Origin of the sequence: Stagnihabitans tardus (assembly GCF_009925085.1) — a bacterium.
GTDB classification, from domain to species: domain Bacteria; phylum Pseudomonadota; class Alphaproteobacteria; order Rhodobacterales; family Rhodobacteraceae; genus Stagnihabitans; species Stagnihabitans tardus.
The window spans coordinates 1-112356 of sequence record NZ_JAABNR010000003.1 but is presented as its reverse complement, the minus strand read 5'-3'; the positions used below and the strand labels follow the sequence as shown (position 1 = coordinate 112356).

General features: G+C 66.1%; 107 protein-coding genes, 1 tRNA gene and 1 other RNA gene (1 of these 109 only partly in view). 55 read left to right on the top strand and 54 right to left on the bottom strand.

Translation table 11 applies throughout. The annotated features are described in order from the left end of the window. The 12 genes from GV832_RS04200 to GV832_RS04145 all read left to right on the top strand — a co-directional run. Nucleotides 1-437: the end of a sensor domain-containing diguanylate cyclase gene (locus GV832_RS04200; RefSeq protein WP_168773582.1), read on the top strand. Its footprint begins 913 nt before the window's first position; 437 of the gene's 1350 nt are visible here — the last part of the coding sequence; its start codon lies off the left edge, out of view; it ends in the stop codon at nt 435-437. A 13-nt stretch (nt 438-450) separates the two neighbouring features. After that, nucleotides 451-978, top strand: a complete 528-nt coding sequence (locus GV832_RS04195; RefSeq protein ID WP_168773581.1) for a helix-turn-helix transcriptional regulator — start codon at nt 451-453, stop codon at nt 976-978. A gap of 120 nt (nt 979-1098) precedes the next feature. Then, nucleotides 1099-5607: a M10 family metallopeptidase C-terminal domain-containing protein gene (locus GV832_RS04190; RefSeq protein WP_168773580.1), complete on the top strand. Its 4509-nt coding sequence runs from the start codon at nt 1099-1101 to the stop codon at nt 5605-5607. Between the two features lie 9 nt (nt 5608-5616). Next, complete coding sequence (locus GV832_RS04185) at nt 5617-7302, top strand: VCBS domain-containing protein (protein WP_168773579.1); 1686 nt, start codon at nt 5617-5619, stop codon at nt 7300-7302. A 103-nt stretch (nt 7303-7405) separates the two neighbouring features. Next, nucleotides 7406-7774 (top strand): DUF2946 family protein, encoded by a 369-nt coding sequence (locus GV832_RS04180; RefSeq protein ID WP_168773578.1) that lies wholly within the window; start codon nt 7406-7408, stop codon nt 7772-7774. A 34-nt stretch (nt 7775-7808) separates the two neighbouring features. Beyond that, the gene (locus GV832_RS04175) at nt 7809-9224 is read left to right on the top strand and encodes a PepSY-associated TM helix domain-containing protein (protein ID WP_168773577.1); all 1416 of its coding nucleotides are present in this window, start codon (nt 7809-7811) and stop codon (nt 9222-9224) included. A 213-nt stretch (nt 9225-9437) separates the two neighbouring features. Next, nucleotides 9438-10400, top strand: coding sequence for a galactofuranose ABC transporter, galactofuranose-binding protein YtfQ (ytfQ, locus tag GV832_RS04170; protein WP_168773576.1), 963 nt, complete (start codon nt 9438-9440; stop codon nt 10398-10400). A gap of 84 nt (nt 10401-10484) precedes the next feature. Then, entirely contained in the window at nt 10485-11978 is a 1494-nt protein-coding gene (locus tag GV832_RS04165; protein WP_168773575.1) for a sugar ABC transporter ATP-binding protein, read from the top strand. Continuing rightward, nucleotides 11975-12946 carry an ABC transporter permease gene (locus tag GV832_RS04160; protein ID WP_168773574.1) on the top strand — a complete coding sequence of 324 codons (972 nt, stop codon included), beginning with the start codon at nt 11975-11977 and terminating at the stop codon, nt 12944-12946. Before GV832_RS04165 ends, GV832_RS04160 begins: the two co-directional genes overlap by 4 nt. Before the next feature lie 3 nt (nt 12947-12949). Continuing rightward, nucleotides 12950-13909: a galactofuranose ABC transporter, permease protein YjfF gene (yjfF, locus tag GV832_RS04155; RefSeq protein ID WP_168773573.1), complete on the top strand. Its 960-nt coding sequence runs from the start codon at nt 12950-12952 to the stop codon at nt 13907-13909. 15 nt (nt 13910-13924) lie between these two features. After that, nucleotides 13925-14653: a FadR/GntR family transcriptional regulator gene (locus GV832_RS04150; RefSeq protein WP_168773572.1), complete on the top strand. Its 729-nt coding sequence runs from the start codon at nt 13925-13927 to the stop codon at nt 14651-14653. A 138-nt stretch (nt 14654-14791) separates the two neighbouring features. Continuing rightward, nucleotides 14792-16822 carry a calcium-binding protein gene (locus tag GV832_RS04145; RefSeq protein WP_168773571.1) on the top strand — a complete coding sequence of 677 codons (2031 nt, stop codon included), beginning with the start codon at nt 14792-14794 and terminating at the stop codon, nt 16820-16822. On the opposite strand, the gene GV832_RS04140 is transcribed toward GV832_RS04145, so the two are convergent. The 7 genes from GV832_RS04140 to GV832_RS04110 form a co-directional block, all read right to left on the bottom strand. Continuing rightward, on the bottom strand, nt 16794-17456 hold the full coding sequence (locus GV832_RS04140) for a hypothetical protein (protein WP_168773570.1): 663 nt from the start codon (nt 17454-17456) through the stop codon (nt 16794-16796). The two genes, GV832_RS04145 and GV832_RS04140, sit on opposite strands and share 29 nt — an antisense overlap. A 16-nt stretch (nt 17457-17472) precedes the next feature. After that, nucleotides 17473-18705, bottom strand: coding sequence for a glycosyltransferase family 4 protein (locus GV832_RS04135; protein ID WP_168773569.1), 1233 nt, complete (start codon nt 18703-18705; stop codon nt 17473-17475). Beyond that, a complete protein-coding gene (locus GV832_RS04130) occupies nt 18702-20291 on the bottom strand; it encodes an ABC transporter ATP-binding protein (RefSeq protein ID WP_168773568.1) in 1590 nt (529 codons plus the stop codon). The genes GV832_RS04135 and GV832_RS04130 overlap by 4 nt, the downstream gene beginning before the upstream one ends. Beyond that, nucleotides 20288-21400, bottom strand: a complete 1113-nt coding sequence (locus GV832_RS04125; RefSeq protein WP_168773702.1) for an ABC transporter permease — start codon at nt 21398-21400, stop codon at nt 20288-20290. Before GV832_RS04125 ends, GV832_RS04130 begins: the two co-directional genes overlap by 4 nt. A 50-nt stretch (nt 21401-21450) precedes the next feature. Continuing rightward, nucleotides 21451-22602, bottom strand: a complete 1152-nt coding sequence (locus GV832_RS04120) for a microcin C ABC transporter permease YejB (protein WP_168773567.1) — start codon at nt 22600-22602, stop codon at nt 21451-21453. After that, complete coding sequence (locus tag GV832_RS04115; protein ID WP_168773566.1) at nt 22602-24488, bottom strand: extracellular solute-binding protein; 1887 nt, start codon at nt 24486-24488, stop codon at nt 22602-22604. The genes GV832_RS04120 and GV832_RS04115 overlap by 1 nt, the downstream gene beginning before the upstream one ends. Before the next feature lie 143 nt (nt 24489-24631). Beyond that, complete coding sequence (locus GV832_RS04110) at nt 24632-25150, bottom strand: c-type cytochrome (protein WP_168773565.1); 519 nt, start codon at nt 25148-25150, stop codon at nt 24632-24634. Nucleotides 25151-25271: 121 nt separating this feature from the next. On the opposite strand from GV832_RS04110, the gene GV832_RS04105 reads away from it, so the two are divergent. Beyond that, the gene (locus GV832_RS04105; protein ID WP_168773564.1) at nt 25272-26099 is read left to right on the top strand and encodes a prephenate dehydratase; all 828 of its coding nucleotides are present in this window, start codon (nt 25272-25274) and stop codon (nt 26097-26099) included. Nucleotides 26100-26253: 154 nt separating this feature from the next. Here the strand turns inward: GV832_RS04105 and GV832_RS04100 are convergent, their stop codons facing one another. After that, nucleotides 26254-26733 carry an SRPBCC family protein gene (locus GV832_RS04100; protein ID WP_168773563.1) on the bottom strand — a complete coding sequence of 160 codons (480 nt, stop codon included), beginning with the start codon at nt 26731-26733 and terminating at the stop codon, nt 26254-26256. A gap of 85 nt (nt 26734-26818) precedes the next feature. Continuing rightward, nucleotides 26819-27019, bottom strand: coding sequence for a hypothetical protein (locus GV832_RS04095; RefSeq protein ID WP_168773562.1), 201 nt, complete (start codon nt 27017-27019; stop codon nt 26819-26821). A gap of 109 nt (nt 27020-27128) precedes the next feature. On the opposite strand from GV832_RS04095, the gene GV832_RS04090 reads away from it, so the two are divergent. Then, the gene (locus GV832_RS04090) at nt 27129-27365 is read left to right on the top strand and encodes a hypothetical protein (protein ID WP_168773561.1); all 237 of its coding nucleotides are present in this window, start codon (nt 27129-27131) and stop codon (nt 27363-27365) included. 602 nt (nt 27366-27967) lie between these two features. On the opposite strand, the gene GV832_RS04085 is transcribed toward GV832_RS04090, so the two are convergent. From GV832_RS04085 to GV832_RS04070, 4 genes are all read right to left on the bottom strand, one after another. Then, nucleotides 27968-28043 (bottom strand) — tRNA-Ala (locus GV832_RS04085). A 45-nt stretch (nt 28044-28088) separates the two neighbouring features. After that, on the bottom strand, nt 28089-29096 hold the full coding sequence (locus GV832_RS04080) for a LacI family DNA-binding transcriptional regulator (RefSeq protein WP_227754213.1): 1008 nt from the start codon (nt 29094-29096) through the stop codon (nt 28089-28091). Further along, entirely contained in the window at nt 29093-29560 is a 468-nt protein-coding gene (locus GV832_RS04075; RefSeq protein ID WP_168773560.1) for a gluconokinase, read from the bottom strand. The genes GV832_RS04080 and GV832_RS04075 overlap by 4 nt, the downstream gene beginning before the upstream one ends. Next, nucleotides 29557-30303: an SDR family oxidoreductase gene (locus tag GV832_RS04070; protein ID WP_227754229.1), complete on the bottom strand. Its 747-nt coding sequence runs from the start codon at nt 30301-30303 to the stop codon at nt 29557-29559. Before GV832_RS04070 ends, GV832_RS04075 begins: the two co-directional genes overlap by 4 nt. 67 nt (nt 30304-30370) lie before the next feature. Between GV832_RS04070 and GV832_RS04065 the strand changes: the two genes are divergently transcribed. Beyond that, the gene (locus GV832_RS04065) at nt 30371-31393 is read left to right on the top strand and encodes an L-idonate 5-dehydrogenase (RefSeq protein WP_168773558.1); all 1023 of its coding nucleotides are present in this window, start codon (nt 30371-30373) and stop codon (nt 31391-31393) included. A gap of 48 nt (nt 31394-31441) precedes the next feature. Here the strand turns inward: GV832_RS04065 and GV832_RS04060 are convergent, their stop codons facing one another. Beyond that, nucleotides 31442-32449 carry a LacI family DNA-binding transcriptional regulator gene (locus GV832_RS04060; RefSeq protein ID WP_168773557.1) on the bottom strand — a complete coding sequence of 336 codons (1008 nt, stop codon included), beginning with the start codon at nt 32447-32449 and terminating at the stop codon, nt 31442-31444. Nucleotides 32450-32579: 130 nt separating this feature from the next. Here GV832_RS04060 and GV832_RS04055 point away from each other — a divergent pair, with 130 nt between their 5' ends. The 3 genes from GV832_RS04055 to GV832_RS04045 are packed head-to-tail and all read left to right on the top strand — an operon-like array spanning nt 32580 to nt 36240. Further along, nucleotides 32580-34073, top strand: coding sequence for a sugar ABC transporter ATP-binding protein (locus GV832_RS04055; RefSeq protein ID WP_168773556.1), 1494 nt, complete (start codon nt 32580-32582; stop codon nt 34071-34073). A gap of 7 nt (nt 34074-34080) precedes the next feature. Continuing rightward, nucleotides 34081-35100 (top strand): ABC transporter permease, encoded by a 1020-nt coding sequence (locus tag GV832_RS04050; protein WP_168773555.1) that lies wholly within the window; start codon nt 34081-34083, stop codon nt 35098-35100. A gap of 48 nt (nt 35101-35148) precedes the next feature. Beyond that, on the top strand, nt 35149-36240 hold the full coding sequence (locus tag GV832_RS04045; protein WP_168773554.1) for a substrate-binding domain-containing protein: 1092 nt from the start codon (nt 35149-35151) through the stop codon (nt 36238-36240). Between the two features lie 48 nt (nt 36241-36288). On the opposite strand, the gene GV832_RS04040 is transcribed toward GV832_RS04045, so the two are convergent. From GV832_RS04040 to GV832_RS04010, 7 genes are all read right to left on the bottom strand, one after another. After that, a complete protein-coding gene (locus tag GV832_RS04040; protein WP_168773553.1) occupies nt 36289-38157 on the bottom strand; it encodes a glycoside hydrolase family 127 protein in 1869 nt (622 codons plus the stop codon). Between the two features lies 1 nt (nt 38158). Continuing rightward, nucleotides 38159-39151, bottom strand: a complete 993-nt coding sequence (locus GV832_RS04035; RefSeq protein ID WP_168773552.1) for a LacI family DNA-binding transcriptional regulator — start codon at nt 39149-39151, stop codon at nt 38159-38161. 344 nt (nt 39152-39495) lie between these two features. Next, nucleotides 39496-39918: an alternative ribosome rescue aminoacyl-tRNA hydrolase ArfB gene (gene arfB / locus GV832_RS04030; RefSeq protein ID WP_168773551.1), complete on the bottom strand. Its 423-nt coding sequence runs from the start codon at nt 39916-39918 to the stop codon at nt 39496-39498. 228 nt (nt 39919-40146) lie between these two features. Further along, nucleotides 40147-40764, bottom strand: a complete 618-nt coding sequence (locus GV832_RS04025) for a queuosine precursor transporter (protein WP_168773550.1) — start codon at nt 40762-40764, stop codon at nt 40147-40149. A gap of 72 nt (nt 40765-40836) precedes the next feature. Next, nucleotides 40837-41709, bottom strand: a complete 873-nt coding sequence (locus tag GV832_RS04020) for an esterase-like activity of phytase family protein (protein WP_168773549.1) — start codon at nt 41707-41709, stop codon at nt 40837-40839. Further along, a complete protein-coding gene (gene mepA, locus GV832_RS04015; RefSeq protein ID WP_168773548.1) occupies nt 41682-42578 on the bottom strand; it encodes a penicillin-insensitive murein endopeptidase in 897 nt (298 codons plus the stop codon). Before mepA ends, GV832_RS04020 begins: the two co-directional genes overlap by 28 nt. Next, entirely contained in the window at nt 42575-43939 is a 1365-nt protein-coding gene (locus tag GV832_RS04010; protein ID WP_168773547.1) for an MFS transporter, read from the bottom strand. The genes mepA and GV832_RS04010 overlap by 4 nt, the downstream gene beginning before the upstream one ends. A 115-nt stretch (nt 43940-44054) precedes the next feature. On the opposite strand from GV832_RS04010, the gene GV832_RS04005 reads away from it, so the two are divergent. The 4 genes from GV832_RS04005 to GV832_RS03990 all read left to right on the top strand — a co-directional run bounded on the left by GV832_RS04005 (nt 44055) and on the right by GV832_RS03990 (nt 48628). Then, entirely contained in the window at nt 44055-44342 is a 288-nt protein-coding gene (locus GV832_RS04005; RefSeq protein WP_168773546.1) for a YggT family protein, read from the top strand. A gap of 53 nt (nt 44343-44395) precedes the next feature. Beyond that, nucleotides 44396-46444: a DNA helicase RecQ gene (recQ, locus tag GV832_RS04000; protein WP_168773545.1), complete on the top strand. Its 2049-nt coding sequence runs from the start codon at nt 44396-44398 to the stop codon at nt 46442-46444. A 283-nt stretch (nt 46445-46727) separates the two neighbouring features. Continuing rightward, the gene (gene mgrA / locus GV832_RS03995; protein ID WP_168773544.1) at nt 46728-47747 is read left to right on the top strand and encodes an L-glyceraldehyde 3-phosphate reductase; all 1020 of its coding nucleotides are present in this window, start codon (nt 46728-46730) and stop codon (nt 47745-47747) included. Beyond that, the gene (locus GV832_RS03990) at nt 47747-48628 is read left to right on the top strand and encodes an NAD-dependent epimerase/dehydratase family protein (protein WP_168773543.1); all 882 of its coding nucleotides are present in this window, start codon (nt 47747-47749) and stop codon (nt 48626-48628) included. Before mgrA ends, GV832_RS03990 begins: the two co-directional genes overlap by 1 nt. On the opposite strand, the gene GV832_RS03985 is transcribed toward GV832_RS03990, so the two are convergent. Genes GV832_RS03985 through GV832_RS03950 form a run of 8 tightly spaced genes read right to left on the bottom strand, consistent with a single transcriptional unit; the run spans nt 48629 to nt 56483 of the window. Next, nucleotides 48629-49735 (bottom strand): protein-glutamate methylesterase/protein-glutamine glutaminase, encoded by a 1107-nt coding sequence (locus GV832_RS03985; protein ID WP_168773542.1) that lies wholly within the window; start codon nt 49733-49735, stop codon nt 48629-48631. A gap of 4 nt (nt 49736-49739) precedes the next feature. Further along, nucleotides 49740-50573 carry a CheR family methyltransferase gene (locus GV832_RS03980; protein WP_168773541.1) on the bottom strand — a complete coding sequence of 278 codons (834 nt, stop codon included), beginning with the start codon at nt 50571-50573 and terminating at the stop codon, nt 49740-49742. Nucleotides 50574-50628: 55 nt separating this feature from the next. After that, a complete protein-coding gene (locus GV832_RS03975; RefSeq protein WP_168773540.1) occupies nt 50629-51183 on the bottom strand; it encodes a chemotaxis protein CheW in 555 nt (184 codons plus the stop codon). Nucleotides 51184-51237: 54 nt separating this feature from the next. After that, nucleotides 51238-53400, bottom strand: coding sequence for a HAMP domain-containing methyl-accepting chemotaxis protein (locus tag GV832_RS03970; protein ID WP_168773539.1), 2163 nt, complete (start codon nt 53398-53400; stop codon nt 51238-51240). 12 nt (nt 53401-53412) lie between these two features. Beyond that, on the bottom strand, nt 53413-53901 hold the full coding sequence (locus GV832_RS03965) for a chemotaxis protein CheW (RefSeq protein WP_168773538.1): 489 nt from the start codon (nt 53899-53901) through the stop codon (nt 53413-53415). Between the two features lie 7 nt (nt 53902-53908). Beyond that, nucleotides 53909-55834, bottom strand: coding sequence for a chemotaxis protein CheA (locus GV832_RS03960; RefSeq protein WP_168773537.1), 1926 nt, complete (start codon nt 55832-55834; stop codon nt 53909-53911). A 4-nt stretch (nt 55835-55838) separates the two neighbouring features. Then, on the bottom strand, nt 55839-56204 hold the full coding sequence (locus tag GV832_RS03955; RefSeq protein ID WP_168773536.1) for a response regulator: 366 nt from the start codon (nt 56202-56204) through the stop codon (nt 55839-55841). 6 nt (nt 56205-56210) lie between these two features. Further along, entirely contained in the window at nt 56211-56483 is a 273-nt protein-coding gene (locus tag GV832_RS03950) for a hypothetical protein (RefSeq protein ID WP_168773535.1), read from the bottom strand. Nucleotides 56484-56731: 248 nt separating this feature from the next. Here GV832_RS03950 and GV832_RS03945 point away from each other — a divergent pair, with 248 nt between their 5' ends. From GV832_RS03945 to GV832_RS03935, 3 genes are all read left to right on the top strand, one after another. Next, a complete protein-coding gene (locus GV832_RS03945) occupies nt 56732-58231 on the top strand; it encodes a hypothetical protein (protein WP_168773534.1) in 1500 nt (499 codons plus the stop codon). A 121-nt stretch (nt 58232-58352) separates the two neighbouring features. After that, a complete protein-coding gene (gene ahcY, locus GV832_RS03940) occupies nt 58353-59753 on the top strand; it encodes an adenosylhomocysteinase (RefSeq protein ID WP_168773533.1) in 1401 nt (466 codons plus the stop codon). A gap of 189 nt (nt 59754-59942) precedes the next feature. Continuing rightward, nucleotides 59943-60272 (top strand): DUF2853 family protein, encoded by a 330-nt coding sequence (locus tag GV832_RS03935; RefSeq protein ID WP_168773532.1) that lies wholly within the window; start codon nt 59943-59945, stop codon nt 60270-60272. Nucleotides 60273-60552: 280 nt separating this feature from the next. Here the strand turns inward: GV832_RS03935 and GV832_RS03930 are convergent, their stop codons facing one another. The 5 genes from GV832_RS03930 to tsaD all read right to left on the bottom strand — a co-directional run bounded on the left by GV832_RS03930 (nt 60553) and on the right by tsaD (nt 63665). Continuing rightward, the gene (locus GV832_RS03930) at nt 60553-60948 is read right to left on the bottom strand and encodes a DUF1761 domain-containing protein (RefSeq protein WP_168773531.1); all 396 of its coding nucleotides are present in this window, start codon (nt 60946-60948) and stop codon (nt 60553-60555) included. 79 nt (nt 60949-61027) lie between these two features. After that, nucleotides 61028-61447: an EVE domain-containing protein gene (locus tag GV832_RS03925; protein WP_168773530.1), complete on the bottom strand. Its 420-nt coding sequence runs from the start codon at nt 61445-61447 to the stop codon at nt 61028-61030. Then, nucleotides 61444-61713, bottom strand: coding sequence for a YciI family protein (locus tag GV832_RS03920; protein ID WP_168773529.1), 270 nt, complete (start codon nt 61711-61713; stop codon nt 61444-61446). The genes GV832_RS03925 and GV832_RS03920 overlap by 4 nt, the downstream gene beginning before the upstream one ends. Beyond that, the gene (locus tag GV832_RS03915; RefSeq protein ID WP_168773528.1) at nt 61714-62604 is read right to left on the bottom strand and encodes an NAD(P)H-dependent glycerol-3-phosphate dehydrogenase; all 891 of its coding nucleotides are present in this window, start codon (nt 62602-62604) and stop codon (nt 61714-61716) included. It abuts the gene before it with no gap. After that, on the bottom strand, nt 62601-63665 hold the full coding sequence (tsaD, locus tag GV832_RS03910; protein WP_168773527.1) for a tRNA (adenosine(37)-N6)-threonylcarbamoyltransferase complex transferase subunit TsaD: 1065 nt from the start codon (nt 63663-63665) through the stop codon (nt 62601-62603). The genes GV832_RS03915 and tsaD overlap by 4 nt, the downstream gene beginning before the upstream one ends. Before the next feature lie 45 nt (nt 63666-63710). Here tsaD and GV832_RS03905 point away from each other — a divergent pair, with 45 nt between their 5' ends. Genes GV832_RS03905 through GV832_RS03895 form a run of 3 tightly spaced genes read left to right on the top strand, consistent with a single transcriptional unit; the run spans nt 63711 to nt 66912 of the window. Next, nucleotides 63711-64403 carry a uroporphyrinogen-III synthase gene (locus GV832_RS03905; RefSeq protein ID WP_168773526.1) on the top strand — a complete coding sequence of 231 codons (693 nt, stop codon included), beginning with the start codon at nt 63711-63713 and terminating at the stop codon, nt 64401-64403. A 48-nt stretch (nt 64404-64451) separates the two neighbouring features. Then, complete coding sequence (locus tag GV832_RS03900; protein ID WP_168773525.1) at nt 64452-65474, top strand: COG4223 family protein; 1023 nt, start codon at nt 64452-64454, stop codon at nt 65472-65474. Nucleotides 65475-65478: 4 nt separating this feature from the next. Continuing rightward, nucleotides 65479-66912, top strand: coding sequence for a heme biosynthesis protein HemY (locus GV832_RS03895; RefSeq protein WP_168773524.1), 1434 nt, complete (start codon nt 65479-65481; stop codon nt 66910-66912). A gap of 113 nt (nt 66913-67025) precedes the next feature. On the opposite strand, the gene GV832_RS03890 is transcribed toward GV832_RS03895, so the two are convergent. Together GV832_RS03890 and nudC are read right to left on the bottom strand one after the other, a co-directional pair. After that, nucleotides 67026-68096 carry a WD40/YVTN/BNR-like repeat-containing protein gene (locus tag GV832_RS03890; RefSeq protein WP_168773523.1) on the bottom strand — a complete coding sequence of 357 codons (1071 nt, stop codon included), beginning with the start codon at nt 68094-68096 and terminating at the stop codon, nt 67026-67028. Nucleotides 68097-68137: 41 nt separating this feature from the next. Further along, on the bottom strand, nt 68138-69073 hold the full coding sequence (gene nudC / locus GV832_RS03885; RefSeq protein WP_168773522.1) for an NAD(+) diphosphatase: 936 nt from the start codon (nt 69071-69073) through the stop codon (nt 68138-68140). A 272-nt stretch (nt 69074-69345) separates the two neighbouring features. Between nudC and GV832_RS03880 the strand changes: the two genes are divergently transcribed. The 4 genes from GV832_RS03880 (at nt 69346) to rsgA (ending at nt 73444) form a co-directional block, all read left to right on the top strand. Beyond that, nucleotides 69346-71220: a bifunctional 2',3'-cyclic-nucleotide 2'-phosphodiesterase/3'-nucleotidase gene (locus GV832_RS03880; protein ID WP_168773521.1), complete on the top strand. Its 1875-nt coding sequence runs from the start codon at nt 69346-69348 to the stop codon at nt 71218-71220. Nucleotides 71221-71254: 34 nt separating this feature from the next. Beyond that, nucleotides 71255-71896 carry an HAD family hydrolase gene (locus GV832_RS03875; RefSeq protein WP_168773520.1) on the top strand — a complete coding sequence of 214 codons (642 nt, stop codon included), beginning with the start codon at nt 71255-71257 and terminating at the stop codon, nt 71894-71896. Nucleotides 71897-72226: 330 nt separating this feature from the next. Beyond that, an RNA gene (gene ffs / locus GV832_RS03870) (signal recognition particle sRNA small type) lies at nt 72227-72322 on the top strand. Nucleotides 72323-72466: 144 nt separating this feature from the next. Continuing rightward, the gene (rsgA, locus tag GV832_RS03865) at nt 72467-73444 is read left to right on the top strand and encodes a ribosome small subunit-dependent GTPase A (RefSeq protein ID WP_168773519.1); all 978 of its coding nucleotides are present in this window, start codon (nt 72467-72469) and stop codon (nt 73442-73444) included. On the opposite strand, the gene pcaF is transcribed toward rsgA, so the two are convergent. From pcaF to GV832_RS03850, 3 genes are read right to left on the bottom strand one after another with little or no spacing between them, the layout of a single operon-like run. Further along, the gene (gene pcaF, locus GV832_RS03860; protein ID WP_168773518.1) at nt 73441-74634 is read right to left on the bottom strand and encodes a 3-oxoadipyl-CoA thiolase; all 1194 of its coding nucleotides are present in this window, start codon (nt 74632-74634) and stop codon (nt 73441-73443) included. The two genes, rsgA and pcaF, sit on opposite strands and share 4 nt — an antisense overlap. Next, nucleotides 74635-75300, bottom strand: coding sequence for a 3-oxoacid CoA-transferase subunit B (locus GV832_RS03855; protein ID WP_168773517.1), 666 nt, complete (start codon nt 75298-75300; stop codon nt 74635-74637). Next, the gene (locus GV832_RS03850) at nt 75294-76010 is read right to left on the bottom strand and encodes a 3-oxoacid CoA-transferase subunit A (RefSeq protein ID WP_168773516.1); all 717 of its coding nucleotides are present in this window, start codon (nt 76008-76010) and stop codon (nt 75294-75296) included. The genes GV832_RS03855 and GV832_RS03850 overlap by 7 nt, the downstream gene beginning before the upstream one ends. 102 nt (nt 76011-76112) lie before the next feature. On the opposite strand from GV832_RS03850, the gene GV832_RS03845 reads away from it, so the two are divergent. Continuing rightward, nucleotides 76113-76856, top strand: coding sequence for an IclR family transcriptional regulator domain-containing protein (locus GV832_RS03845; protein ID WP_168773515.1), 744 nt, complete (start codon nt 76113-76115; stop codon nt 76854-76856). Here GV832_RS03845 and GV832_RS03840 read toward each other — a convergent pair. Continuing rightward, entirely contained in the window at nt 76853-77968 is a 1116-nt protein-coding gene (locus GV832_RS03840; protein WP_168773514.1) for an aminotransferase class V-fold PLP-dependent enzyme, read from the bottom strand. The genes GV832_RS03845 and GV832_RS03840 overlap by 4 nt on opposite strands. Before the next feature lie 102 nt (nt 77969-78070). Between GV832_RS03840 and GV832_RS03835 the strand changes: the two genes are divergently transcribed. Together GV832_RS03835 and GV832_RS03830 are read left to right on the top strand one after the other, a co-directional pair. Next, nucleotides 78071-79408: a TldD/PmbA family protein gene (locus GV832_RS03835; RefSeq protein ID WP_168773513.1), complete on the top strand. Its 1338-nt coding sequence runs from the start codon at nt 78071-78073 to the stop codon at nt 79406-79408. Then, on the top strand, nt 79395-80165 hold the full coding sequence (locus tag GV832_RS03830) for a 3'(2'),5'-bisphosphate nucleotidase CysQ (RefSeq protein WP_168773512.1): 771 nt from the start codon (nt 79395-79397) through the stop codon (nt 80163-80165). Before GV832_RS03835 ends, GV832_RS03830 begins: the two co-directional genes overlap by 14 nt. 76 nt (nt 80166-80241) lie before the next feature. On the opposite strand, the gene GV832_RS03825 is transcribed toward GV832_RS03830, so the two are convergent. Continuing rightward, entirely contained in the window at nt 80242-81015 is a 774-nt protein-coding gene (locus GV832_RS03825) for a hypothetical protein (RefSeq protein WP_168773511.1), read from the bottom strand. Nucleotides 81016-81060: 45 nt separating this feature from the next. Then, nucleotides 81061-82488 (bottom strand): DHA2 family efflux MFS transporter permease subunit, encoded by a 1428-nt coding sequence (locus GV832_RS03820; RefSeq protein WP_227754212.1) that lies wholly within the window; start codon nt 82486-82488, stop codon nt 81061-81063. Nucleotides 82489-82589: 101 nt separating this feature from the next. On the opposite strand from GV832_RS03820, the gene GV832_RS03815 reads away from it, so the two are divergent. The 3 genes from GV832_RS03815 to GV832_RS03805 are packed head-to-tail and all read left to right on the top strand — an operon-like array spanning nt 82590 to nt 85574. Then, nucleotides 82590-84038 (top strand): GMC oxidoreductase, encoded by a 1449-nt coding sequence (locus GV832_RS03815; RefSeq protein ID WP_168773510.1) that lies wholly within the window; start codon nt 82590-82592, stop codon nt 84036-84038. Next, nucleotides 84035-84337 carry a Dabb family protein gene (locus GV832_RS03810; RefSeq protein ID WP_168773509.1) on the top strand — a complete coding sequence of 101 codons (303 nt, stop codon included), beginning with the start codon at nt 84035-84037 and terminating at the stop codon, nt 84335-84337. The genes GV832_RS03815 and GV832_RS03810 overlap by 4 nt, the downstream gene beginning before the upstream one ends. 34 nt (nt 84338-84371) lie before the next feature. Then, complete coding sequence (locus GV832_RS03805) at nt 84372-85574, top strand: glycerate kinase type-2 family protein (protein ID WP_168773508.1); 1203 nt, start codon at nt 84372-84374, stop codon at nt 85572-85574. Between the two features lie 134 nt (nt 85575-85708). On the opposite strand, the gene GV832_RS03800 is transcribed toward GV832_RS03805, so the two are convergent. Beyond that, nucleotides 85709-87343 (bottom strand): Y-family DNA polymerase, encoded by a 1635-nt coding sequence (locus GV832_RS03800; protein ID WP_168773507.1) that lies wholly within the window; start codon nt 87341-87343, stop codon nt 85709-85711. 175 nt (nt 87344-87518) lie between these two features. On the opposite strand from GV832_RS03800, the gene GV832_RS03795 reads away from it, so the two are divergent. Then, nucleotides 87519-87953 carry a c-type cytochrome gene (locus GV832_RS03795; RefSeq protein ID WP_168773506.1) on the top strand — a complete coding sequence of 145 codons (435 nt, stop codon included), beginning with the start codon at nt 87519-87521 and terminating at the stop codon, nt 87951-87953. 64 nt (nt 87954-88017) lie between these two features. Here GV832_RS03795 and GV832_RS03790 read toward each other — a convergent pair whose 3' ends face one another. Then, nucleotides 88018-88281 (bottom strand): I78 family peptidase inhibitor, encoded by a 264-nt coding sequence (locus GV832_RS03790; RefSeq protein ID WP_168773505.1) that lies wholly within the window; start codon nt 88279-88281, stop codon nt 88018-88020. 175 nt (nt 88282-88456) lie between these two features. On the opposite strand from GV832_RS03790, the gene GV832_RS03785 reads away from it, so the two are divergent. From GV832_RS03785 to GV832_RS03770, 4 genes are all read left to right on the top strand, one after another. Further along, nucleotides 88457-89593, top strand: a complete 1137-nt coding sequence (locus tag GV832_RS03785; RefSeq protein ID WP_168773504.1) for an S-(hydroxymethyl)glutathione dehydrogenase/class III alcohol dehydrogenase — start codon at nt 88457-88459, stop codon at nt 89591-89593. A 143-nt stretch (nt 89594-89736) separates the two neighbouring features. Beyond that, nucleotides 89737-90207, top strand: coding sequence for an aminoacyl-tRNA deacylase (locus tag GV832_RS03780; protein ID WP_168773503.1), 471 nt, complete (start codon nt 89737-89739; stop codon nt 90205-90207). 11 nt (nt 90208-90218) lie between these two features. Then, entirely contained in the window at nt 90219-90968 is a 750-nt protein-coding gene (locus GV832_RS03775; protein WP_168773502.1) for an NYN domain-containing protein, read from the top strand. Nucleotides 90969-91041: 73 nt separating this feature from the next. Further along, nucleotides 91042-91386 carry a hypothetical protein gene (locus GV832_RS03770; protein ID WP_168773501.1) on the top strand — a complete coding sequence of 115 codons (345 nt, stop codon included), beginning with the start codon at nt 91042-91044 and terminating at the stop codon, nt 91384-91386. 3 nt (nt 91387-91389) lie between these two features. On the opposite strand, the gene GV832_RS03765 is transcribed toward GV832_RS03770, so the two are convergent. Both GV832_RS03765 and GV832_RS03760 read right to left on the bottom strand, forming a co-directional pair. Then, a complete protein-coding gene (locus GV832_RS03765) occupies nt 91390-92091 on the bottom strand; it encodes a winged helix-turn-helix domain-containing protein (RefSeq protein ID WP_168773500.1) in 702 nt (233 codons plus the stop codon). Continuing rightward, entirely contained in the window at nt 92063-92344 is a 282-nt protein-coding gene (locus tag GV832_RS03760) for a hypothetical protein (protein WP_168773499.1), read from the bottom strand. The genes GV832_RS03765 and GV832_RS03760 overlap by 29 nt, the downstream gene beginning before the upstream one ends. Before the next feature lie 174 nt (nt 92345-92518). Between GV832_RS03760 and GV832_RS03755 the strand changes: the two genes are divergently transcribed. The 3 genes from GV832_RS03755 to GV832_RS03745 all read left to right on the top strand — a co-directional run bounded on the left by GV832_RS03755 (nt 92519) and on the right by GV832_RS03745 (nt 94688). Further along, a complete protein-coding gene (locus GV832_RS03755) occupies nt 92519-92824 on the top strand; it encodes a hypothetical protein (RefSeq protein WP_168773498.1) in 306 nt (101 codons plus the stop codon). 31 nt (nt 92825-92855) lie between these two features. Next, the gene (gene rnhB / locus GV832_RS03750; protein ID WP_168773497.1) at nt 92856-93476 is read left to right on the top strand and encodes a ribonuclease HII; all 621 of its coding nucleotides are present in this window, start codon (nt 92856-92858) and stop codon (nt 93474-93476) included. Between the two features lie 87 nt (nt 93477-93563). Further along, a complete protein-coding gene (locus GV832_RS03745; protein WP_168773496.1) occupies nt 93564-94688 on the top strand; it encodes a site-specific DNA-methyltransferase in 1125 nt (374 codons plus the stop codon). Between the two features lie 172 nt (nt 94689-94860). Here the strand turns inward: GV832_RS03745 and GV832_RS03740 are convergent, their stop codons facing one another. Both GV832_RS03740 and GV832_RS03735 read right to left on the bottom strand, forming a co-directional pair. Continuing rightward, the gene (locus tag GV832_RS03740) at nt 94861-96009 is read right to left on the bottom strand and encodes an alkane 1-monooxygenase (protein ID WP_168773495.1); all 1149 of its coding nucleotides are present in this window, start codon (nt 96007-96009) and stop codon (nt 94861-94863) included. 48 nt (nt 96010-96057) lie between these two features. Next, nucleotides 96058-97053, bottom strand: coding sequence for an A/G-specific adenine glycosylase (locus GV832_RS03735; protein ID WP_168773494.1), 996 nt, complete (start codon nt 97051-97053; stop codon nt 96058-96060). Nucleotides 97054-97149: 96 nt separating this feature from the next. Between GV832_RS03735 and GV832_RS03730 the strand changes: the two genes are divergently transcribed. From GV832_RS03730 to GV832_RS03720, 3 genes are read left to right on the top strand one after another with little or no spacing between them, the layout of a single operon-like run. Then, nucleotides 97150-97677 (top strand): DUF721 domain-containing protein, encoded by a 528-nt coding sequence (locus GV832_RS03730; RefSeq protein ID WP_227754211.1) that lies wholly within the window; start codon nt 97150-97152, stop codon nt 97675-97677. Then, a complete protein-coding gene (locus GV832_RS03725) occupies nt 97674-98312 on the top strand; it encodes a thioredoxin domain-containing protein (RefSeq protein WP_168773493.1) in 639 nt (212 codons plus the stop codon). Before GV832_RS03730 ends, GV832_RS03725 begins: the two co-directional genes overlap by 4 nt. Further along, nucleotides 98309-99418 (top strand): CaiB/BaiF CoA transferase family protein, encoded by a 1110-nt coding sequence (locus GV832_RS03720; RefSeq protein WP_168773492.1) that lies wholly within the window; start codon nt 98309-98311, stop codon nt 99416-99418. Before GV832_RS03725 ends, GV832_RS03720 begins: the two co-directional genes overlap by 4 nt. Before the next feature lie 474 nt (nt 99419-99892). Here the strand turns inward: GV832_RS03720 and GV832_RS03715 are convergent, their stop codons facing one another. The 4 genes from GV832_RS03715 to GV832_RS03700 form a co-directional block, all read right to left on the bottom strand. Beyond that, nucleotides 99893-101704 (bottom strand): methyl-accepting chemotaxis protein, encoded by a 1812-nt coding sequence (locus GV832_RS03715; RefSeq protein WP_168773491.1) that lies wholly within the window; start codon nt 101702-101704, stop codon nt 99893-99895. A 1-nt stretch (nt 101705) separates the two neighbouring features. Then, nucleotides 101706-102707, bottom strand: a complete 1002-nt coding sequence (locus GV832_RS03710; protein ID WP_168773490.1) for a cytochrome-c peroxidase — start codon at nt 102705-102707, stop codon at nt 101706-101708. A 77-nt stretch (nt 102708-102784) separates the two neighbouring features. Beyond that, the gene (locus GV832_RS03705) at nt 102785-103549 is read right to left on the bottom strand and encodes an SDR family NAD(P)-dependent oxidoreductase (RefSeq protein ID WP_168773489.1); all 765 of its coding nucleotides are present in this window, start codon (nt 103547-103549) and stop codon (nt 102785-102787) included. A 208-nt stretch (nt 103550-103757) separates the two neighbouring features. Continuing rightward, a complete protein-coding gene (locus tag GV832_RS03700) occupies nt 103758-104186 on the bottom strand; it encodes an organic hydroperoxide resistance protein (RefSeq protein WP_168773488.1) in 429 nt (142 codons plus the stop codon). A gap of 102 nt (nt 104187-104288) precedes the next feature. On the opposite strand from GV832_RS03700, the gene GV832_RS03695 reads away from it, so the two are divergent. Further along, the gene (locus GV832_RS03695; protein ID WP_168773487.1) at nt 104289-104714 is read left to right on the top strand and encodes a MarR family winged helix-turn-helix transcriptional regulator; all 426 of its coding nucleotides are present in this window, start codon (nt 104289-104291) and stop codon (nt 104712-104714) included. On the opposite strand, the gene queG is transcribed toward GV832_RS03695, so the two are convergent. Then, nucleotides 104683-105720, bottom strand: a complete 1038-nt coding sequence (queG, locus tag GV832_RS03690; RefSeq protein ID WP_168773486.1) for a tRNA epoxyqueuosine(34) reductase QueG — start codon at nt 105718-105720, stop codon at nt 104683-104685. The two genes, GV832_RS03695 and queG, sit on opposite strands and share 32 nt — an antisense overlap. A gap of 142 nt (nt 105721-105862) precedes the next feature. Here queG and clpB point away from each other — a divergent pair, with 142 nt between their 5' ends. After that, nucleotides 105863-108475, top strand: coding sequence for an ATP-dependent chaperone ClpB (gene clpB, locus GV832_RS03685; RefSeq protein WP_168773485.1), 2613 nt, complete (start codon nt 105863-105865; stop codon nt 108473-108475). Between the two features lie 100 nt (nt 108476-108575). Here the strand turns inward: clpB and GV832_RS03680 are convergent, their stop codons facing one another. Further along, the gene (locus GV832_RS03680) at nt 108576-109055 is read right to left on the bottom strand and encodes a fasciclin domain-containing protein (protein ID WP_168773484.1); all 480 of its coding nucleotides are present in this window, start codon (nt 109053-109055) and stop codon (nt 108576-108578) included. Nucleotides 109056-109208: 153 nt separating this feature from the next. Between GV832_RS03680 and GV832_RS03675 the strand changes: the two genes are divergently transcribed. The 4 genes from GV832_RS03675 to GV832_RS03660 are packed head-to-tail and all read left to right on the top strand — an operon-like array spanning nt 109209 to nt 112239. Next, nucleotides 109209-110408 (top strand): cation:proton antiporter, encoded by a 1200-nt coding sequence (locus tag GV832_RS03675; protein ID WP_168773483.1) that lies wholly within the window; start codon nt 109209-109211, stop codon nt 110406-110408. A 54-nt stretch (nt 110409-110462) separates the two neighbouring features. Further along, nucleotides 110463-111341 carry a protein-methionine-sulfoxide reductase catalytic subunit MsrP gene (gene msrP / locus GV832_RS03670; RefSeq protein ID WP_168773482.1) on the top strand — a complete coding sequence of 293 codons (879 nt, stop codon included), beginning with the start codon at nt 110463-110465 and terminating at the stop codon, nt 111339-111341. Then, a complete protein-coding gene (locus tag GV832_RS03665) occupies nt 111341-111934 on the top strand; it encodes a protein-methionine-sulfoxide reductase heme-binding subunit MsrQ (protein WP_168773481.1) in 594 nt (197 codons plus the stop codon). The genes msrP and GV832_RS03665 overlap by 1 nt, the downstream gene beginning before the upstream one ends. Nucleotides 111935-111981: 47 nt before the next feature. Next, complete coding sequence (locus GV832_RS03660; RefSeq protein WP_168773480.1) at nt 111982-112239, top strand: hypothetical protein; 258 nt, start codon at nt 111982-111984, stop codon at nt 112237-112239. Nucleotides 112240-112356 lie beyond the last annotated feature (117 nt).

Sequence of the window (112356 nt, the reverse complement as noted above, 5' to 3'; positions counted from 1 at the left end):
CGTTGCGCAGCTACCTCTCCCAGCTTTGCCCCGATGGGCGGCCGCCGGACGGGACGGGGTTCCTCTTGTTCGACGTGGACCGTTTCAAGCGGGTGAACGACCGCTTCGGCCATGCCGTCGGCGACGAGATGATCGAATGTGTCGCCCGCGCGCTGACGGAAAAGCTGACCCAGGCCGAGATCATCGCGCGCACCGGCGGGGATGAGTTCCTGGCCGTGATCGCTGCGGGCACCGGCTATGATCAGATGGTCCACCTGGGCCAGGCGGTGATCGACCACGCCCGCAGCCTGACGCGCCATCAGGGTGAAGAGATGACCGTCTCGGTCGGCATCGCCATGGCCGACAAGGAATCCTCGGTCTCGGATGTGCTGACCTGGGCCGACCGGGCGATGTACAAGGCCAAGCTGATGGGCGGCGCAGTCGCGGCCCTGGCCTGACATGGGGTCGTCGGTGCGGCTGATTCCCCTTGGCTTGACCCTTGCCCTGGCGGTCCAGGGCGTGGCTCTGGTCTTCTTCCTGCTGGATGCGGCCGAGGAAATGGCCCATGACCCCTCGGACCTGCACCCCTGGACCGAGGGTCTGGTGGCGGTCGCGCTGGGCGTCGGCATGGCCCTGGTGGCGCGGGCGCTGGTTGACAGCCTGCGCCGGGCCCGGGCGCAGAGCTCGGCCCTTGCGATTGCCTCCGGAGAGTTCCGCCGCGTGATCGAACAGAGATTCGACGACTGGCACCTGACCGCGGCCGAACGCGAGGTGGCGCTTTTGTCCCTTCAGGGCCACGAGATCGACCGGATCGCCGCCCTGCGCGGTGCGGCCCTGGGCACGGTGCGGGCGCAACTCACGAAAATCTATGCGAAATCCGGCACGGCGAATCGCGCCCAGCTTGGCGCGGTCTTCGTCGAGACCCTGCTGACACCTCCCGCTGCCCCGCCCGGACCAAGGTCCGAAGCCGCGACGACAGAGGTCGTAAGCAAAAGCTGACGGCGGGTTTGAGGGTCTATGAGGATGGTTCAGAGGGCCGATTTACAGACTTTGGTCGATTGACCGAAAAGGGGGATTCCCCGGCCATGGCGGCAACTCAATCCCACGATGGACCTCGCCATGACCCTTCCTTCCAACAAGATCCAACTCGTCCCGACCGTCCTTTCCGGCGGCGGCTATACCCTGACCTCGGACTTTTTCGGAGATCTCGCGACCGTTCCGGTTGGAGGTCTTGCGAAAGGCAATATCGCGGGCCTGTCCGACCTGAACGGCGACGGGCTGGCGGATTTGGCCATCGGCGCGCCGGGGGATGACGACAAGGCGGTCAATGCGGGCCGGGCCTTCGTCATGCTTGGCGCCTCGGCCCCGGGGGTGTCGGAGAAATTCGCGGATTACCTTCCCGATGTCCTGATCATCGACGGTGTGAACGCGGGCGACATGGCAGGCTTTGCCATGGCGGGGATCGGCGACCTGAACGGCGACGGGCGCGGCGAGATCCTGGTCTCGGCCCCCGGGATGGTGGCCAATGGCGCGGCGGATGCCGGGATGGGCTTTGTCCTTTGGGGCATGGCTGCGGCCAATGGGGCCGGGATCGACCTGGCCGATGTTGTGGGCAACGGGGCCGAGGGCTATTCGATCCGGGGTCAGGCCGCTGGCGACCTGGCAGGGTGGTCGATGACCTCGATTGCCGACATGAACGGCGACGGGCTGGCCGAAGTGCTGATCGGCGCGCCCGGGAATGACGCGGGCGGAGCCGACGCCGGGGCGGCCTATGTCGTCTGGGGCAAGGGCACGGGGACGACGGTTCAACTGAACACCGTTGCGGCGGGGACGGGCGGGTTTGCGATCCAGGGCGCGGCTGCGGGCGACATGATCGGCAAAGCCGTGGCGGCGCTGGGCGACCAGGGCGGCGACGGCAAGGCCGAGATCCTTCTGGGCAGCGCAACCGCTGATGGCGGCGCGGGGGCGGTCTGGGTCGTCGATGGTCAGGCCTCGGGCGGCGCGGTGAGCCTTGGTGCCCTCGCCTCGGGTTACAAGATCAGCGGCGAGGCGGGCTCGGGTGCGGGGGTCTCGGTCACCAGCGCGGGCGATGTGAACGGCGACGGGCGCGAGGATATCCTGATCGGCGGGACCAACGCGGCCTGGCTTGTCTACGGCCAGGCGGGTCATGCCGATGTCAGCCTCTCGGATGTGGCGGCCGGGGTCGGTGGGGTCAAGATCACCGGCGGCGCGATGGCGGACCTGCGGGTCCTGGGCAATGCCGACCTGAACGGCGACGGCATCAAGGACCTGATCCTCGGCACGCCGCATGATGCCGAGGGCGGGGCAAACGCCGGGGCGGTCTATGTCGCCTGGGGCGATCAGCTTTATCGTCCGGTGTCCCTGGCCGACCTGTCGGCCTCGATCGGTGGGGCCAAGATCGTGGGAGCGGCGGGCAGCCTGACGGGCATGTCGCTGGCCTTGACCCAAGACCTGAACGGCGATGGGCGGGTGGACCTGATGATCGGCGCTCCGGGTGTCGGAGAAGGGGTGCAGGTGCTGTATACCCCCTCTTCCTGGACGCGGGACGACAATGTCTATGGCTCTGCGGCGGCGGATCTGATCGGCGCGGGCTATGGCGGGCCGCATCACGCCATCGGCGAGGGGGCGGATTCGGTCCTGGGCCTGGGCGGCAATGACACGATCGAGACGGGCGGCGGCAATGACACGCTGGAGGGCGGCCAGGGTGCCGACAGCCTGATCGGCGGGGCAGGCGATGACCTCTACCTGGTCGATGCGGGCGATGTGGTGGTCGAGGCCTTGGATGGCGGCATCGACACGGTGCAAAGCGCGCAGAACCACAGCCTGGCCGAGAATGTCGAGAAGCTGGTTCTGCTCGGCGCGGCCGAAAATGGCATCGGCAACGCGCTGGACAATACCTTGACCGGCAATGTCGCGGCCAACTGGCTGGTGGGCGGGGCTGGCAATGACACGATGATCGGCGGCCAGGGCAACGACGCTTACCAGGTCACCGAGGCGGGCGATGTGGTGATCGAGGCAGCGGCGGGCGGCACCGACACGGTGCGGGCCTCGTTCGACTATATCCTGGGCGCCAATGTCGAAAACCTGATCCTGGAGGGCGCGGCGCTGAAGGGCACGGGCAATGCCGGGTTCAACGCGATCACCGGCAATGCGCTGAACAACGTGTTGGACGGCAAGGCGGGGATGGACACGCTGCGGGGCCTCGGCGGCGACGATACCTATTATGTCGATGCGACGCTGGACCAGGTCTTCGAAAACGCTGGCGAGGGCAATGACAGGGTCAATGCCAGCGCGGATTTCACCCTGCGCGGCGAGATCGAGACCCTGGTCCTGACCAGGGCGGGTCTGCGCGGCACGGGCAGCGAATATGCCAACACGATCCTGGGCAGCGCGGGAGCCGACAGCCTGGACGGCGGTCTGGGCGCCGATAGCCTGGCTGGCGGCAGGGGCGACGACAGCTACTTCACCGACGGCCTGGACACGATCACCGAGGCCAAAAACGCAGGTATAGACACTGTTTACGCCTCGGTCGACCTGGTCCTGGGCGCCAACCTGGAAAACCTGGTCCTGACCGGGGCCGCGCATGTCGGCACGGGCAACACGCTGGCCAATACGATCACCGGAACCGCGCTCGCCGATACGCTGAGCGGCGGGCTTGGCGCGGATACGATGGTGGGGGGCCTGGGCGACGACCTTTACCGCGTCGACAATGCGGGCGACGTGGTGACCGAGACCGGGGGCCGCGACACGGTCCTGGCCTCGGCCTCCTGGACCATGACGGAGGGGGTCGAGGTTCTGACCCTGACCAAGGGCGGCCTGACCGGCACGGGCAACCTGGGCGACAACCAGATCAACGGCTCGACCGGGCGCGACAGCCTTGTGGGGCTGGAGGGCAACGACACGCTGGATGGCGGCGCGGGCAATGACACGATGGTCGGCGGAGCGGGGGATGACACCTATATCATCGACTCCTCGGGCGATGTGATCATCGAGACCTCGGGCCTGGATGTCGCTGTCCTGATGCGCGACGGGCTGACGGTGACGGGCGATGTCGAGATCATCCGCCTGGGCGGCACGGCGCATAGCCTGACCGGCAGCGCCAGCGACAATATCCTGGAGGGCGGCACGGGCAATGACTCCATCGACGGGGGCGCGGGCAATGACCTGCTTCTGGCGGGCGAGGGCGATGACGAGCTTCATGCCAGCTCGGGCCATGACGTTCTGTCGGGCGGGGCGGGCGACGACCGTTACCGGATCAACGGCGCCTCTTGCGAGATCGAGGATTTCCTCGGCGATGACACGCTGGACGCGTCCGAGGGCACGGGCAATGACTATATCGACCTTTCGGGCAACACCGACAGCGTGATCGAGGATGAAAACTGCCATATCGGCGGCGGCGGCAGCACGGCCTCTCCGCTGGATGTGCAGTTCCTGCAAGACCTGACCGGCAGCTTCGGGGATGACATCGCCACGGTGCGCGGCCTGGTGCCGCAATTGGTGGCGGCGATCCAGGCGGTGCAGGCCAACGCGACCTTTGGCGTCAGCTCCTTCATCGACAAGCCGATCTCGCCCTTCGGTGTCTCCGGGGAATGGGTCTACAAGCTGGAACAGGCGCTGAGCGCCGATGCCGCGACGCTGCTGGCGACCTATAACCGCATCAGCAATCTCTCGGGGGCCGATGGTCCGGAAAGCCAGATCGAGGCGCTGATGCAGCTGGCGCTCCATGCGACCGAGACCGGCTTCCGGGCGGATTCCGCGCGCTTCGTGGTGCTGTTTACCGATGCGCCCTTCCATGTGGCGGGCGATGGTGCGGCGGCGGGGATCCTGACGCCGAACAATGGCGACGGTGTGATGGATGGCGGCGGGATCGGCGAGGATTACCCGATGATCGCGCAGCTCGCCACGGCCTTGCAGGCCGCGGGCATCATCCCGATCTTTGCCGTGGCAGGCGGCTACGAGTCGACCTACCAGGGCCTGGTCACCCAGCTTGGCCGAGGCGCCGTGGTCACTTTGGGCCTTGATAGTGCCAATATCGTGAGTGCGATCACCACGGGCCTGACCACCGCGACCCAGACCCATATCGAGAATGCCGATTGCGGCATCGGCAATGACACGGTGATCGGCAGCGACGATGACAACAGCGTCTCGGGCGGCGCGGGCAATGACAGCCTTTCGGGCGGGGCGGGTCTGGATGACCTCAAGGGAGGCTCCGGCGTCGATATCCTCGCGGGAGACGATGGCGATGACCGGATCGAGGGCGGGCTTGGCGGGGATGACCTTTCTGGCGGCCTGGGCGGCGATACCTTCGTCTTTACCCAGCGCGACAGCCTGCGGTCGGGCTCGGACGTGATCCGCGACTTCACCTCGGGCGAAGACCATATCGACCTGAGCGCCATCGACGCCGATACGCTGACCTTGGGCGACCAGGGCTTCGCCTTCATCGACGCCGCCGCCTTTGGCCATGTCGCCGGGGAGCTGCGCCTGGCCACCGTCGGCGGTTTCCTCCAGCTTCAGGGCGATACGAATGGCGATGGGCTGGCCGATTTCGTCCTGCGCTTTGACCTTGCGACCGGGATGGCTCCGGTTGTTACTGACCTGATCTTGTAAGGAAACCTGATGAACATTGGCGATTTTCCCTCGGGCCCGATTTACTTCCTGGGGACCAATGGGGCCGATACCCTGACCGGCACGACCTCGGGCGATGTGCTCATGGGCTTTGGCGGCAATGACATGCTGTCGGGCGGCGATGGAGCCGATACGATCGACGGAGGCTCGGGGACCAACCGCATCGATGGCGGGGCGGGCAATGACCTGATCGTCATCGACCGGACCGCGACCAATGGCGCCATGCTGACCCCCGCCACGGGGATCGTCGGGGGGGACGGCTATGACACAGTCTCTTTCGCCGGAACCATGGCGGAGTTTCACGTGGTCAACACGGTGGGCTTCGGCATCACGGTCACCGACCTGGTCGGCGCGGCGCGGACCATAGCGACGGGGGTCGAGCATCTGAAGTTCACCGATGGCGATATCTGGCTGGTCGATCCGAACCTCAATGCGCCCGTGGTCTCGGGCGTGGTGACCGCTTCGACCATCGAGGACGGGCTGCCGGTCTCGGTCGATCTTCTGGCCCTGGCCAGCGACCCGGACCCCATTTCCGCCTTGTTCGTGACGGGTCTGGGCGCCTTGCCCCCGGGGGTCACGGTCAGCGGCTCGGTCCTGACGCTGGACCCGGCGGCGTTTCAATACCTCGGCCAGGGCGTGACAGAAGTCGTGACCCTGGCCTACCAGGTCAGCGACGGGCTGCATGTCACCGATGCCTTCGCCCAGGTGACGGTGACCGGAGAGAATGACGCGGCCCAGTTCCTGGGTCTGGCGGGGACCGTTGGCGAAGAGGGGGGCATGGCCTCTGGCGCCGTTGTCGTGACGGATATTGACGCCGGAGAGGCCGTCCTGGCCACCCAGGGCGTCTTCGCCGGCGCCTTCGGGGTCTTTGCCGTGACAGGCGGCGCCTGGAGCTACCAGGTCGATGCAGATGCGCTTCCGGTTCAGGGCATGAGCACGGGGCAGGTGCTGATCGACAGCCTGGACCTGGCCTCGGTGGATGGCACGACGGCGGCGCTTTCGGTCTCGATCACCGGGGTGACGGATCCCTTGGTTCTGGGGGGCCTTGGGGCCGACCGGATCAATGGGCGCGGGCTGGCAGAGCGGATCTACGCGGCCGAGGGAGCGGACACGGTCCTGGGCAATGGCGGCGCCGACACGATCGACGGCGGGGCAGGAGCGGACCGGGTCCTGGGCGGGGATGGTGCGGACCGGATCATCTGGGACGCGGCCGACGGCTTGGCCGATGGCGAGTCGGGTTATGACACGCTGGTCATCAAAAGCGCCGCCACGGTGACGCTTTCGGCTTTGGACCAGGTCGCGGGCGATGCGGGCCGCACCCGGGGTTTCGAGGCCGTGGATGCCAGCTTGAGCCTTGGCTCCGTCAGTCTGACAGGCTCGGAGGGGGCCAACCGTCTGACCGGAGGCTATGCCGATGACCTCCTCGCCGGAGGCCGTGGCGCCGATGTCCTGACCGGGGGCCTGGGCGCAGACCGCTTTCTCTTTGCCTCGCGCGGCGGGGTGGACCATGTCACCGACTTTACCCTGGGTGAGGATCACCTCGTGTTCTCCGCCCAGGCGCAGGCCCAGGTCACCTGGACCGAGGTCGGCGCAGATACGAGGGTCGAGATCGCGGGAACCGTGGTCATCCTCGACAACCTTCATGGGCTGACGATCCAGGACTTCATCTTCGGCTGAACCCAAGGCGCCGGGACCTGGGGCAATCCGGTCCCGGCGCACTTGACCCAAGGCGGCGCTTGGGTCTATCCAAGGCCCGACGGGCGACCGTCCGGAGCCAGACATGTCACGCCTTTCCGCCCTGTTTCGGCCTATCCTCTTGTTGCTGCTGATCTTCTCGGCGCAATTCCAGGTCGGCCTGATGCCTGCCCAAGGGGCGGAGGGCGGTATGGTCATGGTCATCTGCTCGGGCGAGGGGCCGATGATGATGGTGCTGGACCCCGCGACCGGAGAGTTCCGGCCCGCGCCGCCCTCGACGAAGAAATCAAGCTGCGACTGGGCCGCTTGTGGCCTGGCGATCGAGCCGGTCCAGACCTCGCCGGTCTTTCTGAGCCGCGTGACCACGGCAGCCCCGGTGATCGAGGCCGATATCTGGCGGCCCGCGCATGATCCGCGCGGCATCTGGGCAAGGGGTCCTCCGCGCCTGGTGTGAACCCTTCCCTTCACATCAGATATCCGAGGACAAAATGGTCTCTGTCGACGCGGGCGAAAGCGCCCCGGCGGGTCAAACCCGCATTCAACGCCTGTATTTCGCCGTCTGGCGCTGGCACTTCTACGCCGGGCTTTACGTCATCCCCTTCCTTCTGATGCTGGCCTGCACGGGCCTGATCATCCTTTGGGTCACCGCGATCTCGCCGGAATATGGCGACCGCATGGCGGTGACGCCGGGCGACAAGGTCCTGACCGTCACCGAGCAAGAGGCCGCCGCAATCGCCGCCGTCCCCGGCACGGTCGACAAATATGTCGCGCCCATCGACGCCGAGAAACCGGCTCTGTTCCGCGTCCAGACCGCAGATGGCGCGGTCATGGTCGCGCTGGACCCCTATAGCGGCCAAGTCATCCATCAGCGGCCCGAGGCCGGGACCTGGAACGACTGGGCCACCACCTTGCACGGCACGCTTCTCTTCCCCGGCGAGGGCGAATGGTGGGGCGACCTGCTGATCGAAATCGCGGCCTCCTTGGGGGTTCTTTTGGTCGTCTCGGGTTTCTGGATGGCCTGGCCTCGCAATGGAGAGAGCTTTTCCGCCATGTTCGTGCCGAAACTGGCAGCGAAGGGGCGGGCTTTCTGGAAGTCCACCCACCGCTCGGTTGGAGCCTGGATCGGGATCGTGCTGTTCTTCTTCCTGGTCTCGGGCCTTGCCTGGGCGGGGATCTGGGGCGGCAAGTTCGTGCAGCCCTGGAACACCTTTCCGGCCGAGAAATGGGGTGCGCCCTTGTCGGATCAGACCCATGCCAGCCAGAACCACACCGGAGTCAAAGAGGTCCCCTGGACGCTGGAGCTGACGCCGCTGCCGGAGTCTGGCTCGACCGTGGGCGTGGAAATCCTGCCGGAGGGCACGCCGGTCGTGCTGGAGACGGTCGTGGCCCTGGCCCGCGCCATCGGCTTTGACGGCCGCGTTCAGGTCACCAAACCGGCGGATGAGACCGGGGTCTGGACGCTGAGCCGCGATTCGATGTCTTACGACTCGCCCGACCCGACCTCGGACCGGACGGTTCATATCGACCAGTATACCGGCAAGGTCCTGGCCGATGTGCGCTATGCCGATTACCCCGTGGTGGGCAAGGCCATGGCTGTGGGCATCGCGCTGCATGAGGGCCAGATGGGCTGGTGGAACATCGCGTTGAACCTGGCCTTCTGCCTGTCGGTGATCTTCATGTGCATCGGTTCCGTGGTGATGTGGTGGGTCCGCCGCCCGGCCAAGGCGCTGCGGCTGGCGGCTCCGCCCCTGCCCACTGAAGTTCCGGTCTCGGGCTGGATGGTGCTGGCGATCCTGCTCCTGTCGCTCACCATTCCGGTTCTGGGCCTGACGCTTTTGGCCGTCCTGGCACTGGATCTGGTCGTCCTGCGCCTGGTCGCGCCCTTGAAGCGGCTGGTCTCCTAGGGGCGCGAATCACCCCTTGAGGCTCGTCCTGGCCCGCCGGTTCCGCCGGCGGGCCTTATGCTGCACCGCAGCATAAGGCAGCGCGGTTTTTGTTTCATTTCAAGCCCTTTCCTGCCATGCCGCACCGCGCCTAGAACCCGGTTTGCATATAGTATTACTTTTGCTAGGGTGGAAACACGGTGCGGGAGACACCGCAGACCTTTGGGAGGAATCATGAAGACCTTTAAGAAACTCGCGCTCGCCGCGGGGATTGGCGCGCTTTTGTCCACGACGGCCATGGCAGATGGGCTGGTGGTGGGCTTCAGCCAGATCGGATCGGAATCGGGCTGGCGTGCGGCGGAAACCTCGGTAACCAAGCAAGAGGCCGAGAAGCGCGGCGTCGATCTGAAGTTCGCCGATGCGCAGCAGAAACAAGAGAACCAGATCAAGGCTTTGCGCGGCTTCATCGCCCAGGGCGTGGATGCAATCCTGATCGCTCCGGTCGTGGCCACCGGCTGGGATGAAGTCCTGGGCGAAGCCAAGGATGCGGGGATTCCCGTGGTTCTCCTGGACCGTGGCATCGACGCCTCGCAGGACCTCTACCTGACCTCGGTCGCCTCGGACCAGGTCAAGGAAGGCGCCGTGGCCGCCCAGTGGCTGGTCGACACCGTGGGCGACAAGCCCTGCACCATCGTCGAGCTGGAAGGCACCGTCGGCTCCTCGCCCGCGATCAACCGCAAGAAGGGCTTCGACGACACGATTGCCGCCCATGCCAACTTCACCATCTCGCGCAGCCAGACCGGCGAATTCACCCGGTCGAAGGGCAAAGAGGTCATGGAAGGCTTCATCAAGGCCGAAGACGGCGGCAAGAATATCTGCGCCGTCTATGCCCATAACGACGACATGATGGTCGGCGCGATCCAGGCGATGAAGGATGCGGGCCTGAAGCCGGGCACCGATATCCTGACCGTCTCGATCGACGCGGTTCCGGATATCTTCTCGGCCATGGCGGCGGGCGATGCCAATGCGACGGTCGAGCTGACGCCGAACATGGCGGGCCCGGCTTTCGACGCGCTGGAGGCCTTCCTGAAGGACGGCACCGTCCCCGAGAAGTTCATCATCACCGAGTCGAAGCTTTACACCCAGGCCGACGATCCGGCTGGCGAGGCCGAGCGTCGCAAGTCGCTGGGCTACTGAGCTCCCTCCGCCGGGGGAAACCTCGGCGGAATTACCTTGCCTCGGGTCGCGGCCCGAGGCTTTCTTTTGATGGGGGGGATCAGCATGGAACCGATGTTGCAAGGGCGAGGCCTGGGGAAGGTCTTTGGCGCGCACCAGGCGCTGGCGGGCGTGGATATCGACCTCTTCCCCGGAGAGGTCCATGCGCTTTTGGGCGAGAATGGCGCCGGGAAATCGACGCTGATCAAGATTTTGACCGGAGCCTATCAGCCGGATTCGGGTGCTGTGGTGCTGGAGGGCGCCGAGGTCGCCTTCCGCGATCCCCTGCAGGCGCAAGCCGCCGGGATCGGGACGGTCTATCAAGAGGTGAACCTGGTTCCGAACCTCTCGGTGGCCGAGAACCTCTACCTCGGCCATCAGCCGATGCGTTGGGGGATGCTGAACAAGCGCGCGATGCATGACGGGGCGCGGGAGATCCTGGCGGGCTACGGGCTGGAGATCGACGTTCGGGCGGAGTTGGGCAGCTTTTCGGTGGCCGTGCAGCAGATCGTGGCGATTGCCCGGGCGGTGAAGCTCTCGGGCAAGGTGCTGGTCTTGGACGAGCCGACCGCCAGCCTGGACCGGGCCGAGGTCGAAAGCCTGTTTGAGGTCATCGCCAAGCTGAAGGCGCGCGGGCTGGCGGTGGTTTTCATCACCCATTTCCTCGACCAGGTCTTTGCGATTGCCGACCGGGTGACCGTGCTACGGAATGGGAAACTGGTCTCTACACAGGCGATTTCGGGCCTGTCGCGCACCGATGTGGTGCGGATGATGCTGGGCAAGGACGTGGTCTTTGCCCATAGCCCGGTGACCGAGATCGGGGCCAGCGGCCCGGCCTTGGCGGAGTTCAAGGGTCTGGGCCGCAAGGGCTCGGTTGCGCCCTTCGACCTGACCCTGCACCAGGGCGAGGTCGTGGGGGTCGCGGGGCTTTTGGGAAGTGGCCGGACCGAGATGGCGCGGCTGATGTTTGGCGTCGATTTGGCCGATACGGGGTCCATTTCGCTGGGCGGGCCGCTGACCCTGCGGTCTCCGCGCCAGGCGGTTGCGGCGGGGATGGGGTTCTGCCCCGAGGATCGCAAGGTCGATGGCATCTTTGGCGAATTGTCGGTCCGCGAGAATATCGTGATCGCCTTGCAGGCCAAGCTTGGCTGGTTCAAGGCCCTCTCCCGCGACGAACAGGACGACATCGCCGGCCGCTTTGCCGAGGCTTTGGACATCCGCGCGGCGGATCACAACATGCCGGTCAAGCTCCTCTCGGGGGGGAACCAGCAGAAGGTGATCCTCGCCCGCTGGATGGCCATCGACCCCAAGCTTCTGATCCTGGACGAGCCAACAAGGGGCATCGACGTCGGCGCCCATGCCGAGATCGTCCGCACCATCAACCGCCTCCGCGAGGATGGGCTGGCGCTGTTGGTCATCAGCTCGGAGCTGGATGAGGTCGTGGCCTATTCCTCCCGCGTCGTGGTGATGCGCGACCGGGCCATGGTCGCAGAGCTGAAGGGTGCCGATATCGCGCCGCAAGTCATCGTGCAGGCCATCGCGGCCCAGGAGGCCCCATGAAACTGCGTGTGCAGAGACTGATTACCCCGCAAACCATCGCCCTTGTCGCGGTGCTTTTGTTCAACTGGCTGCTGTTCCCCGGGTTTTTCTCGGTCGAGTGGAAGGACGGCAGGCTCTTTGGCTCCCTCATCGACGTCTTGAACCGGGGGGCGCCTGTGGCGATCCTGGCCATTGGCATGACCATGGTGATCGCGACCAAGGGCGTGGACCTGTCGGTCGGCGCGGTCATGGCGATTGCCGGGGCGGTGGCCGCCACGGGGGTCGAAAGCGGCCTGACGGTCTGGCAGGCGGTGCCCCTGGCGCTGGTCGCGGGGCTGCTCTGCGGTCTCTGGAACGGCGTTTTGGTGGCCGTTTTGGACATCCAGCCGATCATTGCGACCCTCGTCATCATGGTGGCGGGGCGAGGCATCGCCCAGCTGATCACCCAGGGCTTCATCGTCACCTTCAACGACCCCTCCTTGATCTACATCGGCACCGGCAGCGCCTTGGGCCTGCCCATGCCCGTGCTGATCGCCGTTGCGCTCTTGATCCTGACCACGCTGATCGTCCGCCGCACCGCCCTGGGCCTGTTGGTCGAGGCCGTGGGCGTCAACCGCTCCGCCGCGCGGTTTGCGGGCATCTCGGCCATGTCGCTCTTGATCTTGGTCTATGTCTTCTCGGGCTTCTGCGCCGCCGTGGCAGGCATCATCGTCGCCGCCGATATCCACGGGGCCGACGCCAACAACGCCGGCCTCTGGCTGGAGCTGGACGCGATCCTGGCCGTCGTCATTGGGGGGACCTCTCTGCTTGGAGGCCGCTTCTCGATCCCCATGGCGGTTCTGGGCGCCATGATCATCCAGGCGATGAACACCGGCATCCTGGTCTCTGGCTTTCCGCCGCAGTTCAACCTGATCGTCAAGGCGGGCATCATCATCGCCATCCTGGTCCTGCAATCCCCGGTCGCCTCGCGGCTGTTCAAGAGGGCGTAAGTCATGAACCGTTCCCTGCGCCCCCTGGCCGCCACCGCCGTCATCTTCATCCTGGCCTATGCGGCAGCGGCCTTTCAGTTCCCGACCCTGGTCTCGACCCGCGTCCTGGGGAATTTCCTCACGGACAACGCGTTTTTGGGCATCACGGCGGTCGGCATGACCTTTGTGATCCTGTCGGGCGGCATCGACCTGTCGGTCGGCGCGGTCATCGGCTTTACCGGAGTCTTTGTCGCCGTGATGATCTCTTGGGGCGGCTATCACCCCGCCGTGGCCTTCGCCATTGCGCTCGCCGTCTCGGCGGCTTTCGGCGCGGCCATGGGGGCCGCGATCCACTGGCTAAAGGTGCCAAGCTTCATCGTGACGCTGGCGGGGATGTTCCTTGCGCGCGGAGCGGCCTCGGTCATCTCGGCGGATTCGATCCCGATCAACCACGAGATCTATGACTGGATCAGCCAGGCCTATTGGAAAATGCCGGGCGGAGGTCGCCTGAGCATGATCGGCGGCGTCATGGTCCTGGTCTTTGTCCTCGGCGCGCTTCTGGCCCACCGCACCCGGTTCGGGGCCAATGTCTATGCGCTCGGCGGCAATGCCCATTCGGCCGAGCTGATGGGCGTGCCGATCGGACGCACGACGATCCTGATCTATACGCTGTCCTCGACCCTCGCCGGCCTCTCGGGCATTGTCTTTTCGCTTTACACCCAGGCGGGATATAGCCTTTCCGCCGTGGGGGTCGAGCTCGATGCCATCGGCGCCGTCGTCATCGGCGGCACGCTCCTCACGGGCGGATACGGCTTTGTGGCCGGAACCTTCATCGGGGTGATGCTGATGGGGCTTGTGCAAACCTACATCATCTTCGACGGCACCCTGTCCTCCTGGTGGACAAAGATTGTCATTGGCGTGCTTCTCTTTATGTTCATCCTCCTGCAACGGCTGGTGTTCCGCGCCCAAGCCGCGCGTGCCTGAGGGGAAAAGAACGGAATGGCCGAGCCCGGACAATTGATCCGCTCCCTGTCGGGGAGGCCAGCGGCGCGGAACTTCCATTCCTTCGTCATCAACGAGATCGGCATGGGCGTCGCAAGCGGCGCCTTCCCGGTGGGGTCCACCCTGCCGGGCGATGCCGAGATGATCGACCGCTACGAGGTCTCGCGCACCGTGTTGCGCGAGGCGATCAAGACGCTGGAGGCCAAGGGCCTGGTCGAGGCACGGGCCAAGGTCGGAACCCGCGTCCTGGCGCGCAACCGCTGGAACTTGTTCGACCGCCAGGTCCTGTTCTGGATCTTTCACGCCACGCCCGAGCCGGGCTTCACCGACAGCCTCTGTGAAGTCCGCGCGGGGCTGGAGATGCAGGCCGTGACCCTGGCCGCGAGCCGCCGCCAGGCCGAGCAGATGCGGATGATGCGCTATTGGCTGGCCCAGGCCCATGTCTCGGCCGCCATGGTCGAAAGCCACGGGCTGGCGGTTTTCGAGATCCACCGGCTGATGGCCGAGGCAAGCCAGAACCCCATCCTGCGCTCGGCCACCGGCCTGGTGGAATTCGCCCTCGCCATGGCCCTGCGCGGTCAGATGCAGGCCGGGGTCACCGATTTCGCCGCAGAAAAGACCGCCGCTTACGAGGCCCTGATCACCGCCATCGACAAGGGCGACGGCGCGGGCGCCTCTGCTGTCATGGCCGGGATCCTCTCTGCCGACCGCGGCTGGATTCGCTAAACCTTTCATAAATTCCCGTTACATTTCAGATTGTTGGCCTTTTCATGAAAGGTCGGCAGGCTGCCATGATTCAGCCACCGCCGCTCCTGCCCTGCCGCTCACCTTGGCCCTGTCGGATCATTCGGACCGGGGGCAGTCATGGCGATCATCGAGGCGACGACAGTTGCGGGCTTTACCGTCCGTGGCGATGTCATCACCATGCGGCATGTGGGGATGAACCTCGCGCAGGGCTATGAGCGCTTCGGCACCCTGCCCTGGGAGAAGTTCGACGAGGTCCAGACCCAGATCGGCGCGCAACTGGTGCGTTATCCCGGCGGGACCGAGGCCGAGACGCTGTTCGACTATGCCAATCCCCAGGCGACGACCGCGATTTCTCCGACCGGCCAGGTGATGCAGCTGACGACGCCCCAGGCCTTTCTGGATTATTGCCGGGCGACGGGGACCCAAGCGACCTTCATCCTGGCCACCGAACAGCTCTTGACCTCTGGCGCCTATGGGAGCCGGGATTTCGACGCCTCCAAGGCCGGGCTCTTGCGCGACTATGTCCGCTATATCCTGGAGGAGGCGGGGCCGGGCGGGGTCGCGACCTTCGAACTTGGCAACGAATATGCCGGTTACATGAATGCGGTCGAATATGGCAAGGTCGCCAGCACCATGGCCCTGATCGTCGATCAAGAGATCGACCGCTATTACGACGCCCATCCCGGCGCGACCCGGCCCGATATCGCGGTCCAGGTCTGGGGCGTCAGCGCCGGAGAGGCCCTGTCAGTCGCCGACCTCTTTGCCCGCAACGAGAATGTGATGGCGCAGTTCTCAACCGCCGAGCTGGCGGCCATCACGGCGACGACCACGCATTTCTATTACACCGAGGGCAAGTTCCTGGGCCAGTCCAACGCCCATACCTATGACGCGCTGCCGGGCACGCTGGGCGGCGTCCTGCAGATGATGAACACCTGGCAGACCGCGGCCGGGCGGGAGCTGGACACGGTGTTTTCGGAATGGAACGTCCATTTCAAGGACCCGCAGAGCTTTGGCCTGCAACAGGTCCCGATCCTGCTGGAGATGTTCCAGACCCTCGTCACCCTCGGCGTCGACGAGCTGGACATCTGGTCCACCATGTACAACGCCTCGGCCTTGGCGGATTACCGGGGGGCGCTCCAGGCCTCGGGGGCGCTGATGCAGATCATGGCCAAGGAGGTCGTGGGGATGAAGGTGGCCGAGGTGCCGGTGACTTCGGACAATTACGACATCCACGGATTTTCCAGCGGCGCCAAGGTGATGCTGTTTGTCTCCTCGATGGCCGATGGGACGATCCAGCTGTCGATGGACCTGCAAAACTACCTGGACCGCTATGACCTGGCCTCGGCGCGGGTGATCGGGGTCGATGCCTCGGGGGCGGATGGGGTCTACAAGAGCTATACGGGCCTTGCGCCCTGGGAAGAGCCTGATGCCCCGGTGCGGGTGACGGCGCAGAACCTGGCCTCTTTCCTGTCGGGCGGGGTCTATGCGACCCAGCTTGGCGCGCATGAGACCCTGGTTCTGGAGCTGAACCGGGCGCCGATCCGGTTCGGGTCGATGTCGGCGGACAACATGGCGGGGCGCGAGAATACCAATGACCGCATCGACGCCATGGCCTCGAGCGACAAGATCTATGGGCTGTCGGGCGATGACACGCTGTTCGGCGGCGATGGCAATGACGCGCTTTGGGGCGGGGTTGGGTCGGATCGGCTGTGGGGTGGCCTGGGCAACGACGACATATGGGGTGGCGATGGAGATGACACGGTCGAGGGCCGCTTCCAGTCCGACACGGTGCGCGGCGGGGCGGGCGACGATTATGTCTCGGGCGGGGATGGGGCGGATACGCTTTGGGGCGGGATCGGCGCCGACGGCTTCATCTTCCGCGCCAAAGAGACGGGGACCGACCTGATCCGCGACTTCCGGGCGACGGACCAGGATTTCCTGATCTATCAAGGGACTGCTGGGGTGACAGCGTCGAATTTCACGCTGGAGCGCAAGGTGATCGCCGGGATCGGCGGCACGGGGGCCGAGCTTTTGGTCCATTGGGGCGGGATGAACGGTCCGGTGCTGGCGATCTTGCAGGACGCGGGCGGGCTTGGCAGCCTGATGCTGCAAGACGGTGTCAGCGGGGCGATGCTGAGCCTGTCTTGACCGCATAGCTGGGTGATTTCCGGCGAACCTGGCGGCGCAGACCCGCGATGGCGGCGGGCAGGGTTGCGAGGGGTTCTGACAGCATCAGCCGTTGCAGGGGGCCCCAGGTCTCGGTCTCGCGGAAAAGCCGGGTCGCGGGGTGATCGGCGAAGGGCACGGCCACGGCACAAAGGCGGGGATTGCGCGCCATCAGCCAGCGGGTGGCGGCCTTGTCGTCCTTGTGATGCGGGTCAAAGAGGATGACTCCGCCGGGCAGGGTGGCGGTGGCCTCTTCCAGCAGCGCCTCCCAGCCCTCGGGTGGCGCAGCGGCATAGACCTTGGCGCGCTTGGGCCAGCCCAGGGGCGCGGGAAAGCGGGGGGAGACGAGGATGACCTCCTCGGTCCCCAAGGCGCCGGCGAAGAGGATGGCGCCGAAGGCCCCCATGGAAATCCCCAAGGCCCGCCCCTGACCCGGGGTCAGGCGCAGGGCCTCCGCAAGGTCGGGGTTCAGATACCAGTCATTCGCCGCCGTCTGGACATGGACCTGCGCAAAGCCCGCCGCCGTTTGCGACAGCCGCAGGGGGTCGAACCCCCGCCGCTCGGCGTCGAAATTGTCGAATGTCGCCCAAAGCCGCCCCTGGCCTTGCTGCGTCACCCGCAGATGTGCGCCGTCAAAGAGCCGTCTTGGGTCCAAAGCTCTCCACCCAGTCGATCATCTGCGGCAGAAGGATGCGCTGGTCGTAACGCTCCAGCGCGGTGCGGCGGGCGGCGATGCGGATGGCGTCATAGGCCTCGGGCTCGGCCAGGGCATGGATCAGCTTGGCCGACCAGCCCTTGACGTCGAAGAAATCCACGAGGCTCCCGTTCACCCCGTCGCGAATGACCTCTGTCACCGGAGCGGTCGACGAGCCCACGACATGGGCGCCGGCCGACATGGCCTCGATCATCGACCAGGAGAGGACGAAGGGATAGGTCAGGTAAGCATGGGCGCGGGAGATCTGCATGATCGCCACGAACTGGTCGTAAGGCACCTTGCCCATGAAATGCACGCGGTTCATGTCCAGCTTGTCGGCCACTTCCGACAGGATCAGCTCTTTCCAGCCCTTGCGGTCCTTGGGCGCCGAGCCATAGGAGACCTCGTCCCCCCCCACGATCACCACCTGGGCATTGGGCCGCGCGGCCATCACCTCGGGCAGCGCCCGCATGAAGGTGTGGTAACCGCGATAGGGCTCGAGGTTGCGGTTGACGAAGGTCAGGACCTCGTCCCCCGCATGCAGGATGCGGCCGTCGGGCAGGGTGACCTGGGCCTGCGGATTGGGCGCCATGACATCGGTGTTCACGCCGTCATGGATGACCTTGATCATCTCGCGCAGCTTGGGCGGGAAGGTCGAGGCCTGCCATTCGGTCGGCGCAAGCCCGGCATCGGCATGGAGGAGCGATTGCCCCAGGTGCCCCGCCCGGCCCTGGGCGATCATCACCTGGTCGAAATTGGGCGGGTTGAATTCGGGGTCGAAACCCACATCGGCGCCGCGTCCCTTGTAGTAGAACTCGGCGTAGATCAAGAGCTTGGCCTCGGGCCAGACCTCTTTCAGGAAGAGCGTCTCGCCCCAGCCAGAATGGCCGAAGATCACGTCGGGCACATAGCCCTTGGTTTGGCGCAGCTGCATGCAGGCGCGGGCGACGGTGACGCCTCGGTCGCTCATCTGGGTGTAGTTGCGGCCCAGCCTCGTGACGGCGGGATCGACCTTGGGGGCCTCGTGCTTGTATTTCAGCACCGGGATCGAGCTGTCGCGGGTATTGGCGAAATCGGTCAGGGCGATGCACTCATGGCCGCGCTTCTTCATCTCGGGCGCAAGATACAGGTATTGCCCCGGGAAATTCTGGTGGACGAAAAGAAGCTTCATATCACGGTCCCGAAAGCGGCCTGCATCAGGGCCTTGGTATAGTCGCTTTGCGGTCGGGCGAAAATGGCCTCTGTCTCGCCCTGTTCCACCACGTCACCCGCGCGCATCACCATGACCTTGTGGCTCATCGCCCGCACGACGCGCAGGTCGTGGGAGATGAAGACATAGGCCAGCCCGTGGCGGCGTTGCAGGTCGCGCAGGAGGTCGACGATCTGGACCTGGACGGTCATATCGAGCGCGGAGGTCGGTTCGTCCAGCACCACCAGCTTGGGGTTCAGGATCATGGCGCGCGCAATCGCGATCCGCTGCTTTTGCCCGCCCGAGAATTCATGCGGATAGCGGCTCATCATGGCGGGGTTCAGGCCGACCTCTTCCATGATCGCGCCCACCATGTCGCGGCGGTTGCGGCCGGGTTCCAGGCCATGCACCCCCAGCCCCTCGGCGATGATCGCCTCGGCGGTCATCCGGGGGGAGAGGCTGCCATAGGGGTCCTGGAAGACCACCTGCATATCCCGCCGATAGGCCCGCATCGCGCCGGAGCCGAGGTCGGAGATATCCTTCCCGTTCAGGTAAACCCGCCCCTCGGCATCGGTCAGGCGCAACACGCCGAGCGCCAGGGTGGATTTGCCCGAGCCGCTTTCGCCCACCACGCCCAGGGTCTCCCCGGCGCGGATGGCGAAGCTTGTGGGGTTCAGCGCCTTCACATGGCCCACGGTGCGGCGCATCAGGCCCTTGGTGATCGGGAACCAGACCTTCAGCGCCTCGGTCCGCAGGACCTCGGGGGCGTTCTCGGGCACGGGGTCGGGGGAGCCCACGGAATGCGCCGCCAGCAGCTTTTGCGTATAGGGATGCTGGGGGTTGGCGAAAATCTCCGCCGTCACGCCCTGTTCGACGATCTCGCCGCCCTGCATGACGCAGACCCGGTCGGCGATGCGGCGGACGATGTTCAGGTCATGGGTGATGAAGAGCATCGAGAGCCCTTCCGATGCCTTGAGTTCCGCCAGAAGGTCCAGGATCTGCGCCTGGATCGTCACGTCCAAAGCGGTCGTCGGCTCATCGGCAATCAGCAGGTCGGGCTTGTTCGCCAAGGCCATGGCGATCATCACGCGCTGCCTTTGCCCGCCCGAAAGCTGGTGCGGGTAAGAGGCCATGCGGCTTTCCGGGTCGCGGATGCCGACCTTGGTCAGAAGCTCCACCACCCGGTCGCGGGCTTTGCCGCCGCGCAGACCCTGGTGGAGCGAGAGGCTCTCGGTGATCTGGCGCTCGACGGTGTGAAGCGGGTTCAGCGAGGTCATCGGCTCTTGGAAGATAAAGCTGATGTCGTTGCCGCGCACCCGGCGCAGGGCGTTTTCCGAGGCGCCCACCATCTCGGCCCCGGCATAGCGGACCGATCCGGTGATCTCGGCGGATTCGGGCAAGAGGCGGACGGTGGAGAGCGCGGTCACCGACTTGCCCGAACCCGATTCGCCCACCAGGGCCAGGGTCTCGCCCTTGTTCAGCGTGAAGGAGACGCCGTGCACGGCCTGCGTGACCTCGCCCTCCTGGCGGAAGCCGACAGAGAGGTTCTGGACGGTCAAAAGGCTCATCGGAAGGTCCGGCGCGGGTCAAAGGCATCGCGGACGCCTTCGAAGATGAAGATCAAGAGGCACAGCATGATGCCCGAGGTGAAGAAGGCCGTGAAGGTCAGGTGCCAGCCGCTGAGGTTGTTCTGCGCCTGCCGCGTCATCTCGCCAAGCGAGGGGTAAGAGGCGGGAAGACCATAGCCGAGGTAATCGAGCCCGGTCAGCGCGCCGATGGCTCCGGTCACGATGAAGGGCATCATCGTCGTGGTGGAGACCGTGGCATTGGGCAGGATGTGGCGGAAGAGGATGACCCAGCCGGGGACGCCCAGGGCCTTGGCGGCGCGGACATATTCGAAGTTCCGCACCCGCAGGGTCTCGGCCCGCACCAGGCCCACCAGGCCCATCCAGCCGAAAGCCACCATGACCGCCATCAAAAGCCAGAAGCTCATCGAGAAAATCGAGGCGAGGAAGATGATCAGGTAAAGCTGCGGGGTCGAGGAGATGACTTCCAGCACGCGTTGCAGGACAAGGTCCACGCGGCCGCCGAGATAGCCCGAGAGCGCGCCGACGATGACGCCGATGATCGAGGTGATGGCGGAATAGATCAGGCCGAAGGTGACCGAGATGCGGAAGCCATAGATCGCGCGGGCCAGCACATCGCGGGTCGTGTCGTCGGTGCCGAGCCAATGGGTGCCATCGGGCTTGGTCGGAGCGGGGCCTGACAGGTCGTTGATCGTGTCATAGGAGAACGGGATCGGCGCCCAGATGATGCGGCCCGGGGTGAAGCCATCCAGCCCCGCGCCATAGCTGCCATCCTCGACCCCCGCAATGATCTCTTTGGGCGTGTCGAGGCAATCGACCAGGCCCCCGGTCAGGATCAGGCACTGGACCTCGGGGCTCTTGTAATCGGCCTGGGTTTTGAAATCGCCGCCGAAATCGGCCTCGGAATAGAAGGTCAGGAAGGGCGCGCGCCATTCGCCCTGGTATTGCACCAGAAGCGGCTTGTCGTTGGCGATCAGCTCGGCGCACAGCGACAGGCCGTAAAGGATGGAAAACAGGATCAGCGAGTAGAAGGCCCGCTTGTTGGCCTTGAAGTTCCGCCAGCGGCGCTGGTTCAACGAAAGTGGCGTCATCGCTGGGGTCTTGGGGTCGATCTTCATCGACTGAGTCGAGGGGTCGATCTTCATCTCCGGGCCTCGAAGTCGATGCGCGGGTCGATCAGCATATAGGTCAGGTCCGAGATCAGAGTGATCGCCATGCCCATCAGGGTCGAAACGTAAAGCGTCGCGAAGATGATCGGGTAATCACGCCCGACGATGGCGTTATAGCCCAAGAGCCCCAGCCCATCGAGGGTGAAGATCTTTTCGATGAACAGCGACGACCCGAAGAAAACGCCGATGAAGGCCGAGGGAAAGCCCGCGATGACGATCATCATGGCGTTGCGGAAGACATGGCCATAAAGCACGCGGCTTTCGCTCAGGCCCTTGGCGCGGGCCGTCATGACATATTGTTTGCCGATCTCGTCCAGGAAGGAGTTCTTGGTCAAGAGCGTCAGCGTCGTGAAGGCGGTGATCAGTTGCGCCGTCACCGGCAGGACGATGTGCCAGAGATAGTCCTTGATCTGCTCGATCAGGGTCATATCCGCAAAGCCATCCGAGGTCAGGCCGCGCAGGGGGAAGATGCGGAAGAACGACCCTCCGGCGAAAAGCACCATCAAGAGCAGGGCGAAGAGCAAGGAGGGGATGGAATAGGCGCCGATGATGATTCCGCTGGTCCAGACATCGAAGCTGGACCCGTTCTTGACCGCCTTGCGGATGCCGAGCGGGATCGAGATGAGATAGGCCAGAAGCGTCGACCACAGGCCCAAAGTGATCGAGACGGGCAGCTTGTCCACGATCAGCGCCATGACGGATTCGGATTTGAAATAGCTCTCGCCGAAGTCGAAGGTCAGGTATTTGCCCATCATGATGAAGAAACGCTCGACCTCGCCGATCTTTTCCTTGCGGCAGGCGGGGTCCTTCAGTGAAGGCGTGCCGGTGAAGGCGGGGTCGCAGACGATGCGGGCGAAGCCGAATTCGATCTCGATCTGGTCCAGGAACTCGGGCGGCAGGCCACGGGCGCCGAGATAGGTGGAGTCTTTCTCCTGGTCGGAGTCCTTGGTCTCGGACCCGCCGCCCATCAGCTTGTCGGCCGCCTCGCCCTCGCCCTCCAGCCGGGCCGAGAGCGTCTCGATCGGGCCGCCGGGCACGGCAAGGGTCAGGGCGAAGTTGATCAGCATGATCCCGATCAGGGTCGGGATCATCAAGAGGATGCGCCGCAGGATATAGACAGGCATCAGCGCAGCACGCCGTCAGCTTTCAGCTTGTCGCCCTTGGCGGCGTCATACCACCAGAAGGAGGTTTGACCCAGAGCATAGGGCGGCATCTTTTCGGGATGGGCATATTGGTCGTAATAGGCCACCCAGGAGCTGGCCTTGTACCATTGCGGGATCCAGAAGCGCTCGGCCAGCATGACGCGGTCCATGGCATGGGTCGCCGTGACAAGCTCGTCCTTGGTCTTGGCGCCTTCGACCACAAGGGCCAAGGCATCGACGGCGGGGGATTTCAGCCCCATGACGTTGTAGGACGAATTGTCGGCGGTTTCCGAGCCGTAGAATTGCCGCATCTCGTCGCCCGGCTCCATGGTGGCCTGGGCACCCGAGGTGATCAGGTCGAAGTCGAAAGAGGGCGGCTGGGTGCGGTTTTCGTATTGCGCATCGTCCACGTTCATCAGCTTGGCGTCGATGCCCAGGGCTTTCAGGTTCTCGATGAAGGGGTTGTGGACCCGGTCGAACTGCGGATTGTCGTTCAGGATTTCAACGGTCAGAACCTGACCATCCTTGCGGCGCAGCCCGTCGTCGCCGACCGTCCAGCCCGCCTCGTCCAAGAGCGCGGAGGCCTTGCGCAGGTTCTTGCGGTCCAGCTGATCCTCGCCCGAGACCGGGGCCTTGATCGGCTCGTCCGTCAGGATCGAGGCCGGGACGAGGCCCTTGTCCACCAGGGGCTGCAGGATGGCCTTTTCCGCATCAGAAGGCACGCCAGAGGCCGCGAGGTAGCTGTTCTCCCAGATCGAGTTGATGCGGGTGTAAAGCCCGTAGAAGAGCGACTTGTTCGACCATTCGAAGTTGAACATCAGGCCGATGGCCTCGCGGACACGCGGGTCCTGGAACTTCTCGCGGCGCAGGTTGAAGACATAGGCCTGGCCGCTGGCCTTGTTGCCGTTGGGGATCTCGTCCTTCTTCACCGTGCCGTTCTGGATGCCGGGGAAGTCATAGGCCGTGGCCCAGTTCTTGGAGGAGCTTTCGATGCGGAAGGTATAGGCGCCGGCCTTGAAGGCCTCAAAGGCGGCATTGGGGTCGCCGAAATACTCGAACCGCAGGGAGTCGAAATTGTTCTGGCCCTTGTTGATCGGCAGGGCCTCGCCCCAATAGCTCGGGTTGCGCGTCCAGACCACGGTGCGGCCCGTCACGGTGCGCGCCTTGTCCAGCTGGTAAGGGCCGGTGCCGAGGAAGGTTTCGAGGCTGCTTTCCTCGAGGTCGCGCTTGTTGGCGGTAAAATCGGCCTTCGAGAAGACCGGGAAGCCGCCCATCTTGGCGGGAAGATCGCGGAAGGGCACGCCGGGCTTGAAGGTGAATTTCACCGTCAGGGGGTCGATGACCTCGGCCTTGTCGACCTGGGTCGAAAGGATGGTGCGGAAGTCCGAAAGCCCGTGGTCGCGGAACTGTTCGTAGGAAAAGATCACGTCCTCGGCTGTCATGGGCGAGCCATCGGCGAATTTAACATCGTCGCGCAGGTGGAAGATCACCCAGGACCGGTCGGCCGGGTACTCCATCGTCTTGCACATCAGGCAATAATACGCGCCGATCTCGTCCGCCGTGCCGGTCAGGATCGTCTCATAGGGCAGGGTTGCGCCTGCACCCGGGACGCCCTTGATCGAATAGGCGTTCAGCGTGTCCCAGGTGGCGCCCACGGCGGCCATCGAGATCTCGCCACCCTTGGGGGCATCTTGGTTGACGTAATCGGGGGTGAAATCGGGCCCGTATTTCAGATCGCCAAAGGTCGAAATCCCGTGGGAGGTGATGATGTCCTCCGCCCGCGCCTGATGCGCCAGGGCGGCCATCAGAACCATCCCCGCGACCCCAAGCCGCCAATCCCGCACCCGTGCCACCGCCACCGACTTCATGCGAACCTCCGCCCGTTCAGGGTTTCTTTGGGGGAAAGGTAATGCGCTTTGCAAAAGGTCCACAAGCCGCGATTGCGTGAGCAGTTGCGTGATCAACGAAAAAGGCCGCCCGAAGGCGGCCTGTCGTGGCGCGTGGTGGCCGATTACTTCAGCGTTTCGAGATAGGCGATCAGGTTGGCGCGGTCTTCGGGCTTGGGCAGGCCCGCGAAGCCCATCTTGGTGCCGACCACGACCTTCTTGGGGTTTTCCAGGAAGGCGTAAAGATGCTCGGGCGTCCAGGCCTCGGTCACGGCCTTCATCGCGTCGGAATAGCCATAGCCCGCAGCGGCGCCCGGCTGGCGGCCCACGACGCCGTTCAGATGCGGGCCGGTGCCATCCGTCCCGTCGATCTTGTGGCAGGACTTGCACTTGCCGAAGACCTTCTCGCCCGCGGCCGCATCGGCGGCGCCAGCGACATCGGCATAGGCGACCTTCACGGCCGCCTCTTCGGCCGGAGCCTCTTCGGCCTCGACGGCGGCGGGATAGACCGCCTTGGCATGTTCACCATGGCCAGCTTCGCCCAGGCCATAGATCGAGCTGGCAGCCCAGGCCCCGAAGAGGAAGAACAGCAGCGCCCCGCAAACGGCGCCAACGATCTTGGTCATGGTCATCGTGTCGAACATGCAGCACCTTCCCTCAGGCAGTTCTTTGGCGGCTATCTACCCGCTTCCCCCTTGTCCTTGCAAGGTGTAGCAAGCCGCGCAAAGGCCGCTTTGGGTCCATTTTTTCGAAAGGGTTGCTGCAATGTCGGCTCGCATCGCGTTTCAGGGCGAACTTGGCGCCTATTCGCACCAGGCCTGCGAGCAGGCCCGACCGGGTTGCACGCCCGTCCCCTGCACCACCTTTGAAGACGTGGTTGAGATGACAAGGTCCGGCGAGGTCGACATGGGGATGCTGGCGGTCGAGAACTCGACCTATGGCCGCGTGGCCGATGTCCATTCGCTTTTGCCGAAGTCGGGGCTGCATATCATCGACGAGGCCTTCGTGCGGGTCCATGTCAACCTCCTGGGCGTTCCGGGCGCCAAGGTTCAGGACGTGCGCGAGGCCCATGGCCATGTGGTGATCCTGCCGCAATGCGCGGGGTTCTTGCGTGCCCATGGCATCAAGGGCCGCGTCAGTTCCGACAATGCCCGCGCCGCGCGCGAGGTGGCCGAGGCGGGCGATGTCTCCCGCGCGGCGCTGGCCAGCGAGTTGGCGGCGCGGATCTATGGGCTGGACGTGCTGGCCCGTCATATCGAGGACCACCAGAACAACACGACGCGCTTCCTGCTGATGTCGCGTGAGGCCGATCTCTCCCGCCGCGCCGAGCAGATGATGACGACCTTCATCTTCCGCGTCCGCAATATCCCGGCAGCGCTTTACAAGGCGCTGGGCGGCTTTGCGACCAATGGCATCAACATGACCAAGCTGGAAAGCTACATGGTCGACGGCAGCTTCACCGCGACCGAGTTCTATGCCGATGTCGAGGGCCATCCGGATGACCCCGCCCTGCGCCGCGCGCTGGACGAGCTGGCCTATTTCACCACGCATCTGAGCATTCTGGGCGTCTACCCGGCCGACCGAAAGCGCTAAAGCGCTTCAGGCAAAACCGGTTCCCCCTTTTGCCTGAAAGCTTGGGAGCCGGTCGCCTTTCGACCGGCAAAACCGGCTCCCACTTTTGCCTGAAAGGCTGGGAGTCGGTCGCCTTTCGGCCGGCAAAACCGGTTCCCACTTTTGCCTGAAAGGCTTAGCGCCGCAGGCTGGCGGGGCGGCGGAAGCGGTCCTCGATCTCGACCGCCAACTGGCTGATGCGGTTCGAATACTGCCGATCGACCTTCTTGCGCGCCAGTTTCATGCCCTGGACATAGAGCCGCGCCGCGATGGTGCGCGGCTTGATCTCGGTCTTGACCTCGATCCTCGTGCGGGCCGAGGTCAGGTCCATCAAGGCAATCGAGACGGTGATATCGGCCAGGGCCGCCTGGGCCGAGACCTCGAGCCGGTCGGGCGCCTGGAAGCTGTGGACAGCCAGCGTCGCCTTGCGCTGCTGGCCGCGGAACTGGAAGCCCACGGCCCAGCCCATCCCTGCCGCCTTTTGCGCCAGGCGGTCGGTCCGGGTGACCTCGGCGCCGCGCCGCATGGCCATGCGCTCCCAGGCCTCGAAATCGGTGATCTCGGCCCAGACGAAGTCCACCGGAACCTCGACATCGTATCGCGCCACAAGCTTCATTCTGCCATCCCAATGCTCTGCGGGGAATCTGGAGTGAAACGCCGGGGCTTGCAAGGGACCGAGGGTCGCAGGGAGCGGGAAAATCTCAGCGTGATGAACAGCGGATCAGGGTCTTCAGCCCCCCGACCTCTCCGGCCAGGTGGCGTGCATAGGCAAGGGGGACCGCGGCCAGGTCGATTTCCTCGGCGATGAAGGCATCGAGCCTGGGGGAGGGAGGGCGGATTGCCCATCTTGTCGCGCCGAGCGCCTGGGTTTGACCGTTCGACCGGCAAAAGCGGACCAGCAAATCATCGCTCTTGGTGTCCTTCTTCGCGTTTGGTATGACTCGGGGAATTCCGCCCGCGCCTCCTTAGGGGCGCCAAGCCATTCGTGTAAAATACCCAAGACCCATAGCCATGTTCTTCACCTACCTCGCCCGTCTCCTGGCTCGTCTTACCTTCCTGCTGAGCCTCGCCGTGATGCTCTTCGCCAGTCCGCCCCTTTGGAAGAGGGACCTGACTGCACCGATCTGGGCCTTGCCGCCCGAGGTCTTCATGGCGACGTTTGCCTTTGGCCTTCTGATCCTCTTCGTCGGCGCCCTGCTTGGTGTCTTGACGGATATCAGCAAGACTCTGGCGAAGACCAAAGAATGACCGTTTGGCCTTCACCCGGCAAACTTGGCCGCTGAATGCTTGAGGACTTCGGATGAACCCCTTGGAGCTTCGGTCGCGCCTGGAAAATTTGAACCCGGAAACGCCACGCCATCGTGCCCTGGAGCATGAATTGCGTGAGGGGGTCGGCTATGGTGCTGCCTGGCATCGGTCCCAGAAGGAGCACTGGACGGGCTGGTTGGCCGAATATGGCGGTCCGGGGGCCTATGGTCGCAGTGAGGCAAGTCCCAGGGACGCAGCCTTCGTGTGGAGCCACATCCAATGTGCCCCGATGCTCTTCTGGTTGGCCGAGGCGCTGGACCTCCCCCCCGCTGACCTTGACCGCGCTTATCGTGCTGTCGTCGATGCCCCCAAGCGGAACGCCTCCCAAGGTGCAGCTTTCCGGCGAGTTTTTCCTTGGCCTGCCATTGAGGCTGCTCTTCCGAAACCGAAGCGGACTTTGGCGGGGCAATTCAAGAGGCTGTGGACGGGATAGGTTCCAAGTCTTCGGGCCGATCTGCATAACCGAAAATGGTATAAAAAGTGGTAGTGGTTTCCTGAGTCCCAGAAAAACCACTCATTTTCAACTACTTGCAGGGTGGATTTGGTGGAGCAAAGGGGGATCGAACCCCTGACCTTATCATTGCGAACGATACGCTCTCCCAACTGAGCTATTGCCCCATCCGCGACGCGGCTTTTCGCGGATATGCCCGGGATTGTCAAGGCCTAAGCCGAGGAGCCGCGGAGGATCAGCTCGGGGGTGATCTCGATGACCCGGGGGGGCTGGGGGGCGTCGAGGAGCGACAGGATCAGCTCGGCCGTCCGGCTTCCGATCTGGCGCGGAAAGGGGTTGATCGTCGACAGGGCTGGCACGCAGACGGCGCCCACGTCGTAATCTCCGAAGCCCGCGATCTCGATGCGCTCGGGGACCGGGACGGCGCGGCGCTGGCATTCGGTGAGCGCGCCAAAGGCCGAGAGGTCGGAGACGCAGATCACCGCCTGGGTGTCGGGGAAACGGGCGAGGAGCAGGCCCATGGCCATGGCGCCCTCGGCCATCGAGATCGGCGGCGCGCCGGCGTCGATCAGGCGGTGGGCCTCCAGCCCGTGGTCCTGCATGGCCCGGATGAAGCCGCGGCGCCGGTCGGTGCCGCGCGTGTCGCGTTGGGCGTCGCCGCCGATGAAGGCCAGGCGCGTCAGGCCGCGGCGGACGAAGTGGTCGACCATGCCCCGCACGGCATCCGCGTTGGAAAAGCCCACGACATGGCCGATCGGGTCCTCGGGCAGGTCCCAGGTCTCGACCACCGGGATCGCGGCGTTTTCCAGCATGCGCCGGGCGCGGTCGGTGTGGCGGCCCCCCGTCACCACGATGGCCTCGGGGCGGCGGCGCAGGAACTGCTCGATCAGCCGCTCCTCCTCCTCCATGTCGTAATCGGTATAGCCCAGGAGGATCTGGAGGTCGCGGGCGCGCAGGCCCTCGGACAGCCCCCGCACGGTCTCGGCGAAGTTGGCGTTGTTGATCGAGGGCACGGTGACCGCGACGAAATCGCTGCGCTGGGACCGCAGGTTCGAGGCGGTGGAGTCGAAGACATAGCCCAGGGTCTCTGCCGCCTGCAGGATCGCGGCGCGGGTGGCGTCCGAGACCGAGGAGTCGCGCTTGAAGGCGCGGGAGACCGTCATGGGCGAGACCCCCGCCGCTTTGGCGACATCGGCCATGGTCGGGGGCTTGCGGGTCATCTCAGGCTCCGTAGGGCTTGGGCGATGATGTCGGCGAGCGGCTGGTCGATGTCAACGGAAATGGCCTCGTCGGGGCCGGGGGGCTCGAGGGCGGCGAATTGGCTGTCGAGGAGGGAGGGCGGCATGTAGTGGTTTTTCCGGGCTGCCATGCGGGCTGCGATCAGCTCTTTCGAGCCGGTCAGGTACAGGAACTGAACGTCGCCCGCGAGGCGGATTCTGTCTCTGTAGCGGCGTTTCAGGGCCGAACAGCCGATGATGCAGTCGCGGGCCAGGGTCTCGGCCACGCGGTCGAGCCAAGGCCAGCGGTCCTCGTCAGTCAGCGGGATGCTCGCCCGCATTTTCTCGACGTTTTCAGGGGGATGCAGGTCGTCGCCATCGACATAGGGCAGGCCGAGGGCCCGCGCGATCCCCTCCCCGACCGAGCTTTTCCCGCAGCCCGAGACGCCCATGACCACGAGTTTCATAGCGAGGCCGTGATGCCGCCATCGACATAGAGGATATGGCCGTTGACGAAGGACGAGGCATCGGAGGCGAGGAAGATGCAGGCGCCTTGCAGCTCCTCCACCCGGCCCCAGCGGCCGGCGGGGGTGCGTTTCTCCAGCCAGGCCGAGAAGGTCGGGTCGGCCACCAGGGCGGCGTTCAGCGGCGTGTCAAAATAGCCGGGGGCAATGGCATTGCATTGCAGCCCGTGCTTGGCCCAGTCCGTCGCCATGCCCTTGGTCAGGTTGCCGACCGCGCCCTTGGTGGCCGTGTAAGGCGCGATGGATGGGCGGGCGAGGGCGGTTTGAACCGAGGCGATGTTGATGATCTTGCCCTTGCCTCTTGCGATCATGTGCCGCGCGACAGCCTGGCCCACGTTGAAGACGCTGGCGATATTGGTCTGGAGAAGGCGCTGGAAGGCGTCCTCCGGGAAATCCTCCAAGGGCGCACGGTGCTGCATGCCCGCGTTGTTCACCAGGATGTCGATGGGGGAGTGGGCGTCGAAGGCATCGACCGCCGCGCGGACCTCCGCATGGTCGGTCGCATCGAAGGCCAAAGTCTCTGCACCGGCGATTTTCGCGGCCGCATCGGCCAGTTTCGCCCGATCCCGCCCGTTCAGCACGACCTGCGCGCCTGCCGCTGCCAGGCCCTGGGCCAGCGCAAAGCCGATCCCCTGAGACGATCCGGTGATCAGGGCGCGCCGCCCCTTCAGGTCGAACAATTGCATCATGCCCCCTCTCGACAGTTCCGCTGCGAGTCTGTTATCGATAACACAAACTGTCAAGGGGGCCGACATGAAAGCCATCGTCATCCATGCCGCAAAGGACCTGCGGATCGAGGACCGCGAGACCGAGGCCGTGGGTCCGGGGCAACTGGGGCTGCGGCTGGCGGTGGGCGGGGTCTGCGGGTCGGACCTGCATTACTACAACCACGGCGGCTTTGGCGCGGTGCGGCTGAAGGAGCCGATGATCCTGGGCCACGAGGTTTCGGCGGTGGTGGAGGAGATTGGGGCGGGGGTGAGTGGCTTTTCGAAGGGCCAGTTGGTCGCGGTCTCGCCAAGTCGCCCCTGTGGGGCGTGCAAGTTCTGTCTGGAGGGCCTGCCAAACCAGTGTCTGCACATGCGGTTTTATGGGTCCGCGATGCCTTTCCCGCATATCCAGGGGGCGTTTCGTCAGGCCCTGGTGGCCGATGCCAGCCAATGCGTCGATGCGACCGGATTGACGGCGGGGGAGGCCGCGATGGCGGAACCCCTGGCCGTGACGCTGCATGCGACGACGCGGGCGGGGGGGATGCTGGGGAAACGGGTGCTGGTGACGGGCTGCGGGCCGATCGGGGTTCTGTCGATCCTGGCGGCTCGGCGGGCGGGGGCTGCGGAGATCGTGGCGACCGACCTGTCGGACTTCACTTTGGCCATGGCTTTGAAGGTCGGCGCGGATCGGGTGATCAAGGCGGGGCCGGAGGCTTTGGCGGAATACAGTCTCGATAAAGGCCATTTCGATGTGCTTTATGAGTGCACGGGGGTGGCTTCTGCGCTGGCGCAGGGGATCGGGGCGCTGCGTCCGCGCGGGGTGATCCTGCAACTGGGGCTCGGCGGCGACATGACCCTGCCGATGATGGCGATCACGGCGAAGGAGCTGGAGCTGCGGGGCTCCTTCCGCTTTCACCCCGAGTTTGCCGTGGGTGTGGGCCTGATGCGGGCGGGGCTGATCGACGTGAAGCCGCTGATCACCCATACGGTCGGGCTGGCCGAGGCTGAGGCCGCTTTCCGCCTTGCCAGTGACAGATCCCAGGCGATGAAGGCGCAGATTGCGTTTTGACCCGCCCGCCTTGCGCCAAAACCGGTTCCCATTTTTGGCGGGCTTGGCTCAGGCCGTCTCTCCCGGAACCAACCTTGTCGGCAAGACGGTGACCTCTTGCGGCGCCTCGCCCCTGATGCGGGCGACCAGGGCCTCGGCGGAGGCCTTGCCGATGGCGGTGGTGGGCACGACGGTGGTCGTCAGGCGCTTGGGCAGGACCGAGGCCGCCTCCATGCCTCCCCAACCGGCGATGCCGAGGTCTTCGGGCACGCGGATACCGCGCGCCTGGCAGAAATGCAGCCCACCAATGGCCATTTCGTCGTTGTGGAAGTGGACCACGTCCAGCTTGGGGGAGCGGGCCAGCAAAGTCTCCAGCCCGTAATAGCCCTGGTAGAAGCCCGGGCGGTCCAGGAGGACCTCGCGGTCGACCAGGGGGTGGCCGCCCGCTGCCAGGGCCTCGGCGAAGCCCTCCATCCGGGCGCGGCCCATGACATCGGCCTGGGCGAGGGCTCCGACATATCCGGCTCTGCGCCTGCCTTTTCGCAAGAGGAACTGTCCCATTTCCGCCCCGCAATCGCGGTGGGAAAAGCCGACCGAAAGGTCGATGGGCGAGGTCGTCAGGTCCCAGATCTCCACCACCGGCAGGGCGTTGGACCGCAAAAGCTCCACCGTCCCCGCCGTATGCACGCGCCCCGTCAGGATCAGCCCCGCCGGACGCCAGGAGGAGACCTGGCGGACCCAGGCCTCTTCCTCCGCCGCTTCATAGGCATTGGTGCCGATGATCGCCTGGTAGCCGAGGCGAGACAGCGCCCGCTCCACGCCGTCCAGCACCTGGCCGAAGAGCCCCGAGGTCAGCCTTGGCACGCAGATCCCCACCAGCGTCGAGGCCTGATCCGCGCCGAAAGCCGCCGCCAGCCGATTCGGGATATAGCCCAGTCGCGCCGCCGCCTGGGTCACCCGGTCCTTCGTGTCATCCGAGAATCCCGTCCCACCGCGCAGCACCCGGCTGACCGTCATCTTCGAGACTCCGGTGGCGCGGGCGATATCCTCCAGCGAGGCTTTTCCCTTTCGCTCCAAGGGCTTGTCTCCTGCCATGTTATCGATAACTCTTTTTTCTTGACATCGCGGCCCCCGGGCCGCACCCTTGGACTACGTTACCGGTAAACCTGACTGTAACAGGGCGCTGGCCGCGTGGGGAGGAATTTCGATGAGCATGTCCGAGGAGGGGCTGTTCTTCGATCGCGTCGTGAAAAGCTTTGGCGGGACGCAGGCGCTGAAGGGCGTTTCGCTGAAGGTTGGGCGTGGCGAGATCGTGGCCCTGTTGGGCGAGAACGGCGCGGGGAAATCGACCTTGATCAAGGTCCTGGGGGGGATTCACCGCCCCGACCAGGGCCGCGTGATGATCGACGGGACCGATTATGCCCATGAGGCTGGCAAGGCCGGTGGGCAGAAAGTGGCCTTCATCCACCAGGACCTCGGCCTCATCGAATGGATGAGCGTGGCGGAAAATATCGCGCTGGCCCTGGGCTATGCCAAGAAGGGTCGCCGGATCGACTGGGCGGCGACGGAGGCTGCGGCGGACCGGGCCTTGGCGCTGGTGGATGCGGATTTCCCGGCGACGGCGCGGGTCTCGCGGTTGACGCGGACGCAGAAGAGCCTGGTCGCCATCGCCCGCGCCTTGGCGGCGCATTGCGACTTCCTGGTGCTGGACGAGCCGACGGCCAGCCTTCCGGCGGATGAGGTGGAACGGCTCTTTACGGCTCTGCGCCCGCTGAAAGAGAAGGGGGTGGGGATGATCTATGTCTCCCACCGCCTGGACGAGATCTTCCGCATCGCCGACCGCGTGGCCGTGCTGCGCGACGGGCAGATGGTGGGGATGCGGCCCATCGAGCATACGACTCCCGAGGAACTGGTGGGGCTGATCGTCGGCCGGAAAGCGCGCGAGATCAACCGGCCGGAGGTGCTGGAGGGCCCCGCCATCCTGACGGTGCGGGGGCTGCGAACGCCGCAGGTCGGGCCGGTGGATTTCGACATCCGGCGGGGAGAGCTTCTGGGCCTCGTCGGCCTGCGCGGGGCGGGGCATGAGGACGTCGGGCGCGCCTTGTTCGGTGCTTGCCGTCACCAGGGCGCCATCAGCCTTGAGGGCGCGGCGCCCGACCTGACCGACCCGCAATCCGCGATGCGCTCGGGGATCGGGCTGGTGGCGCGGGACCGGGTGGGGGAATCGGTCGCTCCGGGTCTGGCGATCCGTGAGAACCTGTTTCTGAACCCCTCCGCCATGGGGCGCGGGCTTTTTGCGCTCCGCAGCGCAAGGACGGAGGAGCAGGCGACCAAGGCCATGGGCAAACGCGTGGGTCTGTCGCCCAACAATCCGACGCTGGCCATCGAGGCGCTTTCGGGCGGCAATCAGCAGAAGGTCGTTGTCGGTCGCTGGCTGGATAGCGCCCGCCGCCTGCTCATCTGCGAGGACCCGACGGCGGGGGTCGATGTCGGCGCCAAGGCCGAGATTTACCACCTGATCTACCAGGCGCTGGCCTCGGGGATGGGGGTGCTTGTCGTCTCCACCGACTTCGAAGAGGTCGCCAACATTTGTCACCGCGCCATCGTCTTTTCCCGCGGCCTTGCCGTGGCGGAACTGACCGGGGCGCAGCTTTCCACCGAATCCCTCATCCAGGCCGCCTCGGCCGGAGAGGCTGCCTGAGGTCCCAATGCCCGGTATCGAATCCAACGCCATCGAGCCCACCAAGGACGAGCTGAAAGGCCTGTCGACCCCGCGCAAGCTGATGCGGCTGGCGCCGACCTATGGCCTGGTCATCCTGATGTTCGGCCTGGTGATCCTGTTCAGCGTCCTTCTGCCGGACACCTTCCCCACGGTCTTGAACGTCCGGGCAATCCTGTCGGACAAGGCGATCATCGCTTTGCTGTCGCTCGCGGCCATGGTGCCGATGGCGGCGGGGCGGATCGACCTGACGGTGGGCTATGGGATCGTGCTGTGGCACGTCCTCGCGATCTCGTTGCAGACGATGTATGGCCTGCCCTGGCCCCTGGCGGTGCTGATTGTCATCGTCCTGGGCGTCATCGTCGGCGCCCTGAACGGCATCCTGGTCGAGGTCGCGCGGATCGATAGCTTCATCGCCACTTTGGGCACCGGGACGATCCTTTACTCTCTGGCGCTGTGGCACACCGGAGGCCGCCAGATGGTGGGCGTCTTGCCCGATGGCTTTTTGGGCATCAGCGGGACCTTCGTCTTCGGCCTGCCGATCACGGCCTATTACGTCGTCGTCGTGACCTTCGCCCTGTGGATCATCCTGGAATACACGCCCATCGGCCGATACCTCTATGCCATCGGCGCCAACCAGCGCGCGGCAGAGCTGAACGGCATCCCGACGCGCAAATTCGTCATCGGAGCCTTCGTGACCTCGGGGCTGATGACGGCGGTGGGGGGCGTTCTTCTGGCGTCCAAGCTGCGGATCGGCCAGGCCTCGGTGGGGCTGGAGTTCCTGCTGCCCGCCCTGGTCGGCGCCTTCCTGGGAAGCACCACGATCAAGCCGGGGCGGGTCAATGTCTGGGGCACGATTGTCGGCGTCATGATCCTCGCGGTCGGGATCTCGGGCATCCAGCAATTCGGCGGCTCTTTCTGGGTCGAGCCGATGTTCAACGGCACCACACTGCTCATCGCCATCGGCATCGCGGGATACGCGCAACGCCGCAAGGGCGGGAAATCATAAATACAGCCCCGCGCCGTAGGGCGCAAAAAACAGCACTGGGAGGAAAACATGCTGAACCGGAGAAGCTTTACTGTCTCGCTCATCGCCCTCGTGGCGGCCAGCCCGGTCTTTGCGGATGCCATCGGCGACGCCAAGGCCTATCTTGAGAAATACGCCACGCAGGTGACGGTGTTCGACGGCCCGACCGAAGGGCCCAAGGCCATGGCGGGCAAGAAGGTCGTCGTTCTGGCTGGCGACATGAAGAACGGCGGCATCCTGGGCGTGGTCAACGGCATCACCGAGGCCGCGGCCAAGATCGGTTGGGAAGTGACGGCGCTGGATGGCGCGGGCTCGGTGCAAAGCCGCGCGGCCATCTTCGGCCAGGCCCTGGCGCTGAAGCCCGATGGCATCGTGATCGCGGGCTTCGACGCGGTCGAACAGCAGGCGAGCCTCGAGCAGGCCAAGGCTGCGGGCATTCCCATGGTCTCGTGGCACGCGGGTCCGGTGATCGGGCCGGATCCGGCCTCGGGCGTGTTTGCCAATGTCTCGACCGACGCAATGGAAGTGTCGGCGGCGGCGGCCAAGTGGGCCTTTGTCGATGCAGGCGGCGCGCCGGGCGTGGTGATCTTCACCGACTCGACCTATGCGATTGCGATTGCCAAGGCCGACAAGATCAAGGCGACGATTGAAGAGCTGGGTGGCACGGTGCTGGAATATGTCGATACGCCGATTGCCGATACGTCGAATCGGATGGGGCCGCTGACGACCTCGCTGTTGCAGAAGTATGGCGAGAAGTGGACCCATGCTCTGGCGATCAACGACATCTATTTCGACTTCATGGGTCCTGCCCTCGCCGCCGCCGGCATCGCGGGCGACGGCGCGCCCAAGGCCGTGGCTGCGGGCGACGGGTCGGAGAGCGCCTATCAGCGCATCCGTTCGGGCCAGTACCAGGCCGTCACGGTGGCCGAGCCTCTGAACCTGCAGGGCTGGCAGCTGGTGGATGAGCTGAACCGGGCGCTGAATGGCGCGCCCTGGTCGGGCTATACCTCGCCGCTGCATGTGGTGACCAAGGACAACGTCGGCTTCGACGGTGGCGACCGCAACACCTTCGACCCGGGCAATGGCTACCGCGAGGCCTATGCCAAGCTCTGGGGCATGTAAGCTTCCACGGGCTTGATGGGTGGGGCGCCGGGAGACCGGCGCCCTTTCCTATTCGCGGACCCAGACCTGCATCGGGTTCGGGCCCCGGTTCGCCCAGATGTAATAGGGCACGGCAGTGAGGGGGCTTGGTTGCTCCGCAGCGGGCGTGGTGGTGTAGAGCGCCGTGGGCGTCTGGGTCGCCTGACCTGTCGCTGTGACCGTGGCGATGCCGCCCAAGAGGTCTGTGCGGAAGGTCGCGGTCAGCGCCGCGCTTGAAGGCAGGCGCAGGCGGTGGAGCGGAGCCTCCTGGTCCCGACCTTCCAGGCAATAGACCAGCGGGCCGCGCTTGATCGCCACGCGGCCGATATCGGCCTTGACCTCGGGATGGGCATAGACCCGGTGGGGCGGCATGGGCAGGTGAAGCTCCACCACGTCGTCTGCCCATTGGCGGTGGATGCGCAGATAGCCGCGTTCGGTCGTCATCGGGATCGTCTGGCCGTTGACCCTCGCCGTCGCGCCTTCGCACCAGGAGGGGATGCGCAGCGACAGGGTGAAGGCGCGGTCGGACTTGACCTGGACGCGGATCGCGCCGTCCCAGGGGTAGTTGGAGCTCTCGGTGATCTGCGCCTGGCCCCCCGCCACGGGCAGGGTGGCGCTGGCGCCGCCGTAGAGGTGGAGGGCGATTTCGTCCTTGGCCGCCCCGAAGACATAGCCGCCGATCGAGGCCACGAGCCGCGCCACATTCATCGTGCAGCAGGGGCAGGGGTGCCATTCCCAGCGCTGGTGCGTGCCGTCCGACTCCAGCTTGTTGTCGTAGAAATAGGTCTCGCCGTCGCGCGACAGGCCGGCCAGCGCGTTGTTGTAAAGCGCAAGCTCCAAAGTGTCGGCATATTGGCCGTCGAGGTCCAGGTTCAACATCCGCGCGGCCCAAAAGACCATGGCGACCGAGGCGCAGGTCTCGGCATAGGCCGTGTCGTTGGGCAGGTCGTAATCCTGGGTGAAGCCCTCGTTGCGGGCCGAGGGGCCGAAGCCGCCGGTCACATACATCCGGGTTTCGGTCACATCGCGCCAGAGCCGCTCGCAGGCGGCTTTCAGCCCGTCGTCGCCGTGTTCGGCGGCAAGGTCGGCCATGGCGGTGTACATGTACATGGCGCGGACGGCGTGGCCCACGACCTTGGTCTGCTGCCGCACGGGCAGGTGGGATTGCGAGTATTCATAGGTGCCCTGGCCGTATTTGCCCGGTGCCTCGCCCCGGGCCTCGGCCTCTTGGTCGAAGTAATGCGGCTGCGCGCCGCGTTCGTCGATGAAATAGGTGGCGAGGTCGAGGAATTTGCGTTTCCCCGTGGCATGGAAGGCCTTGACCAGGGCCAGCTCGATCTCCTGGTGGCCGCAGTAGCCGCGCTTCTTGTCGGGGCCGAAGGTCGCGGCGATGTGGTCCATGTAGCGTTCCATCACGGCCAGCATCCGGTCGCGGCCCGTGGCGCGGAAATAGGCCACCGCGCCCTCCAGCAGGTGGCCTGCGTTGTAAAGCTCGTGGTTGTCGCGCAGGTTGGTCCAGCGGTTCTGCGGCTCGCGCTCCAGATACCAGCAGTTCAGGTAGCCATCGGGGGCCTGCGCCTTTTCCAGATCGGCGACGATTTCCTCGATCTGCGCCTCGATGACCGCATCGCGGCGGTGGGTCAGGGCGTAGCTTGCCGCCTCGACCCATTTGCCGATGTCGCTGTCCCAGAAGATCTCGGTGGTGAAGCCGTTGGGATGCGGCGGGATCGTCGTCGGCGGCACGGGTTTCGGCAGCTTCAGGCTGCGCAGCATGTTGAACTTTTCCAGCTGCTTGTGCTGGCTGGGGATGGTGCGGGTCAGGACCGTCTCCAGCCGTTCCGACCAGAAGGGCCCGGTGATCTGGACATCGGAGAAGGGGACGGAGGCATAGCGGCGCATGTCAGGTGCTTTCTCGGTGGATGAGGGTGCAGGGCAGGCGGTGGGTGCCGGTGATCCGGGCGCCCTTGATCATGGCAGAGAGCTGGCGTCCGGCCTCGGCCCCCAGCGCGGTCAGGTTCATATCGACCGAGGTCAGCGCGGGGCGGCAGGCAGAGACCATCACGTCCCAGTTGTCGAAACCGACCAGGGCCACGTCTTCGGGGCATCTGAGGCCGGCCTCGCGGAGCGTGTCGGCCACGCCCCGGGCGATCTGGTCATTGCCGCAGAAGATGGCGTCGGGGGGATCTTGGAGCAGGCGGGCCATGGCCTCGCGGCCCCAGGCCTCGGACCAGGGGCCGTGGAGCAGGGCTTGGGGTTGCAGGCCAGCGGCGGAAAGGGCCGCGCGCCAGCCGATTTCGCGCAGGCGCACGGCCTCGAAATTGTCAGGGCCGGTGATATGGGCGATGCGGCGGCGGCCCTGGGCGATCAGGTGTTCGGTGGCGAGGCGGGCGCCGCCCTCGTCGTCGGGGAGGAAGGTCAGGGCGTCTTCGCCGCCTTGGCTGAAGACATAGATGACGGGGATGGGCAGGCCCTGGATCTCGATCGAGGGGCGGCGGTCGGCGCGGCGCGAGGTGACGACGAGGCCGTCGATCTGCTTGGCCAGCAGTTGGTCGAGATGGGCGCGCTCGCGGTCCGGGTCGTCGGTGGCATTGGCCATGAAGACGCCGATGCCGTCCTCGGAGAGGACACGCTCCAGCCCCTCCATGATCGGCATGGTGAAGCGGCCGAAACTGTCGTTGGAGATCAGCCCGACCGAGCCGGAAAGCCCGGTATGCAGCGATTTGGCGAGGAGGTTGGGGCGAAAGTTCAGCGCGCGGATGGTGGTCATGACGCGGTCGCGGGTGGCTTGCGAGAGGGAGCCCGTGCCGTTCAGCGCCTTGGAAACCGTGCCGATGGAGACCCCTGCGGCGCGGGCGACGTCGTGGATGGTGGGCGTGCGGCGGTCGTCTGACATGGGGGCCCTTGGCTTGGGAAAACGTTTTCCTAGCGCTCAAGGTGGCGCTGGATGAGCCTCTTGTCAACGGGGTGAAGGGGGCTCTGCCGACTGTGGGGGCGGAGATGAGGCCCTGGCGTGGCCCTGCCGACTGTGGGGGAGGGCTCTGCCGACTGCAAGGGCGGGTGGGGCGCCGGGCGTCGCCCTGCCGACTGGGGGGGAGGGCTGGTGATTTGGTTTTCCCGGGGCTCCGTCGTCCGGGGTTTCGGCCTTCCCGGGCCTCGGTCGTCCTGGGTTTCAGCCTTCCCGGGGTCTCCGTTCTGCTTGAAATGCGGAGGATCTGCGAGGGGGGCCTTCCCCCAGGATCAGTCCTCGTCCTCGACCGCGCCCCGGGCGGATTTCACGCCAGCACGGACCTTCTTGGCCACCAGGCGGCGCTGGATCGAGCCATAGGTCGGCTTGGTGGCAATGCGCCGCTTGGGCACGACAAGGGCGGCGCGGATCAGTTCGGCCAGGCGCTCGCGGGCGATCTCGCGGTTCTGGGCCTGGGAGCGCGTGTCCTCGACCTGGAGCACGATGGCGCCCTCGTTCGTCCAGCGCCGTCCGGCCAGCCGTTTCAGCCGCGCCTTGACGGGCGCGGTCAGGTGGGGCGAGCGCTCTGCCTCGAACCGCAATTCGACGGCGGTCGAGACCTTGTTCACATTCTGCCCGCCCGGGCCCGATGACCGCACGAATTGCTCGGTCAACTCCCAATCGGCGATATGCAAGTGTTCGTCAATGATCAGCATGGTTTCCAAAACGAGAAAGGGTCGCGCGATGCGACCCTTCCCGAGTTCCAAGGAGATGGGCCAGTTAGGGCATCCATCCAACCTGGATTAGATTTTTCAAGGGGTTGCCCTTAGAAAATCATCCTCCCGGCTGTCCCGACACCTCTCTCCAATATCACTCTCGACACTGGATCACCTCCTTTCGAATTGGTTATCGATAGGGTGAGTCTGACAGGGTTTCGCGCTTTGTCAAAAGCTTTCCGCGCTCGGCCGGGCCAATTTCGCGATAATTAGACGGAATGGCAGCAGACCGAACAAGGCGATGGCAAATTTGACCGCCCAGTCGGCCAGGCCCAGCGAAACCCAGTAGGGCACGAGGGGGCCCCAGCCCAGCAGGGGCCCGATCTCACCCGCCCAGCTCACGTCGTTTCCGGGCTCCAGGAAGGTCAGGAAACCGGCGAAGGCGATCGTGAAGAAGACGACGGAGTCGAGCGTCGAGCCGAAGATCGTCGCCACCAGGGGCGCCCGCCACCAGGCCGCGCGGCGCAGGCGGTCGAAGATGGTGATGTCCAGAAGCTGGCCCAGCGCGAAGGCGGTCAGAGAGCCCAAGGCGATGCGCAGCGTGGTCAGGCCGGGGATCTGCGCGGCCACGACCGAACAGGCCAGGCCCACGACGAAGCCCGCCAGCACGACGATGCGCGCCGCGCGCTTGCCCTCCAGCCGGTTGATCACATCGTTGACGAGGAAGGTGAAGGGATAGGTCAGCGCGCCCCAGGTGAGATAGGCGCCGAGCGGGTGGTTCACGAGGATATTCGAAGCGACCACGAGGATCGCCATGGCAGTGATGCCAGGCAGAAGCGTTTTCATGTCATTTCCGTTTTTTACAAGGTCGCGGAGACTTGGCCCATGATGGGACGGGCGGCAGATACGCCGCTCCGGTCAATCCGGCAAGCGATATTCCACCAGTTCCGCGCGAAAGACCTTCAGGAAATTGTCGTCCGAGACCATCGAGGCCCGCAGGCCCTCCGTGTCGCGCCAGAGGCTCAGCCCCTCCAGGTTGTCATGGGCGCCGAGCGGGGTTCGCAGGATGACCTCTCCCTCCGTCGCGCCGATGTCGAAGCGGCGCAAACGGCTGGCGAAACCGGCGGGGCCGGCGAAGAGCCGCTCCAGGAGGTAAAGCCGCCCCCGGTCGTCGAAGGCGGCATCGGCGACCAGCCAGAAGGGATCGGCCTTCAGGGTATGGCGCTCCTCCCAATCCGTGCCCGACCAGACATAGACCGGAAGGAGGCCGGGGGTCAGCGGCGCCTCGGGGATCAGCCAGAGCTCGCCTTGGGGGGAGAGTGCCAGGGCCTCGAAGGCGGTGTTCGGCGGGAAGCGGGCGAAGACCATGGGGCGCCGCATCCGCTGGGGCACCGCGCCGAGGGCGTCAAAGGCCAGGACCCGCGCCGTGCCCTCGGTCGAGATCCAGAGCCGCCCGTCCGCCGCAACCGCAAGCCCCTCGGTGTCGTTTTGCCCGGGGCGGAGCGGCTTGCCATTGGTGTCGAGGATCGGCTCCAGCCGCCCGGCCTTGACCTTCGTGATCCGTCCTTCGGCGTCCCGCGTCAGGCTCAGCCGCATCAGCCCGCCCTTGTCGGTCATCACCAGGCCGCGCAGCCCATCCGGCGACAGATGCAGCGCCGAATATCCTCCGCCCGGAAGCCCTTTCAGGTCATGGCTTTGCAGCCAGCCCTCTGCGGGCAGCGGCCCGGCGCTGCTTTGCATGCCGACCAGCCAGAGGCCAAGGATCAGTCGGCCGAGAGAACGGAAGCGCATTGGGCTGGCAGGTCGGACATGACATATTGGCGCGGGTGCTTCTTGGGCGGCGTCTTCGGGGCGTTTTTCACCGGCTTCGGGTGCAGGTATTCATCCGAGACCCACCACATCAGCGTGTCATCGCAGCCATTGCCGCCCTTCGACAGCTCCGACACCGAGGGTGTCTGCGTCTCGCATTGGGTCGCGCCCTTGGGGCATTTCAGGCGGACATGCATATGGTCATCATGCCCCGCCGCAGGGCGCAGCTTTTGCAGCCAAGCCTTGTCGGCGGCAGTGGCGGTCTTGCAGATCTCGATCTTGATGGCGGCGGCGACGAAAATCCGGTCGACGCGCGGGTCCAAGGCCGCCAGCCGCAGCATCTCGCGATGGGCCTGCGAGTAGTTGCCGTTGACCGAAAGCTGATCCTCGGTCCGGATCGAGATGGCCGAGAGCTTTTCGCGCTGCTTGCGCGACAGGTCCAGCCGGTCGGGCATCGTGTACCAGATGTCCACGTCCAGCCCGGTCTGGTGGCTGGCATGGCTGGAGGCCGACGGCCCGCCGCGCGGTTGGCTCAGGTCGCCGACGTAAAGCCCCTTCCAGCCGACCTGGGTGACGGCGGCCGAGAGGTCCATGATATACTGCACCAGCACCGGCTGGCCCCAATTGCGGTTGCGCGACAGGCGCATGGCCTGCCAGGTCGGCCCGCTTTCGGCCAATTCGACATTCCCCGCCGCGCAACCGCGGGAGGTGGAGCCCACGGGCATCGCAGGTCCCGAAGTCGGCAGGGGGACGGCGGCAAAGAGCTTGGCGGCCGTGGTTTCGGCAGAGCCCCCCCCGGCGGCCAGCGCCAGTCCGGCGGCCAGCGCCAGGGCCTTGATCCAGCTTTTCATCTCTCCCCCTTGGGCTTCACCCAGCCCAGCAGCACCATCCCCAGAAGGAACAACAGGATCAGGGGGATGGCAATGCCCATGCGTTGGCTTCCGCTGATCGTCGTGGCCAAGGCCACCGCCGCCGGCGCAATGAAGGAGGTCACCTTGCCCGACAAAGCATAAAGCCCGAAGCCCTCGGTCGCATGCTGGGGCGTGGTGTGGAAGACCATCATCGTCCGCGACGAGGATTGCAGCGTCCCCCCCGCCGCCCCGATCAGCATGCCGCAGGCGTAGAAGATCTTGTCCGCCATGCCCGGCGCCAGCGCCACGCCGTAGAAGCTCTCCGGCGTCATCCCTGCGATCACCAGGCAAACCGCGATCAGCACCCAGATCGAGACGACCATCACGGGCTTCGGCCCCCGCGCCGAATCCGCCCGGCCTCCGATCCAGGAGAAGACCGCCGCCGCCAAGGCCCCCGCGATGCCGAAGACGCCGATCTGGGTGATGCTCCACCCCAGGACCCCCGCCGCATAGACCCCGCCAAAGGCATAAAGCGCGTTCAAGGCGTCGCGGTAGATCATCGAGGACCCAAGATGGGCAAACAGCGAGGGCCTTTGCGGCAGGCTGCGGATCAGGGTCATCAGGCTTTGCAGCGCGCGGCCCGCGCCTGTCGCCACCCTTGGCACCTCGCGCACCCACAGGAAGAAGGGCGCCATGAAGACCACGAACCACAGCGCGGTAAAGGGCCCGACCGACCGCGTCCCCTCCCGCGCGGTGGCGTCCAGGCCAAAGAGAGGGTCCAGCCCGATCAGCGTCTTGCCCGTCGCGCCGTTCTCGGCCAAGAACAGAAGCATGACGACCAGCGCCAGGATCCCGCCCAGGTAGCCAAAGGCGAAACCATAGCCCGAGACCTTGCCCATTTCCTCGTCGTCGCAAAGGTCGGGCATCAGGGCATTGGTGAAGATCGTCGCGAACTCCATCCCGATCAGGCCGAGGCCGAACCAGATCTGCGCCATCAAGAGGTCGGGGGAGGAGGGGATCAGGAACCACAGCATGAAGGAGCCGAGCACATAAAGCCCCGAAAAGCCCCAGATCCAGGGCATCCGCCGCCCCGCGCCATCGGCAAATGCGCCGAGCAGGGGCGCCAGGACCGCGATCAGGATGCCGGTGATCGACTGGCCCCAACCCCAATAGGCCTGGGCCGCGGCGCTGGCGGCCTCGGGGGCCAGGCCCTGGGTCGCGAAATGCGCCGTGGCGACCTGCTGGAAATAGGGGCCAAAGACAAAAGTAAGAAGCAGGGTGTTATAGGGCTGGCTTGCCCAGTCGAAGAACCACCAGCCCCAGATGCGCCGCCTTGCCGAAACCTGGCTTGCCGTTCCCATGCCACAACCCCATCTTTTCCCGCGATGAAGCCCCAAGCCCCGCAATTAAGCAAGCCAGAGATTGCGGAAGCCCCGGGTTCAAGCTACCACATCTACGCAACCGAAAGGGAAGCTCATGACGTCGATCCTGCAAATCCTTCTCCTGGTCCTGGGCGTCGCCCGCTGGATCGTCCTTGTCCATGTCATCATGAGCTGGCTGATCAACTTCCAGGTCCTGAACCTGCGCCAGCCCCTGGTCGCGCAGATCTGGTACGGGCTGAACCGCACGCTGGAGCCGGTCTATGGCCGCGTCCGTCGCCTGATCCCGATCGGCGGCGGCATCGACTTTGCGCCGCTGATCGTGCTTCTGGCGATCTATGCGCTGGAAATCGTGGTCCGCAACAACCTCTACAGCTTCCATTAACCCGGCCTTAACCAGGATTGGGGCATAAGTCCCATGTGTTCCAGATTGACCCCATGACCGCACCGGAAGAGCTGCTCCACCAAGTCTGGGGCTTTGCGGGCTTTCGGCCCGGCCAGGAAGAGATCGTCCAGGCGGTCATCGCGGGGGAGAACACGCTGGCCATCATGCCGACGGGCGGGGGGAAGTCGTTGTGCTTCCAGCTGCCTGCGCTTTGTCGCGATGGGGTGACGGTCGTGATCTCGCCGCTGATCGCGCTGATGCGGGACCAGGTCCGCAGCTTGCGCGCGGCGGGGGTCGAGGCCGGGGCCCTGACCTCCGGCAATACGGAATCCGAGACCGAGGATGTCTTTGCGGCACTCGATGCCGGGCGGCTGAAGCTCTTGTATCTGGCGCCCGAACGCCTGGCCCTGCCCGGCACCCTGCCCATGCTGCGCCGCGTCGGCGTCAGCCTGATCGCGGTGGACGAGGCGCATTGCGTCAGCCAATGGGGCCACGACTTCCGCCCCGACTACCTGCGCATCGGCGAGCTGCGGCGGACCATGGGCGTCCCCCTCGCCGCCTTCACCGCCACGGCGGACGCCGAAACCAGGGCCGAGATCGTCACGCGGCTCTTCGACGGCGTCGAACCGCGCACCTTCCTGCGCGGCTTCGACCGGCCGAACATCCGCCTCTGCTTCGCCGTCAAGGACTCCCCGCGCGAGCAGATCCTGTCCTATGTCAAGCTCCGCAAGGGCCAGTCCGGCATCGTCTACTGCGGCAGCCGGTCCAAGTGCGAGGTCCTGGCCCAGGCCCTGCGCGAGGCGGACCATCCGGCGATCTATTACCACGCCGGGATGGACCCGGAGGAGCGTCGCCAGGCCGAGCTGCGCTTTCAGCAGGAAGACGGGCTGATCGTCGTGGCGACCGTTGCCTTCGGCATGGGCATCGACAAGCCCGATATCCGCTGGGTCGCCCATGCCGACCTGCCGAAGTCGATCGAGGGTTACTACCAAGAGATCGGCCGCGCCGGCCGCGACGGCGGCCCTGCCGATACGCTGACGCTTTACGGGCCGGAGGATATCCGCCTCCGCCGCAGCCAGATCGACGAGGGCGCCGCGCCCTTGGAGCGGAAGGAGGCCGACCACGGCCGCCTGAACGCGCTTCTGGGCCTGGCCGAGGCCACGGCTTGCCGCCGCCAGGTGCTTCTGGGCTATTTCGGCGAGGACTCCGGCCCCTGCGGCAATTGCGACCTCTGCGAGCGGCCCGCGAAGCTCTTTGACGCGACCGAGGCCGTGCGCAAGGCCCTGTCCGTGGTGCTGCGCACCGGGCAACGCTTCGGCGCGGGCCACCTGATCGACGTGCTGACCGGGACGCCGACCTCCAAGGTCAAGGAGCGCGGCCATGACCAGCTGCCAACCTATGCCGCCGGGAAGGATCTCTCGAAACCCGCCTGGGGCGCCGTCTTCCGCCAGATGATGGGCCGCGACCTGATCCGCCCCGACCCCGAGCAGAACGGCGGCCTCTACATGACCGAGGCCGCGCGCCCCGTCCTGCGCGGCGAGGTCCAGGTGACGCTGCGCGCCGATACGGTCGAAAAGGCCTCGTCCTATGTCGCCAAGGTCAACACCCAGCTGGCCGATGACGACCTGCCGCTGCTCTCCGCGCTGAAAGCGAAACGCCGCGCCTTGGCCGAGGCGCAGGGCGTCCCCGCCTATGTCATCTTCCCCGACCGCACCCTGATGGAGCTGGCCGAGAAAAAGCCCCAGACCCTGGACGAGATGTTCGGCATCACCGGCATCGGCGTGAAGAAGCTGGAAAGCTACGGCGAGGCGTTTTTGCAGGTCATCCTGGGCGGCACGGCCGAGATGCCCTCCCCGGCGCGGCGCAAGCTGGTGGGTCGCGAGGCCGGGGCGATTTTCGACCGCCTGGCCGAGACGCAGCTCGCCCTGTCGCGGGGCGAGGATGGGACGGGCAAATACCTGAGCTGCACCGATTCCACGCTGCGCCAGATCGCCGAACGCCGCCCCGCCAGCCTCGACGAGCTCTACCATGTCCAGGGCATGGGCGAGCAGAAGGTGGAGCGCTTCGGCCATGCCTTCCTCGAGGTTCTGCGCAAGGCCTGAGGCTCCGGGTCGGGGCCCGGAGCAGCCCTGCGCAAGATGGCAAATGCTGCGCAGCATTTACGCTTCGTCAAGCATGTTTCGCTGCGCAGCAAGATGATGATCCAGAAAGAAAAACCGATTTCCTTCCCACAGCCTTTCCCGCTCCATTTCACTGGTCCAAGAAGATCCTCGGCGGGGTCCGGGAAGCAGACAGACTCCCCGGGGTCTCCGCAGCGGCAAACGTTTTCCTTGAAACCCCGGGCAAGGGGGACTAGCTCTGTGCCTCAGCCAGAAGGAGCCCCGAATGTATCTCGCCGCCCCAGACCGTTACGACCAGATGCAATATCGCCGCAGCGGGCGCTCCGGGCTTTTGCTGCCGGCGATTTCGCTGGGGCTCTGGCAGAACTTCGGCGGCACCGATGTCTTCGAGACCTACCGCGCCGTCCTGCGCCGCGCCTTTGACCGCGGCGTCACCCATTTCGACCTCGCCAACAACTACGGCCCCCCCTATGGCTCGGCGGAGGAGAATTTCGGCATCATCTTCGCCAAGGACTTCAAGGCGCATCGCGACGAGCTGATCATTTCGTCGAAAGCCGGTTGGGACATGTGGCCCGGCCCCTATGGCCTGGGCGGGTCGCGCAAACATGTGCTGGCCTCGGCCGATCAAAGCCTTCGCCGCATGGGGCTCGACTATTTCGACATTTTCTACTCGCACCGCCCCACCCTGGACGTGCCGCTGGAGGAGACCATGTCGGCCCTGGTGCAGCTGCACCGCCAGGGCAAGGCGCTTTATGTCGGCATCTCCTCCTATGGGCCGGAGCGGACGAAACAGGCCGCCGCGATTCTTCGGTCCGAGGGCGTGCCGCTTTTGATCCACCAGCCCAGCTATTCGCTGGTCAACCGCTGGATCGAATTTGGTCTTCTGGACGCGCTGGAAGAGGTCGGCGCGGGCTGCATCGCCTTCTCGCCCCTGGGCCAGGGGATGCTGACGGCGAAATACCTCGACGGCGTGCCGCAGGATGCGCGGGCGGCCAAGGGCGGGTCCTTCAACATGAAGCTCCTGACCGAGGAAAACTTGGGCCGCATCCGCGCGCTGAACGAGATCGCCAAGCAGCGCGGGCAGAGCCTGGCGCAGATGGCCATCGCCTGGGTGCTGCGCGATCCGCGCGTCACCTCGGCCCTGATCGGGGCGCGCAACGTGGCGCAGCTGGACGACTCCTTGGAGTCCTTGAAGAATCTGTCTTTCACCGAGGCCGAATTGGCCGATATCAACCATCATGCCACCGAAGGCGGCATCGATCTGTGGCGGGGGCTCAGCGACTGATGCGCATCGTTTTCACTGGAGGCTCGGGCAAGGCCGGGCGTGACGTCATCCCCTATCTGCTGGCCCAGGGTCACCAGGTCCTGAACGTCGACCGGGTGGTCCTGAACCACCCCGGCGTCCATACGCTCCTGGCCGATCTGACCGATGGCGGCGAAACGATGAACGCGCTCTCCTGCCATTTCGGCTATGAGGGCTATGCCGCGCCGGGCGGCCCGGCACGCCCGGATGCGGTCGTCCATTTCGCCGCTGTGCCGCGCATCCTGATGCGGCCGGACAATGCGACCTTCATCGAAAACGTGACTTCGACCTACAACGTGATCGAGGCCGCGATGAAGCTGGGGATCCGCAAGGTCATCGTGGCCTCCTCCGAGACGACCTATGGCGTCTGCTTTGCGGAAGGCGACCGCGACTACAAGGAATTCCCGCTGACCGAGGATTATGACGTCGACCCGATGGACTCCTATGGCCTGTCGAAGGTGGTCGGCGAGAAAACCGCCCGCGCCTTTGCCGAACGCTTCGGCGCCGACATCTATGCCTTGCGGATCGGCAATGTCCTGTCGGTCGAGGACTATGCGAACTTCCCCGAGTGGCTCGCCAACCCCTTGATCCGCAAGCGCAATGCCTGGAGCCATATCGACGCCCGCGACCTCGGCCAGATCGTGGACCTCTGTGTCCGCAAGGACGGTCTGGGCTACCAGGTCTTCAACGCGGTGAATGACAATATCACCGCGCGGGAGCCCACGCGGGATTTCCTGGCGAAAGTGGCGCCGAAGACCCCGATCAAGGGGGAGCTGCAGGGCTTCGACGCGCCGCTGTCCAATGCCAAGATCCGCAAGGTCCTGGGGTTCAAGCAGAATTACGACTGGCGCGACCTGGTCTGATCATTTTGCCAAGCGCAGGGCTGCCGCCGCGATCCGCTCCAGCGGCAGCTCTTGCTCGACGGCACCGGCAGCCATGGCCTCTTTCGGCATGCCATAGACGACACAGCTCGCCTCGTTCTGCCCGATGGTCGAGGCGCCGAGGTCGCGCATCTCTTTCATGCCCTTGGCCCCATCGTCGCCCATGCCGGTCAGGATGATCCCCACCGCATTCGACCCGGCAAAACGCGCGACCGAGCGAAACAGCACATCGACCGAGGGCCGGTGGCGCGAGACCATGGGGCCGTCGCGGACCTCGACCATGTAATGGGCGCCCGAGCGGGCGAGCAGGGTGTGCTTGTTGCCCGGCGCGATCAGGGCATGGCCGCGCAAGAGCCGGTCACCGTTGCGCGCCTCGGACACGGTGATGGCGCAGATCGAATCCAGCCTTTTGGCGAAGGCCGCCGTGAAGCTTTCGGGCATGTGCTGCACGATGACGATGGGCGGGCAGTCCATCGGCATGCTTTCCAGGAGGACGCGCAGGGCTTCGGTCCCGCCGGTCGAGGCGCCGATGGCGATGATCTTCTCGGTCGTTCGCAGCATGGCCGCGCCGCTGGGTGCCGGCAGCATCGCATCGGCCGAGAGTTTCGGCGCGACGGGTGGCGGGCTGTGGATCACCTTGACCTTGGCGCGGGCGGCGGCAAAGACCGCTTCCCGCACCTGGGCGGCGGCCTCTTCCAGGAATTGCTTCACGCCCAGTTCCGGCTTGGCGATGACCTCGACCGCGCCGGCGGCCAGGGCGGCCAGCAAGGTCTCGGACTTGTCGGCCACCAGCGACGAACAGATGACCACCGGGATCGGATGCTGCGCCATCAGTTTCTTCAGGAAGGTGACGCCGTCCATTCGCGGCATCTCGATATCCAGGACGATCACGTCGGGCAGGACATGCCGCAGCCTTTCGGCCGCCGCGAAGGGGTCGTTGACGGCGGCAATGACCTCGAACCTGGGGTCGGCCGCAAGGATATCGGTCAGCGCCCGCCGCACGACGGCGCTGTCGTCGACGATGAAGACCCGGATCGCGCCTGCTTTCTTCCCGCCGGCAGGTCGGATCGCTGTGGGCTGGTGGGTCATGGGCTCATACCTTTCGGAAGATCGAGGGGCCGCATTGGGTCAGGCCGGGAGGCAGGCCATGGTGGCTGTCGCTGTGCCCCAGGAGCAGATATCCGCCGGAGCGGATCCTTGCGCAGACATGGCCGAGGCAGGTCTGGCGATCCTCGAGGGCGAAATAGATCAGGACGTTGCGCAGAAAGACGAGGTCGGCCAGCGGAAAGTCGGGCAGGGGTTGCAGCAAATTGGCCTGAAGAAAGCTGGCGCGGCTGCGCAATTCCGGCGCGACGCGGAAGATCGGCATCCCGTTCTCTGTCGCCACGCCAGGGCGCGAGCGCAGGAAATACTGCCGCTTGTCCTCCTCGCGGATGCCCGCCATCTCTGTCGCGCTAAAGACCGCCCCGGCCGCCCGCCGCAGCACGTTTGCCGAGATATCGGTGCCGATCATCCCCCAGCGCAGCCCGCCCGGGATCGCTTGGGCGAATTGATCGACCACGATCCCGGCCGACCAGAGCTCTGGCCCGGTGGAACAAGCCGCGCTCCAGATGGTCAGGGGATGCAGGCGCCCTGCGCCCTTGTCGCAAAGACTGGGCAGGCCCGTCTTGGCCAGCCAGTCGAAATGCGCGGGCTCGCGGAAGAAACTGGTCGTATGGGTGACCAGCATTTCGACAAGCCGCGCGGTCTCCGCCTCTCCCTTGGGGCCCTCGAGGATCGAGAGATAGTCCTCGTAGCTTGCCAGGCCCAATGCATCGAGCCTCCGGTTCAGGCGAAAGGTCAGGAACTGCTCGTTCTGCGGATCGACACGGATGCCCGCCACGGCCTTCAAGCGCTCGACGAGAATCCTCGCGATGCGGCGCGACATGCGCCGACCCTCCTGGGGGAATGGGGCGTCGATTGTCTGGGCATAGTCCGGCATGTCAGTCGAAGTCAAAGGGCCCTTTCAGCCCTGATCTGTCCTGCGGCGCCATGCGCAGTGCCTCACGCAGGTCGATCACATAGACCAGCGCCCCATCCAGCCGCGTGACGCCTTTCATCGCGCCGGAGGCCCAGGTTCCGGGCACCTGCGGCACCGGGTCGATGACCGAGGCCGCGATCTCGATCACGCTGCGCACCCGGTCGGCTGCGATGGCCACGGTTGGTGCGGCATCCTCGGCGAAGTCGAGCACGATCAGCCGCTCATCCGCCTCGCCATGGGTGCGACGGTGCAGGCCCAGCGGCAAGCTCAGGTCCATCACCGGAATCCCCTGGCCGCGAATGTCGATCATCCCCATCAGGTCCGAGGTCGCGTTGGGCAGCGGCGAAATCTCTTGCGCATCAAGAATCTCGCGCACATTGGCGACATCCACGGCAAAGGTCTGATCGCCCAGGTCGAAAGTCACGAAGGTCGATGTTTCGGTCTCGATCGGGACGGCGGCGCCAAGACGGCTGCGCAATCCGGGGCGTGGGTTCGAGGTCTGGTCAACTGCCTGCATGGGTCTATCCGCCGGAAGGAGGGGGTGGCGCGCCCGTCGCGCCACCCTTGGGTGTCAGAACCGCTCGAAGTCCGAGTCCTTCACGTCGCCTTCCGTCAGGTCCAGAACCATGCCTGTGGTCCCGTCCATGACGCCGCGCTGCGAGGGGGCGCGCCACTGGGCTGCGGTGCTGGACGGCGCCGGGCGGCCGGAACGCGGCGCGGCAGCGGGCCGCCCGTCCTTCTCATCCAGCTTGAAAAAGCTGATGATGCCGTGCAGCTGTTCGGACTGGGCCGCCAGCCCATCCGAAACCGAAGCGGCTTCGGTCGAGGCCGAGGCATTGCGCTGGATCACCGTATCCAGTTGCCGGATCGCCTGGTTGATCTGATCCGCCCCGGTGTTCTGCTCGCGCATCGCGGCTGAGATCTCTTGCACCAGGTCCGCCGTGCGCTGGATCGAGGGCACCAGGGTCGTCAACATCTCGCCAGCCTTGCGGCTGACATCGACCGTGCGGCCCGAGAGCTCGTTGATTTCACCCGCTGCCTGCTGGCTGCGTTCGGCCAGCTTGCGCACCTCGGAGGCGACGACGGCAAAGCCCTTGCCATGCTGGCCGGCCCGCGCCGCTTCGACCGCGGCATTCAGCGCCAGGAGGTCGGTCTGCCGCGCGATCTCCTGGATGATGGTGATCTTGTCGGCGATGGTGCGCATGGCTTGCACGGCCTCGCCCACCGCCTCGCCGCTTTCCTTGGCCTGGGTGGCCGCATGGGTCGCGATCTTTTCGGTCTGCGCGGCATTGTCGGCCGATTGCCGGATGTTCGCGCTCATCTCCTCCATGGCCGAGGAGGCCTGTTCCGCCGCCGCCGCCTGTTCGGTCGCGCCCGAGGACAGGTCCTCGGCGGTCGAGCTCATGGCATGGGCCGAAGAGGCCACGCTTTGCGACGAGACGGCCATGTTGCCCACCACGTCGCGCAGCTTGGTCAGCATCCGCTCCAGCGCGATGCCCAGGGTATCCGCATCCGACCGACGCTTGGTCGTCACGGTCAGATCCCCGCGCGAGATCGCCTCGGCCGTCGCGGTCATCGCCTTGAGCGAACCGGTCATCTCGCCCATGGCGGTCATCAGGTCGCCCAATTCGTCCCTCGAGGTTGCGTGGACATCGGCATTCAGGTCGCCCTGTGCCACCTTGCGGGCTGCACCCACGGCGCGGTTCAGCCCGCGTGTGATCGAGACCACGATCAGGACGGCCCCGATGATGCCCGCCCCGATGGCCAGGCCGGCAAAGGCCACGATCAGGGACCGGCTGGAGCCATAGGCCTCGGCCGCAGTGGCGATGGTTTCGGCGGTTTCGGCGTCGACAGAGGTGATGACATCGGCCAGCACGGTGTTGCGGCGCGTCACCAGCTTGCCCAACTCGCCAAAGAGAATGAGTTCGGCCTTGTTCTCGGAATTCTCCACGACGAGGCGAACCACCTCGGAACCGGTCGTCAGCACCGCCTGGATGGCCTTTTCGAAGGCCTCGTATTCCAGCCGGTAGCGGCCGCCGTTCATTTCGTTCAGCCGCTGCAATTCGGCCTCGGTCTCGGTCATCAGGGCCTGCAATTCGGCCGAAAGCTCGGCGATGGCGCCATCTTCCTTGTGCGAATCCAGGACCGAGGTCTTGAGATTGACCCGCAAGGCCAGATCGCTGACGACATCCACCTGGTTGATGAAGGGATCGACCCCCATGGCGCCCGAGGCGATGACCGCGTCCTGCAAGCTGCCTTCGCGTCGGCCGACCTCTTCGGATTCCTTGACCACATTGGCCACGACCAGGGCCCCGGATTCGGCGCGGCTGCCCGTGCGCGAGAGTCTCAGCACCTCGTCGCGCTGGGTGGCGATCAGGGTGCTGACCTGAACCAGTTCCTCCAGCGCCTTGGTGAGCAACCCGTCGTCCAGCTTGGCCAGTTCGTCAAGTTCGGCATTCTGCTCCGTCCGCAGATCACCGAGAGTCTCTTCGATGGCCAGCATCTCTTCCTCAGTGGACACCAGGATGTGACGCAGGGTCAGGTAATCCATCCGCGTCCAGATCTGCCGCAGGTCCCCCGCCAGCTCGACCTGGCGGTTGTTCACCGTCGCCAGTCTGTTCACCTCGGTGTTCAGGTCTTCCAGCGCATTGAGCCCGATCCAGGAAATCGCCCCCAGAAGGACGAGGATCAGTCCGAAAGTCGCGCCAAGCTTGGTCTTTATGGTCAGTTTCATGACAGGTCTCGCTCAATGGAGGGGACGGGAGCCGGTTTCGGGCTCGAACAGGGATTCGGGTTCCAGGATCAGGACCAGGTCACCGTCGCGGCGGATCGAGCCGCGAACGAACTCGATCGGCCAGGGCGCGCCCCTTGGGGGCAGGGGTTCGATGCGGAGAGGGTCGATTTCCATCACCTCTTCAACGCCATCGGCCAGAAGGGCCAGCCTGTGGCTTTCGGCACCGCGCGGGATATCCAGCACGACGATCCGCCCGTCGTCATGGTCGCGGGGCGGCATCTTCAACCGGCGCCGCACATCGACCAGCGGCACCACCGCGCCGCGCACGTTGATCAGCCAGGGCGCCATGGCCGAGGCATTGGGCACCCTTGTGCGCGGGATGGCGTTGATCACCTCGTGCACATGGCGCACGGGGATCGCGAGGGATTCGCCGTTCAATCGCAGGATCAGGGACATTTCCGGCCCTGTCTCTGTCTCGTCCATCGGGGGAAGTGCTTCCATCGTGACCTCAGGCGGCAAGGGCTTGCGACGGGCTGTCCAACAGGCGCCGCAGCAGCGAAGTTGTGTCAAGGATCAGGGCTACGGTGCCATCGCCAAGGATCGTTGCGCCGGCAAAGTCGGCCAGGTCGGCGTGGAAGGGCGACATGGGCTTGATGACGGTCTGGTGCTGGCCCAGGATGTCATCGACGACCAGGCCCATCCGCTGCCCCTCTGCCCGGACGATGACGACGCGGCGCCGGGCCACGCCATCGACGGGCACGCCGAAGACATGGGCCAGGTCGACGAAAGGCACCATCTCGTCCCGGATGGCCAGCATGGTGCGGCCGCTGTCGCGCTTCAGCTCGGTCAGGTCGAACTCGACGCATTCATCCACGGCGATCAGCGGCATGACGAAGATGTCGCCGCCCAGTTGCACCAGAAGCCCGTCGATGATGGCCAGCGTCAGGGGCAGGCGCAGCGAGATCAGCGTGCCCTCGCCCTTGCGCGACATGACCTCGACCGAGCCGCGCAGGGCGGAGATCGTCGTCATCACCGCATCCATCCCGACCCCGCGCCCCGAGACGCTGGAGACCTTTTCGGCGGTCGAGAAGCCGGGGGCGAAGATCAGCTCGGCCAGCTGGCTTTCGGTCGGCGTGGCTTCGGGAGCAAGGATCCCGCGTTCGATGGCCTTTTGCCGGATGCGCTCATGATCCAGGCCCTTGCCGTCATCCTCGATCGTGATGAGGATTTCCCCGGCATCCTGACAGGCGGCCAGGCGGACGAGGCCCTGGGCCGGCTTGCCCGCCGCCACGCGTTCGGCCGTGGATTCGATGCCGTGGTCGACCGAGTTGCGGATCATGTGGACCAGGGGTTCGGACAGGCGGTCGAGCACGTTCTTGTCGATCTCGGTTTCGCCGCCCTCGGTTTCCAGGATCACTTCCTTGCCCAGTTCGACCGACAGGTCGCGGACCACGCGGCGGAACTTGCCGAAGACCGTCTCGATCGGCAGCATCCGGATGGCCAGCGTCGTGTCGCGCAGGCCCCCGATCAGGCGCTGAAACTCCTCCACCAGGCCATCCAGCGTCGAATCGCCAAAGCGAGAGGCGATCTGGTTCAGCCGCGCCTGGGCGATGACCAATTCGCCCAACTGGTCAAGGATGGCATCCAGCTTCAACGAGGGAACGCGCACGGTTTCGGGATTGTGCTGTGCCCGGCTCGGCGCCGTGCTGCGGACCTGCGCCGGACCCTCTGCCTTGGTTTCGACCTCGGGCGGGGCAATCTCTGTGATGGTCAGTTCGGCGTCTTCGGCAAAGATGAAGACAGCCTCGATGGCCGCGCGACCCTGGGTCGTGTGCAGGGTCACATCCCAGCCCAGATGGCTTTGCGTCGGGTCCAGCGTCGCCAGGGGGGCCAGGCCCTGGGCCAGGCATTTCACCTCGCACTGGCCAAGGCTGGCCAGCTCCTCCAGCAAGAGGTCGGGGCGCATCCCGTGCATCAGCGCATTGGCGGCGGGTCGGAAATGGACCATCCAGCCCCGCTCCGCCGGGGCGACGGGCGGGGGGGCGAGGTTTGCGGCCCGGGCAAGCTGGGACAGGATCGAAGCCGCCTCGGGCGAATTGGCGAGGGCATCCGTCCGCTCGGGGTCGCCGCCCGCATCCAGAAGGGCAATGACATGGTCGCGCCCGGCAAGGGCCGCATCCAAGAGCGGACGCGTCACGGATATCTTGCCCATGCGGACGAGGTCGAAGGCATCCTCGAAGTGATGGACAAAGGCCGAGAGCGCCGGGAAGCCGAACATGCCGCCGCCGCCCTTCAGGGTGTGCAGGGCGCGGAAGACGCTGTCGACGGCCTCTGGCGGGGCGGCCTGTTCCAGGTCGAGAAGCATGGTCTCGAGCTGGGCCAGAAGGTCCCGCGCCTCGATCACATAGCTTTGGACGGCGGGGTTCACTTGCATCGGGTCAACCCGCCAGCTTTCGTGTGACGGTAAGAAGCATGTTCGCGTCGAAGGGTTTGTTCAGCCAGCCGGTGGCGCCCAGCGCCTTGCCTTCGGCCTTGGCCTCGGGGCGGGATTCGGTGGTCAGCATCAGGATCGGGATGCCGGCGCCCTTGGCGTCGGACCGCGCCTTCTTGATGAACTCGAACCCGTTCATCACCGGCATGTTCAGGTCGACGATCACCAGCGACACGGGTTCGGAGCGCAGCCTGTCCAGCCCCTGAAGGCCATTCTCGGCCTCGATCACCCGGTAACCCGCATTCCCCAGGGTGAAGGCGACCATGTCACGGATGGCCTTGCTGTCGTCAATCGAAAGGACGGTCTTTGACATGTTCCCTCACAAGAGATTTTGTGCGGCCAGAAGGCGTTGTGCCTCTGGCCCGAAGTGCTGCGCGATGCCTTCGGCCCGCAGGTGGGCCGCGGCGGCGAGACAAAGCTGAAGCGAGATCGTCGAAGGATGCCTGCATCCTTCGACCTCGGTGAATTCGATGGTGAAGGGGCCGGGCCCGTCCATCAGGCCCAGGAGACGGGCACGGTTGTCCTGCGCCTCACCCACCGAGAGGCGGGCCGATATCAGAAGAAGATCATCGCCAGACAGCGTCGCCGACATGCGAACCTCACCAAGATGCACGAAGATGGTGATAGGACCGGAAGGTGAACTGCCGCTTAACAGTCACGCCCCGACCGAGAAAATTTTCATTGCTCCGTCCGGGCAGGATTAGCCTTCCGTTAGGGCTTGTCTGTCAGCCTTCACCCAGGTCAGGGAAGGGCTGTGCAATGGTATGGACGACACGGGTTCGCGAAATCAGGGCGGACGTGATCGATGGCATTGCTTCCTTGTCGGATACTTTGGGGGCAATGCAGCGTCTCATGGCCGATCTGGCGGGCCAGATGCGCCTGGTGATCGAGGCTCAGGGTGCGCAGGGCGGCAAGATCGGACGCTTCGGGGTCCTTTTGGGCGAAGTCGTCGCCATCATGTCCGATTGGGAAAGGCGGCTGAACGATCCTTCGCGCCGCCTCCTGCTGGACGGGATCACGGGCGACCTTGCCGGGCTCAGCCGAATCCGGCTGTTCTTTCATTTCCTGGCGACGATCACGGCCATTCAGATCACGCGCGAAAAGTCGGTCGAGCTGATGTCCTTCGTGGACGACCTGAAATCCATGCCTGAGAAGATCGAGGTCGAGCTGGCCCGCGCCCAGACCGGGGTCGAGAACTTCCGCAAGGCGCAAGAGCTGATGGCCCGCGATGCCTCATCGGGGGCGCAGGTCCTGGCCCGGGCCGAGGAAAAGCTGGGCACCGTCGCGATCACCCTGGTCGAGGCGGAACAGGCGGCCGAGCGGGCCTCGGCCGATGCGGCCCGGCTGGCGCATCGCGCGATGGAAACCGCCGAGGCGGCGATCGTGCGACTGGTCAGCGCCTTTCAATTCTCGGATTCCGCCGCCCAGAGGCTGGAGCATGTCGAGGCGATTCTGGCTGCGGGGTCCCCGGGCTCTGCCCATTCTGCCCTGGCCGCTGCGCAGTTGCAGGCCCTGGCCGATGACCTCGCCGCGATCGTGCGAGAGCTGGGCGACAGCCTGGGCGCCATCGGCCAGCTTGGGCGTTCCGTGCTCGAGGGCCTTGCCCCGAGCCAGGAAGAGATGCGCAAGATGCTGATCTCGCAAAGCCATATCCAGGGTCTCTTCTCTGCCGCGACCGAGACCGCCCGCCCCGCGATGGAGCGGATCAGCGGCCAATGTGACCGGCTCGCGGGGGAGATTTCCGAGGTTCTTCTGCGGCTTGAGGCTTTGGATGACATCGGTCAGGCCATCAGCCTCGCCGCCGTCAATGCCCGGGTCAAGGCCGCCCATGCGGCGCTGGCCAAGCAGGAGCTGGGCTATATCGCCATGGCGGTGAACGAAAGCGCGGGCCAGGCGGTCTCGACCATCGCCGTGGCGGTCAAGGGAATGGGGCAACTGCGCAGCCAATTGGATGCGCTGGATTATCCCGGCATGGCAGCCAAGCTGACCGAGCTGACCGAGGTGGTCGAGGCGATCCAGAGCACCCTGGCCAAGGCGGAAGACCGCGAGACCCGGATGTCCGAGGTCGAGGGCAAGATTTCGGCGACGCTCGACCAGCTTGATGCCGTGACGGCGGCCAGCCAGCAACGGCTTTCCAGCCTGCCGAGGTTGGCGCAGACCATGGCCTCGGCCGCGCAAGAGATCCGGCAAGGCGCGGCGGGGCGGCCCGACCCGCGCCTTCTCTCGACGCTCTTGCCGCTCTACACCATGGCCCGCGAGCGCGAGGTCCACGCCCTCTTCACCGGCGAAGAGGTCCAAGTCGAGGCCATGGCCGAAGATCTCGACTCCATCCTGTTCTGAACCGCAGAAATCCGCATTGGACCTTTCGTCGGAAGTCTGGCGTTAACCTTGAGCGGTTTTATTGTCGCCGGGCCCGCTCCGTGCTATCTGCCCGCCCATCACCGAGTGAAGGAGAGACCGCATGGCTGCGGATTACATCGTCAAGGACATCGGCCTGGCCGAATTCGGACGCAAGGAAATGACCATCGCCGAGACCGAAATGCCGGGCCTGATGGCCTGCCGCGAGGAATTCGGCGCCTCCCAACCGTTGAAGGGCGCCCGCATTGCCGGCAGCCTTCACATGACGATCCAGACCGCGGTCCTGATCGAAACGCTCAAGGCGCTGGGCGCCGATGTGCGCTGGGCCTCCTGCAACATCTTCTCGACGCAAGACCATGCCGCGGCCGCGATTGCCGCCAATGGCACCCCGGTCTTCGCGATCAAGGGCGAAACCCTTGAAGACTATTGGGATTACACCGACAAGATCTTCCAGTTCGGCGGCGAGGGTGGCACTTGCAACATGATCCTCGACGATGGCGGGGACGCGACGCTTTACATCCTGATGGGCGCCCGGGTCGAGGCCGGTGAGACCGACCTGATCGCCGTGCCCACCTCGGACGAGGAAGTTTGCCTCTTCAACCAGATCAAGAAGCGCCTGGCGGCCTCGCCCGGTTGGTTCACCAAGCAGCGCGCCGCGATCAAGGGCGTGTCCGAGGAAACCACGACGGGTGTCCATCGCCTGTACGAGCTGCACAAGAAGGGCCTTTTGCCCTTCCCGGCGATCAACGTGAACGATTCGGTCACCAAGTCGAAGTTCGACAACAAGTATGGCTGCAAAGAGTCGCTGGTCGACGGCATCCGCCGCGCCACCGACACGATGATGGCCGGCAAGGTCGCGGTCGTCTGCGGTTATGGCGATGTGGGCAAGGGCTCGGCGGCAAGCCTCCGCGGCGCGGGCGCCCGCGTCAAGGTCACCGAAGTCGATCCGATCTGCGCGCTTCAGGCCGCGATGGATGGCTATGAAGTCACCATCCTGGAAGACGAAGTCGCCACGGCCGATATCTTCATCACCACGACCGGCAACAAGGACGTGATCCGCATCGAGCATATCCGCGAGATGAAGGACATGGCCATCGTCGGCAACATCGGCCACTTTGACAACGAAATCCAGGTCGCGGCCCTTCGCAACCACAAGTGGACGAACATCAAGGAACAGGTCGACATGATCGAGATGCCCTCGGGCGCCCGCATCATCCTCCTGTCGGAAGGCCGTCTCCTGAACCTCGGCAATGCGACCGGCCACCCGTCCTTCGTGATGTCGGCGTCGTTCACCAACCAGACCCTCGCGCAGATCGAGCTCTGGACCAAGGGCAAGGACTATGCCCCCGGCGTCTATATCCTGCCCAAGGCCCTGGACGAAAAGGTCGCTCGCCTGCATCTGAAGAAGATCGGCGTCAAGCTGACCGAGCTGCGCAAGGACCAGGCCGATTATATCGGCGTCAAGGTCGAAGGCCCCTTCAAGGCCGAGCACTACCGCTATTGAACCGAAAAAGGCCCGCCGGGGACTGGCGGGCCTTCTCCGATCCCGAACCGGGTCGTAAAGCTTGGTTCAAATCGTACCGCACTGTGAAGAACAGGTTAACCGGGGCGCCTTTGCCGCTCACGGGGAAAAAACCGGGATTATTCCCGGTTTTTGCTTTTCCGGGCGGCAAGACCTGCCTAAGTTATCCCCATGCGTCAGGAAGACCACATCGCCCGCTATGCCGCCGACCTGGCCCAGGCCTGTGGCATGCATCCCGACCTGGACCTGCTGCACGGCGTCGTCACGGCCTGCGGCCCGCTGATCTATGACCCCGCGACCGAGGCGCTGACGCCCCAGGACCTCCCCGCCTTCCGCAAGAGCCTGATCCGCAAGCTGGGCCCGCTGCCCGCCGTCGACGAGGCGATCCAGGCCGCCTGGGAGACCTATGAGACACCGGGCCCCCGCTACCGCGCCGTGCTGTTCTATATCTTGGTGCAGCATTTCGGCAAACAGGCGCTGTTCCGGCCAAAGGCTGGTTAAGGCTCAAACTTTCGCTTCTTGGCCTTGGACAGAGCCCCACGATTCGGGCTAGCTTCTGTCCATGGGCATCATGTCCGGGACCTTTTATCAGACACGTGCGAGCTGGGAGCACGTGGGGTGGATGAGGGGTCCCTAGGGGTGGGGGCCCCTCATTTTTTTTGGCCCCCTTGATGTGGCCCCAGGATTTCGCCGTCGCGCGCAAGGGGCATCGCAACCGCAGCCCGGTTGGATGGCTGCACAGCCCGCCTGCCAGCCGTCCAGGGCCACAGGCAGGATCACTCTACAGGAACAGCGACAGGACCAGGCCCATCAGGGTGCATCCCACCACGCTGTTGACCCCATCCAGCACCGTCAGCTTGAAGGGCCGCCCGGCAAAGGCATAGTTCATCGTGACCCAGGGCGTGATGAGAAAGGCCCCGATGCCGAAGCCACCCATGATGCCCTCGCCTACTGTGTCCAGCCCGCCCATCAGGAAGACATGCCGCATCATCCCGGCGACCAAAAGCTGCATCACCCCGCCGATGACGAAGGGCAAGGGGCTGCCATTGCCCTGCGGCTTGCCATCGAACATGGGAATCCCCGCGGCCTCGGCCCAGGGTTTCGACATCTTCGTATACCAGAAAGCCGCAAAGCCATAGGCGGCGGCTGCGGCCAGAAGCACGGCGAGATATTGCATGGAACCCTCCCTTTTCGGCGAGGTTAACGCTGCTTTCCCCCGGCGCAAAGCGCTTTGCGGGCCCTGGGGCGGGGCGCCCTCAGGGCTCCACCCCACCCAGGGCGCAGATGATCCGCCATTCGCTTTCCCGCACCGGCTGGACCGACAGGCGGGAGTTGTTGATCAGCACCATCTCCTCCAGCCCCGGCGTGTGCTTGCATTCCTCCAGCCCCACGGGCCGCTTGAAATGCGCGATGGGGCGGAAGTGGACGCAATCCCAGCGCGGGTCATCGGTCTTGCTGTCGGGTGCCGAAAGCCGTGTGACCTCGACCAGGCCCACGATCTCTTTCCCGATGTTGGAATGGTAGAAGAAGCCCTTCTCGCCGATCTTCATCAACCGCATGTTGTTGCGCGCCTGGTAGTTGCGGATGCCGTGCCATTCCTCGTCCTGGGGCAGCTTGTCCCAGAGGCTTTGGAACGAGATGACATTGGGCTCGGATTTGAACAGCCAGTAGCTCATCCGATCACCTTCTTCCATTCGCGGATCTCGACCGAGGCAAAGAGCCCCGCCTTGGCATAGGGGTCATTCGCCGCCCAGGCCTGCGCCTCCGCCAGGCTTTCGACGTTCAGGACCAGCATGGAGCCCACCATGGTCTCGCCCTCCAGGAAAGGCCCGGCGAGTTCCACGCAAGGCGAGGCCTTGAGGTATTCGACATGGGCCGGACGGTTGGCGAGGCGCAGGTCCAGGGACCCCGGTTTGTCGATGCAGATCAGGACGGCGCGCATTCATTCCTCCTTCAGGGGGCGGGTCATCAAGAGGCGGATCGCCTCGGGCAAGCTCAGGTCATGGGCGATCAGCCGGGCGACCATGGTGGAAATCGGCATCTCGACGCCCATCCGGGCCGAAAGCCGGGCGACGGCCTCGGCGGTGGCGGCGCCCTCGACGGTGACGGAGGCGTCAAAGGCCTCACCCCGGCCCAAGGCGAGCCCAAAGCGCAGGTTGCGCGACCCGGTCGAATTGCAGGTCAGAACGAGGTCGCCCAGGCCCGAAAGCCCCATCAAGGTCTCGGGCCGCGCGCCCAGGGCGCCCGCCAGCCGCTGCATTTCGGCAAAGCCCCTGGTGATCAGCGCGGCCCGGGCGCTTTCGCCCAGGCCTGCGCCGATGACAACCCCCGCCGCGATGGCGACGACATTCTTCAAGGCGCCACCAAGCTCGGCCCCGACTACATCCGTCGTGCGGTAAAGCCTCAGGGTCGGCGTCGAGAGCAGGGCCTGAAGCCCGCCGTCATCGGGCCCCGCCAGCGTCAGCGCGGTCGGAAGCCCCGCCGCGATATCGGCGGCGAAACTCGGTCCGGTCAGGACAAAGGCGCCCTCGCCGATCACCGCGCTTGGCCCTTTCAGCGTCGCAAGGTCGATCCCCTTGCAGCAGGCGACAAGCCGCCCTTGCAAAGGATGCTCCGCCAGAAACCCGGAAAGCGCCTGCATCGGCAGGGCGAGCAGCAGAGCCTCGGCCCCCTTCAGGTCATCCAGGTCACCCGTCAGCCGCACGCCCTCGGGCAGGGCGACGCCGGGCAGACGCTCCGAGCCCGGATCGCGCGCCCAAAGCGTGACCCCCCGCGCGGCCAGCGCAACAGCGAGCGCCCGGCCAAAGGCCCCGGCTCCGACAATGCCGATCACGCTTTGGCCCCCTTCTTGCCCGATCCGATCATCGGCGCGGCCATGGCGTCCAGGGGCCAGCGCGGCCGGGCGGTCAAATCCGCCGGGTCCACCAGCCCCGCCTGCAGCTTCTCGATCCCCGCCCAGGCGATCATCGCCGCATTGTCGGTGCAAAGCCGCAAGGGAGGCGCCGTGAACCCCACCCCCGCCTTCTCGCAAACCCCCTGCAAGGCCGCGCGGATCACCGAATTGGCCGCCACGCCCCCCGCCACGGCCAGCACCGGAGCCTCCGACTCCGCCAGCGCCCGCCGCGTCTTCTCCGCCAGCACCGCCGCGACCGCCGCCTGGAAGCTCGCGCAAAGGTCCGCGCGGTCCTGCCGGCGCAGGCCCCCATGTTCCGCGATCAAGGCATCCCGCGCCCGCAGAACCGCCGTTTTCAACCCGGAAAAGCTCATGTCACAGCCCGGACGGTCCAAGAGCGGCCTCGGCAGGGCGAACCGCTTCGCATCCCCCTTCAACGCCTCGGCCTCCAAGGGCGGCCCACCCGGCTGCGGCAGGGCCAAAAGCTTGGCGACCTTGTCGAAGGCCTCCCCCGGGGCATCGTCGATCGTGCCACCCAGCCGCCGGAACTCCCCCGGCCCGCTGACCATCAGGAACTGGCAATGCCCGCCCGAGACCAGGAGCATCAGATAGGGAAACTCCAGCCCATCGGTCAGGCGCGGTGTCAGCGCATGGCCCGCCAGGTGATTGACCCCCACCAGCGGCAGCCCCGTCGCCGCCGCGATCCCGCGCGCCAGCATCACGCCCGACAGGACACCGCCGATCAGCCCAGGACCAGAGGTCACCGCCACGGCGTCGAGGTCGGCCAGCCCAACCCCCGCCTCGGCCAGGGCGCGGGCGACACAGCCATCCAGCTTTTCCGCATGGGCCCGCGCCGCGATTTCGGGCACGACCCCGCCAAAGGGCGCATGCAGCGCCGCCTGGCCCTCGACCACCGAGGACAGAACCGCCCGGTCCGACCGCACCACCGCCGCCGCCGAATCGTCGCAGCTGCTTTCGATGCCAAGAAGGGTCAGCACCATCTCGCGTCCTTGTTTGAAACCCGCCCCCGAGGTAACACCGATGCCATGAGCGCACAACCGCGAGCCCTGATCCTCTTGACCCGGCCCGCGCCGCAGTCGGAGAGGTTTGCGGCCGCTCTGGGGCTCGATTGCCTGATCTCGCCGCTGATCGCGCCGCGCTTCCTTTTCCCCGCGATCCCCCCGCATGAAGCGCTGATCCTGACCTCCGAGACCGGGGCCCTGGCGGCGCGCGGCCTGGCGCCCTGCCGTGCCTTTTGCGTGGGCGACCGGACGGCGGCCACGGCGCGGGCCCTGGGCTTCGACGCCACCAGCGCCTCGGGCGATGCCGAGGCGCTGATCGCGCTGATTCTCTCCGCCCCCGTCGCGCCGCTTTTGCACCTGCGCGGGCGTGAGGCGCGGGGAGAGATTGCCGCGCGCCTGACGGCCGCAGGTGTGCCCACCGCCGAGGCCCTGGCCTATGCGCAAGAGGAACAGGACCTGACCGCCGAGGCGCAGGCCGCCCTGCGTGGCCAAACCCCCGTGATCGCTCCGCTTTTCTCGCCCCGCAGCGCCCAGATCCTGGCCGCCGAGGCCAAGCGGATCGGCGCCACGGCCCCCTTGCGCGTCGTGGCCATGTCGCAAGCCGTGGCTCAGGCGGCCCGCAGCCTCGACCCCTCGGCCCTGATCGCCGCCCGCCCGGACGGCGATTCCATGCTGGAAGCGACGCTTACCTTGTGGAACCGGCTGGCTTTGGCTTGAAGCCGGGGGCAGGGCAGCATTACCTAGGGGGGAGTACAGGAGGACGTCATGGCCGAACCCGAGGTTATCGAGATCAAAGAAGAGCCGAAGGTCGAGGTCCCGCCTCCTGTGGTTGAAAAGCCGAAACCCGCGCCGCGTCGGTCGGCCCTGTGGCCGGTGCTGGGGGGCGTCGTCGCGGCGGGCCTGGGCTTCGGCCTGGCCCAGGTCGTGCCGCAGGGCTGGCCCCTGCAGGCCCCGGCGACCGATCCCGGCCTGGCCCAGGCGGTGGAGCAGGTGGCGACCCTGACCGCGCAGGTCAAGGAGCTGAGCGCCAAGCTCGAGGCGGCGCAGGGCCTGGCCGACCGCATCGCCAAGCTGGAGGCGGCTCCCGTGGTGGACCTGGGCGCGCTGGATCAACGTCTGACCGCGCTGGAAGCAAGGCCCACGGCGCAGGGGGCTTCGGCCGATCCGGCGGCCTTGGCCAGCCTGCGGGCCGAGGTCGAGGCGATGAAGGCGCAAAGCGCGGGTGTCGTCTCGCCCGAGGTTCAGGCGCAGCTGGATGCCCAGGTGAAGGCCACCGCCGACAAGCTGGCGCAGATCGAGGCCCAGGCGAAAGAGACCGCCGCAGAGGGGGTCCGCCAGGCGGCTCTGCGCCAGATTGCGGCGGCGATGGATTCCGGCGCGCCCTATATCCGCGCCGTGGTCGATCTGAACGACCTGCCGTCGGTGATCGCCGAACATGCGGCGACGGGCCTGCCCTCGCTGCCCGCGCTCCAGGCCGCTTTCCCGGATGCCGCCCGCGCCGCGCTGGAGGCGAGCCTCAAGGCCGACATGGGCGCCACCTGGTCCGAGCGGGTCAAGAACTTCCTGCGGGCGACGACCGGGGCGCGCGCCCTGACCCCGCAAGAGGGCACCGACCCCGATGCCGTCCTGTCGCGCGCCGAGGCCGCCCTGGCCAAGGGCGATGTGGCGGGCGCGGTGGCCGAACTGGGCGCCCTGCCCGAGGCGGGCAAGGCCGCGATGGCCGACTGGCAGGCCCTGGCGCAGCTGCGGCTCGATGCCGAAGCCGCCCTTGCCCCCTTGATGGAGTAGGCCGATGCTCTGGTCGCTTCTGCGGATATTGTTCTTTGTCACCCTGGTCCTGGTCCTGGCCTTTGGCGCGGATTACCTCTTGCAGGCCGATGCGGTGATGCGGGTGTCCTTTGCGGGCTACGAGATCTCGTTGCGGCCCCTGCCGCTGGCGATTGCGGTCCTGCTGATCACCCTGGCAGGCTGGCTGGTGATGAAGGTCCTCGGCCTGGTCGTGGCGGTCATCCGGTTCTTCTCGGGCGATGAGACGGCGATCAGCCGCTACCTGGACCGCGACCGCGAAAGGCGGGGCTTCCAGGCCCTGGCCGATGGGATGCTGGCGCTCGCCGCCGGAGAGGGGCGGCTGGCGCTGATCAAGGCGCAGAGGGCGCAAAGCTACCTGGACATGCCGGCTTTGACGGGGCTCTTGACCGCCCAGGCGGCGGAGGTCTCGGGCGATACGGCCAAGGCCGAGGGGGCCTACAAGGCGCTTCTGGCTGATCCTCGGACGCGGTTCGTGGGGATCCGCGGCCTCTTGAACCAGAAGCTCGCCGAGGGCGACAAGGAGACGGCGCTGAAGCTGGCCGAAAAGGCCTTCGAGATGAAGCCGCGCGATGCGGCCTTGCAGGAGGTGCTTTTGAAGCTGCAATCCGGCGCCGCCGACTGGAAGGGCGCGAGGGCGACCTTGCAGGCCCAGGCGCGGGCGGGGGTTCTGCCGAAAGAGGTCTGGAAGCGGCGCGATGCAGTGATGGCTTTGCAAGAGGCCAAGGTGGTCGTGGATGAAAGCGCCTCGATCGAGGCGCAGGAGGCGGCGATTGCGGCCAACAAGGCCTCTCCGGACCTGATCCCGGCGGCGGCTATGGCGGCGCGCAGCTATATCGCCAAGGGCGACAAGAAGAACGCGACGCGGGTCTTGAAGAAGGCCTGGGAGGCGCGGCCCCATCCCGACCTGGCGGCGGCCTTTGCCGAGATCGAGCCGGAGGAGAGCCCGGATGCAAGGGTCAAGCGGTTCAAGGTCCTGACCGCGATCCGGCCGGAGGATGCGGAGACGCGGCAGCTTTTGGCGGAACTTTCCATCGCGGCGGAGGATTTCCCGGCGGCAAGGCGGGCGCTAGGTGACCTGGCGGTGGTGAAGCCTACGCAGCGGTCCCTGGCGATCATGGCCGCCATCGAGCGCGGTGAGGGCGGTGACGAGGCCACCGTGCGCGCCTGGCTCTCCAAGGCGCTGACCGCTCCGCGCGGCCCGCAGTGGTGCTGCGACAAGTGCCAGGCGGTGCATTCCGCCTGGGGCCCGACCTGCGAGAATTGCGGCGGCTTCGATACCCTGTCCTGGCGCGAGCCGAACGAGGTCTCGGGTCCCTCGGCCACCGGGGCAGAGCTTTTGCCGGTGATCGTCAACGGCCCCAAATTGAAAGAGCCCGAGCCCATCGACCTGGAGGCCGTGGGGCGACGGGGGAACTAGGTGGCGGGCCGGGAAGTGCCCGGCACGCTCCCACCCGCGCCGCTTCGGGGACTTACGCGGCGCCACTGGCGCCACGGTTCCCCTCGCACCCGCGCGCCGGGCACTTCCCTTCGCTACAGCGTCTCCACCGAGGTGATGGTGGGCAGGTGTTGGGCCAGCTCTTGCCAGCTTGCCCCGCCGTCCTTCGTGGCGAAGATCGAGCCGGAGTTGGTGCCGAAATAGACCCCGCCCGCGCGGTCGGTGGCCATGGCCTGGCGCAGCACGGTGAAGAAGCAGTTTTCCTGCGGCAGGCCGTTGCCTTGCCGCTCCCAGGTCTCGCCGCCGTCGCGGGAATGCCAGACGGCCGCCGAGGCGCCGGGCGGGAAGCGGCCCGCGCTGTCGCCGTTGAGCGGCAGGGTCCAGATCCGCAGCGGGTCTTGCGGATGGACCGCGATGGGGAAGCCGAAGGTCGAGGGCAGGCCTGCGCTGATGTCATCCCAGGACCGCCCGCCGTCCCGGCTGCGGAAGACGCCGTGGTGGTTTTGCTGGTACATCAGGTCGGGGCTGCCCGGCGCCCGCACCATGTTGTGCACGCAGGAGCCGATTTCCGACGGGTCATGGTCATGGCCGTCATGGGCCGCGGCGTTGGAGGCGCGGTTGCGCCGCTCCCAGCTTTGGCCGCCGTCCTCGGAGGCGAAGACCCCGGCGGCCGAGATGCCGACCCAGAGCTTCTCCGGCGCCGCAGGGTCGCCGACGATGGTGTGCAGCACCAGGCCCGCGGCACCGGGCCACCAGTCCTCGCGGCCCGGGAAGCTGGCCAGTGCGGGTTGCAGGGTCCATGTCTCGCCATCGGTCGATTCAAACAGGTTGGCGGGCTTGGCCCCGGCCAGGACCTTGCCGCCTACGATCCCCAGCGACCAGAAGGTCACGATCTGCCCGGTGAAGGGCGCTTTCGGGGCCTCTGGCGCGAACCACTCATCGGCATTGCCCGAGGCGAGCTTGGACAGCGTCCAGCTTGCCCCCCGGTCCTCGCTGCGCCAGATGCCCGCGCCGTGGAACTCTCCGCCCCCCGCCGCGTAGAGCCGCCCGGTTGCCGGATCGCCGATCACATGGTTGATCGGCCAGCCGTCGCAAAGCGGACCGGTCAGCCGGCCCTCTTCCAGGATGAAAACGCCCTTCGTCGTGCCAATCAGAATCTGTGTCATAAAGCTCTCCCTTTGATATCAAAGTAGCGAGAGCCTGTCGATCAATCAAGCGTGTCTGACAGCCAATGCTGCATGATGAACTGCGCAATCGCCCCCTTGCGGGAGGGCTTGATCTTGGGATGGGTGCCAGCAAAGGCCGAGAGGAGCTCTTCGCGGGTCACCCAGATCGCCTCTTGCAGCTCGGCGGGGTCGATGGTGATCTCGTCGGACAGCGCCTCGCCCCGGCAGCCCAGCATCAGGGAGGCGGGGAAGGGCCAGGGCTGCGAGGTCAGGTAGCGGACCTCGCCGACGCGGATGCCGGATTCCTCATGGACCTCGCGGCGGACGGCGGCTTCGACCGTCTCGCCGGGTTCGATGAAGCCCGCGAGCAGGGAATACATCCCCTCGGGCCAGTTCTCGTTGCGGCCCAGGAGGAGCCGGTTGTCGCGGGTGATCAGCATGATGACGACGGGGTCGGTGCGCGGGAAGTGCTGGGCGCCGCAATCGGGGCAGGAGCGCTGCCAGCCTGCCAGGATCTGAACCGACTTCGCCCCGCAACTGGCGCAATGGCCATGGGTCCGGTGCCATTCGATCAGGGCGCGGGCGGTGGCGGAAAGCTCTGCCTCGCGGGGAGTCAGGGCGGCCATCACGGCGCGGAGCTCGTGGAAGCCCCAGTCGGCAGGCAGGTCCGGGTGGCGCTGCACCTGGGTGTCGGTGAAGCCCGTGGGGGTGATCTCGGCCTCGGGCGTCCAGGCGGAGATGTCTTGCGCGAAGACCGGGGTCTCGGGCTCGCCCAGGAAGATCGCAGAGCCCGCCGCCCCGGCCAAGGGATGGTCCGAAGCCAGCCGCGCCAGCCGCCCCGCGCCATCCAGAAGGATGCGCCCCTTCCACAAGAGGATCACCCAAGCCCCGGGCCAAAGCGCCGCCGCCGTCTCGCGCAGGTTGGCCGCGCGGTCCAGGCCGGAGCCGCCGAAAGTCACCGTCTCGCCCAAGCGCATCTGCACCTCCGTTTTGCATGTCATGCCAGTTTCACGAAGCGCGGGAAACTGGAAACCATGGAAATTGCGGCAGTTTTGCCACCTAAGGTTGAAATGGTTAACAAGATGCATCCTTTTGGGTTGCAGGGATCCAAGAGTTGGACTGTAAGAAATTGTCGGCGGAGCGAACCGCCAGACAGGGGACAGCGCGAAGGAATCTGGCAAGAGATGGGCTATCCAAGCCGATCGCATGGGCAGACACTGGCCCGAAGCACAACCCAAGGTTGCACGACATGAGGACGGGTGCCTGTGTCAGGCTGCGGATTCTGGCCACCACCGACCTTCATGCCCATGTGATGCCCTGGGACTATCATGCCAACCGTGCCAGCCCCTCGGCGGGCCTTGCGCGGACTGCCAGCCTGATCCGCAAGGCCCGGGCCGAGGTGCCCGGCGCCCTGCTCCTGGACAATGGCGATTTCCTGAACGGCAGCCCGATGGCCGAGGTTCCGGGCGGGCGAAATCCGGTCATCGCGGCGATGAACCACCTGGGCTATGACGCCGCCACGCTGGGCAATCACGAGTTCTCGCATGGGCTTGCCGCGCTGACCGAGGCGCTGGCGGACTGCCGCTTTCCAGTGGTCTCGAGCAACATGCTCCGGTCGCGCGGGGCGACGGTGGCCGAGGACCGCTGCATCGCTGCGCCCCGGCTGATCCTGCGACGAGAGCTGCGTGATGCGGCGGGCCGGGCCCATGAGCTGCGCATCGGCGTCCTGGGCTTTGCGCCGCCGCAGGTCGTGCAATGGGACAGTGCGGCGCTGGGGGCAGAGATGGAGGTGCGCGACATCCTCGAGGCCGCCCGGCATCATGCCGCAGCGCTGCGGGACGAGGGGGCGGACCTGGTGATCGCCCTGTCGCATTCCGGCATCGCGGGATCGGAGCCCGAGCCGATGATGGAGAACGCGACGGCAGCCCTGGCCCGGTTGCCGGGGATCGACGCCCTGGTCGCCGGTCACACGCACCTGGTCTTTCCGCAGGCGGGCTCTCCGCTGCAGCCCGGGCCAGCTCAGCCCGGGATCGACCCGCTGGCCGGGACGATCCATGGCAAGCCCGTGGTCATGCCGGGGTTCTTCGGGTCTCATCTGGGGGTGATCGACCTGGACCTGGAGCGCGGGGAGAAGGGCTGGCGGGTCAAGGCCGCCACGGCGGGACTGCGGGCGATTGCCGCGCGAGGGCCGGGCGGGCGGCTGCGCGCCCTGACCCGGTCGGACCCCGAGATCCTGGCCCTTGCCGCCCCGGCACACCAGGCAACGCGCGCCTGGGCGGGCGAGACCGTGGGGCGGACGCTTCGTCCGATCCACAGCTTCTTTGCCATGGTTGCGCCCTCGGCGGCCGTGCGGCTGATTGCCCTGGCCCAGGCCGAGCATGTCGCGCAGCTCTTGCGCGGCACGCCGGACCAGGACCTGCCCGTGGTCTCGGCTGCGGCGCCCTTCCACTGCGGCGGGCGGGGCGGGCCCCAGAACTATGTCCATGTCGCGGCCGGGCGCCTGACGCGGCGCCATGTCTTCGACCTTTACCCCCATCCCAATGCGATTGCGGCCCTGCGGATCACCGGGGCGGGGCTGGCCGACTGGCTGGAACGCGCCTTCAGCCAGTTCCACACCATCGGACCGGGGGCCCGGGATGCCGAGCTGGTGGATGCCGACTTCGCCCCCTTCAACTTCGACACGATCGAAGGCCTGACCTGGGAGGTCGACCTCTCTGCGCCGCCGCGCCACGATGCGCGCGGGGTCATGGTCAATCCAGGGTCGCGGCGAATCTGCGACCTGCGGTGGCAGGGGCAGGCGCTGGACCCGGACCAGCGCTTCATCCTGGCCACCAACACCTACCGCGCCTCGGGCAGCGGCGGCTTTCCGGTCGGGCGCCCTCAGGACCTGGTGATCAAGGGACCGACGGCCAGCCGCGCCATTCTGGCCGGGCATATCTCGCGGCTGGGCGCGCTCTTGCCCGATGCGCCGCCCTCCTGGCGCTTTCGGCCGCAACCCGGGGCCTCGGTGACCTTCGACAGCGCGCCCGGGGCGCTCGGCCACATCGCAGAGCTCTCCGCGATGCGCCCCGAGGCCCTGGAGCTGACGCCAGAAGGATTCCGCCGCTTTCGCCTGCACCTGTGATGCGCTAACAGGGGGTCTGACCCCGGAGCCCGCCATGTCCGCGCTTTACGATGCCCTTCTCTTCGACCTCGACGGCACGCTGATCGACACCGAAACCATCGCCATGGCCTCGGGGGCGGCGGCCTTTGCCGCCGTGGGCCATCCGGTGGAAGAGACCTTCCTGCATCGCCTGATCGGGGTGGACCAGCCGACCTCGGTGGGGATCATTCTGGGCCACCGCCCGGGCATCGACCTTGACGCGCTGAACCGGCTCTGGGCCGAGGGATTTCAGGCCGGAATGGCGGGGGGGCTGACGCTGAAGCCCGGGGTCTTCGAATTGCTGGAGGCGACGCCCGGCCATATCCACCGCGCCGTCGTGACCTCTTCGGGGCGCGAGGGCGCGCATCACAAGATCCGGCTTGCGGGGCTGGCGCCGTCCTTTGCGACCGTGGTGACGGTGGATGACGTGACGAGGCCAAAGCCCGACCCGGAGCCCTATCTCCTGGCTGCCCGCATGCTGGGCGTCGACCCGCGCCGCTGCCTCGTGTTCGAGGACAGCGAGACCGGTGCCGAGGCCGCCCATCGTGCGGGCTGCACGGTCGTGCAGGTCCCCGACATGCTCCCCTCGCAAGGCCGCTGGGCCCATCATGTGGCTGAAGACCTGGTGCTTGGCGCCCGAATGGCGGGCCTCCTGTAACCGCAGCCAAAAGGAGCGCGTGCCGCGCAAGTCTTTTCTCTCGCCTCTGGGCCGCAGGCGGCCCAACCGGCTCGGTCGCAGCTCTGCTGGGGATATTCCTGAACAGATGAAGACAAGGGCCGCTCCCCTCCCCTTTCACATTTGCCCAAATACTCCCTTGCGCCATCTGCCCCCCCACCCCCCTCCTTTCAATTTGGCCCAAATACTCCCTTTCGCCCTTCCCCCAAGCGCCCCCCCTTTCATACTTGCCCAGATATCCCCGCCGGAGGCTCCGCCCTCTCCCCCCGCGCTGTCTTGCGCCGGACTTGCGCCCGCACTATATGACGAGTCGAGAGGTTGGCGCGGGCGAGTGCCTCGCCAACCCGGTCAGGTCCGGAAGGAAGCAGCCGTAACGAGCCCCACTTGGGTCGATGTCAGCCTCTCACCCCTTCAGCCGCCGGAGAGAGCCATGCCCGACTTTGCTTTCCCCTTGGCGGGGCGGATCTGAGATCCTGGCCCGCCGGACTGTCGCTTGCAGATCGCCCCACGAAGATCCGGGGTCTGCGTGATACCTGATGCGGGATATCTTTCATGACATTTGACTTGAACGCCCTGGGATGGGGCGAAGACTTTGCGGCGCAGGGTGGCGCGGGGCGGCCCCTTCGGGTGACCTCGGTGCATCGGGCGCGGCTGATGGGCCTCGGGCCCGAGGGCGCGGTCGAGCTGATCCCGCATTCCAGCCTTTCCACCGGGGATATCGCGGTGGGCGATTGGGTCATGGCCGAGGGCATGGTGGCGCTGCAAGTGCTGGACCGCCGCTCCCTGGTGCAGCGCAAGGCGGCGGGGACGGGGCTCGCGCGGCAACTGATTGCGGCCAACCTGGATGTGCTGTTCGTCGTCTCCTCCTGCAATGCCGATTTCAACCCGGGGCGGATGGAGCGGTTTCTGGTGCTCGCCGCCCAGGCCGGGGTGACGCCGGTCGTCGTCCTGACCAAGGCCGATCAATGCGACGACCCGGAGGTCTTCCGGCGCCAGGCGCTCGCCCTGGCCCGGCAGATCGCGGTCGTCGTGCTGGATGCCAAGCGGGGCGATGTGGGCAGCGCTTTGGCGCCCTGGTGCGGGCCGGGGCGGACGGTGGCGCTGTTGGGGTCATCGGGCGTCGGCAAGACGACGATTGCCAATGCCCTGACCGGGGGTCAGGCTGCGGTGCAGGACATCCGCGACGATGACGCCAAGGGGCGGCATACGACGACCGGGCGCTATTTGGTCGCCATGCGGGGCGGCGGTTGGCTGATCGACACGCCCGGCATGCGCGAGATCCAGCTGACCGATGCGGCCGAGGGCATCGACATCCTCTTCGAGGACCTGGCCGAGCTCGCCACCGAGTGCAAGTTCACCAACTGCCGCCACGCCTCCGAGCCCGGCTGCGCGGTGCAGGCGGCGGTTCGGGCCGGAGAGATCCTGCCCGAACGCGTTTCCCGCTGGCAAAAGCTGGTGGCCGAGGCGGAGGAGAATGCGGTCAAACTCTCCCGCTCTCGCAAGGCGCCGGGCAAGGGTCGGCGGCGCTAGACCCGCTCCAGGGCGATGGCGATGCCCTGGCCCACGCCGATGCACATGGTCGACAGCGACTTCTGCCCCGGCTTCAGCTGCAAGGCCGCCGTCCCGGTGATCCGCGCGCCGGACATGCCCAGGGGGTGGCCCAGGGCGATGGCGCCGCCGTTGGGGTTCACCCTCTCATCGTCATCCGCGATGCCCAGCTGACGCAGGGTCGCCAGACCCTGAGACGCGAAGGCCTCGTTCAGCTCGATCACGGCAAGGTCGGCGACCGTCAACCCCAACCGCGCCAGGAGCTTGGCCGAGGCAGGCGCAGGCCCGATCCCCATGATGCGCGGCGGAACCCCCGCCGTCGCCCCGCCCAGCACCCGGGCGATGGGGGTCAGTCCGTGCTTGCGGGCTCCGGCTTCGGAGGCGAGGATCAGCGCCGCCGCCCCGTCGTTGACGCCGCTTGCATTCCCCGCCGTCACCGAGCCGCCCTTGCGGAAGGGGGTGCCGAGCTTGGACAGGGCCTCCAGCGTCGTCGCGCGGGGATGCTCGTCGCGGTCCACCACCAGAGCATCGCCCTTGCGCTGGGGGATCACAACCGGGGTGATCTCGGCGCCCAGCCGACCATTGGCTTGCGCGGCCGAGGCCTTGGCCTGGCTGCGCAGCGCGAAGGCGTCCTGGTCCTCGCGGCTGATCCGGTAATCCTCGGCGACGTTCTCGCCGGTCTCGGGCATGGAATCGACGCCATATTGCGCCTTCATCAGCGGGTTGACGAAGCGCCAGCCGATGGTCGTGTCGTAAATCTCCGCGTTGCGGGAGAAGGCGCTGTCGGCCTTGGGCAGGACGAAAGGCGCGCGGGACATCGATTCGACCCCGCCCGCGATCATCAGGTCGGCCTCTCCGGCCATGATCTGGCGCGCGGCGATCAGGACGGCATCCATGCCAGAGCCGCAAAGCCGGTTGACCGTCGTCCCCGTGACGCCCACGGGCAGGCCCGCCAGCAAGGAGGACATGCGGGCGACGTTGCGGTTGTCTTCCCCCGCCTGGTTGGCGCAGCCGAAGATCACGTCGCTGACCGCCTCCCAATCAACGCCCGCATTGCGCGCCATCAGCGCCCGCAGCGGCACCGCCCCAAGGTCATCAGCGCGGACTGCAGAGAGGCTCCCGCCAAAGCGGCCAATCGGGGTGCGGATGTAATCGCAGATATAGGCGTCCATTCAGACCTCCGGGACGTTCAAGTCAAGGACGGGGCCGTCCAGATGCAGCTTGGCGCCCGTCATGTTTTGCAGCTCTTCCAGCGAGACCCCCGCCAGCTTCTCGCGCAGGATGAAGCGGCCCGCAATGTCGATCACGGCATGGGAGGTATAGACCCGCGTCACGCAGGCCACCCCGGTCAGGGGCAGCGTGCAGCGGTCCAGAAGCTTGGGCTTGCCGTCCTTGGTCACATGTTCGGTGATCACCGCCACGCGCTTGGCCCCATGGACAAGGTCCATCGCGCCACCCACCGCCGGGACCCCCTTGGGCCCGGTCGACCAATTGGCCAGGTCTCCGCTTTCCGAGACCTGATAGGCGCCGAGGATCGCCACATCCAGATGCCCGCCGCGCACCATGGCAAAGCTGTCGGCGTGGTGGAAGAACGAGGCCCCCGGCTTCAGCGTCACGGCCTTTTTGCCGGCGTTGATCAGGTCCCAGTCTTCCTCGCCGGGCTCGGGGCTTTCGCCAAAGTTCAGGATGCCGTTTTCGGTGTGAAAGATCGCCTCGCGGCCCGGGGGCTGGAACTTGGCCACCATCTCGGGGAAACCGATGCCGAGGTTGACATAGGCGCCATCCGCGATGTCTTGCGCCGCGCGCCAGGCGATTTGAGCGTTGGAGAGCTTCAGCATGGATAGGCCGCCTTTTGCCGGTTCAGGGTCTCTTCCTGCTTGGGGTTTTCCACCTGCACCACGGCTTGCACGAAGATGCCGGGGGTGATGACGGCTTCGGGGTCGATCTCGCCGATGACCGAGACCTGGGCGATGGTGACCTTGGCCGCCGTGGCCATCAGGGGCGAGAAGTTGCGCGCCGCGGCCCGATAGGTCAGGTTGCCGAAGCGGTCGCCCACCTGCGCCTTGATCAGCGCGAAATCAGCCTTCAGCCAGCGCTCCTGGACGTAGGGACGGCCTTCGAAGACCTCGACCGGTTTGCCTTGGGCGAGGTCGGTGCCATAGGAGGTCGGCGTGTAAAAGGCCGGGATGCCCGCGCCGCCTGCTCGGATGCGCTCGGCGAGCGTCCCTTGCGGGACCAGCTCCAGTTCGATCTTTCCGGCCAGGTAAAGCTCGGTGAAGACCACCGGATCGGCCGAACGCGGGAAGGAGCAGATGAGCTTTGCCACCATCCCCGCCTCGATCAGCGCGGCCAGGCCCACATGGCCGTTGCCTGCGTTGTTGTTGATCACGGTCAGGCCCGTCGGATGCCCCGTGGCGTGGAAGCGGTCGATCAGCGCATGGATCAGTTCGATGGGCGAGCCCGATCCGCCGAAGCCGCCGATCATCACCGAGGCGCCATCGGGGATGCCCGAAACGGCCTCGGTCAGGCTGGGAAGTGTCTTGTCCATGAAATCCCCCTTTGGCCCTGTGATTGCGCCCGCTTGGGCCCTCGCTCAAGTCATTTTGTGCGCCTGTTGATCTTTGTTCACTTATCGTGCATTCTTGTGCGCATGGTGAACAAGACCGACCTCATCGCCTCCTTGGCCAAGGGCCTGCGCGTGCTGGAGAGCTTTGGCGACCACCCGCGCCGGACGATTTCCGACGTGGCCGAGGCGACGGGGCTGGACCGCGCCACGGCGCGGCGCTGTCTTTTGACGCTGCATGACCAGGGTTACGCCGATTACGACGGCAAGTTCTTTACCCTGACGCCAAGGGTGCTGCGGCTGGGGATCGGGGCTTTGGCCGCCTTGCCCCTGGCGCAGGTGGTGCAGCCCTGGCTGGATCAGCTGTCGGATCAGATCGGCCAAAGCTGCTCGGTCGGCATCCTGGACGGGACCGAGATCGTCTATATCGCCCGTGCGGCGCAAAGGCGGGTCATGTCGATCGGCCTTCTGCCGGGGTCGCGGCTGCCGGCGCATTGCACCTCGATGGGGCGGGTGCTGCTGGCCGCGCTGCCCGAGGCCCAGGCGCGGGCCGTGGTGGAGGCAAGCGACCTCTCCCCCCGGACCTCGTTCTCGCGGACCGATCCGGGGGAGGTCATGGCGGAGGTCGCCCGCGCCCGCGTGCAGGGCTTTGCCTGGGTCGAGCAGGAGGTCGAGCTTGGGCTGAGGTCGCTGGCCGTGCCGCTTCTGAACGAACAGCGCCGGGTCGTGGCGGCGCTGAACACCGGGATGGCGGCGGTGGGAGCGCCGGATGCGGCGCTGGTGACCGCTCTGTTGCGGGTGCAAGAGGCGTTGCGCCGCGTGCTCCGCTAGCGCTTCAGCGCGGCGGCAAGGCGGTCCACGCCTGCGTCCGTCGTCATGACCCCGGGCGAGAGCCGCAGGGTCTGACCCCTGGCGTCGGTCGTGATGCCCTGGGCGCGCAGCGAAGCGACCAGGGCTTGGGCGTTCTGCGTCTCGGGCAGTTTCACCATGACCGAACCGCCCCGCCGCGCCTCATCTCGCGGGGTGACCAGCGAAAGGCTCAATTCATCGGCCAGGTCGATCAGCCGCGCCGTCAGCTTGCGGTTATGGGCCAAGATGGCCGCCTTGTCCTGGGCCGCATGCCAATCGAGCGCGGGCAGCGAAGCCACCGCAGCGATGACCCCCGGCGTGCCATTGTCAAAGCGCCGGATATCGCCCGCATAGGAAAACCGGCTGATATCCCAGTTGAAGGGATTGTCCTGGCTGAACCATCCCCGCAGCTCGGGCTGGCAATGCGGGATCAGGCGCGGTGAGAGGTAAAGCACCCCCGCCCCCGGCGTCCCGCACATCCATTTCAGGGAGGTCGAGACCGCAAAATCCACCTCCGGCGCCATGACGTCAAAGCGCAAAAGCCCCGCCGCCTGGGTGATATCCACCCCCACCAGCGACCCCATCCGCCGCCCATGGGCCACCATCCGGGGCAGGTCGATCCGCGCCGAACTCGTGGACGACACCCAGGTCAGAAGCGCCAGCCCCACATCCGGCGTCCAGGCGTCGAGGAAATCCTCCTCCTCGACCGCCGCAGCCCCCTGGCGCAGCGCCACGGTCTTCAACTCGAAGCCGTATTTCTGACCCATGCCCTGCAAGAGGAAATGGTTCGACGGAAAGCAATCCGCCGCCACCAAAAGCTTTTTCCCCCGCAGATGGCCCGGGGGAAGCGAGATCAGCAGCGCATGAAAGGCCTGGGTCACGCTTTCGAACGTCGTCAGAGCCCCCTGCGGCGCGTTGATGATCGCGCTCCACCGGTCGATGAACCTTTGCCGCAGCGGCAGCACATGGCCCCATTGGCTGTCATCCGCCGTCCCCCAACAGACCGCGAAATCGGCCATCGCAGCCGCCAGGTCGCGCGCCTTGGCCGGGTATTGGCCGATGGAGTGATACAGGAAATAGCTCTCGCCGGTCATGGGGCACCTCCGCCGCCTAGGGGTAGGGGGCTTCTCGGGCAGGCGCAAGCCTTGAGGTCCGGGGTGCTTTCGCCCATATCTGGACGTGAAAGGGGAATCCCCATGCATGATCTGAACGACCTGACCGCCCGTCTTCTGGCCGAGGCCAAGAAGGCCGGGGCCCAATCCGCCGATGCCATCGCGGTCCATGGCCAAAGCCAAAGCATCGACATCCGCAAGGGCGCGCTGGAGCAGGCCGAGCGGGCCGAGGGCGTCGAGGTTGGCCTGCGCGTGCTGATCGGGCATCGGCAGGCCTGCGTCTCGGCTTCGGATGTCTCGGCCTCGACCCTGGCGCGGCTGGCGGAGCGGGCGGTGGCCATGGCACGCGAGGCGCCCGAGGACCCGACGGCGGGCCTCGCTGACCCCGACCAATTGGCGCGGGACTGGGACGCCGCCGCCCTGGAGCTGTCGGACCCCGCCGAGGAACCCTCTGCCGCCGCCCTGGAGGCGGGGGCGCGGGCGGTGGAGGCTGCCGCGATGCGGCCCGGCGTGGTGCAGGTCGAGGCCTCGGGCGGCTATTCCCGCCGGGCGATCCATCTGGCCATGTCGAACGGGTTTTCCGGCGGCTATGGCCGGACCTCTCACTCGCTGTCCGCCGTGGCCTTTGTCGGTGAAGGCACCGGGATGGAGCGCGATTGGGCCGCCGAGGGGCGGATCTTTGCCGCCGACATGCCAGGGGCCGAAGAGATCGGCGCAAGGGCGGCGGAGCGGGCGCTGGCGCGGCTGGGGGCCTCGAAGCCGCCGACCGGGGCCTATCCGGTGGTGTTTGACGAAAGGGTGGCCTCGTCGCTGGTGGGCCACCTGATCCAGGCGGTGAATGGGTCGATGATCGTGCGGGGGACCTCCTGGCTGCGCGACAAGCTTGGCGCCCAGGTCCTGCCCAAGGGTATGTCGGTGATCGAGGACCCTTTGCGCAAGCGCATCCCCGGCTCGCGGCCCTTCGACGGGGAGGGGCTGGCGACGAAGCGGCGGGTGATCGTGGATGACGGCGTCTTGGCCGGCTGGACGCTGGACCTGGCGACGGGGCGCAAGCTGGGGATGGCATCGACCGGGAATGCCTCGCGCGGGACGGGGGCGCCGCCTTCGCCCTCGACCACGAATATCGACCTGACGCCGGGGGGATATACCCGCGAGGACTTGCTTGCGCAGATGGGGACGGGGCTTCTGGTGACCTCGCTCATCGGTTCGACGATCAACCCGACGACGGGGGATTATTCGCGCGGCGCCAGTGGGTTCTGGGTGGAAAACGGCCAGATCATCCGCCCGGTCAACGAATGCACCATCGCGGGCAACCTGATCGAGATGCTGGGAGGCCTCATCGCCGCCAATGACGCCAAGGACCACCACGGCACCCGCGTGCCCTCGCTTCTGGTGCAGGGGTTGATGCTTGCCGGAGAATGACCTCGCCTTGATCCTGGGCGCGGCAGAGGCTGCGGGGCGGATCGCCCTGGGCTTCTGGCGGCAGTCTCCCAAGGTCTGGGAGAAGCCCGATGCCCAGGGCCCGGTGACCGAGGCCGACCTGGCCGTGAACGCGCATCTGGAGCGGGTCCTGCGGGCGGCGCGGCCGGGCTATGGCTGGCTGTCGGAGGAAAGCACCGACAGCCCGGCGCGGCTGGACTGTGCCACGGTCTTCGTGCTGGATCCGATCGATGGGACGCGGTCCTTCATCGAGGGGGCGGAGAGCTTTTCGATCTCGCTGGCCGTGGTGACCGAGGGTCGCCCCGTTGCCGCCGTGGTGCATCTGCCCGCGACCGGTGTGACCTATGCGGCCCATGCGGGCGGGCCTGCGACGAGGAACGGCAAGGGGATTGCGCCCAGGGCCACGCCGCCGTTGCCGCAGGTCCTGACCAACCGCACCGCGCTGGAGCCGGAGTTCTGGCCGGGCGGCGTGCCGCCCTGCAAGCGCAACTTCCGCGCCTCCTTGGCCTGGAGGTTCTGCCTGGTGGCGGAGGGGGCTTTCGACGGGCTGATCTCGATGCGGCCGGCCTGGGAATGGGATACCGCGGCGGGGGCCCTGATCGCGGAGCGGGTGGGGGTGGTGGTCAGCGATCCGTCCGGGCGGCCCTTGGTCTATAACGCGGCGCATCCGCAGGCGGAGGGGCTTCTGGTGGCGCCGCCGGGGCTGCATGGCGATTGGATGGCGCGGCGGAGGGCGTGAGCGGAGCGGTGCGCTGAAGCGCACCCTACGCCACACGAGTAGGGTGCGCTTCAGCGCACCGTAACCCCCGAACCCTTCACTCCCGAACCTTGGGCGTCAGGAGCTTCGCGGGTCGCAGGGCCTCTGCCGCCTTGAAGAGCCCGAAGGTCTGGTTGACATAGTTCACCACGCCGCCGATCTGCTCCATGTATTTCGCCAGCTCCGGGGTGCGTTCGGCCTCGACCACTTGGACGGGCCTGTCCGGCCCCTCGGCCTCGAACTGGCAATAGAACAAGGGCTCGCCTCGACGCAGGATGATGTCCTTCTCGGGCTCGTGCCATTCGAAGGCCCACATCAGCGGCCTCGGCCAGGCGTTCAGCGGGAAGCGGCCGCCGAAGATCGTCCCCGGGAGCGGATTGGGCCGGTAATGCGCAAAGGTGCCGATTTGAGAGATATAGACCAGCTCGTCGGCGATGAAGCAGTAGGGCAGCGACATCTGCACCGTGGGGCGGTCAGGATAGCGCCACTCGGCCTCTGACACCAGGGTCAGAAGCTCGTTCAGCTTGTTGCCGCGCACCGGGGAGGCCGCGCCCAGGCGGTTGACCAGGTGCGGCTTGCCCTTGTCGTCGCGGCCAAAGCCGATGTGCAGATCGAAGGGGCATTTCACCACGAAATACCGGCTCTCCATCTGGATCACCGCCGGGCAACGGCTGGCCGACTTGGAATGCGCCTTGTTGGTCTGGCGGAAGATCAACCGCTCCGGCGGGTCATAAAGCACCGCCCCCTTGTCCGAGGTCAGGAACCAGCCGACCGTCACGGGGCCAGAGCGCGGGCCCTCTTCGGGGCGGTCGAAGGTGACGTTGATTTCCACGGAAATCTCCTTTTTCCGCGAGATGACCGCCCCCGGCCTGCAATGTCAATTCCGGTCGACCAAGGCCTCTCCGGCGCGGCGGTCCAGTGTCAGGAAAAGCGCGGCGGAGGTCAGGCCAAGCGCGCTCAGAAGGACGAAGACGAAGGGGAAGTTGCCAAGGTCGGTGGCCTCGACCCCGCGCCACCAGCCAGCGGCCTCCAGCCCCATGGCGGCGAGGGTGATGCCCAAAGACCCGCTCAGTTGTTGCAGGACCGCCGTGAAGGAGGTGGCGGAGGAGAGCTGCTCTTTCGGCACATCGGCATAGGCGATGGCATTGAGCGCGGTGAATTGCAGGCTGCGCGACAGGCCGCCCATCAGAAGCAGCATCAGGATGACCAGGGCGGGGGTCAGGGGGGTGAAGAGCGCGGGCGCAAGGCCGAGGGCGGCGGAGACCAGGGCGTTGCCGATGAGGACGCCCCGGAAGCCAAAGCGCCTGAGCAGCGGTTGGGCGGCGAACTTCATCGCCATGGCGCCGAAGCCGGAGACGAAGGTCAGGGCGCCGCTTGCGAAGGCGGACAGGCCGAAGCCCAGCTGGAACATCAGTGGCAGAAGGAAGGGCAGGGCGCCGACTCCGACCCGAAAGAGCGTGCCCGCGGTGACCGAGATGCGGAAGGTCGGCAGGCGGAGCAACCGCAGGTCGATCAAGGGCTCGGACGCGCGGCGGGCATGGGCGACAAAGGCGATGAGCAGGGCAAGGCCTCCGACCAGGAGGGAGGCCACCAGGACCCCTGGCGCCAGGTTCAGGCCGGCCAAGGTGGCTCCGGTCAGGAAGAAGGCCAGACCCGGGCCGGCCATGAGGAAGCCCTTCCAGTCGAAGCGGCTCGTGGCCTCTTCGCGGATGTCGGGGATCAGGAGCGTGGCGAGGATGAGGCCCACCACGGAAAGCGGAATGTTGATCCAGAAGATCCATCGCCAGTTCCAATAGGTGGTGATCCAGCCGCCCAGGAGCGGCCCGATCACCGGCCCCATCAGCGCGGGCACGGTCAGCCAGGCCATGGCGCTGACCAGCCCCGCCTTGGGCACCGACCGCAGGACGATCAGGCGGCCCACGGGCACCATCATCGAGCCTCCGATGCCCTGCAGGGTGCGGGCGAAGACCAGTTGCCACAGGGTCTGGGACAGGCCGCAGGCGATGGAGCCCAGGGTGAAGACCAGGATGGCCGCGCGAAAGACATGCCGCGACCCGAAGCGGTCCGCCGCCCAGCCCGAGGCCGGGATGAAGACCGCCAGCGCCAGCAGGTAAGAGGTCAGGACCAGTTTCAGATGGATCGGATCGGTCGCAAGATCCAAGGCCATGGCGGGCAGCGAGGTCGAGAGGACCGAGCTGTCGATATTCTCCATGAGCAGGGCCACGGCCACGATCAGCGGCACGACCCGCTTCATGGCGGCTGGGGGAAGGGCAATCGTCATGCCCGCCACCTTGGCCCAAGCCATCGCCAAGGCCAAGGGGGCGGTTCGGGTTTGGTGCCGGGGCGGATAGGGCGCAGACAGGGGGATTGGCTTGCGCTAGCGTGGTGGGAAACGGGGGGGGGACCATGGACGCGGATGTGATCATCATAGGCTCTGGCATGGGCGGGGCGAGCCTCGCGGCGGGGCTGGCGGGCTCGGGCAAGAAGGTGCTGGTGCTGGAACGCGGGGAACGCCTGCCCGACAGCCCCGAGGCGCGGGACGCCGAGGCGATCTTCGGCCGCAGCCATTTCAAGTCGGACGAGCATTGGTATGACCCCGAGGGCCGCAGCTTCCACCCCGGCAATTACTACATGGCCGGGGGGAACACGAAGTTCTACGGCGCCGTGGTCTTGCGTTACCGGGCCGAGGACTTTCGGCCCCTGAAGCACCTGGAGGGCACGACCCCGGGCTGGCCCTATGGTTATGAAGAGCTGGAGCCCTGGTATTGCAAGGCCGAGAAGCTCTACGAGGTGCGCGGCGCACTGTATCACGATATGACCGAGCCGCCCCATTCCGAACCCTATCCCTTCCCGCCGGTTCCTGATGAGCCCTCGGTGGCCGACCTGGCCCGGCGGTTGCGGGCCCAGGGGCTGAACGTGGGTCCTGTGCCCCTGGCGGTGGATATCGACAAATGGCTGAAGCGGGCGCCGACGACCTGGGACGCCTTTCCCGATACGACGGGGGCGAAGAAGGATGCGGAGGGGGTGCTGAACAAGGCGCTTTTGTCGCCGAATGTGACCCTGCGGACGGGGGCGCGGGTGACGCGGCTTCTGGCCGAGAAGGGAAGGGTGACGGGGGTGCAGCTTGGGGCGGAGGTGCTGCGGGCTCCGGTGGTCTGCCTCTGCGCCGGGGCGGTGCAGTCGACGGTGCTGCTCTTGGAGAGCGGGCTTGCGAACTCCTCCGACCAGGTGGGTCGGAACTTCATGAACCACAATATCTCGGCCGTGATCGCCTATTCGCCCTTCCGGCGGAATACCTCCGTCTATGAGAAGACCATCGGCTTCAACGATTGGTACCTGACGGGCGGGCCGGGAGGCGCGCCTTTGGGGAATGTGCAGATGCTGGGCCGGATCACCGGGCCGATCATGGCAGCAGAGGCGGGGTTGCCGCGCTGGTTCGCCGGGCATTATGCCGATCATTCCATGCATATGATGACCATGTCGGAAGACCTGCCCATGCCCGACAGCCGGGTGCTCTGGCAAAACGGGCGGATCGTGCTGCAATGGAAGCGCAGCAACTTCAAGGCGCACCAGATCCTGACCGATCGTTTGAAATCCGTGCTGCGCAAGGCGGGCTGGCCCCTGGTGCTTTCGAAGACCTATGAGAAGAAGCTGCCTTCGCACCAGATGGGCACGGCGCGGATGGGGCTCGACCCCCGGACCTCGGTCGTGACGCCCGACCTGAAGGCGCATGACCTGGAGAACCTCTACATCGTCGATGCCTCGGTCCTGCCGACCTCTGCCGCCGTGAACCCCTCCTTGACCATCGCGGCGCTGGCCCTGCGCGCTGCCGCCCATATCGGAGCCCAATCGTGATCCGCCACATCGTCCTGATCCGCTTCCGCAAGGAGGTTTCCGAAGACAAGATCGGCAGCATCCTCACCGCCCTGACCCCGCTGTGTGCCCGGCTTGGCGTGACCTTTGCCGCCGGGCGGTCTGAAAGCCCGGAAAAGATCGAGCGCGGCTATATGCATGGCTTCACCATCGACTTTGCCGATTGGGAGGCCCTGGCGACCTATGCCAATGACCCCGAGCACAAGGCTTTCGGCGGGCAATTGGTGGCCCATGCCGAGGGCGGGATCGAGGGCATCCTGGTTTTCGACCTGTCGTTCTGAAATATAAAAGCGCTCATTCGGGAACCCAGAGGCGATGCAGCCAGAATCCCTTCTCCGCGCCCTTTTCGCCCGGGCGGTCGAGGTCGCCGACCCGATGGCGAGCCTCGCCGCCCATCTCCCGCCAAGGCCCAAGGGCCGGGTGGTCGTGATCGGCGCGGGCAAGGCCAGCGCAAGGATGGCCGAGGCGGTGGAGGCGGCCTGGGGCCCCTGCGAGGGCCTGGTCATCACGCGCTATGGCTATCAGCGGCCATGCCGGGGGATCGAGATCGTCCAAGCCGCCCATCCGGTGCCCGATGCCGCCGGGGTGGCCGCCACGGCGCGGATGCTGGAGCTTGTCGCCAGCCTGACACATCAGGACTTCGTCCTGGCCTTGATCTCGGGCGGGGCCTCGGCGCTTTTGTGCGCCCCGGCGCCCGGAATGACCCTGGCCGAGAAACAGGCGGTGAATGCGGCCCTCCTCGCCTCGGGCGCGCCGATCGGGCAGATGAACCTGGTCCGCAAGCACCTGAGCCGGGTGAAGGGCGGCCAGCTCGCCGCCGCCTGCAAGGCGCCGATGCTGGCCCTGATGATCTCGGACGTGCCGGGCGATGACATGGCGCTGATCGGCTCGGGGCCGACGGTGGGCGATGCCTCGACAGCCCGGGAGGCGGCGGCGATCCTGACGCGTTGGGGCATCCCGGTGCCTGTGGCCCTCCAGCGGTCGGGTGTGGTCCCCCCGGGAGACCCGCGCCTGGCCCGGGTGACGAACCGCATCTACGCCGCCCCCTCGCAATCGCTGGCCGCCGCCAAGACCCTGGCCGAGGCCGAAGGAATCCCCACCCGTATCCTCGGTGATGCGCTGGAGGGCGAGGCCCGCGAGGTCGCCCGCCAGATGGCCCGCCTGGCGCGGGAAAAGGGGCCGCTCCTCCTCCTCTCGGGCGGGGAGCTGACCGTGACCAAGCGTGGAGACGGCATCGGCGGCCCCAATGCCGAATTCGCCCTCGCCTTGGCGATGGAGAGCCTGCCGATCCACGCCCTGGCCTGCGACACCGACGGTGTGGATGGCGCGGCCGAGGTGGCGGGCGCCATCGTCACCCCCGACACCCTGACCCGCGCCCGCGCGCTGGGCCTGGACCCGCAAGCCTTCCTGGACCGCAACGACGCCCACAGTTTCTTCGCGGCGCTTGGCGACCAGGTGATCACGGGGCCCACCCTGACCAATGTGAACGACTTCCGCGCCATTCTGATCCCGGGGTGAAGGCGGCAGGGGCAGGAGCCTCCGGCGGGGATATTTGGGCAAGTATGAAAGGAGAGGCGCTCTTTCCCTTTCACACTGACCAAATATCCCGGGGGGAGCCGAAGGCGGGGGGGCAGCGCCCCCCGTGCTACCTGTCAGCAAAAGCCGCCCTGGCAGAACCAGCCGCCGGGGATGTCGGCACCATGGGCGTAATAGAGCCAGAGCCTTTCGCCGCCCTCGACCTCGACCCGCCAATAGTCGCGCGGGCCGTTGCGCCAGTGGGTGTCGTCGAACCACCATTCCGGCGCGATGCGCTCGGGGCCTGCTGCGACGCGGGTCGTCAGATCGCGGCGGCGCCAGCGGAAGCGGGCGGGGGGCGTGGGGTCATCGGGGGCCTGCACGGGCTCGGGGCTCCACAACAGGAGCGGGCGGGGGGCGCGGGATTTGGGCCAGGGCGCGGGATGGGGCTCGGACCAGGCCGCGGCCAGGGTCTGGGCCGCCTTTTCCGGGATATGGCTTTCGGAGGGGTGGAGCCGTGTCACCGCCTCGGTCCCCAGTCGGGCGCCCAGCCGTCCCACCAGGTCGGCCAGGGCATGGGAGGGGTCGTTCCTTTGCCCCGCCGCCTCGGTTGCGGCGACCTGGCCGCGGTGCTGGACGGCATGCAGGGGCTCGGTCTCCAGGGCCTCCAGCCGCAGGCAGTCGATGCCGAAGCCGGGGTCGATCTTGTCCAGCTTCAAGAGGATCAGCGGGCGGATGGCCTGGGCCTCGTCGGTGGGGCGGGCGAGGCCGATGTCCAGACGCTCGACGCGGCCATCCGCGCGCCAGGCCTCCAGCCGCAGGCGACGGGCGCCCCTGGCCTGGCCGCGCAGCTTCTCGCAAAGCGGCGGCAGGATGCGGTCCAATCCTTCCGTGATGTCCTCGGTCAGGCCGATCGGGTCGGGGAAGGTCAGCCTTGTCGCGAAATGCAGGGGCGCGCGGGCGGGGGCCACGGGCTCGATCTCCAGCCCGAGCGCCTGGTCCAGGCGGCGCAGGCTGTCGGCGCCGAAGCGGCGGGCAAAGGCGGCGCGCGGCAGGTCGATCACGTCGCGCACCCGGCGCAGCCCCAGGCGGTGCAGCGATTCGACCACCTGGGGCGAAAGCCGCAGCGCGGGCAGGGGCAGGTCGGCCAAGGCGCCGCGCATCTGGCCGGGCGCCGCGATCACGCCCTGGGCCAGCGAGAGCGCCTCACCCTCGGCCCGGCGCCTGGCCGCGCGCGACCGCGTCGCCCGGGCCTCTTGCGCGATGGCGTCGCCGTTCCTGTGCGGGCGTGGGTCGCTCCCGGCAAACCGCGCGAGCGCCCAGGCCGCGCCTCGCGTATCGGCCACCGCCGCCCGCACCGTGAGCCCCAGGTCGGCGCAATCCTGCTCGGCCTGGGCCAGAAGCGCCGCCTCTCCGCCAAAGAGATGCGCGCAGCCGGTCAGGTCAATGACCAGGGCATCGGGCGCCTCTTCGGCGACCCAAGGCGAGAACTTGCCCGCCCAACGCCGCAGATGAGTCAGGAAATCGGCCTCGGCCAGGGGGTCTGCCGCCTGGGTCGAAAGCCCCGGGCACATGGCCGTTGCATCGCGCAGGGGCTGACCCTGCCGCAGGCCCGCCGCCTCGGCCAGGGGGCAAAGCGAGACCAGGACCTGGGCGCCGTTCTGATCGGCCACCACGGCGAAGGGCATGGGCAAGGTCTCGCGCCGCTGGCGGAGGCAGCGTTCGGCGGCGAGGCGGGGGAACCAGAGCGAGAGGATTCGGCGATGGGACATGCCACATGTTCTCATTTCGTTCCAAATTTTCCAAGCCCCGCCGCCTGTCTCTGTGGCGCGGCGTGGATTTTTCCAATGACAAACGCGTGAGGGCCCGGCTTTCAGACTAAAGTCCGTATCAACTGTCACAGGGCCTGACTTATAGTCGAACCATCATTCCTGCAGGGAGCAAACAATGAAATTCGCAACCAAACTCATGGTGCTGGGCGCCGTTCTGGCCGGTGGTATCGCCTTTGCCGAAGGCGCCAATGACCCGGACGTCAAGGCGCGCCAGGAGCTGATGGGCACCTTTGGCGGTGCGATGAAGGCGCTGGGCGACATGGCGGGTGGCAAGGTGGCCTATGACGCCGCTGCGGCCGAAGCTGCCAAGAAGGCCCTGGTCGACGGTTCGGCCGGCATCGAAGCCGCCTTCAAGAACAACGCCACCGACCCGGCCGGCAAGGCCAAGCCGGAAGTCTGGACCGCTTGGGACGACTTCGTGGCCAAGGCGGGCGACCTGAACACCGCGGCGGGCGCCCTGGACGTGACCAGCGCCGAGTCGATCGGTGCGGGCATGGGCGGCATCGGCGGCGCCTGCAAAGCCTGCCACACCGCCTACAAGGCCTCCTGAGCCGAATCTCGCAGCCGTTCTTTACCAGTGACAAGGTGCCCCGGGCTTGACCCGGGGCCTCTTTTTATCCGCAGGTCAGGGCAATGATGCGGTCACCTGAGTCAAGGCTGACATTCAGGCGGCTTTCCGAGAAATCTTCGGTCACGGCATCTCCGGGGCGGATGACCCGCAGGTTCTCTTGCGGGCCAAGGGCCGAGAGGGGCTGGCCCAGCAGGGATTGCAGGCTGGCCGCGCCGCAATCTTTGCCCGTGGGGGGATAAAGCACCCAAGTGCTCGGCGCGGGAGCGCAGGAAGCGAGCAGGGGCAAGGCCAGGATCAAGCGGCGCATCGTGACCTCATCTCCGAAGGGTGCCGAATTTTCTGCGAAATTTCAGGGTAGCGCAAGCCGGGCCCGGGCGCCTGGCCGGCGATGTCGGGAAATCCCCGGCAAAGTGGCGGGAACGGCGTTGCTTTTCCGGGGCTTCTGCGGGAATTTGGGCCCAAACCAATTGGGAGATCCATTCATGCGCACCCGTGCCGCCGTCGCCGTCGCCGCCGGTCAACCCTTGCAGGTCATGGAGGTCAATCTCGATGACCCCAAGGAAGGCGAGGTCCTGATCGAGATCAAGGCCACCGGCATCTGCCATACCGACGAATTCACCCTCTCGGGCGCGGATCCGGAGGGGATTTTCCCCTCGATCCTCGGCCATGAGGGCGCGGGCGTCGTGGTGAAATGCGGTCCCGGGGTCAAGACCCTGAAGCCCGGCGATCACGTCATTCCGCTTTACACCCCCGAATGCCGCGAGTGCCCCTCTTGCCTCAGCCGCAAGACCAACCTCTGCACCGCGATCCGGGCCACCCAAGGCCAGGGGCTGATGCCCGATGGGACGACGCGGTTCTCGATGCTGGATGGCACGCCGATCTATCACTACATGGGCTGCTCGACCTTTGCCCAGCACACCGTCCTGCCCGAGATCGCGCTGGCCAAGGTGCGTGAGGACGCGCCCTTCGACAAGATCTGCTATATCGGCTGCGGCGTGACCACCGGCGTGGGCGCCGTGCTGAACACGGCGAATGTCGAGGCCGGGGCCAAGGCCGTGGTCTTTGGCCTGGGCGGGATCGGGCTGAACGTGATCCAGGGCCTGCGGCTCGCGGGCGCCGACATGATCATCGGTGTCGACCTGAACGACGAGAAGGAAGAATGGGGCCGCAAGTTCGGCATGACCCATTTCGTGAACCCCAAGAAGCTGGCCGAGGGGACTTCGGTGGTTCAGGCCATCGTGGACCTGACCAAGACGCCTTTCGACAAGATCGGCGGGGCGGATTACTCCTTCGACTGCACGGGCAACGTCAAGGTCATGCGGGACGCGCTGGAATGCACCCACCGCGGCTGGGGTCAGTCGATCATCATCGGGGTCGCTCCGGCGGGCGCCGTGATCGAGACGCGGCCCTTCCAGCTGGTCACCGGCCGGGTCTGGAAAGGCACGGCCTTCGGCGGCGCGCGCGGCCGGACCGATGTGCCGAAGATCGTCGACTGGTACATGGACGGCAAGATCGAGATCGATCCGATGATCACCCATATCCTGCCCCTGGAGCGCATCAACGAGGGCTTCGACCTCATGCATGCCGGGAAGAGCATCCGGGCGGTCGTGGTGTTCTGACCGGAGGCCGGGGGGCTGCCGCCCCCCGGACCCCCCGCTTCAAGGGGAGCACCATGCCACTTGTTTCTTGAACCAGTGGCGAACCAAGTGGCAAACCCTTGAAAATCCCCGTGGATATTTGGGCAAATGTGAAAGGGGAGGGGATGGCTTCGACCCCTGGGCTGGTGTTCTTGACGGGAAAGGGCGTGGGCTTCACGCTCCACCCCTATGACTATGACCCCAAGGCCGAAGCCGTGGGGCTCCAGGCCGCCGCTGCGCTGGGGATCTCTCCCGGGGTCATGCTGAAGACCCTGATGGTCGAGGTGGATGGCAAGCCCTGCTGCTGCGTGATCCCAAGCGACCGGCAGCTTTCCATGAAGAAGGTCGCCTCGGCCTTCGGGGGCAAGGCGGCGGAGATGATGGCGGTGCCAAAGGCCGAGAAGATGACCGGCTACAAGGTCGGCGGCATCTCTCCTTTTGGACAAAAGCGGGCGGTTCCGACGGCTTTCGAGGTTTCGGCTTGCCAAGCCCCCCGGGTGTGGATCAATGCAGGACAGAGGGGGCTTTTGCTGGGCATCGCGCCGGGCGACGCCCTCGGCGCATGTGGCGCGGGGGCCCTGCCCCTCATCGCCTGAAGGAGAGACCAATGGCCGACCGCACCCCGCGCCTTGCCCTGCTGATCGACGCCGACAACATCCCGGCGCGACATATCGGCGCAATCCTGGAAGAGCTCGCGGCCTTTGGCGAGCCCACGGTGCGGCGGGTCTATGGCGACTGGTCCAGCCAGGCCCTGGGCCAGTGGAAGGAAAAGGCCCGCGACCTGGGGCTGGTGATGCATCAGCAATCGGCCAATACCAAGGGCAAGAACGCCTCGGATATCGGCCTCGTCATCGACGCCATGGACATCCTGCATGCGGGCAAGGTGGATGGCTTTGTGCTGGTGAGTTCGGACAGCGACTTCACCCGGCTCGCCAGCCGGATCCGGGAAGACGGGCTCCAGGTCATCGGCGTGGGCGAGGCCAAGACGCCCGACAGCCTCCGCAAGGTCTGCAACCGCTTCCTTCTGATCGAGAATTTCGTCGGCAATGCCGCCCCGGGCGCAGAACCCAAGGACGAGCCGCGCGCGCAAGAGAGGCAAGAACCCCGTGAGCCGCGCCCTGAAAAGCGTCCGGCGCTGGAGGCGCTGCCGCTGATCCTCGATGCGATGCAGAAGATCGACCCCGAGGGCGACTGGTATTCGCTGGGCGTGATCGGCAACTTCCTGAACCGGCTTTACCCCGACTTCGACCCGCGCAGCTTTGGCGCGCCCAAGCTTTCGGACCTGGTCCGCCGCTTGCCGCGCTTCGAGGTCGATGCCCGCACCCCCGGCCATCTTTTTTTGCGCGACCGGTCCTAAGGTCTGAAGGCAAGGCTATTGAATGGTGGTAAATAATCCGTGACCCTGATCTCGGGGCATGCGAAAAGAAGCCATGGCACCCGGCTGTCCCGATTTTGAAGAGTTATGTGAATTCGCGCTCGGTTATCTGATCACGGGGCGCGGCGACGCCCGCCAACTTGCTGCGACCATGGTCAAGGCCTATCCCGATCTGCCGGTGCTGGAGCTCGTCCTGATCCTCTCTTCGGCCGCCTCCGGGCTGGAGAGCACCTTCTCAAATGCCGAGGCGCGGGCCCAGGCGGTGGACGCCTGGCGCATCGCGGCGCTTTTGGCGGTGGACCTGCACCTGATGGCGGGGCATCACGCCAAGGGGCAGAAGGCCCGCGACCTTCTGGGCTTTTGGGAGGCCGAGGACGATTTCTTCCTGCGGGCGGGCTGAGGGTCAGACCATCTTGATGACGTCCTTGCCCACCGACAAAGCATAGCCGCGCCGCGCCACGGTCTTGACCAGAAGCTCGGCCACGAGCTGGTTGCCAAGCGCATCGCGCAGCCGCTTGATCCGCGTCGCCCCCGCCGCCTCTTCGCAATCATGCTCGGCCCGGCCCGAGATCACCGCCTCGATCTGCGCCCCGGTCAGGACCTCGTCGTCCAGCCGCGCTTCGGCCAGCACGGCCAGGGTCTCCAGCGCCGCATCGGTCAGCTGGAATTCGTGGTCGTTGATCGTCACGGCCCTTGTCTCGCGGTTGACCACCATCCGCGCCACCTGGATCCCCGACTTCTGGATCAGCGAAATCCGCCGGTTCAGCGTCACGATGGAGGCCAGGAAGACCACGACGGCGACCAGAAGCCCGGCTGAGAAGGCCATGAGGATGAAGATGACGACCAGGTAGGTCCGCTGCACCTCGGCAAAGATCGTGCCGGATTGGGCGAGGATCTCCAACAGCTTGATCTCGGCATTGTCGCGCAGGTCGCTTTCGACGAAGAGCCGCTCGATCGACCGGTTGAAGGCATCGGCATCGGGCAGGCCCAGGTAGACGAAGAGCGCCGCCGCCAGGACGATGGCCACGACCGCGCCGATGCCAATCGCCACGACGCGCTGTCCGGCCTTCAGGCTGTCAGAAACGGAGGAAGAATTCACCGGCACTCGATTGCCTTTCGGACAGGCCCTCGGGCCCGAAAGTGGAGAGGATTTGCAGCAAAGTCCAGCCAGCGGCCTGGAGCCGCCCGACCAGTTCGGCCTCTGCCGCGCCCGTGTTGCCACAGGCGGCGTCGCTGATCTGGCTGACGCCGTAAGCCAGCTTCAGGGGATCGTCCTGTTTTGCCTTGTAATCGGCATAGCATTCCGCCTGCACGGGACTGGCCAAGAGGACCAGCGCGAAAAGAATGATTCTGCTCATGTGCGTTCTCCGCTTCTTGGGCGGAACCTTGCGCATCGCCGGGCTGTTATACAATAGCAAAGGGTTTTGCCCACATCCTGCCACAATCCCGCCCCCCAATCGTCGCCCGAACAGGGTCCGATCCGCAAAGGGGGCGTGGTCCGGGGAATCGGCCTGTTGAATGGTGGAGTTGTGATGACGGAGTTGCCCTTGCAAGACACCGGCTCGGCCCTGCGCGATTGGGCCGAAGACCTGTTGGACCATGCGGCGGGCTTTGCCCAGGCCGCACTGGACATGACCGCCCTGGCCCTGGTCGCGGGGCTTTTGTGGATGGGCCAGCCCGAAGGCCCCGCCCCGGTTCAGACCGCGCCGGGCCCCATGGTCACCGCCAACTGTGTCATCGACTGCATCGAGACTTTGCCGCTGGCGACCCCCCTGGATGAGCCCATGACCTCCGCCCTGACGGCACCCCTGGCGGTGTCCCTGACCTCGGGCTCTTGACCCCCTGGGCCCCGGCCCGTTACCTCGGGCCATGGACCTTCCCGATTTCTCCTTCGAGACCGAAGCTCGCGCGCGCGGCTTCCTGCGCATCGCCGGCGTCGACGAGGTCGGGCGCGGCCCCCTCGCCGGGCCGGTGACGGCGGCGGCGGTGATCCTGGACCCTGACCGCATTCCCAAGGGGCTGCGCGACAGCAAGACGATCTCGAAAGCCGCCCTCCCGGGGATAGCGGCCGCGATCCATGCCTCGGCCCAGGTCGCCATCGCCCATGCCAGCGTCGAGGAGATCGACGCCCTGAACATCCTGCAGGCCGCGCTTATGGCCATGCGTCGGGCGGTCGATGCCCTGGGCGCCGATCACGTCCTGGTCGATGGCAAGTTCATCCCCAAGGGTCTGACCGGCCAGGCGCTGGTGAAGGGCGATGCGCGGTCATTGTCGATCGCCGCCGCCTCGATCGTGGCCAAGGTGGAGCGTGATCGGATCATGGTGGATTTGGCGCAACAATACCCAGGCTATGGCTGGGAGAAGAACGCAGGTTACCCCAGCCCGGCGCACAAAAGGGCGCTTCTAGATTTGGGGGTCACCCCGTTTCATAGGCGTTCGTTCAAGCCCGTCCACAATATCTTGTATCAAGAACATTCTGCAAGTGCTTGATTTAAATAACATTTGACGATGATTCGCCTTTGACTCAGAATCCACCTCACAAGATCCGGGAAAAACCGGTCACGAATTGAGGGCGAGATGGCTGTGAAGACGAAACAAGCAGAGGCGCAAGCCCTGCCGCTGAATACGATTGTCCCGGGCGACTGCATCGAGGTGATGCGCAGCCTGCCTGCGGCTTCGGTCGACCTGATCTTTGCCGACCCGCCCTACAACCTTCAGCTGAAGGGCGATCTGCACCGTCCCGACAACTCCCGCGTCGATGCGGTCGATGACCATTGGGACCAGTTCAGCTCTTTCGCCGTCTATGACGCCTTCACCCGCGACTGGCTGGCCGCCGCCCGCCGCATCCTGAAGCCCAATGGCGCGATCTGGGTGATCGGCTCCTATCACAACGTCTTCCGCCTGGGGGCAGAGCTGCAGAACCAGGGCTTCTGGATCCTGAACGACGTGGTCTGGCGCAAGTCGAACCCGATGCCGAACTTCCGGGGCAAAAGGCTCACCAATGCCCACGAAACCCTGATCTGGGCGGGCAAGGAAGAGAACAGCAAATACACCTTCAACTACGAAGCCTTGAAGGCGATGAACGACGGCGTTCAGATGCGCTCGGACTGGATGATCCCGCTTTGCACCGGTCATGAGCGGTTGAAGGATGAAAACGGCGACAAGGCCCATCCGACGCAAAAGCCCGAGGCCCTGCTTCACCGCATCATCCTCGCGACCACCAACCCCGGCGACGTGGTGCTGGACCCCTTCTTCGGCACCGGCACGACCGGGGCCGTGGCCAAGATGCTGGGCCGCGACTTCATCGGTATCGAGCGCGAGGAGGCCTATCGCAAGGTCGCCCAAGACCGCATCGACCGCACCCGCCGGCTGGATGCCTCGGCCTTGGAGGTCACCGGATCGAAGCGCGCCGAGCCGCGCGTCCCCTTTGGCAATGTCGTCGAACGCGGCATGTTGCGGGCGGGGGAAGAGCTCTACTCGCTCGGCTCGCGCCATGTCGCCCGCGTCCGCCCCGATGGGACCATCGTGGGCAATGACGTGAAGGGCTCGATCCACCAGGTCGGCGCGCATCTGGAAGGCGCGCCCTCCTGCAACGGCTGGACCTATTGGCACTTCAAGCGCGACGGGCGGCTGATCCCGATCGACATCCTGCGCCAGCAAATCCGCGCCGAGATCGAGGCCGACGAGCGCCCCGCGCATTGACCCCGGGCGGTGCGCTGAAGCGCACCCTACCCCCGGCGGTGGGTTTCACCCACCCTACCACATGCCTGCTGCGCGGTCCGCCCGTGCGGCCAACTCCCCCGCCTTGTCCTCAAGGCGGGGCTTTTCGGCTTTCATACTTGCCCAAATATCCCCGCCGGAGGCCCCGCTTTCCTCACGGAGCGCCCTTGGGAAGCGGAGTCCGCCCCTCATTATACTCCGTCCAATCGGTGATATCCGGGTAGAACTGCTTGCGCCATTCCCGCACGCGGCGGTTCATCACCGAGCGCCACTTGCGCGGATAAAGCGCCAGGACCCCCATGACCGGATAGCCATAGGGCAGCTGAGGCGCGGCCTCGGCGCCGTAGTTCTGCAACAGGGGAAAGCGGCGGTCGGGCTTGTAATGGTGGTCGGAATGGCGTTGCAGGTTGATCAAGAGCCAGTTGGACGCCCTGTGGCTGGCGTTCCAGGAATGCTGCGGCAGGACATGTTCGTATTTCCCATCGCCCAGGTGGCGGCGGGTCAGGCCGTAGTGTTCGATGTAATTGGTGATCTCCAGCTGCCAGATCGCCACCAGGGCCTGGAAGATGAACAGCCCAAGCCCCGCCCAGCCGCCGACCCACAGCGCCAAAAGCAGCATGGCGCCTTGCAGGGCGGCATAGATCAGGAAAGGGTTCTCGCGGGTGAAGGGCCCCTTGCCCTTGCGCCGCAGCATCGAGGCTTCGGCGCGCCAGGCCGAGACCGGGCTTTCGCGCAGGACCCGGGCGAAGAAGGCGTGGAAGCCCTCGCCATAGCGCGCGGTCACGGTGTCGCGCGGGGTGCCGACGTAAAGGTGATGGACCCGCAGGTGCTCGCTGCGGAAATGCGAATACAGCACCGTGGAGAGGAGGAGATCGGCCAACCAGCGCTCCAGCCGGTCGGATTGATGCATCAGCTCATGGGCATAGACGATGCCGATGGTGCCCGACATGATGCCCTGGCCGAAGAAGAGCGCCAGCTTCTCGGCCCAGTTCAGGTGATCGGCTTGGGGGACATACCAGAGCATGACCAGAAGGATCAGGAACTGCACCGGGAACCAGACCAGGGTGATGAGGCGGTAGAAGGTCAGATCCTCCTCCGGGGTCTCAAGGTCGGCATTGTCCGGGTTCTCGCCCAGGACCATGTCGAGGAAGCTGTAGAGCCCCCAGGTGTAAAGCGGCATCACGAGAACCGCCCAACCGCCATGCGCCATGCCAAACAGCGCAATGGGAAGGGTGCCGAGCGACAGCCAGAAGGGCGCCGCCTGTTTGAAGCTGGCCATCTGTTCCGCAGGGATGATCGACATGGGTGCAACCTTCTGTTTGCCGCCAGATTACGCCCCAGCCCCGCGGCATCAAGCGCCGCTTTGCCGCAGGGCCAGGGCATGGGCCTTGCGCATCAGCGTAGGCAGGTCTTGCGGCGAAAATGCGTTGGACCCGTGGAATTCTCCGCGCGTCGGGGCGGCATCCCGCGCCACCAGGACCCGCAGGTTCAGGTGGAAATGGGTGAAAGTATGCGTCACCGTCCCGGCCTCCTGCCAATCCGCCTCGGCCGGAGGCCCCGGGTCCGACCCGTCCCAGCCCGCGCCCGGAAAGCCCAGGGTGCCGCCCAGAAGGCCCTTGTCCGGCCGACGTTCTAGCAGAACCGCGTCGCCGTTCCACAGAACCCAGACCACCCCCTCCCGCGTGGGTTTGGGCGGCTTGGCCAGCTTGCGCGGCAGGGTCGCTGCGATCTCTCGGCCCTGGCAGCCTTGGACCCAGGGGCAGATCGTGCAGGCCGGAGACCTGGGGGTGCAGACCGTGGCGCCCAGGTCCATCACGGCCTGGGCGTAGTCTCCGGGACGCTCCGGGGGCGTCAGCCGGGCCGCCGCTGCGACCAGCTCGGGCTTGGCCTGGGGCAGGGGAGTCTCAATCGCAAAGACCCGCGCCATGACGCGTTCGACATTGCCATCCACCACGACCTCGGGCCTCCCGAAGGCGATCGAGGCCACAGCCGCCGCCGTATAGGGCCCGATGCCGGGCAGGGACCGGAGCCCCTCGAGGTCCGAGGGGAAACCGCCCCGCGCCACCACCGCCCGGGCGCAGGCCAAAAGGTTCCGGGCGCGCGCATAATACCCAAGCCCCGCCCATTCGCGCATCACATCGCCATCTTCGGCACCGGCCAGGGCCTGGACCGTCGGCCAAAGCGTCGTGAACCGCGCGAAATAGGCCTTCACCGCCGCCACGGTCGTCTGTTGCAGCATGACTTCGGATAGCCAGACCCGGTAAGGGTCCGCCAAAGCGCCCTTCACCCGCCAGGGCAGGTCGCGGCCATGGGCGTCGTACCAGGCCAGCAGGCTTTCCGCGCTCACAACCCCATCACGCAAGTTTCAGCCCCCCAAGCCGCATTCCTCTGGCCCCTCGCCTGCCCTGCCGTTTACAATAGGTCAACACTTGCGCAGGACCAGATGGCCCCTAAACCCGATTCCCCACCCAAGATCTCCCGCCGGATGCGCGGGTTCGAAGCGGCTGGGCAATTGCTGACCAGCCGCATCCGCGCGGCGGGCGAGACGCGGGGCTTTGCCGTGGCGCGCCTTCTGACCGCCTGGGACGAGATTGCGGGCGATGCCGCGCCGATGACCCGGCCGGTCAAGGTCGGCTATGGCCGCGAGGGCCTGGGCGGCACGCTGACGCTTCTGGTTCAGACCGCCCATGCGCCCATGGTGCAGATGCTGATCCCCAAGCTGATCGAGCGGGTGAACGCCGCCTATGGCTATGCCGCGATTTCCCGCATCATCCTGACCCAGACGGCGGCCTCTGGCTTTGCCGAGGGCCAGACCCCCTTCCAGGCCCCCAAACGCGCCCCCGATCCCGTCGTGGTCGAAAAGGCGCAAGACCTCGCCGCCCCGGTTCATGACGAGGGCCTCAGGTCCGCGCTTGAACTTCTGGGCCGGAACATCTTAACTCGCCGCAATCCGCAGAAAGGACCGACATGATCCTCACCCGCCGCAACCTGCTCGCCGCAGGCGCCGCCACGATCGCTCTCCCCGCCTTGGCCGAGGGCGAGACCCCGGCGGCCCCGGTCATCACCGACATGAGCATCGGTTCCGCCGACGCCAAGGTGGTGATCGACGAGTTCCTGTCCTTCACCTGCCCGCATTGCGCGAATTTCCACAATGCCTTCTACGCCAAGCTCAAGGCCGACTATATCGACACCGGCAAGCTGCGGCTGGTCTACCACGAGGTCTATTTCGACCAGCTGGGGCTTCTGGGCGCGATGATGGCGCGTTGCGGCGGCGAGATGAAGTATTTCGGCATCACCGACATGCTGTTGGAAAAACAGCGTGACTGGGCCGGGGCGGGCGATCTGCAAGCCGCCGTGGCCGAGATGAAGAAATTCGGCGTGGCCGCTGGCATGACCGAGGCCGATATCGACAAATGCCTGCAGGATCAGGCCATGGCCGAAGCCATGGTCGCGCATTACCAGGAGTCGATCGCGACCGCCTTCCCGAACGACAGCTTCGAGGGCACGCCCTCGTTCCTCTTGAACGGCGTGGTCAACAAGGACATCTTCGAGGGCATGGACTACGAGGCCCTGAAGGCGATCATCGAGGCGGAACTCGCGAAGTGACTCCGCTGCATGGGTTGAAGGTCGTCGAGCTGGCGCGGATCCTGGCGGGCCCCTGGGCCGGCCAGACGCTCTCGGACCTGGGCGCCGAGGTCATCAAGGTCGAGGCGCCCGAGGGCGATGACACCCGCCGCTGGGGGCCTCCCTTCATCACCCATGACGGCGAGACTTCGGCCGCCTATTTCCATGCGACCAACCGGGGGAAGAAGTCGGTCACCTGCGACTTCCGCACGCCGGAGGGGCAGGCCCAGGTCCGCGCTTTGGTCGCCGATGCGGATGTGGTGATCGAGAATTTCAAGGTCGGGGGCCTGGCGAAATACGGGCTGGACTATGACAGCCTGGCCAAGGTGAACCCGCGGCTGATCTACTGCTCGATCACCGGCTTTGGTCAGACCGGGCCCTATGCGCATCGGGCGGGCTATGACTTCATCATCCAGGGCATGGCGGGCCTGATGTCGGTGACCGGAGAGCCCGAGGGCCAGCCGCAAAAGGTCGGCGTCGCGGTGACGGATGTCTTTACCGGCGTCTATGCGGCCACCGCGATCCTCGCGGCCCTGGTGCAGAGGGCGACGACGGGCAAGGGTCAGCATATCGACATGGCGCTGATGGATGTGGCGACCTCGATCATGGCGAACCAGGCGATGAATTACCTGGCCACCGGGGTGGCGCCGCAGAAGATGGGCAATGCGCATCCGAACCTGGCGCCCTATGCGGTCTTCGACTGCAAGGACGGCTGGATCATCCTGGCGACCGGGAATGACGGGCAATTCGCCAAGCTCTGCGGCATCCTGGGGCTGGCCGAGATGGCCGAACACCCCGATTTCCTGACCAATGCGCTGCGGGTGCAGAACCGCGCCGAGATGACCCGCCGCCTGACCGAGGCGACCAAGGCGATGACCAAGGCCGACCTCCTGGCGGCTTGCGAGGCGAGAGGCGTCCCCGCCGGGCCGATCAACGACCTGAAGGAGGTCTTCGCCGACCCGCAGGTCGTGGCGCGCGGGATGCAGATTGCGCCGGATGGCGTGCCGGGAGTGCGGACGCCCATCACCTTCTCGGGCGCCGACCTGGCGCTGGACCGCCCGGCGCCAAGGCTCGGCCGCGACGACTGAGGCGGATTTGCGGGGGGCTTTGGCGTGTCCGGCGAGCGGACGCAAATCCCTTCCCGGGCGCGGAGGTCTTGCCCCCAAGCCTGACGGCAACGATTGGCGGGCTGCGTGTTGAATTTCAGCCCTTTTCGAACGGGAAACCGCTTGGAATTGCCGCGCAATCCCCTGGTGCAAGAAGGGGATTTTCCTGCAGCCCGTGTTGCGAAGGGGCGCGCCGGCCTCTTTGGAACAGGGCCCAGGGTGAAAGGCGCGCTTCCCGGGCCTTGGGCACCTTCTTGTGGGGGCAGGGAGGCGCCCCCGCATTCCGGCTTGATCCAGGCCGCAACCCTGGGTGAGGCACGATCTCTCACCGAGCGAAGGATCGCAGCGGGCCTGGTGATGAACCCGCCATTTCGGACCTTGTCCGCAGTGTATTCTTGTCTCCCTTCCGCCCCCTGACCGATCTCGTTGCACCTGGGCGTTTCAGGCCACGGGGGGCTAGGCGGAAAGCGCGGTGGGCGCCTCGACCCCGGCCTGGGTGTTGAAATAGGCGATCAGCCGGTTCAGCCGCGCGATCTCGGCCATCAGCCCATCGACGGCCGAGGCGGAATCCGAGGCGAGGCGGGCGTTCTGACCGGTCTCATGCTCCAAGCTGGTGACGATGTCGGACACCGCCGTGATGCCCGCCGCCTGTTCCTTGACGGCGGTGGAGATCTGGCCGACCGCCTCCACCACCTGGTCGACCGAGTCGTGAATCTCGACCAGGGATTTGCCGGTCGCCTCGACGAATTTCACGCCATTGCCCACATTGCGCGTCGATTGGCCGATCAGGTTCTTGATCTCGGACGAGGCATCGGCGGCCTTGTTGGCCAGCATGCGCACCTCATGCGCGACGACGGCAAAGCCCTTGCCGACATCGCCCGCCCGCGCGGCCTCCACCGCGGCATTCAGCGACAAGAGGTTGGTCTGGAAGGCGATGTCATCGACATAGCCAGTGATCTCGTTGATCTGGCGAGCATTTTCCGACACCAGCCGGATCGCCGAAATCGCCTCGGAGGCCACGTTGCCGCCATTCACCGCCGCGCCGGACGTGCCCTCGGAGAGTTGGGTCGCCCTTGAGGCATTGCTGGCATTGGCCTCGACCGTGGCGGAAAGCTCGACCATGGTTGCAGCCGTCTCATGCAGACGTTCGGCCTGGCGCTTTGCACGCGAGGACAGGTCGCGCGCGCCGTTCTGGATCGGTTGCAGCTCGATCCGGATGCGGTCGGCGGTTTCCTTGATCTGATCGACCAGCTCGGCCAGCTTCTCTCCGGTCGAGTTGCCGTCGCGTTGCAGGTCGGCAAAGACCCCCTGGTAATCGCCCGTCATCCGCGCAGAGAGATTGCCCGCCGCATAGTCGCGCAGGACAGAGGAAATCGCCCCCGTCGCGCCCTCGACCGCAGTGAAGACCTGGTTCATCTGGACGGCGATCCCGCGCAGGTCTTCCTGGGCGGCGGTTTCTTCCATCCTCACGGTCAGATCGCCCGCGGCTGCCGCCATGGTCGCCCGACCAAGTGCAGCCTGAAAGGCAGAGAACTCTTGCTCGAGCCGTTCGGCGGCAAAGCGCATCTGCGCCACCTCGTCCCGCGAAGACCCGCTGTCCCCGGCGCCCGACATGGCCCTGAGCCGGGCCGCCAGTTGGGCGACCGACTTCGCCACGCGGCGCGAGAAGAAGAGAACGATCCCCGCCACAAGCAGGATGGCCGCCAACATCAGGCCCGCCGTCAGGATCAGCTTGGTCTTCATGTCGGCGCGGGCCTTTGACACATAGGCATTGGCATCGGTCTGCGCGATTGTCGCAATCTTCAACGCCTGGGCCAGAACCTCTTGCGCCTGGCGGTGCAAGAGCTCGGATGTCGGAATCTCGGCCGATTTGGTGAAGCCGAGCAAGATCTTGGCCCCTTCGACCCATTGCGTCTTGGCCGCCTCGAACGTCTCGATGGCCTTTTGCATCTGTTCGGACAGTGTCGCGGATTTCATCGAGGTGATCGAGGTGTCGATCAGGGCTGTCTTGATCGTGAAATCCTTGCGCACCTTGGCCATGTCGACCATTTCGGTCATGGCCTCGACCTTTTCAACGACCTTGCGGGCATCGTTCAAGCCCTGGGTCAGGGTATTGGCCGCGTTCAAGGCGTTCAACGAGGCGGACACCACCTTGTCCTTCTCAAGCGAGATGGCCCAGGCGGTATATCCCATGCCGAGGCTGCCAATGATGGCGGTCATGCCAAGCAGGAAAATGACGATCAGAAGTCGGGTCTGGATGGAGAGCATGTCAGTTCGCCGGCAATACAGGAGTGGAGATGGCGCTGGTTTCTTCGGTCAGGGTTTCGAGAAAGGCGATGATGGCCTTGCTGTCTTCCGGTGACAGGGTGATTTGTGCCATCGAGGGACTGAGACTGGGTCTCTGGATGACCTTCTTCGCGTAGTGGTCCAGGACCGCGCCCAGGTCTTTCAGGGTTCCGTCATGCATGAAGGGCGCGCGAAGCGCGATGTTGCGCAGGCCTGGTGTCTTGAAAGCGTGTTCGTTCAAGGGGTTGGACGGATCGATTGCCAGGCGGCCCGGATCATTCCCGGGCAGGCCGATGTCATGGAACTGATTGTCGGTGAAGTTCCAGCCCGTATGGCAGTTGGCACAGGCGCCCTGGCCTATGAAGAGCTCGAATCCGCGCTTGGCCTCGGCCGAGATCGCATTCTCGTTGCCCTCGATCCAGCGGTCGAAGGGCGCCCAGCCCGCAACCAGCGTGCGTTCGAACATCGCGATGGATTTCAGGATCGAGCCTTCGCTCAACCCCTCACCCGGGAAGAGCTTGTCGAAGGTCTCGGCATATTGCGGCACGCGGGAGAGCCGCTCGACCACCTGGGACATCGTGGCGTTCATCTCGACCGGGCTGGTGATCGGTCCCTTGGCCTGTTCCTCCAGCGTGGCGGCGCGACCATCCCAAAAGAGCGGGCTGACCCAGGCAACATTGATCGTCGTCGGCGTGTGGCGGCCAAGCGGCACACCCGCCGCGCCGATGAACCGGGCCGAGGGCGCCTCTGATCCGAAGGAGGGATTGTGGCAGGAGGCGCAGCTGAGATTCTGCGCCCCCGAGAGTCGGGGGTCGAAATAGAGCATCTTGCCCAGGGTGGCGATGCGCGGATCATAGGGCGCATCGGCCGGGAAGGGCACGGTCAAGGGGCGGCGGTAGCTTTCCTTGACTTCTTTCGAGACTTCGGCGGTTGAGACGCTCGCGCAGGGCACGACAAGACAGAGGGCAAGGATGGCGCGGCGCATGGCGGTTTCCTGAAACAAGACCGAGTCAGTCTAGGAACCGCTCCTGAATATTCCCCTAACGTCCGAGATCGGCTTGGTCAGACCGCAGAGAAGCCGTTGTCGACGAAGAGTTCTGTCCCGTTGACGAATTCCGCATCATCCGAGGCGAGGTAAAGCGCCGCCCTTGCGATATCTTCGGGCAGGCCGAAGCGCCCCTGGGCGGCCTTCATCGCAGCCTCCGAGACATCGACCCCAAGCGCCGTCAGGTCGGCGACCTCGCGACGGCCATGGGGGGTGAGGATGAAGCCCGGGCAGACGGCGTTGCAGCGGATGCCACGGTCGCGGAACTCGATGGCGATGGCCTTGGAGAACATGGCGCAGGCGGCCTTGGTCGCGTCGTAAAGCACCTCGTTCGGCGTGGCGTAGAAGCCGGAGATCGAAGCGGTGCAGACGATGGCGCCCTTGCCCTGGTCCAGCATCATGGGCAGGACGGCGCGGGTCATCAGGTACATGGACTTGACGTTGATATCGAAAAGCCCGTCCCAGTCCTCTTCGCTGGTCTCGAGGAAGGGTTTGATGACGATGGTGCCGGCATGGTTGAAGAGGACGTTCACCGGCCCCAGCGCGGCGCGCACCTGCGCGACAGCAGCCTCCACGGGGCCCCGCCGACTGACATCGGCCTCGGCAAAGACCACCCGGTGCCCTGCCGACTGCAAGTCCTGCGCCAGGGCCTGTCCGGCCTGGACGTTGCGATCGATGATTCCGACGGCAGCTCCCTCGGCGGCGAACAACCGCACCGAGGCCTCGCCGATCCCGGTCGCCCCGCCCGAAATGATCGCAACCTTGCCCGCCAAACGACCCATGTCAGCCTCCCTGTTTCCCGAAAGGCTAGCAAGGCCCCGGCAAAAGGAAAGGGGCGACCGAAGCCGCCCCTTGTTCATTGGTCCAAAAATATCCCACGGGTGCGTCCATCGCTGCGCCATGGGTCCGAGCACCGATGAACGCGGCGGGGGTGTGAAGCCCCCGCTCTTCGGGTGGGTGCGGGGGGCGCGCAACCCCCTGCGGCCAACCTCAGGCGACCACGGTCGCCACATGCACGCCACCGCGCGACAGGTGCGAATAGGGGCAGATGAAATGGCCGCGCTCGGCGATCTTTTCGGCCACGGCCTTGTCGACGCCCGGCATCTTGACCTCGAGCGTGATGGCCAGGCCGAAGCCGCCCTCCGAGCGCGGACCGATCCCGACCTTGGCCGTCACCGTCGCATCCTCGGGCACCGTCCCCAGCTTTTCGGACTGCGCCGCAAAGCGCATGGCACCCAGGTAGCAGGCGGCATAGCCAAGCGCGAAGAGCTCTTCGGGATTGTGGCCGAGGCCCGTCCCGCCAAGCTCTTTCGGGGTCGCCAGCGTGACGGTCAGCTGACCATTGGCCAGTTTGGCCAGGCCATTGCGGCCGCCGCCCGTCGCGGTGGCTTCGGTGAAATACTTCGGATCGACCGTCATGGGAATCTCCATCGTTTGCGATTAAGTCGTTAGCGATTGAATATCCCTCCCCTTCGATTCGGTCAACTTGCTTTTTAATCGCGCGCGATTTAATCAGATTGCATGAGCCAGCTGACCCTGCCTGACATGATCTGCTTTGCCCTCTATTCGGCCAACCACGCCATGCAGAGGGTCTATCAACCGCTGCTTGCCCCCCTCGGCCTGACCTATCCGCAGTTCCTGGTGCTGATGGCGCTGTGGGAGGAGGACGGCCGCCGCGTCACCGACCTTGGCCGGGCGCTGGGGCTGGAGTCCAACACCCTTACCCCGCTCTTGAAGCGGATGGAGGCGCAGGGCCTGGTGGCGCGGGCGCGGGATGAGCAGGACGAACGCCAGGTGCGGGTGACGCTGTCCGAAAAGGGCGCTGGGCTGAAGGCCGAGGCGGGCCATATCAGCCGCTGCATCTTCGACGCCTGCGGGCTGGAGGTCGAGAGGCTGACCGCGCTCCGCGACCAGATCACCGCGCTGCGGGACCGGCTAGCCGGCTGAGCGCCCAGGCGGCGGCTTCGGCCACCGTGGGGTCGGGGTCCTCCCGCAGGGCCTCGGCGGAGGCGGCAAGCGAAGGGTCGCCCGAGTTCCCGATGGCGTAAAGCACGTTCCGGACCATGCGATCCCTGCCGATCCGCTTGATCGGGCTGCCCGCGAAACGCTCCCGAAAGGCGGCATCGTCCAGGCTCGCCAACTCGGCCAGGGGCGGGTTGCCGGTGCGGGAGGCATAGCCGATTTCCTTCGCCTCGGCCGCGAACTTGTTCCAGGGGCAGGCGGCGAGGCAGAGGTCGCAGCCGTAGATGCGGTTCCCCAGGCCCTCGCGCAGGTCGAGGTCGACGGGGCCCTTGTGCTCGATGGTCAGATAGGAAATGCAGCGCCTTGCGTCGAGTTGATAGGGCGCGGGGAAGGCTTTCGTCGGGCAGGCCTCCAGGCAGGCGGTGCAGGAGCCGCAATGGCTGACCTCGGGGGCGTCTTTCTCCAGGTCGAGCGTGGTGAAGATCGCGCCGAGGAAGAACCAGTTGCCAAGGTCGCGGGACAAGAGATTGGTGTGTTTCCCCTGCCAGCCCAGGCCCGCGGCCTGGGCGAGCGGCTTCTCCATCACCGGGGCGGTGTCGACGAAGACTTTGATCTCGGGCACCTCCCCCGCCTTTTTCGCCTCGGCCACCAGCCAGCCGCCAAGCCGTTTCAGCCGCCGCTTGACCAGGTCGTGGTAATCCTTGCCCTGGGCATAGATCGAGATCTCGCCATGATCGGGCGGCGTTGGGCTGCGGGCACCCGGATAGACCTCGGCCAGCATGATGACCGAGCGCGCCTGGGGCCACAAAGCGGCGGGGTTGCCGCGCCACTCCATCCGTTCGGCCATCCAGGACATCTGCCCATGCGCGCCCTGGGCCACGAAAGCCGCCAGCCGCTCGGAGGCCTGCGGGATGGCATCGGGCGCGCAGATGCCCATGGCGGAGAAACCCTCCTCCATGGCCCGGGCGTGGAGTTTGTCTTTCAGAGTCATCCCAAAGGCATAGCACGGGAATTTTCGCCCCGCGACCTCTTGGCGGTCTTGCAGCGGGCGGGGTCTTATCCCAGATCAAGGGCAAGGCCGATGAAGCGTGCCACTTTGGGCGCTTCGGACGGTGCTTCAAAGGAGAGTAACGATGAATTTGGAGAAATTCACGGAACGGTCGCGCGGCTTCTTGCAGGCCGCCCAGACCATCGCGATGCGGGAAAGCCACCAGAGGCTGGCGCCCGAACACCTGCTGAAAGCCCTGATGGATGACGAACAGGGGCTCTCGTCCAACCTGATCCGCCGCGCCGGGGGCGAGCCCGCCCGCGTGGTCGAGGCTTTGGACCTGGCCCTGGGGAAACTCCCCAAGGTCACAGGCGATGCGCAGCCCTTCACCGATCCGGGGCTGGTCAAGGTCCTGGACGAGGCCGAGAAGGTCGCCAAGAAGGCGGGGGATTCCTTCGTGCCCGTCGAGCGGGTGCTGATGGCTTTGTGCCTGGTCACTTCGGCGGCCAAGAGCGCTCTGGATGCGGGGGCGGTGACGGCGCAGAAGCTGAATGCGGCGATCAACGACATCCGCAAGGGGCGGACGGCGGATACGGCCTCGGCCGAAGAGGGCTATGATGCGCTGAAGAAATATGCCCGCGACCTGACCGAGGCGGCGGAGCAAGGCAAGATCGACCCGATCATCGGCCGCGATGACGAGATCCGGCGGACCATGCAGGTCCTGAGCCGCAGGACCAAGAACAACCCGGTCCTGATCGGCGAGCCCGGCGTGGGCAAGACGGCGATTGCCGAAGGGCTCGCGCTGCGGATCGTCAATGGCGATGTGCCCGAAAGCTTGCGCAACAAGAAGCTGATGGCGCTCGACATGGGGTCGCTCATTGCCGGGTCGAAGTATCGCGGCGAGTTCGAAGAACGGCTGAAGGCGGTCTTGAACGAGGTGACCTCGGCGGAAGGGGAGATCATCCTCTTCATCGACGAGATGCATACTCTGGTGGGCGCGGGGAAATCGGATGGCGCGATGGATGCGGCCAACCTGATCAAGCCGGCCTTGGCGCGCGGGGAGCTGCATTGCGTCGGCGCCACGACGCTGGATGAGTATCGCAAGTATGTGGAGAAGGACGCGGCCCTGGCCCGGCGCTTCCAGCCGGTGATGGTCTCCGAGCCCACGGTGGAGGATACCATTTCCATCCTGCGCGGCATCAAGGAGAAGTACGAGCTGCACCACGGCGTGCGGATCGCCGATGCGGCGCTGGTGGCTGCGGCGACCCTGTCGCATCGCTACATCACCGACCGTTTCCTGCCCGACAAGGCGATCGACCTGATGGACGAGGCAGCCTCCCGTCTGCGGATGGAAGTGGACTCCAAGCCCGAGGAACTCGACGCCCTCGACCGCCAGATCCTGCAGCTGCAGATCGAAGCCGAGGCCTTGAAGAAGGAAGACGATGCCGCCTCTCGTGACCGGCTGGAGAAGCTGGAGAAGGAGCTGGCCAATCTGCAGCAGGCTTCGGCCTCGATGACGGCGACCTGGCAGGCCGAGCGCGACTCCTTGGAGAAGGCGCGGGATATCAAGGAGCAGCTGGACCGCGCCCGGGCCGAACTGGACGGCGCCAAGCGCGAGGGCAACTTCGCCAAGGCCGGGGAGCTGCAATATGGGCGCATCCCCGCGCTGGAGAAGGCCTTGGCCGAGGCCGAGACGCGGCAGGGCCAGGCCCTGGTCTCGGAAGCCGTGCGGCCTGAACAGATCGCGGAAGTGGTCGAACGCTGGACCGGCATCCCGACCTCCAAGATGCTGGAGGGCGAGAAGGAAAAGCTTCTGAAGATGGAAGAGCAGATCGGCAAGCGGGTTGTCGGCCAGAAGGCGGCGGTCACCGCTGTCTCGAACGCCGTGCGGCGGGCGCGGGCCGGGCTGAACGATGAGGGGCGGCCTTTGGGCTCTTTCCTCTTCCTCGGCCCGACCGGCGTGGGCAAGACCGAGCTGACCAAGGCCCTGGCCGAGTATCTCTTTGACGACGATAGCGCGATGGTCCGCATCGACATGTCGGAGTTCATGGAGAAACATGCCGTCTCGCGTCTGATCGGCGCGCCTCCGGGCTATGTCGGTTACGATGAAGGCGGGGTGCTGACCGAGGCCGTGCGGCGGCGGCCCTACCAGGTGGTCCTCTTCGACGAGGTGGAAAAGGCCCATCCGGATGTCTTCAACGTGCTGTTGCAGGTGCTGGATGATGGCGTTTTGACCGATGGCCAGGGCCGGACGGTGGACTTCAAGCAGACGCTGATCATCCTGACGTCCAACCTGGGGGCCTATTCCCTGTCCCAGTTGCCCGAGGGCGCTGACCCGACTGGCGCCCGGGCCGAGGTGATGGAGGCGGTGCGGGGTCACTTCCGCCCCGAATTCCTGAACCGCCTGGACGAGACGATCATCTTCGAGCGCCTGGGCCGGGGTGACATGGGCGCCATCGTGGACATCCAGCTGAAGAAGCTGGAGGCCCGGCTCGCGGCGCGCAAGATCACGCTGGAGACCGACGCGGCGGCGCGGCAGTGGCTGGCGGATGAGGGCTACGACCCGGTCTATGGCGCTCGGCCCCTGAAGCGGGTGATCCAGCGGCATCTGCAGGATCAACTGGCGCAGATGATCCTGGGGGGCGAGGTGCTGGACGGGTCCACCGTCACGATCTCGGCGGCACCCGATGGGCTGGTGATCGGGGACCGCGTCCTGCGCTCGACCAAGGAAAGGCCTGCGGAAGTGCGGGTGCATTGAGGTCCGTGCAAACGGATGGGACCAGAAGGTCCAAAAGGAACGGGGGGAGCCAGAAGGCTCCCCCCGTTTTTGGCGGGCTGGCAAGGCCCACCGGTTCGGCTTACATCGGCGGCAGGATGACGCTGTCGATGACGTGGATCACGCCATTGGTCGCCGCGATATCGGCGGTCGAGATCACCGCGCCGTTGACTTTCGCGCCGCCCTCCAGCGTGAAGGTCAGCTCGCCACCCTGCACGGAGGCGGCCTTCATGCCCTCGGTCAGATCAGCGGCCATCACCTTGCCCGGGACGACGTGATAGGTCAGGATGGCGACCAGCTTGTCCTTGTTCTCGGGCTTCAAGAGGTCTTCCACCGTGCCCGCGGGCAGGGCGGCAAAGGCGGCATCGGTCGGCGCAAAGACGGTGAAGGGGCCGGGGCCCTTCAGGGTCTCGACCAGGCCGGCGGCCTGAACGGCCGCGACGAGCGTGGTGAAGCTGCCCGCGCCGACGGCGGTGTCGACGATGTCCTTGTCCTGGGCGAAGGCCGGGGCAGACAGGAGCGAGACGGAAGCGGTCAGGGCCAGAAAGGTTCTGCGGATCATGGGGTCACCTTGGTATCTGCCGGGATTGGCACGGAGTTTACGGGCGAAAGTTTCACCCGGTTCACCTTTTCCGCCTGAATTCAAAGTGATGAGCGCGTGATTGACGCGGGCCTTGGTCACGCTAGTCTGAGGCGCTTTGCACAAGGACGCGCGATGACGCCGAACGAGACCCTGCTTCTGGCCCTTCTGGTGATCTTCGCCCTGCCCTGGGCGCTTTGGCGGCTGTGGGGCAAGATCACGCTGCCGCTGGTCGTGGTTCAGATCGTCGGCGGCATCCTCTTGGGGCCTGGCGTCTTCGGCGCAGTGGCCCCCGGGCTGCATGGCGAGATATTCACCCCTCAGGTCATCGCGTCGCTGAACGCGCTGGGGCTTTGGGCGGTCACGGTCTTTGTCTTCATCGCCGGTCTGGAACTGGACATATCCGAAGCGCTCGCCAACCGGCGCGAGACAGTGACGGCGGCGGGCTTTGCGCTGGGCGTGCCGCTGGTGCTGGGGACGCTGGCGGGTGGGGTGCTTTTGCAGACCGAGGGCTGGATGGGCGCGGCGGGCCATCCTTGGCAAACGGCATTGGGCATCGGCATGGCCTGCGCCGTGACGGCCCTGCCGATCCTGATCTTGTTCCTGGATCAACTGGACCTGCTCCGCCGACCCCTGGGGCAACGCATCCTGCGCTATGCCTCGCTGGACGATATCGCGATCTGGGCGGTGCTGGCGCTGATCCTTCTGGACTGGACGCGGGTCAGCCGGCAACTGGGCTTTGTCCTGATCCTTCTGACCCTGTCGCCCCTCGTTCGGCGGCTGGTCCCCCGGCTGAGGCCGACGGACCGCTGGCCCGTGGCCCTGGTCTGGATGATCGCGCTGGCCTTCGTCTCGGACTGGGCGGGGCTGCATTTCATGGTCGGCGCCTTCCTGGCTGGCGCGGTGCTGGAGGCGCGGTGGTTCGACGTGACCCGCGTCGACCGCCTGCGCGAGGCCTGGCTTCTGGTCATGATGCCGGTCTTTTTCCTGTCGACCGGGCTGCGGACCGGGTTCCAGGCCGGAGGCTGGGTTGTGCTGGCGGCGGCTCTCCTGCTCCTGGTGGCCTCGGTCGGCGGCAAGCTCCTCGGCGTCTGGCTGGCGGGGCGGCAACTGGGCTGGGGCCGCGAGACCTGGGTGATCGGCTGGCTCTTGCAGACCAAGGCGCTGATCATGATCATCTTCGCCAATATCCTCCTGGACAAGGAGATCATCTCGCCCGCCGCCTTTACCGCGCTTTTGCTGATGGCGGTCGGCTCCACGGTCCTGACCATGCCCGTCGTCACGCGGCTGCTGTCACGGCCCGATCTTTCACGCCACCGTGACGCGGTGAAATGAAACAAACGGCGGTTTTCAACGTATCCTCCTTAGCACCCCAAGGAGGAGCCGCCGATGAAGACCCTGAGCTGGTCCGATGTGACCCCCGAGAAACTGTATCTGAACCGCCGCCAGATCATGGCGGGGGGGCTGGCCCTGGGCCTGACGCCCGGCCTAGCCCGGGCCGAAGAGCTGACGCCCAACACTTGGGAAGAGATCACCGGCTACAACAATTACTACGAGTTCGGCACCGGCAAGGAGGACCCTGCCGCCAATGCCTCGATGCTGACGACGCAGCCCTGGACGGTGAAGGTCGATGGGCTGGTGGACAAGCCCGGCGACTATGACCTGGGCGAGCTGCTGACGGGCCTGACGGTCGAAGAGCGCATCTACCGCTTCCGTTGCGTCGAGGCCTGGTCGATGGTGATCCCCTGGAACGGCGTGCCGCTGGCAGCGCTCTTGGGCAAGCTCGGCGTGCAGCCCGGGGCCAAGTATGTCGCCTTCGAAACCCTGGTGCGACCGGAAGAGATGCCGGGGCAGAAGATGGGAATCCTGGACTGGCCCTATCGCGAGGGTCTGCGGCTGGATGAGGCGATGCATCCCCTGACGCTGATGGCCACCGGGCTTTACGGCAAGCCGCTTCCCAACCAGAACGGCGCTCCGATCCGGCTGGTGGTGCCGTGGAAATACGGCTTCAAGTCGATCAAGGCGATCGTGCGGATATCGCTGGTCGACCAGATGCCGCAGACGACCTGGAACATGATGGCCGCCAACGAATACGGGTTCTATGCCAATGTGAACCCGACGGTGGATCACCCGCGCTGGAGCCAGGCCTCCGAGCGCGTCATCGGGGCGGGGCTCTTCGGCGGCCGCCAGGACACGCTGATGTTCAACGGCTATGGGGACCAGGTTGCCAGCCTCTATGCCGGGATGGACCTGGCGGAGAATTACTGATGGAGGCGCTGAACCAGGGGCTCCGCCGCATCCCGACCTGGAGCCTCTATGTCGTCGGGCTGGCCGTTGCCGCATGGGTCGTGGTGCCGGGGTTATCGGCCATCGACCCGGTGCGGGACATCGAAAGGGGGCTCGGCCTCTGGGCCGTGCGCTTCCTTCTCCTGGGGCTGATGATCACGCCGCTGCGCTGGGTGGGGGTGAATGCGCTGCGCTTCAGGCGGCAGATCGGCCTTGTGGCCTTCGGCCTCGTGGTGCTGCACCTTCTGACCTGGCTGGTGCTGGACATGGGCCTGCGCTGGGACCAGATCGCCGACGACCTGGTGAAGCGCTGGTATATCATGATCGGCATGGCGAGCTTTGTCTTGCTGATCCCCCTGGCCGTGACCTCGAACGACCGCTCGATCCGCTGGCTGCGCAAGACCTGGGTTCGGCTGCACAAGCTGGCCTATCCGGCGGCGATCCTGGCCGTGGTGCATTTCATCATGGTGCAAAAGGTCTGGGGGGCAGAGATTCTGATCTATGCCGCGATCCTGGCAGGGCTCCTGGCCGCAAGGGTCTGGAAGTTCGGTCCGAGTCGGGTGGTTTGGGGCTAGGCCATGCTGCGACTGCGAAAGAAAGTTGCGGCAAACCCCCTGACCAAATGGTTAAGATTTCGTCAACCATCGGATTTCGCGGGAAAATCGGGAAAAGCAAAGAAAATGCGACAACCGTGCTTTTTTCCTCTTGCGGGTTTTTTGGTGTGGGCCTAAACACCGCTTCACCGAACGACGGTGCGGACGGAACGAAGCGAAAGCGACGGGAAGCGGCGAACGAAGTGAGGTTGAACTACTGGATACGAGGTTGCGGGACGCGCCAAGGGATTGGCGGTCTGGTGATTTTTGTGTCTGCTGCTCTTTGAAACTGTAATGAACGAAGGGATATGCGGGCGGTTTGGGCGCATCGGCGTCTGAAAGCTAGCATATCGGCCTTGTAGGGAAGTTGGGGAGACCTGATGGACCGATGATCAAGGTGTCAG

Coding starts and splice junctions, on each gene's coding strand:
- GV832_RS04145 (WP_168773571.1), top strand. CDS start 14,792: ATGGCGATCATCGAGGCGACGACAGTTGCGGGCTTTACCGTCCGTGGC.
- GV832_RS03960 (WP_168773537.1), bottom strand. CDS start 55,834: ATGCAAGTGAACCCCGCCGTCCAAAGCTATGTGATCGAGGCGCGGGAC.
- GV832_RS03705 (WP_168773489.1), bottom strand. CDS start 103,549: ATGGGTCGTTTGGCGGGCAAGGTTGCGATCATTTCGGGCGGGGCGACC.
- GV832_RS03935 (WP_168773532.1), top strand. CDS start 59,943: ATGCGTCAGGAAGACCACATCGCCCGCTATGCCGCCGACCTGGCCCAG.
- GV832_RS04105 (WP_168773564.1), top strand. CDS start 25,272: ATGTCGGCTCGCATCGCGTTTCAGGGCGAACTTGGCGCCTATTCGCAC.
- GV832_RS03985 (WP_168773542.1), bottom strand. CDS start 49,735: ATGACCCACCAGCCCACAGCGATCCGACCTGCCGGCGGGAAGAAAGCA.
- GV832_RS03700 (WP_168773488.1), bottom strand. CDS start 104,186: ATGACGGTCGATCCGAAGTATTTCACCGAAGCCACCGCGACGGGCGGC.
- GV832_RS04075 (WP_168773560.1), bottom strand. CDS start 29,560: ATGAAACTCGTGGTCATGGGCGTCTCGGGCTGCGGGAAAAGCTCGGTC.
- GV832_RS03805 (WP_168773508.1), top strand. CDS start 84,372: ATGCAGCCAGAATCCCTTCTCCGCGCCCTTTTCGCCCGGGCGGTCGAG.
- yjfF (WP_168773573.1), top strand. CDS start 12,950: ATGAACCGTTCCCTGCGCCCCCTGGCCGCCACCGCCGTCATCTTCATC.
- rsgA (WP_168773519.1), top strand. CDS start 72,467: ATGACATTTGACTTGAACGCCCTGGGATGGGGCGAAGACTTTGCGGCG.
- GV832_RS04115 (WP_168773566.1), bottom strand. CDS start 24,488: ATGAAGTCGGTGGCGGTGGCACGGGTGCGGGATTGGCGGCTTGGGGTC.
- GV832_RS03710 (WP_168773490.1), bottom strand. CDS start 102,707: ATGCGCCGCGCCATCCTTGCCCTCTGTCTTGTCGTGCCCTGCGCGAGC.
- GV832_RS03965 (WP_168773538.1), bottom strand. CDS start 53,901: ATGGAAGCACTTCCCCCGATGGACGAGACAGAGACAGGGCCGGAAATG.
- GV832_RS03760 (WP_168773499.1), bottom strand. CDS start 92,344: ATGAGCAGAATCATTCTTTTCGCGCTGGTCCTCTTGGCCAGTCCCGTG.
- GV832_RS03920 (WP_168773529.1), bottom strand. CDS start 61,713: ATGCGCGCCGTCCTGATCTGCATCGACAAACCGGGGTCCCTGGACCTG.
- GV832_RS03980 (WP_168773541.1), bottom strand. CDS start 50,573: ATGTCGCGCCGCATCGCGAGGATTCTCGTCGAGCGCTTGAAGGCCGTG.
- GV832_RS04045 (WP_168773554.1), top strand. CDS start 35,149: ATGCTGAACCGGAGAAGCTTTACTGTCTCGCTCATCGCCCTCGTGGCG.
- GV832_RS03715 (WP_168773491.1), bottom strand. CDS start 101,704: ATGCTCTCCATCCAGACCCGACTTCTGATCGTCATTTTCCTGCTTGGC.
- GV832_RS03850 (WP_168773516.1), bottom strand. CDS start 76,010: ATGGACAAGACACTTCCCAGCCTGACCGAGGCCGTTTCGGGCATCCCC.
- GV832_RS04035 (WP_168773552.1), bottom strand. CDS start 39,151: ATGTCAGACGACCGCCGCACGCCCACCATCCACGACGTCGCCCGCGCC.
- GV832_RS03675 (WP_168773483.1), top strand. CDS start 109,209: ATGACGCCGAACGAGACCCTGCTTCTGGCCCTTCTGGTGATCTTCGCC.
- GV832_RS03740 (WP_168773495.1), bottom strand. CDS start 96,009: ATGTCGATCATCCCTGCGGAACAGATGGCCAGCTTCAAACAGGCGGCG.
- tsaD (WP_168773527.1), bottom strand. CDS start 63,665: ATGGTGCTGACCCTTCTTGGCATCGAAAGCAGCTGCGACGATTCGGCG.
- msrP (WP_168773482.1), top strand. CDS start 110,463: ATGAAGACCCTGAGCTGGTCCGATGTGACCCCCGAGAAACTGTATCTG.
- GV832_RS03855 (WP_168773517.1), bottom strand. CDS start 75,300: ATGCTGAAGCTCTCCAACGCTCAAATCGCCTGGCGCGCGGCGCAAGAC.
- GV832_RS03955 (WP_168773536.1), bottom strand. CDS start 56,204: ATGTCAAAGACCGTCCTTTCGATTGACGACAGCAAGGCCATCCGTGAC.
- GV832_RS03665 (WP_168773481.1), top strand. CDS start 111,341: ATGGAGGCGCTGAACCAGGGGCTCCGCCGCATCCCGACCTGGAGCCTC.
- GV832_RS04185 (WP_168773579.1), top strand. CDS start 5,617: ATGAACATTGGCGATTTTCCCTCGGGCCCGATTTACTTCCTGGGGACC.
- GV832_RS04100 (WP_168773563.1), bottom strand. CDS start 26,733: ATGAAGCTTGTGGCGCGATACGATGTCGAGGTTCCGGTGGACTTCGTC.
- GV832_RS03950 (WP_168773535.1), bottom strand. CDS start 56,483: ATGTCGGCGACGCTGTCTGGCGATGATCTTCTTCTGATATCGGCCCGC.
- GV832_RS04150 (WP_168773572.1), top strand. CDS start 13,925: ATGGCCGAGCCCGGACAATTGATCCGCTCCCTGTCGGGGAGGCCAGCG.
- GV832_RS03755 (WP_168773498.1), top strand. CDS start 92,519: ATGACGGAGTTGCCCTTGCAAGACACCGGCTCGGCCCTGCGCGATTGG.
- GV832_RS03725 (WP_168773493.1), top strand. CDS start 97,674: ATGATCCTCACCCGCCGCAACCTGCTCGCCGCAGGCGCCGCCACGATC.
- GV832_RS03815 (WP_168773510.1), top strand. CDS start 82,590: ATGGACGCGGATGTGATCATCATAGGCTCTGGCATGGGCGGGGCGAGC.
- GV832_RS04080 (WP_227754213.1), bottom strand. CDS start 29,096: ATGACCCGCAAGCCCCCGACCATGGCCGATGTCGCCAAAGCGGCGGGG.
- GV832_RS03840 (WP_168773514.1), bottom strand. CDS start 77,968: ATGACCGGCGAGAGCTATTTCCTGTATCACTCCATCGGCCAATACCCG.
- GV832_RS04120 (WP_168773567.1), bottom strand. CDS start 22,602: ATGCCTGTCTATATCCTGCGGCGCATCCTCTTGATGATCCCGACCCTG.
- GV832_RS03945 (WP_168773534.1), top strand. CDS start 56,732: ATGCAGCGTCTCATGGCCGATCTGGCGGGCCAGATGCGCCTGGTGATC.
- GV832_RS04135 (WP_168773569.1), bottom strand. CDS start 18,705: ATGAAGCTTCTTTTCGTCCACCAGAATTTCCCGGGGCAATACCTGTAT.
- GV832_RS03780 (WP_168773503.1), top strand. CDS start 89,737: ATGGCTTCGACCCCTGGGCTGGTGTTCTTGACGGGAAAGGGCGTGGGC.
- GV832_RS03695 (WP_168773487.1), top strand. CDS start 104,289: ATGAGCCAGCTGACCCTGCCTGACATGATCTGCTTTGCCCTCTATTCG.
- GV832_RS03770 (WP_168773501.1), top strand. CDS start 91,042: ATGGCACCCGGCTGTCCCGATTTTGAAGAGTTATGTGAATTCGCGCTC.
- GV832_RS03905 (WP_168773526.1), top strand. CDS start 63,711: ATGAGCGCACAACCGCGAGCCCTGATCCTCTTGACCCGGCCCGCGCCG.
- GV832_RS03925 (WP_168773530.1), bottom strand. CDS start 61,447: ATGAGCTACTGGCTGTTCAAATCCGAGCCCAATGTCATCTCGTTCCAA.
- GV832_RS03785 (WP_168773504.1), top strand. CDS start 88,457: ATGCGCACCCGTGCCGCCGTCGCCGTCGCCGCCGGTCAACCCTTGCAG.
- GV832_RS04160 (WP_168773574.1), top strand. CDS start 11,975: ATGAAACTGCGTGTGCAGAGACTGATTACCCCGCAAACCATCGCCCTT.
- GV832_RS04005 (WP_168773546.1), top strand. CDS start 44,055: ATGACGTCGATCCTGCAAATCCTTCTCCTGGTCCTGGGCGTCGCCCGC.
- GV832_RS03835 (WP_168773513.1), top strand. CDS start 78,071: ATGCATGATCTGAACGACCTGACCGCCCGTCTTCTGGCCGAGGCCAAG.
- GV832_RS04175 (WP_168773577.1), top strand. CDS start 7,809: ATGGTCTCTGTCGACGCGGGCGAAAGCGCCCCGGCGGGTCAAACCCGC.
- GV832_RS04130 (WP_168773568.1), bottom strand. CDS start 20,291: ATGAGCCTTTTGACCGTCCAGAACCTCTCTGTCGGCTTCCGCCAGGAG.
- GV832_RS04125 (WP_168773702.1), bottom strand. CDS start 21,400: ATGACGCCACTTTCGTTGAACCAGCGCCGCTGGCGGAACTTCAAGGCC.
- GV832_RS03795 (WP_168773506.1), top strand. CDS start 87,519: ATGAAATTCGCAACCAAACTCATGGTGCTGGGCGCCGTTCTGGCCGGT.
- GV832_RS04010 (WP_168773547.1), bottom strand. CDS start 43,939: ATGGGAACGGCAAGCCAGGTTTCGGCAAGGCGGCGCATCTGGGGCTGG.
- GV832_RS03660 (WP_168773480.1), top strand. CDS start 111,982: ATGGTTAAGATTTCGTCAACCATCGGATTTCGCGGGAAAATCGGGAAA.
- mepA (WP_168773548.1), bottom strand. CDS start 42,578: ATGAAAAGCTGGATCAAGGCCCTGGCGCTGGCCGCCGGACTGGCGCTG.
- GV832_RS03890 (WP_168773523.1), bottom strand. CDS start 68,096: ATGACACAGATTCTGATTGGCACGACGAAGGGCGTTTTCATCCTGGAA.
- ytfQ (WP_168773576.1), top strand. CDS start 9,438: ATGAAGACCTTTAAGAAACTCGCGCTCGCCGCGGGGATTGGCGCGCTT.
- GV832_RS03975 (WP_168773540.1), bottom strand. CDS start 51,183: ATGCAGGCAGTTGACCAGACCTCGAACCCACGCCCCGGATTGCGCAGC.
- GV832_RS04040 (WP_168773553.1), bottom strand. CDS start 38,157: ATGCGCCGCTATGCCTCCGTCCCCTTCTCCGATGTCCAGATCACCGGG.
- GV832_RS04090 (WP_168773561.1), top strand. CDS start 27,129: ATGTTCTTCACCTACCTCGCCCGTCTCCTGGCTCGTCTTACCTTCCTG.
- GV832_RS04055 (WP_168773556.1), top strand. CDS start 32,580: ATGAGCATGTCCGAGGAGGGGCTGTTCTTCGATCGCGTCGTGAAAAGC.
- GV832_RS04025 (WP_168773550.1), bottom strand. CDS start 40,764: ATGAAAACGCTTCTGCCTGGCATCACTGCCATGGCGATCCTCGTGGTC.
- clpB (WP_168773485.1), top strand. CDS start 105,863: ATGAATTTGGAGAAATTCACGGAACGGTCGCGCGGCTTCTTGCAGGCC.
- rnhB (WP_168773497.1), top strand. CDS start 92,856: ATGGACCTTCCCGATTTCTCCTTCGAGACCGAAGCTCGCGCGCGCGGC.
- GV832_RS03845 (WP_168773515.1), top strand. CDS start 76,113: ATGGTGAACAAGACCGACCTCATCGCCTCCTTGGCCAAGGGCCTGCGC.
- GV832_RS03730 (WP_227754211.1), top strand. CDS start 97,150: ATGGCCCCTAAACCCGATTCCCCACCCAAGATCTCCCGCCGGATGCGC.
- GV832_RS03895 (WP_168773524.1), top strand. CDS start 65,479: ATGCTCTGGTCGCTTCTGCGGATATTGTTCTTTGTCACCCTGGTCCTG.
- GV832_RS04070 (WP_227754229.1), bottom strand. CDS start 30,303: ATGCAATTGTTCGACCTGAAGGGGCGGCGCGCCCTGATCACCGGATCG.
- GV832_RS04165 (WP_168773575.1), top strand. CDS start 10,485: ATGGAACCGATGTTGCAAGGGCGAGGCCTGGGGAAGGTCTTTGGCGCG.
- recQ (WP_168773545.1), top strand. CDS start 44,396: ATGACCGCACCGGAAGAGCTGCTCCACCAAGTCTGGGGCTTTGCGGGC.
- ahcY (WP_168773533.1), top strand. CDS start 58,353: ATGGCTGCGGATTACATCGTCAAGGACATCGGCCTGGCCGAATTCGGA.
- GV832_RS04050 (WP_168773555.1), top strand. CDS start 34,081: ATGCCCGGTATCGAATCCAACGCCATCGAGCCCACCAAGGACGAGCTG.
- arfB (WP_168773551.1), bottom strand. CDS start 39,918: ATGCTGATCATTGACGAACACTTGCATATCGCCGATTGGGAGTTGACC.
- mgrA (WP_168773544.1), top strand. CDS start 46,728: ATGTATCTCGCCGCCCCAGACCGTTACGACCAGATGCAATATCGCCGC.
- GV832_RS04065 (WP_168773558.1), top strand. CDS start 30,371: ATGAAAGCCATCGTCATCCATGCCGCAAAGGACCTGCGGATCGAGGAC.
- GV832_RS03680 (WP_168773484.1), bottom strand. CDS start 109,055: ATGATCCGCAGAACCTTTCTGGCCCTGACCGCTTCCGTCTCGCTCCTG.
- GV832_RS04180 (WP_168773578.1), top strand. CDS start 7,406: ATGTCACGCCTTTCCGCCCTGTTTCGGCCTATCCTCTTGTTGCTGCTG.
- GV832_RS04020 (WP_168773549.1), bottom strand. CDS start 41,709: ATGCGCTTCCGTTCTCTCGGCCGACTGATCCTTGGCCTCTGGCTGGTC.
- GV832_RS03970 (WP_168773539.1), bottom strand. CDS start 53,400: ATGAAACTGACCATAAAGACCAAGCTTGGCGCGACTTTCGGACTGATC.
- GV832_RS03930 (WP_168773531.1), bottom strand. CDS start 60,948: ATGCAATATCTCGCCGTGCTTCTGGCCGCAGCCGCCGCCTATGGCTTT.
- GV832_RS03820 (WP_227754212.1), bottom strand. CDS start 82,488: ATGGCTTGGGCCAAGGTGGCGGGCATGACGATTGCCCTTCCCCCAGCC.
- GV832_RS03790 (WP_168773505.1), bottom strand. CDS start 88,281: ATGCGCCGCTTGATCCTGGCCTTGCCCCTGCTCGCTTCCTGCGCTCCC.
- GV832_RS03900 (WP_168773525.1), top strand. CDS start 64,452: ATGGCCGAACCCGAGGTTATCGAGATCAAAGAAGAGCCGAAGGTCGAG.
- GV832_RS03745 (WP_168773496.1), top strand. CDS start 93,564: ATGGCTGTGAAGACGAAACAAGCAGAGGCGCAAGCCCTGCCGCTGAAT.
- GV832_RS03775 (WP_168773502.1), top strand. CDS start 90,219: ATGGCCGACCGCACCCCGCGCCTTGCCCTGCTGATCGACGCCGACAAC.
- GV832_RS03800 (WP_168773507.1), bottom strand. CDS start 87,343: ATGTCCCATCGCCGAATCCTCTCGCTCTGGTTCCCCCGCCTCGCCGCC.
- GV832_RS04190 (WP_168773580.1), top strand. CDS start 1,099: ATGACCCTTCCTTCCAACAAGATCCAACTCGTCCCGACCGTCCTTTCC.
- nudC (WP_168773522.1), bottom strand. CDS start 69,073: ATGCGCTTGGGCGAGACGGTGACTTTCGGCGGCTCCGGCCTGGACCGC.
- pcaF (WP_168773518.1), bottom strand. CDS start 74,634: ATGGACGCCTATATCTGCGATTACATCCGCACCCCGATTGGCCGCTTT.
- GV832_RS03990 (WP_168773543.1), top strand. CDS start 47,747: ATGCGCATCGTTTTCACTGGAGGCTCGGGCAAGGCCGGGCGTGACGTC.
- GV832_RS04110 (WP_168773565.1), bottom strand. CDS start 25,150: ATGTTCGACACGATGACCATGACCAAGATCGTTGGCGCCGTTTGCGGG.
- GV832_RS03875 (WP_168773520.1), top strand. CDS start 71,255: ATGTCCGCGCTTTACGATGCCCTTCTCTTCGACCTCGACGGCACGCTG.
- queG (WP_168773486.1), bottom strand. CDS start 105,720: ATGACTCTGAAAGACAAACTCCACGCCCGGGCCATGGAGGAGGGTTTC.
- GV832_RS03880 (WP_168773521.1), top strand. CDS start 69,346: ATGAGGACGGGTGCCTGTGTCAGGCTGCGGATTCTGGCCACCACCGAC.